The sequence below is a fragment of the Microbacterium sp. NPDC058342 genome (genome assembly GCF_042723935.1).
GTDB lineage: Bacteria > Actinomycetota > Actinomycetes > Actinomycetales > Microbacteriaceae > Microbacterium.
In genome coordinates this window covers 761,893-877,235 of sequence record NZ_JBHXID010000001.1, presented here as the reverse complement: position 1 = coordinate 877,235, position 115,343 = coordinate 761,893, and the positions used below count along the sequence as shown (strand labels likewise).

Annotated in this window: 94 protein-coding genes and 1 riboswitch (1 of these 95 running past the window's edge); of the genes, 33 read left to right on the top strand and 61 right to left on the bottom strand. The window is 70.7% G+C overall.

Annotated features, from left to right (window positions below; translation table 11 throughout):
• Positions 1–378, bottom strand: partial view of an IclR family transcriptional regulator gene (locus ACFWHT_RS03900; RefSeq protein ID WP_378825654.1) — the 5' end (the start) only. It extends 414 nt beyond the left edge of the window; 378 of the gene's 792 nt are visible here — the first part of the coding sequence; its start codon is at positions 376–378; its stop codon lies beyond the left edge, outside the window.
• Positions 379–503: 125 nt separating this feature from the next.
• On the opposite strand from ACFWHT_RS03900, the gene ACFWHT_RS03895 reads away from it, so the two are divergent.
• From ACFWHT_RS03895 to ACFWHT_RS03880, 4 genes are all read left to right on the top strand, one after another.
• Positions 504–2,132: an OPT/YSL family transporter gene (locus ACFWHT_RS03895; RefSeq protein ID WP_378825652.1), complete on the top strand. Its 1,629-nt coding sequence runs from the start codon at positions 504–506 to the stop codon at positions 2,130–2,132.
• Between the two features lie 41 nt (positions 2,133–2,173).
• Positions 2,174–3,247: a hypothetical protein gene (locus tag ACFWHT_RS03890; protein WP_378825649.1), complete on the top strand. Its 1,074-nt coding sequence runs from the start codon at positions 2,174–2,176 to the stop codon at positions 3,245–3,247.
• The gene (locus ACFWHT_RS03885) at positions 3,244–4,536 is read left to right on the top strand and encodes an alpha/beta fold hydrolase (RefSeq protein WP_378825647.1); all 1,293 of its coding nucleotides are present in this window, start codon (positions 3,244–3,246) and stop codon (positions 4,534–4,536) included. Before ACFWHT_RS03890 ends, ACFWHT_RS03885 begins: the two co-directional genes overlap by 4 nt.
• 77 nt (positions 4,537–4,613) lie before the next feature.
• Positions 4,614–5,351 carry a DUF6882 domain-containing protein gene (locus ACFWHT_RS03880; protein ID WP_378825645.1) on the top strand — a complete coding sequence of 246 codons (738 nt, stop codon included), beginning with the start codon at positions 4,614–4,616 and terminating at the stop codon, positions 5,349–5,351.
• Position 5,352: 1 nt separating this feature from the next.
• Here the strand turns inward: ACFWHT_RS03880 and ACFWHT_RS03875 are convergent, their stop codons facing one another.
• Complete coding sequence (locus tag ACFWHT_RS03875) at positions 5,353–6,240, bottom strand: bifunctional methylenetetrahydrofolate dehydrogenase/methenyltetrahydrofolate cyclohydrolase (protein WP_378825643.1); 888 nt, start codon at positions 6,238–6,240, stop codon at positions 5,353–5,355.
• Complete coding sequence (gene glyA / locus ACFWHT_RS03870; protein WP_378825641.1) at positions 6,237–7,511, bottom strand: serine hydroxymethyltransferase; 1,275 nt, start codon at positions 7,509–7,511, stop codon at positions 6,237–6,239. The genes ACFWHT_RS03875 and glyA overlap by 4 nt, the downstream gene beginning before the upstream one ends.
• A 35-nt stretch (positions 7,512–7,546) precedes the next feature.
• Positions 7,547–7,630: riboswitch (ZMP/ZTP riboswitch) on the bottom strand.
• A gap of 40 nt (positions 7,631–7,670) precedes the next feature.
• Between glyA and ACFWHT_RS03865 the strand changes: the two genes are divergently transcribed.
• The 6 genes from ACFWHT_RS03865 to ACFWHT_RS03840 all read left to right on the top strand — a co-directional run bounded on the left by ACFWHT_RS03865 (position 7,671) and on the right by ACFWHT_RS03840 (position 14,998).
• Positions 7,671–9,203, top strand: coding sequence for a beta-N-acetylhexosaminidase (locus ACFWHT_RS03865; protein ID WP_378825639.1), 1,533 nt, complete (start codon positions 7,671–7,673; stop codon positions 9,201–9,203).
• Positions 9,200–10,375 carry an N-acetylglucosamine-6-phosphate deacetylase gene (locus tag ACFWHT_RS03860; protein ID WP_378825637.1) on the top strand — a complete coding sequence of 392 codons (1,176 nt, stop codon included), beginning with the start codon at positions 9,200–9,202 and terminating at the stop codon, positions 10,373–10,375. Before ACFWHT_RS03865 ends, ACFWHT_RS03860 begins: the two co-directional genes overlap by 4 nt.
• 380 nt (positions 10,376–10,755) lie before the next feature.
• Complete coding sequence (locus ACFWHT_RS03855; protein ID WP_378825634.1) at positions 10,756–12,873, top strand: sigma-70 family RNA polymerase sigma factor; 2,118 nt, start codon at positions 10,756–10,758, stop codon at positions 12,871–12,873.
• A 10-nt stretch (positions 12,874–12,883) separates the two neighbouring features.
• Positions 12,884–13,252, top strand: a complete 369-nt coding sequence (locus ACFWHT_RS03850; RefSeq protein ID WP_378825632.1) for a YrdB family protein — start codon at positions 12,884–12,886, stop codon at positions 13,250–13,252.
• Positions 13,249–14,610 carry an FAD-binding oxidoreductase gene (locus ACFWHT_RS03845; protein WP_378825630.1) on the top strand — a complete coding sequence of 454 codons (1,362 nt, stop codon included), beginning with the start codon at positions 13,249–13,251 and terminating at the stop codon, positions 14,608–14,610. The genes ACFWHT_RS03850 and ACFWHT_RS03845 overlap by 4 nt, the downstream gene beginning before the upstream one ends.
• A complete protein-coding gene (locus tag ACFWHT_RS03840) occupies positions 14,603–14,998 on the top strand; it encodes an NUDIX domain-containing protein (RefSeq protein ID WP_378825629.1) in 396 nt (131 codons plus the stop codon). Before ACFWHT_RS03845 ends, ACFWHT_RS03840 begins: the two co-directional genes overlap by 8 nt.
• Positions 14,999–15,043: 45 nt before the next feature.
• Here ACFWHT_RS03840 and ACFWHT_RS03835 read toward each other — a convergent pair whose 3' ends face one another.
• From ACFWHT_RS03835 to ACFWHT_RS03825, 3 genes are read right to left on the bottom strand one after another with little or no spacing between them, the layout of a single operon-like run.
• Positions 15,044–15,823 (bottom strand): glucosamine-6-phosphate deaminase, encoded by a 780-nt coding sequence (locus tag ACFWHT_RS03835; RefSeq protein ID WP_378825627.1) that lies wholly within the window; start codon positions 15,821–15,823, stop codon positions 15,044–15,046.
• Positions 15,816–16,772, bottom strand: a complete 957-nt coding sequence (locus tag ACFWHT_RS03830) for an ROK family protein (protein ID WP_378825625.1) — start codon at positions 16,770–16,772, stop codon at positions 15,816–15,818. The genes ACFWHT_RS03835 and ACFWHT_RS03830 overlap by 8 nt, the downstream gene beginning before the upstream one ends.
• Positions 16,769–17,941 carry an ROK family protein gene (locus tag ACFWHT_RS03825; RefSeq protein ID WP_378825624.1) on the bottom strand — a complete coding sequence of 391 codons (1,173 nt, stop codon included), beginning with the start codon at positions 17,939–17,941 and terminating at the stop codon, positions 16,769–16,771. The genes ACFWHT_RS03830 and ACFWHT_RS03825 overlap by 4 nt, the downstream gene beginning before the upstream one ends.
• 170 nt (positions 17,942–18,111) lie before the next feature.
• Here ACFWHT_RS03825 and ACFWHT_RS03820 point away from each other — a divergent pair, with 170 nt between their 5' ends.
• Entirely contained in the window at positions 18,112–19,563 is a 1,452-nt protein-coding gene (locus ACFWHT_RS03820; RefSeq protein WP_378825623.1) for a L,D-transpeptidase, read from the top strand.
• 227 nt (positions 19,564–19,790) lie between these two features.
• Here the strand turns inward: ACFWHT_RS03820 and ACFWHT_RS03815 are convergent, their stop codons facing one another.
• Positions 19,791–22,010 carry an NADP-dependent isocitrate dehydrogenase gene (locus tag ACFWHT_RS03815; RefSeq protein WP_378825621.1) on the bottom strand — a complete coding sequence of 740 codons (2,220 nt, stop codon included), beginning with the start codon at positions 22,008–22,010 and terminating at the stop codon, positions 19,791–19,793.
• 135 nt (positions 22,011–22,145) lie between these two features.
• Here ACFWHT_RS03815 and ACFWHT_RS03810 point away from each other — a divergent pair, with 135 nt between their 5' ends.
• The gene (locus ACFWHT_RS03810) at positions 22,146–22,604 is read left to right on the top strand and encodes a GNAT family N-acetyltransferase (RefSeq protein ID WP_378825619.1); all 459 of its coding nucleotides are present in this window, start codon (positions 22,146–22,148) and stop codon (positions 22,602–22,604) included.
• A gap of 101 nt (positions 22,605–22,705) precedes the next feature.
• On the opposite strand, the gene ACFWHT_RS03805 is transcribed toward ACFWHT_RS03810, so the two are convergent.
• The 7 genes from ACFWHT_RS03805 to ACFWHT_RS03775 all read right to left on the bottom strand — a co-directional run bounded on the left by ACFWHT_RS03805 (position 22,706) and on the right by ACFWHT_RS03775 (position 31,502).
• Positions 22,706–23,497 carry a hypothetical protein gene (locus ACFWHT_RS03805; protein WP_378825618.1) on the bottom strand — a complete coding sequence of 264 codons (792 nt, stop codon included), beginning with the start codon at positions 23,495–23,497 and terminating at the stop codon, positions 22,706–22,708.
• A gap of 26 nt (positions 23,498–23,523) precedes the next feature.
• Entirely contained in the window at positions 23,524–25,332 is a 1,809-nt protein-coding gene (locus tag ACFWHT_RS03800; RefSeq protein ID WP_378825616.1) for an ABC transporter ATP-binding protein, read from the bottom strand.
• Positions 25,329–27,197 (bottom strand): ABC transporter ATP-binding protein, encoded by a 1,869-nt coding sequence (locus tag ACFWHT_RS03795; RefSeq protein ID WP_378825613.1) that lies wholly within the window; start codon positions 27,195–27,197, stop codon positions 25,329–25,331. The genes ACFWHT_RS03800 and ACFWHT_RS03795 overlap by 4 nt, the downstream gene beginning before the upstream one ends.
• 281 nt (positions 27,198–27,478) lie before the next feature.
• The gene (locus tag ACFWHT_RS03790) at positions 27,479–27,982 is read right to left on the bottom strand and encodes a methylated-DNA--[protein]-cysteine S-methyltransferase (protein WP_378825611.1); all 504 of its coding nucleotides are present in this window, start codon (positions 27,980–27,982) and stop codon (positions 27,479–27,481) included.
• Entirely contained in the window at positions 27,979–29,472 is a 1,494-nt protein-coding gene (locus tag ACFWHT_RS03785) for a DNA-3-methyladenine glycosylase 2 family protein (protein WP_378825609.1), read from the bottom strand. The genes ACFWHT_RS03790 and ACFWHT_RS03785 overlap by 4 nt, the downstream gene beginning before the upstream one ends.
• Before the next feature lie 78 nt (positions 29,473–29,550).
• Positions 29,551–30,432, bottom strand: coding sequence for a citrulline utilization hydrolase CtlX (gene ctlX, locus ACFWHT_RS03780; RefSeq protein WP_378825607.1), 882 nt, complete (start codon positions 30,430–30,432; stop codon positions 29,551–29,553).
• Positions 30,433–30,464: 32 nt separating this feature from the next.
• Positions 30,465–31,502, bottom strand: a complete 1,038-nt coding sequence (locus ACFWHT_RS03775; RefSeq protein WP_378825605.1) for an ornithine cyclodeaminase — start codon at positions 31,500–31,502, stop codon at positions 30,465–30,467.
• Between the two features lie 124 nt (positions 31,503–31,626).
• On the opposite strand from ACFWHT_RS03775, the gene ACFWHT_RS03770 reads away from it, so the two are divergent.
• Positions 31,627–32,058, top strand: coding sequence for an Lrp/AsnC family transcriptional regulator (locus tag ACFWHT_RS03770; RefSeq protein WP_378825603.1), 432 nt, complete (start codon positions 31,627–31,629; stop codon positions 32,056–32,058).
• A gap of 114 nt (positions 32,059–32,172) precedes the next feature.
• Here the strand turns inward: ACFWHT_RS03770 and purH are convergent, their stop codons facing one another.
• Genes purH through ACFWHT_RS03755 form a run of 3 tightly spaced genes read right to left on the bottom strand, consistent with a single transcriptional unit; the run spans position 32,173 to position 35,672 of the window.
• Positions 32,173–33,780 carry a bifunctional phosphoribosylaminoimidazolecarboxamide formyltransferase/IMP cyclohydrolase gene (gene purH, locus ACFWHT_RS03765; RefSeq protein ID WP_378825601.1) on the bottom strand — a complete coding sequence of 536 codons (1,608 nt, stop codon included), beginning with the start codon at positions 33,778–33,780 and terminating at the stop codon, positions 32,173–32,175.
• 31 nt (positions 33,781–33,811) lie between these two features.
• Positions 33,812–34,387, bottom strand: a complete 576-nt coding sequence (purN, locus tag ACFWHT_RS03760; RefSeq protein ID WP_378825599.1) for a phosphoribosylglycinamide formyltransferase — start codon at positions 34,385–34,387, stop codon at positions 33,812–33,814.
• 4 nt (positions 34,388–34,391) lie between these two features.
• Positions 34,392–35,672: a DUF6350 family protein gene (locus tag ACFWHT_RS03755; RefSeq protein WP_378825597.1), complete on the bottom strand. Its 1,281-nt coding sequence runs from the start codon at positions 35,670–35,672 to the stop codon at positions 34,392–34,394.
• A 93-nt stretch (positions 35,673–35,765) separates the two neighbouring features.
• Here ACFWHT_RS03755 and ACFWHT_RS03750 point away from each other — a divergent pair, with 93 nt between their 5' ends.
• Positions 35,766–37,238 carry an NCS2 family permease gene (locus ACFWHT_RS03750; RefSeq protein ID WP_378825596.1) on the top strand — a complete coding sequence of 491 codons (1,473 nt, stop codon included), beginning with the start codon at positions 35,766–35,768 and terminating at the stop codon, positions 37,236–37,238.
• 55 nt (positions 37,239–37,293) lie between these two features.
• On the opposite strand, the gene ACFWHT_RS03745 is transcribed toward ACFWHT_RS03750, so the two are convergent.
• From ACFWHT_RS03745 to sucC, 5 genes are all read right to left on the bottom strand, one after another.
• Positions 37,294–38,535, bottom strand: a complete 1,242-nt coding sequence (locus ACFWHT_RS03745) for a Dyp-type peroxidase (protein WP_378825594.1) — start codon at positions 38,533–38,535, stop codon at positions 37,294–37,296.
• Positions 38,535–39,068, bottom strand: coding sequence for a copper chaperone PCu(A)C (locus ACFWHT_RS03740; RefSeq protein ID WP_378825592.1), 534 nt, complete (start codon positions 39,066–39,068; stop codon positions 38,535–38,537). The genes ACFWHT_RS03745 and ACFWHT_RS03740 overlap by 1 nt, the downstream gene beginning before the upstream one ends.
• A 128-nt stretch (positions 39,069–39,196) precedes the next feature.
• On the bottom strand, positions 39,197–39,802 hold the full coding sequence (locus tag ACFWHT_RS03735; protein WP_378825590.1) for a hypothetical protein: 606 nt from the start codon (positions 39,800–39,802) through the stop codon (positions 39,197–39,199).
• A 113-nt stretch (positions 39,803–39,915) separates the two neighbouring features.
• Entirely contained in the window at positions 39,916–40,818 is a 903-nt protein-coding gene (gene sucD / locus ACFWHT_RS03730; RefSeq protein ID WP_378825589.1) for a succinate--CoA ligase subunit alpha, read from the bottom strand.
• Positions 40,819–40,846: 28 nt separating this feature from the next.
• A complete protein-coding gene (gene sucC / locus ACFWHT_RS03725) occupies positions 40,847–42,013 on the bottom strand; it encodes an ADP-forming succinate--CoA ligase subunit beta (RefSeq protein ID WP_378825587.1) in 1,167 nt (388 codons plus the stop codon).
• A 130-nt stretch (positions 42,014–42,143) separates the two neighbouring features.
• Between sucC and ACFWHT_RS03720 the strand changes: the two genes are divergently transcribed.
• Positions 42,144–42,803: a TetR/AcrR family transcriptional regulator gene (locus tag ACFWHT_RS03720; RefSeq protein ID WP_378825586.1), complete on the top strand. Its 660-nt coding sequence runs from the start codon at positions 42,144–42,146 to the stop codon at positions 42,801–42,803.
• 71 nt (positions 42,804–42,874) lie between these two features.
• Here ACFWHT_RS03720 and ACFWHT_RS03715 read toward each other — a convergent pair whose 3' ends face one another.
• Positions 42,875–43,366, bottom strand: a complete 492-nt coding sequence (locus tag ACFWHT_RS03715; protein WP_378825584.1) for a hypothetical protein — start codon at positions 43,364–43,366, stop codon at positions 42,875–42,877.
• Positions 43,367–43,485: 119 nt separating this feature from the next.
• Between ACFWHT_RS03715 and ACFWHT_RS03710 the strand changes: the two genes are divergently transcribed.
• Positions 43,486–44,499 (top strand): ATP-dependent DNA ligase, encoded by a 1,014-nt coding sequence (locus ACFWHT_RS03710; protein WP_378827879.1) that lies wholly within the window; start codon positions 43,486–43,488, stop codon positions 44,497–44,499.
• A 6-nt stretch (positions 44,500–44,505) separates the two neighbouring features.
• Here the strand turns inward: ACFWHT_RS03710 and ligD are convergent, their stop codons facing one another.
• Together ligD and ACFWHT_RS03700 are read right to left on the bottom strand one after the other, a co-directional pair.
• A complete protein-coding gene (gene ligD / locus ACFWHT_RS03705) occupies positions 44,506–45,567 on the bottom strand; it encodes a non-homologous end-joining DNA ligase (protein WP_378825582.1) in 1,062 nt (353 codons plus the stop codon).
• A gap of 62 nt (positions 45,568–45,629) precedes the next feature.
• Positions 45,630–46,760 carry a hemin ABC transporter substrate-binding protein gene (locus tag ACFWHT_RS03700; RefSeq protein ID WP_378825580.1) on the bottom strand — a complete coding sequence of 377 codons (1,131 nt, stop codon included), beginning with the start codon at positions 46,758–46,760 and terminating at the stop codon, positions 45,630–45,632.
• 53 nt (positions 46,761–46,813) lie between these two features.
• On the opposite strand from ACFWHT_RS03700, the gene ACFWHT_RS03695 reads away from it, so the two are divergent.
• Together ACFWHT_RS03695 and ACFWHT_RS03690 are read left to right on the top strand one after the other, a co-directional pair.
• A complete protein-coding gene (locus tag ACFWHT_RS03695) occupies positions 46,814–47,911 on the top strand; it encodes a FecCD family ABC transporter permease (protein WP_378825578.1) in 1,098 nt (365 codons plus the stop codon).
• Positions 47,908–48,696, top strand: coding sequence for a heme ABC transporter ATP-binding protein (locus ACFWHT_RS03690; protein WP_378825576.1), 789 nt, complete (start codon positions 47,908–47,910; stop codon positions 48,694–48,696). Before ACFWHT_RS03695 ends, ACFWHT_RS03690 begins: the two co-directional genes overlap by 4 nt.
• A 13-nt stretch (positions 48,697–48,709) precedes the next feature.
• Here the strand turns inward: ACFWHT_RS03690 and ACFWHT_RS03685 are convergent, their stop codons facing one another.
• The 5 genes from ACFWHT_RS03685 to ACFWHT_RS03665 all read right to left on the bottom strand — a co-directional run bounded on the left by ACFWHT_RS03685 (position 48,710) and on the right by ACFWHT_RS03665 (position 56,929).
• Entirely contained in the window at positions 48,710–49,516 is an 807-nt protein-coding gene (locus ACFWHT_RS03685) for an HtaA domain-containing protein (protein WP_378825575.1), read from the bottom strand.
• A gap of 73 nt (positions 49,517–49,589) precedes the next feature.
• The gene (locus ACFWHT_RS03680) at positions 49,590–52,049 is read right to left on the bottom strand and encodes an HtaA domain-containing protein (RefSeq protein WP_378825573.1); all 2,460 of its coding nucleotides are present in this window, start codon (positions 52,047–52,049) and stop codon (positions 49,590–49,592) included.
• 102 nt (positions 52,050–52,151) lie between these two features.
• Entirely contained in the window at positions 52,152–53,195 is a 1,044-nt protein-coding gene (locus ACFWHT_RS03675; RefSeq protein WP_378825571.1) for a biliverdin-producing heme oxygenase, read from the bottom strand.
• A 78-nt stretch (positions 53,196–53,273) separates the two neighbouring features.
• The gene (locus tag ACFWHT_RS03670; RefSeq protein WP_378825569.1) at positions 53,274–54,404 is read right to left on the bottom strand and encodes an SseB family protein; all 1,131 of its coding nucleotides are present in this window, start codon (positions 54,402–54,404) and stop codon (positions 53,274–53,276) included.
• Between the two features lie 41 nt (positions 54,405–54,445).
• On the bottom strand, positions 54,446–56,929 hold the full coding sequence (locus tag ACFWHT_RS03665; protein ID WP_378825568.1) for an ATP-dependent helicase: 2,484 nt from the start codon (positions 56,927–56,929) through the stop codon (positions 54,446–54,448).
• A gap of 67 nt (positions 56,930–56,996) precedes the next feature.
• On the opposite strand from ACFWHT_RS03665, the gene ACFWHT_RS03660 reads away from it, so the two are divergent.
• Positions 56,997–57,371 carry a YccF domain-containing protein gene (locus tag ACFWHT_RS03660; RefSeq protein WP_378825566.1) on the top strand — a complete coding sequence of 125 codons (375 nt, stop codon included), beginning with the start codon at positions 56,997–56,999 and terminating at the stop codon, positions 57,369–57,371.
• 49 nt (positions 57,372–57,420) lie between these two features.
• Here the strand turns inward: ACFWHT_RS03660 and ACFWHT_RS03655 are convergent, their stop codons facing one another.
• Positions 57,421–60,246, bottom strand: coding sequence for a lamin tail domain-containing protein (locus ACFWHT_RS03655; RefSeq protein WP_378825564.1), 2,826 nt, complete (start codon positions 60,244–60,246; stop codon positions 57,421–57,423).
• Positions 60,247–60,356: 110 nt separating this feature from the next.
• Positions 60,357–61,340, bottom strand: a complete 984-nt coding sequence (locus tag ACFWHT_RS03650) for a glycerophosphodiester phosphodiesterase family protein (protein ID WP_378825562.1) — start codon at positions 61,338–61,340, stop codon at positions 60,357–60,359.
• A gap of 87 nt (positions 61,341–61,427) precedes the next feature.
• On the opposite strand from ACFWHT_RS03650, the gene ACFWHT_RS03645 reads away from it, so the two are divergent.
• The 4 genes from ACFWHT_RS03645 to ACFWHT_RS03630 all read left to right on the top strand — a co-directional run bounded on the left by ACFWHT_RS03645 (position 61,428) and on the right by ACFWHT_RS03630 (position 65,643).
• Positions 61,428–62,357 (top strand): Bax inhibitor-1/YccA family protein, encoded by a 930-nt coding sequence (locus ACFWHT_RS03645; RefSeq protein ID WP_378825560.1) that lies wholly within the window; start codon positions 61,428–61,430, stop codon positions 62,355–62,357.
• Positions 62,358–62,534: 177 nt separating this feature from the next.
• Positions 62,535–62,804: a GlsB/YeaQ/YmgE family stress response membrane protein gene (locus ACFWHT_RS03640; RefSeq protein ID WP_378825558.1), complete on the top strand. Its 270-nt coding sequence runs from the start codon at positions 62,535–62,537 to the stop codon at positions 62,802–62,804.
• Positions 62,805–63,020: 216 nt separating this feature from the next.
• Positions 63,021–64,946: a TPM domain-containing protein gene (locus ACFWHT_RS03635; RefSeq protein WP_378825556.1), complete on the top strand. Its 1,926-nt coding sequence runs from the start codon at positions 63,021–63,023 to the stop codon at positions 64,944–64,946.
• Positions 64,947–64,974: 28 nt separating this feature from the next.
• Positions 64,975–65,643 (top strand): DNA alkylation repair protein, encoded by a 669-nt coding sequence (locus ACFWHT_RS03630; RefSeq protein ID WP_378825553.1) that lies wholly within the window; start codon positions 64,975–64,977, stop codon positions 65,641–65,643.
• A 21-nt stretch (positions 65,644–65,664) separates the two neighbouring features.
• Here the strand turns inward: ACFWHT_RS03630 and ACFWHT_RS03625 are convergent, their stop codons facing one another.
• The 7 genes from ACFWHT_RS03625 to ACFWHT_RS03595 form a co-directional block, all read right to left on the bottom strand.
• Positions 65,665–67,044 (bottom strand): glycosyltransferase, encoded by a 1,380-nt coding sequence (locus ACFWHT_RS03625; RefSeq protein ID WP_378825552.1) that lies wholly within the window; start codon positions 67,042–67,044, stop codon positions 65,665–65,667.
• A gap of 5 nt (positions 67,045–67,049) precedes the next feature.
• Positions 67,050–68,636, bottom strand: a complete 1,587-nt coding sequence (gene guaA / locus ACFWHT_RS03620; RefSeq protein ID WP_378825550.1) for a glutamine-hydrolyzing GMP synthase — start codon at positions 68,634–68,636, stop codon at positions 67,050–67,052.
• A complete protein-coding gene (locus ACFWHT_RS03615; RefSeq protein WP_378825548.1) occupies positions 68,633–69,145 on the bottom strand; it encodes a DUF3817 domain-containing protein in 513 nt (170 codons plus the stop codon). Before ACFWHT_RS03615 ends, guaA begins: the two co-directional genes overlap by 4 nt.
• A 166-nt stretch (positions 69,146–69,311) precedes the next feature.
• On the bottom strand, positions 69,312–74,228 hold the full coding sequence (locus ACFWHT_RS03610; RefSeq protein WP_378825546.1) for an ExeM/NucH family extracellular endonuclease: 4,917 nt from the start codon (positions 74,226–74,228) through the stop codon (positions 69,312–69,314).
• Between the two features lie 266 nt (positions 74,229–74,494).
• Positions 74,495–75,331 carry an SURF1 family protein gene (locus ACFWHT_RS03605; protein ID WP_378825544.1) on the bottom strand — a complete coding sequence of 279 codons (837 nt, stop codon included), beginning with the start codon at positions 75,329–75,331 and terminating at the stop codon, positions 74,495–74,497.
• Positions 75,328–76,446, bottom strand: coding sequence for a GuaB3 family IMP dehydrogenase-related protein (locus ACFWHT_RS03600; RefSeq protein WP_378827876.1), 1,119 nt, complete (start codon positions 76,444–76,446; stop codon positions 75,328–75,330). Before ACFWHT_RS03600 ends, ACFWHT_RS03605 begins: the two co-directional genes overlap by 4 nt.
• A gap of 178 nt (positions 76,447–76,624) precedes the next feature.
• Positions 76,625–78,313: an ABC-F family ATP-binding cassette domain-containing protein gene (locus tag ACFWHT_RS03595; protein ID WP_378827874.1), complete on the bottom strand. Its 1,689-nt coding sequence runs from the start codon at positions 78,311–78,313 to the stop codon at positions 76,625–76,627.
• A 176-nt stretch (positions 78,314–78,489) separates the two neighbouring features.
• Between ACFWHT_RS03595 and ACFWHT_RS03590 the strand changes: the two genes are divergently transcribed.
• Positions 78,490–79,335 carry a DUF559 domain-containing protein gene (locus tag ACFWHT_RS03590; RefSeq protein WP_378825542.1) on the top strand — a complete coding sequence of 282 codons (846 nt, stop codon included), beginning with the start codon at positions 78,490–78,492 and terminating at the stop codon, positions 79,333–79,335.
• Between the two features lie 69 nt (positions 79,336–79,404).
• Here the strand turns inward: ACFWHT_RS03590 and ACFWHT_RS03585 are convergent, their stop codons facing one another.
• The 4 genes from ACFWHT_RS03585 to guaB all read right to left on the bottom strand — a co-directional run bounded on the left by ACFWHT_RS03585 (position 79,405) and on the right by guaB (position 84,575).
• The gene (locus tag ACFWHT_RS03585; protein WP_378825539.1) at positions 79,405–80,880 is read right to left on the bottom strand and encodes a pyridoxal phosphate-dependent decarboxylase family protein; all 1,476 of its coding nucleotides are present in this window, start codon (positions 80,878–80,880) and stop codon (positions 79,405–79,407) included.
• Complete coding sequence (locus ACFWHT_RS03580) at positions 80,877–82,247, bottom strand: MFS transporter (RefSeq protein WP_378825538.1); 1,371 nt, start codon at positions 82,245–82,247, stop codon at positions 80,877–80,879. Before ACFWHT_RS03580 ends, ACFWHT_RS03585 begins: the two co-directional genes overlap by 4 nt.
• 53 nt (positions 82,248–82,300) lie before the next feature.
• Positions 82,301–82,852 carry an OsmC family protein gene (locus tag ACFWHT_RS03575; protein WP_378825536.1) on the bottom strand — a complete coding sequence of 184 codons (552 nt, stop codon included), beginning with the start codon at positions 82,850–82,852 and terminating at the stop codon, positions 82,301–82,303.
• 220 nt (positions 82,853–83,072) lie between these two features.
• Complete coding sequence (gene guaB / locus ACFWHT_RS03570) at positions 83,073–84,575, bottom strand: IMP dehydrogenase (RefSeq protein ID WP_378825534.1); 1,503 nt, start codon at positions 84,573–84,575, stop codon at positions 83,073–83,075.
• A 284-nt stretch (positions 84,576–84,859) separates the two neighbouring features.
• On the opposite strand from guaB, the gene ACFWHT_RS03565 reads away from it, so the two are divergent.
• Genes ACFWHT_RS03565 through ACFWHT_RS03550 form a run of 4 tightly spaced genes read left to right on the top strand, consistent with a single transcriptional unit; the run spans position 84,860 to position 88,888 of the window.
• Positions 84,860–86,197 (top strand): branched-chain amino acid ABC transporter permease, encoded by a 1,338-nt coding sequence (locus tag ACFWHT_RS03565; protein ID WP_378827872.1) that lies wholly within the window; start codon positions 84,860–84,862, stop codon positions 86,195–86,197.
• A gap of 3 nt (positions 86,198–86,200) precedes the next feature.
• Complete coding sequence (locus ACFWHT_RS03560; protein WP_378825532.1) at positions 86,201–87,178, top strand: branched-chain amino acid ABC transporter permease; 978 nt, start codon at positions 86,201–86,203, stop codon at positions 87,176–87,178.
• Positions 87,168–88,136, top strand: a complete 969-nt coding sequence (locus tag ACFWHT_RS03555; protein WP_378825530.1) for an ABC transporter ATP-binding protein — start codon at positions 87,168–87,170, stop codon at positions 88,134–88,136. Before ACFWHT_RS03560 ends, ACFWHT_RS03555 begins: the two co-directional genes overlap by 11 nt.
• Positions 88,133–88,888: an ABC transporter ATP-binding protein gene (locus ACFWHT_RS03550; protein WP_378825529.1), complete on the top strand. Its 756-nt coding sequence runs from the start codon at positions 88,133–88,135 to the stop codon at positions 88,886–88,888. The genes ACFWHT_RS03555 and ACFWHT_RS03550 overlap by 4 nt, the downstream gene beginning before the upstream one ends.
• A 57-nt stretch (positions 88,889–88,945) precedes the next feature.
• Here ACFWHT_RS03550 and ACFWHT_RS03545 read toward each other — a convergent pair whose 3' ends face one another.
• The gene (locus tag ACFWHT_RS03545) at positions 88,946–90,211 is read right to left on the bottom strand and encodes an ABC transporter substrate-binding protein (RefSeq protein WP_378825527.1); all 1,266 of its coding nucleotides are present in this window, start codon (positions 90,209–90,211) and stop codon (positions 88,946–88,948) included.
• A 118-nt stretch (positions 90,212–90,329) separates the two neighbouring features.
• On the bottom strand, positions 90,330–91,241 hold the full coding sequence (rarD, locus tag ACFWHT_RS03540; protein WP_378825525.1) for an EamA family transporter RarD: 912 nt from the start codon (positions 91,239–91,241) through the stop codon (positions 90,330–90,332).
• A gap of 158 nt (positions 91,242–91,399) precedes the next feature.
• On the opposite strand from rarD, the gene ACFWHT_RS03535 reads away from it, so the two are divergent.
• The 3 genes from ACFWHT_RS03535 to ACFWHT_RS03525 all read left to right on the top strand — a co-directional run bounded on the left by ACFWHT_RS03535 (position 91,400) and on the right by ACFWHT_RS03525 (position 96,629).
• Positions 91,400–93,154, top strand: a complete 1,755-nt coding sequence (locus ACFWHT_RS03535) for an Hsp70 family protein (protein ID WP_378825523.1) — start codon at positions 91,400–91,402, stop codon at positions 93,152–93,154.
• 21 nt (positions 93,155–93,175) lie between these two features.
• Entirely contained in the window at positions 93,176–95,698 is a 2,523-nt protein-coding gene (locus ACFWHT_RS03530) for a LuxR C-terminal-related transcriptional regulator (RefSeq protein ID WP_378825521.1), read from the top strand.
• Positions 95,699–95,837: 139 nt separating this feature from the next.
• The gene (locus tag ACFWHT_RS03525) at positions 95,838–96,629 is read left to right on the top strand and encodes an IniB N-terminal domain-containing protein (protein WP_378825519.1); all 792 of its coding nucleotides are present in this window, start codon (positions 95,838–95,840) and stop codon (positions 96,627–96,629) included.
• Positions 96,630–97,095: 466 nt separating this feature from the next.
• Here the strand turns inward: ACFWHT_RS03525 and ACFWHT_RS03520 are convergent, their stop codons facing one another.
• The 5 genes from ACFWHT_RS03520 to groES form a co-directional block, all read right to left on the bottom strand.
• Positions 97,096–98,715 carry a dynamin family protein gene (locus tag ACFWHT_RS03520; protein ID WP_378825516.1) on the bottom strand — a complete coding sequence of 540 codons (1,620 nt, stop codon included), beginning with the start codon at positions 98,713–98,715 and terminating at the stop codon, positions 97,096–97,098.
• Between the two features lie 8 nt (positions 98,716–98,723).
• Positions 98,724–100,580, bottom strand: a complete 1,857-nt coding sequence (locus tag ACFWHT_RS03515; protein ID WP_378825514.1) for a dynamin family protein — start codon at positions 100,578–100,580, stop codon at positions 98,724–98,726.
• Positions 100,581–100,624: 44 nt separating this feature from the next.
• The gene (locus ACFWHT_RS03510; protein ID WP_378825512.1) at positions 100,625–100,846 is read right to left on the bottom strand and encodes a hypothetical protein; all 222 of its coding nucleotides are present in this window, start codon (positions 100,844–100,846) and stop codon (positions 100,625–100,627) included.
• 95 nt (positions 100,847–100,941) lie between these two features.
• Positions 100,942–102,081: a hypothetical protein gene (locus ACFWHT_RS03505; RefSeq protein ID WP_378825510.1), complete on the bottom strand. Its 1,140-nt coding sequence runs from the start codon at positions 102,079–102,081 to the stop codon at positions 100,942–100,944.
• Between the two features lie 213 nt (positions 102,082–102,294).
• Complete coding sequence (gene groES, locus ACFWHT_RS03500) at positions 102,295–102,591, bottom strand: co-chaperone GroES (RefSeq protein ID WP_067242196.1); 297 nt, start codon at positions 102,589–102,591, stop codon at positions 102,295–102,297.
• 217 nt (positions 102,592–102,808) lie between these two features.
• On the opposite strand from groES, the gene ACFWHT_RS03495 reads away from it, so the two are divergent.
• On the top strand, positions 102,809–104,068 hold the full coding sequence (locus ACFWHT_RS03495) for an SAM-dependent methyltransferase (protein ID WP_378825508.1): 1,260 nt from the start codon (positions 102,809–102,811) through the stop codon (positions 104,066–104,068).
• A 12-nt stretch (positions 104,069–104,080) separates the two neighbouring features.
• On the opposite strand, the gene ACFWHT_RS03490 is transcribed toward ACFWHT_RS03495, so the two are convergent.
• The 10 genes from ACFWHT_RS03490 to ACFWHT_RS03445 form a co-directional block, all read right to left on the bottom strand.
• Positions 104,081–105,124: a hypothetical protein gene (locus tag ACFWHT_RS03490; RefSeq protein ID WP_378825506.1), complete on the bottom strand. Its 1,044-nt coding sequence runs from the start codon at positions 105,122–105,124 to the stop codon at positions 104,081–104,083.
• A gap of 3 nt (positions 105,125–105,127) precedes the next feature.
• Positions 105,128–106,159 carry a hypothetical protein gene (locus ACFWHT_RS03485; protein WP_378825505.1) on the bottom strand — a complete coding sequence of 344 codons (1,032 nt, stop codon included), beginning with the start codon at positions 106,157–106,159 and terminating at the stop codon, positions 105,128–105,130.
• Positions 106,160–106,162: 3 nt separating this feature from the next.
• The gene (locus tag ACFWHT_RS03480; protein WP_378825502.1) at positions 106,163–106,600 is read right to left on the bottom strand and encodes a hypothetical protein; all 438 of its coding nucleotides are present in this window, start codon (positions 106,598–106,600) and stop codon (positions 106,163–106,165) included.
• Positions 106,597–107,685 carry a tRNA (adenosine(37)-N6)-threonylcarbamoyltransferase complex transferase subunit TsaD gene (gene tsaD / locus ACFWHT_RS03475; protein WP_378825501.1) on the bottom strand — a complete coding sequence of 363 codons (1,089 nt, stop codon included), beginning with the start codon at positions 107,683–107,685 and terminating at the stop codon, positions 106,597–106,599. Before tsaD ends, ACFWHT_RS03480 begins: the two co-directional genes overlap by 4 nt.
• Positions 107,682–108,173 (bottom strand): ribosomal protein S18-alanine N-acetyltransferase, encoded by a 492-nt coding sequence (gene rimI / locus ACFWHT_RS03470; protein WP_378825499.1) that lies wholly within the window; start codon positions 108,171–108,173, stop codon positions 107,682–107,684. Before rimI ends, tsaD begins: the two co-directional genes overlap by 4 nt.
• Positions 108,170–108,757 carry a tRNA (adenosine(37)-N6)-threonylcarbamoyltransferase complex dimerization subunit type 1 TsaB gene (gene tsaB, locus ACFWHT_RS03465; protein ID WP_378825497.1) on the bottom strand — a complete coding sequence of 196 codons (588 nt, stop codon included), beginning with the start codon at positions 108,755–108,757 and terminating at the stop codon, positions 108,170–108,172. The genes rimI and tsaB overlap by 4 nt, the downstream gene beginning before the upstream one ends.
• An 89-nt stretch (positions 108,758–108,846) precedes the next feature.
• Positions 108,847–109,380, bottom strand: coding sequence for a hypothetical protein (locus ACFWHT_RS03460; RefSeq protein WP_378825495.1), 534 nt, complete (start codon positions 109,378–109,380; stop codon positions 108,847–108,849).
• 97 nt (positions 109,381–109,477) lie between these two features.
• Positions 109,478–109,960, bottom strand: coding sequence for a tRNA (adenosine(37)-N6)-threonylcarbamoyltransferase complex ATPase subunit type 1 TsaE (tsaE, locus tag ACFWHT_RS03455; RefSeq protein ID WP_378825492.1), 483 nt, complete (start codon positions 109,958–109,960; stop codon positions 109,478–109,480).
• Entirely contained in the window at positions 109,957–111,066 is a 1,110-nt protein-coding gene (gene alr / locus ACFWHT_RS03450) for an alanine racemase (RefSeq protein WP_378825490.1), read from the bottom strand. The genes tsaE and alr overlap by 4 nt, the downstream gene beginning before the upstream one ends.
• A complete protein-coding gene (locus ACFWHT_RS03445; RefSeq protein WP_378825488.1) occupies positions 111,063–111,425 on the bottom strand; it encodes a holo-ACP synthase in 363 nt (120 codons plus the stop codon). The genes alr and ACFWHT_RS03445 overlap by 4 nt, the downstream gene beginning before the upstream one ends.
• A gap of 557 nt (positions 111,426–111,982) precedes the next feature.
• On the opposite strand from ACFWHT_RS03445, the gene ACFWHT_RS03440 reads away from it, so the two are divergent.
• Entirely contained in the window at positions 111,983–112,816 is an 834-nt protein-coding gene (locus ACFWHT_RS03440; protein ID WP_378825487.1) for a DUF559 domain-containing protein, read from the top strand.
• A 142-nt stretch (positions 112,817–112,958) separates the two neighbouring features.
• Here the strand turns inward: ACFWHT_RS03440 and glmS are convergent, their stop codons facing one another.
• The gene (gene glmS, locus ACFWHT_RS03435) at positions 112,959–114,803 is read right to left on the bottom strand and encodes a glutamine--fructose-6-phosphate transaminase (isomerizing) (RefSeq protein ID WP_378825486.1); all 1,845 of its coding nucleotides are present in this window, start codon (positions 114,801–114,803) and stop codon (positions 112,959–112,961) included.
• Between the last annotated feature and the right edge of the window lie 540 nt (positions 114,804–115,343).

The window sequence follows — 115,343 nt, the reverse complement described above, 5'->3', positions numbered from 1 at the left end:
GCGAGGCGGGCCGCTGGAGCCGTCGACCGCGGCCACGACGCGCACGTGACCGCCGTCGGGGATCGCGAAGACGGCCGTGCGCCGGGTGGTCGCGGCGAGCTCGGTGAGCACGGGGTCCGCGAGGGCGGCGAGTCCGCCCGTGCGCTCCCAGAGCATGGCCATCCGCCAGAGCGCGGGGCCGAGCCGGTAGCGATGGCTGTAGGGGACGACACGCAGGAATCCCTGCTCGGCGAGCGCCGCGAGCAGGCGCTGCGCGGTCGACGTGCTCAGCCCGAAGGCCTCGGCGAGCTCGGTGACGCCCCACTCCGTGCGCGTCTCCGAGTACGAGAGCAGGACGCCGAGCGCCCGCTCGACAGTCTGCAGCGATGTCGTCGGCACCCCCTCACTGTAGAGGCGCTCCGTCCGTCAGCGGGACGCTTTCCCAGATAACGGGAACCGCTTGGCAAAGCCGAACCGTGCTCGCACACTGGCTAGGTCACCGCCGACACGTAAGGACCACCCGCATGAGCTCCCACACCGACACCGGCGCATTCATCAGCGAGAAGACGCCCTCCCGACACCCGCGCGCTCTCGAGCCGACCACGCTGATCGTCACCATCCTGCTGAGCGTCGGAGGCGCCGTCATCGGCCTCCACCTCGTCACGACGCTGGGCATCTCGGCGAACACCTCGGTGATCGGCGCCCTGGTCGCGATGGTGATCGGACGCCTGTCCTTCCTCGGGCTCGGTCGCTTCCGCAGCACTCACCGTCAGAACCTGGCCCAAAGCAGCATCTCGGGCGCCACCTTCGCCGCGGCCAACTCCCTGCTCACACCGATCGCCATCCCTTTCGCGATCGGCCGACCGGATCTCGTGTGGCCGATGCTGATCGGCGCCTCCTTCGCGCTCCTGGTGGACGGGTTCATCCTCTACCGGGCCTTCGGCTCGGAGTTCCTCCCCGCCACCGCCGCCTGGCCTCCCGGAGTCGCCGCGGCCGAGACGATCAAGGCGGGAGACCGAGGCGGTCGCCGCGCGCTGATCCTCGCGGGTGGCGCCGCGGTCGGCGTCGGAGCGTCGTTCTTCGGGCTGCCGATGTCGGCGTTCGGCGTCGCGTTCCTCGGCAACGTCTGGGCCCTGTCGATGTTCGCTCTGGGACTGGTGACCAACCAGATCGTCCCGGCCACCACCGGAATCTCCCTCTCGGCTGCGTACATTCCCCACGGAGTCATGATCGGCGCGGGCGTGGTCGCCCTGTTCCAGGCCGCGCGGATCCTGCTCTCCAGGCGCACCGAGCGACTGTCCGTCGACGCCGAGAGCACGGCCGACCCCTCCGTCGTCGCGACGGTGTCGCGACGCTCGCTGCGCGCCATCCTGCGCAACGGCTTCGCGCTCTATCTGGGCGGCGCCGTGCTGCTGGCCGTCGTCGGCGGCCTCTGGAGCGAGCTGCCCTGGTACGCCTTGATCGGATGGGCGCTCTTCGCCGCCGTGGCCGCCATCGTGCACGAGCTCATCGTGGGTCTCGCGGCGATGCACTCCGGATGGTTCCCGGCATTCGCAGTGACCCTGATCTTCCTCGTCATCGGTCTGCTCATCGGCATCCCCGTCGTGCCTCTCACGATGCTCATCGGCTACTGCGCCGCCACCGGTCCGGCCTTCGCCGACATGGGCTACGACCTCAAGGCGGGGTGGATCCTGCGTCGCGGCGAGCGTCCCTACACGGCGTTCGAGCTGGACGGCCGCAAGCAGCAGTTCATCTCATCGGTCATCGGCTTCCTCGTCGCGATCGCGATGGTCGCGATCCTCTGGCAGCCATTCTTCGCGAACGCGCAGATCCCTCCCGTGTCGAAGGTCTTCGCCGACACGATCACGCAGGGTCTCACCGACCCCGGCATCTGGCTGACCCTGGCGATGTGGGCCATCCCCGGCGCTCTGATCCAGCTCGTCGGCGGCGCCTCCCGGCAGATGGGCGTCATGCTCGCCACCGGGCTGCTGATCGCGACGCCCTGGGCGGGAGTGCTCGTCATCATCGGTCTCGTCGCCCGCGTCATCTGGGAGAAGTGGCGCGGCGAGAAGGGCCACAACGAGATCGTCCTGTTCGGCGCCGGCGTCATCGCCGGCGACGCCGTCTGGGGCACCGCTCAGGTCTTCAAGTAAACCCCCGGTCGCCACGGGCGGCCCCGCACGAAGGAGAGAAAGTGGAAGTCGTCAGCCGCATCGAAAGCCGGCCCGAGTACCTGAACTTCGAGGCCCAGCGCGGCGCTCGGACGCTGATCGAGGAGATCATGCTGGTGAAGCCGGGCGAGAACGTCGTCATCACGGCGGACACGGCATCCGATCAGCGCGTCGTCGACGTCACCGCCGCCGCGGCCTTCGCCGCCGGGGCGAACCCCGTCGTGATCCGTTACCCGACGAGTTCGACGAGTGCGGCCGAGCCTCCGGCCCCGATCGCCGCGGCCGTCGCCGCCGCGGACGTGTGGATCGAGTATCAGCTCGGTTACATCATGCACTCACACGCGTTCCGCGCGGCGCTGGCAGGCGGTGCCCGCTACATCAACCTCACCGGTATGGACGTGCAGATGCTGGTCGACACCGTCGCACGCGTGGACTACGCCGAAGTGACCGAGCTGGGCTGGGCGCTGGTGCATCTGATCGAGAAGGCCGACGAGATCCGCATCACCAGCCCGGCGGGCACCGACGTCACCGCCAGGATCGGCGGCCGTCCGATCAACCTCCGCGGCCTGCCGGCGACCCAGCCCGGCCAGTCGGTCATGCTCTCCGGCCAGATCTCCTTCAACCCGCTGGAGGAGACCCAGAACGGGACCGTGGTGTTCGACGGCGGCGCCTGGCCGCCGAACGAGCTCGGCCTGCTGAACAGCCCGATCCGCTGCACCGTCGAGAACGGCGTCATCACCGAGCTCACCGGCCCCGGCACGGATGCTGCGGTGTTCGCCAACTGGATGGCGTCGCACGACGACCCGAACATGTACCGGCTCGCGCACTGGAGCCTCGGTTTCAACCCGGGCGTGCCTCAGCTCACCGGTCGCATCGTCGAAGACGAGCGCGTCTTCGGCACCGTCGAATTCGGCATGGGCACCAAAGGCGCCTGGATCGGCGGCGAGCCGTGGGAGGCGGCAGCCCATACGGACGCGAGCATGAATCTCCCGTCGATCCACCTCGACGGCGAGCCCCTCGAGGTGGACGGCCGCTACGTGCATCCCGAGATCGTGGCGATCTGCGCGCGCATGGGCGTCGAGGGATACTCGGCGTGACCTCAGCGTCGCTGATCTCCTCCCCCGCCCGGCGCGTGGGAGAGCTGGTCGTGGTCGAGCACCGCCTGCGGGTGCCGCTCGACCACGCCCTGCCGGGCGGCGAGCAGATCGAGGTCTTCGCGCGTGAGGTCGCCTCGGTGGCGGGTGCGCGCAGCGATCTCCCACTGCTCGCCTGGTTCCAGGGTGGTCCCGGAAACCGCGCCGACCGGCCTCTGAACGCGTCCGGCTGGCTGGGCCGCGCACTGGAGCAGTTCCGCGTCGTGCTGATCGATCAGCGCGGCACGGGACTGTCATCGCCCGTGTCGCGCGCCACGATCGGGGGCCGCACCCCTCAGCAGGTGGCCGAAAGGCTCACGCACTTCCGCGCTGACGCGATCGTCGCCGACGCGGAGGCGCTGCGCGTCGCGCTCGGTGCGCGCACCTGGAGCATCCTCGGGCAGAGCTTCGGCGGTTTCATCGCCACCAGCTACCTGTCCCGTCACCCGCAGTCGCTCGACAGGGCCCTCATCACCGCCGGCCTTCCGACGCTGAGCGGCGACCCGGACGAGGTGTACCGCCGCACCTACGCGCAGACCGCGCGCCGCAGCGACGAGCTCTTCGAGACCCACCCCGGTCTCGAGCAGCTCTGCCGTGACGTCGTGCAGCATCTCGAGGAGCACGACGAGCGGCTCCCGACCGGCGAGCGACTGACACCGGAGCGCTTCCAGTCCCTCGGGATCCAGCTCGGCTCGCAGAGCGGCTTCGCCGCGATCGCCTACCAGCTGGAGTCCGCCTTTGCGCCGACCCCGGCCGGACGACGGCTCAGCGACGCGTTCCTCGTCGAGGCCGGGGGCGTGCTGTCGTTCGGGCGCAACCCGCTGTATGCGGTGCTGCACGAGTCGATCTATTCCGACGGGCGACCCACCCGCTGGTCGGCGCACCGGATGCGCGCGGAGTCGCCGGAGTTCAGCGCCCGTACCGACGGCGCGTTCCGTTTCACCGGCGAGATGATCTTCCCGTGGCTGTTCGTCCAGGACCCTGCCCTCGTGCCCTTCGCGGAAGCCGCCGAGGCCCTGGCCGAGCACGACGGCTGGACAGCCCTGGTGGATCGCGCGGCGCTCGGCTCCAACGAGGTGCCGGTCGCCGCGGCCGTGTACCTCGACGACATGTTCGTGCCTGCGGACCTGTCCCTCGAGACGGCGTCCGCCATTCGCGGCATCCGCCTCGACGTGACCAACCGCTATCAGCACGACGGCATCCGTCAGGACGGACCCGCGATCCTCTCGCGACTCCTGGATTCGCTGCGCTGACAGCATCCGGGTGAAGACGGTCGGACGGTCATCCATCCGCATGGCGCAGGCATAGCATCGCCCGCCAGACTGGGGCGATGACCTTCGAGACGCTCGAGGCCCTCGCTGATCGGGCCGCCCTGTTCACCGCCCTCCGCCAGGACCAGCTCGCCGAGGCGACGGATGCTCTCGGCGAGCACCGCTGGGACGCTGATCTGGAAGCGGGCACCTTCACGTTCGCATCCACGGACCACCCGGAGCGCACGCTGGTCGCGAGCCCGCACCTGATCGCCTCGATCGCGCCGGGTCCGCGTTCGCTGATGTGGTCCTGGGCCCTTCCACAGGGCGATCGCACGGGAACCGGCGGGCGTCTCCGCGCCTACGGCGAGGAGCACGGCATCCCGGCGCTCACCGAGGGCGAGGTCGTCTTCCCCGACGACACCGGAGACGACCTCGACACGTGGATCGCCGAGCTCGCGCACGTGATCGCGGGCGCGGCAGTCGAGATCACCGGGTTGTCGCCGTACTATTCCGCTCCGGCGGGCGGCACGAGGGCCGTGCTGCTGCTGGATGCTCCGATCGACCCGCTCACCGTGAGCGCCGCCGTGCCGAGAATCCCCCGCATCCTGTCCGGTCTCGCTCTGCGAGATCCCCGCGCATCGGTCTGGGATCTGGCGAGGCTCGCCGGCTGGCGGCTGGAGTGGGTCGGCGACGGCTTCACGGCCGCGACCATCACGGATGCCACCGGCTCCGCCACATTCCGCTTCGACGAGTACGCGCGCATCACCGGCATCGAGGGCTCCCTGACCGGCGGCGCACCCGCCGCATCCGCCTGACCTACGCCCGGTCAGCCCAGCGCTCGGCCGCCTCGACCACGTTGGTCATGAGCAGCGCGACCGTCATCGGGCCGACGCCGCCGGGGTTCGGCGAGATCCAGCCCGCGACCTCGGCGACATCCGGGTGCACGTCGCCGTAGACCTTGGACTTGCCGGTCTCGGCGTCGGTCTCGCGGGTCACGCCCACATCGAGCACGGCCGCACCGGGCTTCACATCCGCCGCGGTGATGAGATGCTTCACCCCGGCGCCGGCGACGATCACATCGGCCTGGCGCAGATACGGCGACATGTCGGGCGTGCCGGTGTGCACCTGAGTGACCGTGGCGTTGATGGCGCGACGGGTGAGCAGCAGCCCCATCGGGCGCCCGATCGTGACGCCTCGTCCCACGACGACGACGTGCTTGCCGTTCAGCTCGAAGTCGTTGCGCAGCAGCAGCTCGATCACGCCCCTCGGCGTGCAGGGCAGCGGAGTGTGGATCGGGCCGTTCACGTTCAGCACCAGCCGGCCGAGGTTGGTCGGGTGCAGGCCGTCGGCGTCCTTCGCGGGATCGATGCGCTCGAGGATCGCATCCGTGTCGAGATGCTTCGGCAGCGGCAGCTGCACGATGTACCCGTGGCAGTCGGGATCGGCGTTGAGCTCGTCGATCACCGCTTCGACGTCGGCCTGCGTCGCATCGGCGGGCAGCTCGCGCTGGATCGAGTTCATCCCGACAGCCTCGGACTGGCGGTGCTTCATGCCGACGTACAGCTGGGACGCCGGGTCCGCCCCGACCAGCACGGTGGCGATGCCGGGAACGATCCCTCGCTCGCGCAGCGCTGCGACCCGCTCGGTCAGTTCGCTCTTGATCGCCGCTGCGGCAGCCTTCCCGTCCAGGATCCTCGCGGTCACTGCTGCAGGCCCGGGTACAGCGGGAACGCTTCGGCGAGCGCGTCCACGCGGGCGCGCAGCGACTCGACGTCGGCACCGGGCTGCAGCGCCAGCGCGATGATGTCGGCGACCTCGGTGAACTCGGCATCCCCGAAGCCGCGCGTGGCGAGCGCGGGAGTGCCGATCCGGAGTCCGCTGGTGACCATCGGAGGACGCGGATCGTTCGGGACGGCGTTGCGGTTGACGGTGATGTGGATCTCGTGCAGCAGGTCCTCGGCCTGCTTGCCGTCGATCTCGGCGTCGCGCAGGTCGACGAGCACCAGGTGCACGTCGGTGCCGCCCGAGCGCACGGCGATGCCGGCGTCCTTGACGTCCTGCTGGGTCAGGCGGTCGGCGATGATCGCGGCGCCGCGCAGCACGCGCTCCTGGCGCTCCTTGAACTCCGGCGTCGCGGCGAGCTTGAAGGCGGTCGCCTTGGCTGCGATCACGTGCATGAGCGGGCCGCCCTGCTGGCCCGGGAAGACCGCCGAGTTGATCTTCTTGGCGATGTCGGCGTCGTTGGTGAGGATGAATCCCGAGCGCGGTCCGCCGATGGTCTTGTGCACGGTCGAGGAGACCACGTGCGCGTGCGGCACCGGGTTCGGGTGCAGTCCCGCCGCGACCAGTCCGGCGAAGTGCGCCATGTCGACCCACAGCAGGGCGCCGACCTCGTCGGCGATGGCACGGAAGGCGGCGAAGTCGAGCTGGCGCGGGTAGGCCGACCAGCCCGCGATGATGACCTTCGGCTTGTGCTCGAGGGCGAGCGCACGCACCTCGTCCATGTCGATCTTCGAGGTCTCGGGGTTCACGCCGTAGGCGACGATGTCGTAGAGACGGCCCGAGAAGTTGATCTTCATGCCGTGGGTGAGATGGCCGCCCTGGTCGAGCGAGAGACCCAGAAGGGTGTCACCGGGGCGCGCGATGGCGTGCAGCACCGCCGCGTTCGCGGATGCCCCGGAGTGCGGCTGCACGTTCGCGAACTCCGAACCGAACAGCGACTTCGCCCGCTCGATCGCCAGCGACTCCGCCACGTCGACCTCTTCGCATCCGCCGTAGTAGCGGCGACCCGGGTAGCCCTCGGCGTACTTGTTCGTGAGCACCGAACCCTGCGACTGCAGCACCGAGACGGGTACGAAGTTCTCGGACGCGATCATCTCGAGATACGTGCGCTGGCGGTTCAGCTCGCGCTCCAGCACCTCGGCGATCTCGGGATCGACCTCGGCGAGCGGGGCGTCGAAGTAGCGGTCGGTCATGGCGATCTCCTGTTCACACGGGGAAAGGGGTGTTCCTCATCGGCCCAGGCGCGCGGTCGATTCCTCAGAGGGCCGCTCCCCGGTGGTGACCCACCCAGACGCCAGTCGCGACCCGAGAAGCCTATCGGATCGCCCCCGGGTGCACGGTAGGTTTTGTTCATGGTCCTTACTGAATCGCTGCCGCTGATTCCCCTGCCGAACTCGGCGGTGCCGGGCGAGGGTGCCCTGCGGTTGACCGACGCGACCCGGGTGCATGGCGAGCCCTCGTCCGCGCGCATGCTCGTCGACGCGATGACCCGGCGCACGGGGATGCGGCTGGAGATCGCCCCGGATGCCTCCGGCCCGGCCTCAGGCGACATCGTCCTCCGCGTCGATCCCGCCGCCGGCGCTGCCGAGGGCTACCGGCTCGTGATCGCCGACGACGCCGAGATCGTCGGCGCGGACTCCGCCGGTCTCGCCCACGGCGTGCACACGCTGCTGCAGCTGCTGCGCGAGGACGACGACGGCTGGGCGCTGCGGCACGCGGTGGTGTCCGATGCGCCGCGCTTCGCGTACCGCGGGGTGATGCTCGACGTCGCCCGCCGCTTCTTCCCCGTCGACGAGGTCAGGACCGTGATCGACCGCGCCGCGGCGCTGAAGTTCAACCACCTGCACCTGCATCTCAGCGACGACCAGGGCTGGCGCATCCACATCGACTCCTGGCCGCTGCTGTCGCAGCGCTCCTCCACGGCGAGCGCGACGGGCGATGGGTCACTCGCCGGCGGCGGATGCTACAGCAGGGCCGACTACAGCGAGATCGTCGCGTATGCGGCATCCCGCCACATCACCGTCGTCCCCGAGATCGACATGCCCGGTCACACGCACGCGATCGGCGTGGCATACCCCGAACTGGTCGAGGCGCCGGTGATGAACGAGCACCTGCTCGACGACGCCGCACGGCTCGGTCACGCTCTGCCGGAGGCGGGCGTGCCGTACACGGGCTGGGGCGTCGGCCACTCCAGCCTGCGCATCCGCGAGGAGCGCACCTACGACTTCGTGCGCGACGTGCTCACCGAGCTGGCCGAGCTCACCCCCGGCCCCTATCTGCACATCGGCGGAGACGAGTCGCTGGGCACGTCGGCCGAGGACTTCGCGTACTTCGTCGGGCGCGCCACCGAGATCGTCTCGAGCCTGGGGAAGACTCCGGTCGCCTGGCACGAGGCCGGCGCGGCGCCCGGTCTCGCATCCGGCACGGTCGGTCAGTTCTGGGGTGCACTGACCCCCGAGGCCGCGCACGCGGCCCAAGCCGCGCGTTTCGTCGAGCGCGGAGGGCGACTGATCCTCTCGCCCTCGGACGCCGCCTACCTCGACATGAAGTACGACGAGCACTTCCCGATCGGTCAGGACTGGGCCGGGGTCATCGACGTCCAGAGGGCCTACGACTGGGAACCCGTGACGCTGCTCGACGTCCCGGCATCCGCCATCGCCGGCGTCGAGGCCCCGCTGTGGACCGAGACGGTGCGCAGCCTGGCGGATGCCGAGCAGCTGATGCATCCGCGCCTGGCGGCCGTGGCGGAAGTCGCCTGGTCGGCCCCGGGTCCGCAGCGCTCGTGGGCGTCGTTCCGCGAGAGACTGGGGGCGCAGGCGCCGGCCTGGCGCGCCGACGGCATCCGATTCCACCCCACCCCCGAGATCCCCTGGAGCGACAGATGACCACGACCACAGACTTCCGCGGCTCGCGCGTGATCCACTCCGTGCGGATCGTCGACGGAGACGGCTCGGTCACCGAGGACGGCTGGGTGCGGTTCGACGACGGCGTCGTCGCCGGGCGCGGCACCGGATCGACCTGGACGGATGCCGACGACGTCGTCGATGCGGGAGCAGCGGCCGGAGCCGGCGCCGTGCTCGCCCCCGGGTTCGTCGACATCCACGGGCACGGCGGCGCCGGCGCAGCGTACGACGACGGCGCCGACGCGATCCGCACCGGGCGCGCCATGCACCTCTCCCATGGCACGACCCGTGCGGTCATCTCGCTGGTCACTGCGACAATCGATGAGCTCGTGACACAGGTCGCCGCGATCGCCGATCTCGCCGAGACCGATGCCGGGATCCTCGGCAGCCATCTGGAGGGCCCGTTCCTCGACCCCGGGCACCACGGAGCGCACGAGCCGTCGCTGCTGCGCCATCCCGACGCCGCCGACATCGCGCGCCTGCTGGAGGCGGGCCGGGGCACCGTCCGCCAGGTCACCCTCGCCCCCGAACTGCCGGGCGGGCTCGACGCGGTGCGCCAGATCGTGGCGGCGGGCGCGGCGGTGGCCGTCGGGCACACGGATGCCGATGCGGAGGTCGCCCGCGCCGCGTTCGAGGCGGGCGCCTCGATCCTCACGCATGCGTTCAACGCGATGAACGGCATCCATCACCGCGCGCCGGGGCCGGTGCTCGTCGCGGCGGCCGATCATCGCGTGATCCTGGAGGGGATCGCCGACGACATCCACCTCGATCCGCACGTCGTCAAGCTTCTCTTCGACGCGGCGCCCGGGCGGGTGGCGCTGATCACGGATGCGATGGCCGCCGCCGGCAGTGCCGACGGACACTACGATCTGGGCGCGGTGAAGGTCACCGTCAAGGACGGGGTCGCGCGCGCCGACGACACCGGTTCGATCGCGGGATCCACGCTCACGCAGGACGTCGCGCTGCGCCGTGCGGTCGCGGCGGGCGTGGCGCTGCCCGAAGCGGTGCGGGCGCTGACGTCCACGCCGGCGCGCGCGGTGGGCCGCGGCGCCTCGCTCGGATCTCTGCGACCCGGGTACGTCGCCGACGCGGTGCTGCTGGATGGCGACCTGGGCGTGCGCGCCGTGTGGACGGGCGCCGCCCCGACCCGGTGAGCCGCCGACCGACAGCGGGCCCGGCATGGGAGAGGCCGCCGTGTCCCCACACGGCGGCCTCTCCTCCCCCTGAGCCGACCGGCCCGGATGCTCCTCCCCCGAGGCTCCGTGCCGACCATGTCTCTCGATGCAGTACCCCCGCATCGACGTCCTCCGCGACCGCCCCCCGGTGGCGCTTCGGACATGCTCTACGAGAAGAGACGGCACCGCGCTCGTTTCATTACGCGGGTTCACGGATTTTTCTTGCGGCGCCTGCGGAGCGGCTCCGCGAGTTGTCCACAGGGGTGGCCCCGGCTCCCTTTTTGGGGTGAGAATGGAGAAGACGCGTGATGAAACGACCATCCACGCGTCTCTTCATGTGAGAGCGTTCCCGTGAACGCATGACGAGGGAAGACGTGGACGACCAGAACCCATCGCGGCCGGCGACCGGCGACGCAGATCTCGTGCTGCGCACCCGTTCGGGTGACGCCGAGGCCTTCGGCGAACTCTGGCGACGCCACTACCGGTCGGGGCTCACCGTCGCACGCTCCGTGACCTCGTCCATCGACCCCGACGACCTGGTGCAGGAGTCGTACTCGCGCATCTATCAGGCCATCCTCAAAGGCGGCGGCCCGAACGGGTCGTTCCGTGCGTACCTGTTCACGAGCATCCGCAACACCGCCGCCGCCTGGGGTCGCGCGCGCCGCGAGACGGCCATCGACGAGCTCGAGACGGTCGCCGACCCGACGAGCACCGAGGCCGCCGCGAACGAGGAGCTCGACCGCGGACTGACCGCGCAGGCGTTCCGCTCGCTCCCCTCCCGGTGGCAGGAGGTGCTCTGGTACTCCGAGATCGAGCAGATGAAGCCGGCCGCCATCGGCACCCTGCTCGGCATGAGCGCCGGGGCGGTCTCGCAGCTGACCTTCCGCGCGCGCGAAGGACTGCGCGAGGCGTGGATCCAGGCGCATCTGCGCAGCGTCGGTGAGGGCTCCGAGTGCGAGTGGACGATCGGCCAGCTCGGGGCGTACGCCCGGGGCAACCTCGGCGTCCGCGCGCAGCAGCGCGTGGAGCGTCACCTCGACGACTGCGCCCGCTGCATGATCGTGGCGGCCGAGGCGAAGGATGTCTCCAGCAGGCTCGCCCTCGTGCTGCTGCCCCTCGTGCTCGGCGTCACCGGCGCCTCCGCTTACCTGGCGACCCTGCAGGGCGGCGGAGCACCGATCGTGGCACTGGCCGCGATGCCCTCGAGCGTCGTCGAGGGCGCGGTCGTCGTCTCGTCCACCGGCGGCGCGGCAGCCGCCGGCGCGGTCGGAGGCTCCTCCGCATCCGGCACGGCCGGTGCCGGCACCGCGGGCTCAGGCGGAGCGAGCGGCACGGGTGCACTGAGCGGCATCGGTGCCCTCGTCGGTGCGGGATCGGCCGCCCTCGTCGTCGCCGGCGTCGTGGCCGCAGCCGCGGTGGTGCCCGGGATGCTCAGCGGTGCTCCGGCGACCTCGCCGCCGAGTGCCTCGGAATCGGCGCCGTCGATCTCTTCGGAGGTAGCGCCCGACGCGACCATGTCCGCGGACGATCCGCTGATCATCGACGTCGACGAGACCGCGCCGCCGACGCAGCAGGCGCCCGAGGCCGAGATCGAGGCGGATGACGACATCCAGGCGCCGCCGCAGAGCACGGATGTCGCACCGCCCGTGCCCGTCGACCCTGCGCCCGCCGAGCCCGAGACGGAGCCCGGTGGTGGCGACGGAACCCCTGGCACGGACCCCGGCACGCAGGAGCCGGGCACGGACCCGGGGACGGAAGAGCCGGGCACGGATCCGGGGACCGACCCGGGGACGGAAGAGCCGGGCACGGATCCGGGGACCGATCCCGGCACGGACCCGGGGACCGATCCCGGCACGGACCCTGGGACCGACCCCGGGACGGAGGAGCCCGGCACGACGGAGCCGGTCAGCATCACCTGGGGCGCCGCGACCGTGCATCGCACGAACGACGGCCGCACCCATTACCTGGTGCCCGTGACCGGGACGCCGGGCGCCACCGTCCAGGTCTGGATCGACCGCGACTCCGCGCGCAGCGACGAGATCGTCCTCGGCGAGAATGGCACGGCGACCGCGCATCTGCGGCCCAACTTCGCCGACGTGCTGTTCAACGCCTCCGTCGGGTTCCGCTACGTCGTCGACGGCGTTCCCGGCGACTGGAGCACCACCAGACTCTGGTCCCTGGGGAACCCGCTCGATGTGAGCCCGCCGCCCGCCGAGAACGACGCCGACGAATCCGCCCCGGAACAGCCTGCGGCCCCGGCCCCGGCCCCGGCCGAGACGGCGACCCCCGCTGAGACCGCAGCCGGCCCGGAGGAGCATGCGCCCGCCGAGGACGACTCCGCGGACGCCACTGCTCCCGTCCCCGCGACGACCACCGAGAGCCCCACGGAGGACCACGAGGACGACTCCCCCGTCTCCTCCTCCCTGCCTGCGGCTCCGGAGACAGCCGAGTCCGAGGGCGACGCACTCGCCGAATAGACTTGACGGCATGCCACAGGATTCCGTCGTCGACCCCGGCGTGCGCCCCGCCGTCACCCCGCTCGATCTCATCCGCGTGGTGGTGCTGTTGGTCGCCCTCGCGACTCTCGCCCTGTGGGGCTTCGGCAGCTGGCCGATGCCGTGGAGCGTCGTGATCGGCATCGGCGCTCCCGTGGTCACGCTGCTGGTCTGGGCCCTGTTCCTCTCGCCACGTCCGGTGCTGCGACTGCATCCGTTCCTGCGCGCCGCCGTCGAGCTGCTCATCTACGCCGGCGTCACGCTGGCATGGTGGTCGCTCGGCCAGGCGTGGGCGGGCATCGCCTTCGCCGTGGTCGCCGTCGCGGCCGGAGTCATCGCCGGGCGACGCGCACTCGCATGAACGTCGTCGAGCGGCTCACGCAGGAGATGGGCGAGATCGTCGACACGACCGCCGAGACCCTCGAGACCGCTCGAGCCGATCGCAGCGGGCACCGCTCGCCCGGGCGACCGCTGGCCGTCGTGCACGCGCGCACCGTCGACGACGTGCAGCGCACGATGCGCATCGCCTCGGCCACCGGCACCGGAGTCGTCGTGCGCGGTGCCGGTACAGGCCTCGCCGGTGCGGCGAACGCCGGTCCCGGTGAGATCGTACTGTCGACCGCGCGCATGGATCGTCTCGTCGAGGTGCGCCCGGATGACCTGCTCGCGGTGGTCGAGCCGGGCATCCTCAACGCCGCCCTCAACGCGCAGCTCGCCGAGCACGGGGTGTGGTGGGCGCCGGACCCGGCCAGTCGCGACATCTCCACCGTGGGCGGGAACATCGCCACCGGCGCCGGCGGGCTGCTGTGCGCCAAGTACGGAGTCGTGCGCGACGCGGTGCTCGGCGTGGATCTCGTGCTCGCCGATGGGCGCCTGCTGCGCCTGGGTCACCGCACCGTCAAAGGTGTCACCGGCCTCGATCTCACCTCGCTCGTGATCGGCTCCGAGGGGCGGCTGGGCGTCGTCGTCGGCGCGACGCTGAAGCTGCGGCGGCTTGTCGAGGGCGGCGTGTGCACGCTCACCGCGACCTTCGCATCGGTGCGTCAGGCCGCAGCCGCGTCGGCTTCGGTCACCGCGGCGGGCATCCAGCCCTCGATCATGGAGCTGATGGATGCCGGGGCCCTGGCCGCCGTGCACGCCCTGCTCGACCTGCCCTCCCCTGCGGCGGGCTCCGCGCAGGTGACGATCCAGACCGACGGTCCCGCGGCGCGCGACGATGCGGCCCACGTCGACGCCCTTCTCCGCGCAGCGGGCGGCTCGGTGGCGATGACCGCCGACGCCGTCGAGGGCGCACGGCTGCTCAGCATCCGCCGAGCGGTGCATCCGGCACTGGCCGCGCTCGGCACCACCCTTATCGAAGACGTCGCCGTGCCGCGCAGCGCCATGCCCGCGATGTTCGACGAGATCGCCCGCATCGAGCAGGCGTACGGCATCAGCATCCCGACCGTCGCGCACGCCGGCGACGGCAATCTGCACCCGAACTTCATCTTCGAGGGCGATCAGGTGCCCGAGCACATCTGGGCGGCCGCCGACGAGCTGTTCCACGCGGCGATCCGTCTCGGCGGCACGCTCACCGGCGAGCACGGTGTCGGCACGCTCAAGAGCCGCTGGCTCGCCGCGGAGCTCGGCGACGACCAGTGGCGCATTCAGCGCGATCTCGTCCGCGTCTTCGACCCGCAGGGCATCCTCAACCCGGGAAAGGTGTTCGTCGATGCCTGACATCCGCGTCAGCGCCGCCGTCATCGTCGATGCCGCCGGCCGCGTGCTCGTCGTCCGCAAACGGGGCACGACCCGGTTCATGCAGCCGGGCGGCAAGCCCGAGCCCGGCGAGACGCCCGCCCAGACCCTGATCCGCGAGCTCGACGAGGAGCTGTCGCTGCGCGTGGCCGAATCCGACCTCGAACCCCTCGGCACCTTCGTCTCGGCGGCCGCCAACGAGCCGGACCACCGGGTGATCGCGGATGCCTTCGCGCTGCGCGCCGAACCCGGAGACGTCGTCGTTCAGGCGGAGCTCGCCGAGTTGCGATGGCTGGAGCGAGGCGATCGCACGAGCGTTCCCCTCGCTCCGCTCAGCGAGGAGCACCTGCTGGCCTTCGCCTGGCGCTGACCACGATCGGCCGGTGCCCGGCTCACCCCGCGCGGAGCGCGCCGATCAGAGCCCCTGCCACGCCGGCTTGTTGGCGTACGTGTACCGGTAGTAGTCCGCCAGCTGCAGCTTGGATGCCGCCGCCTCGTCGACCACGACCGTGACGTGCGGGTGAAGCTGCACCGCCGAGCCGGGGATCATCGCACTCACCGGACCCTCGAGCGCCGCCGCGATCGCGTCGGCCTTGCCCTCCCCGAAGGCGAGCATCACGAGGTGCCGGGCTCGCAGGATCGTCCCGAGGCCCTGCGTGATGCAGTGCCGGGGCACATCGTGGATGGAGTCGAAGAAGCGCGCGTTGTCCTCGCGCGTCTGCTCGGTCAGCGTCTTGATGCGGGTGGTCGACGCGAACGACGAGCCCGGCTCGTTGAAGCCGATGTGCCCGTCCGTGCCGATCCCGAGGATCTGCAGATCCACTCCGCCGGCGGCGACGATGGCCGCGTCGTAGTCGTCACCGGCGTGCTCGACCGTCTCCACCGATCCGTTCGGCACGCGCACCCGCTCGGGGTCGAGGCCGAGGGGTTCGATCACCTCGCGCGTGATGACCGAACGGTAGCTCTCCGGGTGCGCCGGGTCGATGCCCACGTACTCGTCGAGTGCGAAACCGCGCAGATGCGAGACGTCCCGGCCCGCCAGTCGCGGACGCAGCGCCTCGTACACGGGCAGCGGAGTCGATCCGGTGGCGAGGCCGAGAACGGGCGCGGCGACGGTGTCGATCAGACGCACGATCTCGTCGGCGACCAGCGCACCGGCCGCGTCCTTGCTCTCGACGATGACGACTTCAGCCATGGACGATGATCTCCTCTTCTTGTGCGGTGGCGCTCACCGCGGCAGTACCCAGCAGGGCGGCCCCGAGTGCCGCCACCGGCGACGCGGCCGGCAGAATCTCGATTCTCTCATCGAGGCGCAGCGACTGCAGGAACGGTGACGCCCCGGCGTCGTCGCGCAGCGCCCGGCGGATGCCCGGCTCGATCCGCTCGGCGAGCGCCGTGAGCCCGCCGCCGATGATCACGGTCTCGACGTCGGCGGTCAGAACCAGCGCGCGCACCGCCGCGGCGGCGCCCCGGAACAGGTCCTCGCGCAGCCTGCCCGCGAGGGCGTCGCCGGCGTCGGCGGCATCCAGGATGTCCTTCACGGGCAGAGCGCTCTCGCGACCCCACGCACGTGCCAGCGCGCCGCCGCCGCACAGCGACTCGATGCATCCGCGCTGACCGCAGCCGCACTCCCTGCCATCGGGGTCGACGACGAGATGCCCGACCTCGCCCGCCGTGCCGCGGGCCCCGCGCCAGATCCGGCCGTCGATGACGAGCCCGGCGGCGACGCCCGTTCCGAGGTTCAGGTAGGCCATCGGCTCGGTGACGCGTCGCAGCGCCGCGGCACCGAGAGCTGCGGCCTTGACGTCGTTCTCCACGAAGCAGCGCACCCCGGTCGCCTCGGCGACGATCCTCGCGATCTGCAGCGATTCGACGCCGAGATTCACCGCGTGCAGCACACGGCCGCCGTCCGCATCGACCAGCCCGGGAACGCCGATGCCGATGGAGCGGATGCCGCCGGACCCGTGTCCCAGGTCGTGACGCAGGCCGGTGACCGCGGTCAGGATGCCCCGGATGACGGCATCCGAACCCCATCCGGTCGGGATGCGCACCTCGGCTCGAGTGATGCCGGCGCCGTCCACGGCGATGCCGGCGATCTTCGTGCCGCCCACATCGAGCCCGATGCGCAGTGCCGCCTCGTTCACGACACGCCCAGCTGGGCCGAGAGCACCATGACGGCCGCACCTCGCAGCACGATGCCGTCCTGATCGCTGAGGCGCACGGGCACATCGGCGAACACGCCCTCGAGCGTGCGGGCGTGAAGCGCGCGCGTCGCCGCGTCGACGAAGACGCCCGCGAACAGTGATGGGGCTCCGGCGATCACGACCTCGGAGAGATCGAGCGCGGCGACGATCGGGGCGATCGCGATGCCCAGGCGAGCGCCGGCGTCCTCGAGGATCTCGCGGCGCCGCCCGGGATGCGCCGCGATCTCGGCGTTCAGGCGCGGCGCGTTCACCCATGCCTCCAGGCATCCGACGCGACCGCACACGCAGCGCGGCCCTCGATCGGTTCCCACGACGACGTGCCCGATCTCGCCGGCGGCGAACCGCGCTCCCACCAGCGGCTGCCCGCCGGCGATCAGGCCGGCTCCGACACCTCGACCGATGCGGATGAGCATCACGTCGGCGCGCGCCTCCGCGAAGGTGTATTCGGCCAGCACCGCCGCATTGGCGTCGTTGCGCACGAGCACCGGCAGCCCGAGATCCTCGCTCAACCGCTCCTCGAGCGGGAACTCAGTCCACGACAGGTTCGGTGCGCGCACGATCGTGCCGTCCGGCCGGACCACACCCGGTGTGCCCACGCCGATCCCGAGCACAGGACGGGTGACGGCGGCCGTCAGTTCACGGATGAGCCCCAGTGCGGTCGAGTAGGCGCGCTCCGCGTCCGCGCCAGGAGGGAACGGAGCCGAGCGCCTCTCGAGCATCCGCCCGCCCAGATCGAGCACCGCGCCGTCGAACGCCGTGGTCCCCGACAGGTCGACGCCGATGATGCGATGGCCGTCTCGATCGATGTCGATGACGATCGCCGGCTTTCCGGGGCCCGCGGCCTCGCGCACGCCGAGCTCGTGGATGATGCCGTCGGCGATCGACTCCGCCACCAGGTCGGATATCGTCACCCTGGTCAGGGCGGTCTCCCGAGCGAGGTCGGCCCTGCTCATCGCACCGCGGTGATACAGGGTCTGCAGGACCAGGGCGCGGTTGTGCGCCCTGGCCTGCTCCGGCAGCACCTTGGATGCGGAGCGGAGCCGGCCGCCGAGACCGAAGCCCGACGGATCGCCCGCCGGGCCGGGGCGCGCTGCGGGCGAGGCATCCATGTTTGTTAGTTCACCTTACGAACCCGGGTCGACGCAAGGAGCGCAAGCGGACGGGAGGCGCGGGTTACCGAAACGTTACTCCTCCCGGCCATTCCCCGCCGAAGGTCAGCCCTCTCGAGGCGAGCAGTCGCCTAGCATGAAGATGAACAGAGCTCTTGGGGGGTGAGTCCGTGACCGACGTGTTCTCCGGACCCGATACCGGCACGGTCTCGACGACCGCGCCCACTGCTGTGCTCCCGCCCGATGACGGCGAGCAGGCCTTCGAGTGGGCTCCGACCGAACCGGCCCCCCGCAAGCGCCGACTCGGGCTGTGGATCGGTCTGGGCGCGGGAGCGCTTGTGCTCGCGGCCGCAGGCGCATCGATGATCCTCATCGCCCCCGGCACCACGGTCGCCGGCGTGGCGATCGGCGGGATGACGCCCGGCATGGCGGCGGATGCGATCAGCAGTCGCCTCGCCGCGACCGAGATCGAGCTCACCGGCGCAGGGGACGGCGTCACGCTGAGCGGCGCCGATCTGGGCGCCGCGGTCGACGCGACCGCGCTCGCTGAGCAGGCGTTCGCCGACCGGCCCATGTGGAACGTCTCGACGTGGATGGGCGACGCCATCGGCGCCGAGGTCGCCCTCGATCCCGAAGCCGCCGACCGTGCACTGCGCGCGGCCGTGCCGGCGAGCTACGTCGACCCGGTCGACGCGACCGTCGCGTACGACAAGGGTGCCGACAAATACACCACCACGCCCGCGGAGTCCGGCACCGGCATCTCGATCGAGGAGCTGGCCGCGGCGTTCACCGCGGCGTCCGCGAAGGGCGAGACCGCGTTCTCGTTCCCCGGCGACGCCACCGAGGTCGTCCCCCTCATCACCGATGAGAAGGCCGCGGCGAAGGCGGAGCAGCTCAACGGAATGCTCGCCGACATCGGCTTCTACGTGGGCGAGGAGCGCACCGTTCCCGTCGCAGCCGACGTCGCCGCCACGTGGCTCAGCATCGATGCGGCGGACGGCGAGCTGACCGTCACGGCCGACGAGGCCGCGATCCGCGAGGCGGTGGGCAAGCTTCCCGAGCAGGTGGATCGCAAGGCCGTCGACGCCGTGACGATCGTGGACTCGCAGGGCAAGGTGCTGCGCACCGAGGTCGAGGGCAAGGACGGCCGCGTGCTGGGCGACACGGCCGGCGTCGCGGCGGCGTTCGCCGAGGGCCTCGCCGAAGGGCGGGCGTCGTACGAGCTGCCCGTGACCTCGACCCCGTTCAAGACGACCTCGACCTTCCGTCGTATCGAGGTGGACATCAGCGCGCAGCGGGTCTACCTGTTCGAGAACGACAAGGTCTCGCGAACCCTGGCGACGTCGACCGGTCTGCCCGGTACTCCGACGCCGCTGGGCCGCTTCCGCGTGTTCGGGCACACGCCGATCCAGGACATGGGCTGCTTCGAGGGGGCCTCGTACTGCACGCCGGATGTGCCGTGGAACACCTGGTTCGCTCCGAACATCGCCTTCCACGGCGCCTACTGGCACAACAACTTCGGGCAGCGGATGAGCCACGGCTGCGTGAACCTGCCGCCTTCCATCGCCAAGCAGATCTACGACTGGTCGCCGATGGGCCTCGAGGTCTGGGTGCACAGCTGATTGAGGCGAGTGCCGGCGAGCTTGCTCGTCCGGCCGAGCCGATTGAGGCTGTCGAGTGGCGAAGCCGCGAACACAGCTGATTGAGGCGAGTGCCGGCGAGCTTGCTCGTCCGGCCGAGCCGATTGAGGCTGTCGAGTGGCGAAGCCGCGAACACAGCTGATCAAGGCGAGTGCCGGAACGCGGAACGGGCGGATGCTGTGAAGCATCCGCCCGTTCCGTGTCTGCGCTCAGGACAGCGCGTCGATCACACCGTTCAGCGTCGCCGAGGGACGCATCGCAGCGGCGACCTTGGCGGCGTCGGGACGGTAGTAGCCTCCGATGTCGACGGGAGAGCCCTGCACGGCGTTGAGCTCGCCGACGATCTTCTGCTCGTCGGCGGCCAGCTGTGCGGCGACCGGCGCGAACGCGGCCGCGAGCTCGGCATCCTTCGTCTGCGACGCGAGCTCCTGCGCCCAGTAGAGACCGAGGTAGAAGTGGCTGCCGCGGTTGTCGATCGTGCCCAGGGCGCGACCGGGCGAGCGGTCCTCCTCGAGGAAGGTGCCGGTGGCGGCATCCAGGGTCTCGGCGAGCACCCGCGCCTTCTCGTTGCCGGTGCGGTCGGCGAAGTGCTCGAGCGACGCCGCGAGAGCGAAGAACTCGCCCAGGGAATCCCAGCGCAGGTAGTTCTCGTTCACCAGCTGCTGCACGTGCTTCGGCGCCGAGCCGCCCGCACCCGTCTCGAACAGTCCGCCGCCGGCGAGCAGGGGGACGATGCTCAGCATCTTGGCCGACGTGCCGACCTCCAGGATCGGGAACAGGTCGGTGAGGTAGTCGCGCAGCACGTTGCCGGTGACCGAGATGGTGTCCTCACCCCGGCGCAGACGGGCCAGCGTGTAGCGCGTGGCATCCTCGGGAGCCAGGATCGTGATCGTCAGCCCCCGGGTGTCGAGCGTGGCGAGCCCCTGGTGCACCTTGGCGATGATCTGCGCATCGTGCGAGCGGTTCGCGTCGAGCCAGAACACGGCGGGTGCCCCAGTGGCGCGGGCACGGGAGACCGCGAGCCTGACCCAGTCCATCACCGGGATGTGCTTGGTCTGGGTGGCGCGCCAGATGTCGCCGGCGCCGACCTCGTGCGAGATGAGCACGGTGCCGTCGCCGTCGAGGATCTGCACGACGCCGGCCGAGGCGATCTCGAAGGTCTTGTCGTGGCTGCCGTACTCCTCGGCCGCCTGGGCCATGAGACCCACGTTCGGGACGGTGCCGATGGTCGCCGGGTCGAGCGGACCGTTGGCGATGACATCCTCGATGACAGCCTGGTAGACGCTCGCGTAGGAGGAGTCCGGGATGACCGCGATGGTGTCGGCCTCGCCCCCGTCCTTGCCCCACAGCTTGCCGCCGTTGCGCACCAGTGCCGGCATCGACGCGTCGACGATCACGTCGCTGGGCACGTGCAGATTGGTGATGCCCTTGTCGGAGTTGACGTACGACAGACGAGGGCCCGAGGCGATGGCCTTGTCGAACGCGGCCGCGATCTCGTCGCCGCCCGCCACCTCGGACAGGCCCGACAGGATCGACCCGAGACCGTCGTTGGCGCTGAGCCCGGCCTCGGCGAGTCGGTCACCGTACCGGTCGAAGACGTCTTTGAAGAAGGCCTTCACGACGTGGCCGAAGATGATCGGATCGCTCACCTTCATCATCGTCGCCTTGAGGTGCACCGAGTAGAGCACGTCGTCGGCCTCGGCCGCCTCGAGCGTCTCGGCGAGGAAGGCGTCGAGGTGCGACGCCGAGAGGAAGGTGGCGTCGATGATCTCTCGCGGCAGGACCTTCAGTCCCTCCTTGAGCACGGTGATCGTGCCGTCGGCGGCGATGTGCTGGAAGCTCAGGACATCGTCGTGAGCAGCCACCCAAGAGCGCTCGTTGTGCTTGAAATCGTCGTGGCCCATGGTCGCCACGCGCGTCTTGGAGCCCTCGGCGAACGGCTTGTTGCGGTGCGGGTGCTTCTTGGCGTAGTTCTTCACGGCCAGCGGCGCGCGGCGGTCGCTGTTGCCCTCGCGAAGCACCGGGTTGACGGCCGATCCCTTGATCCGGTCGTAGCGGGCGCGGATGTCCTTCTCCTCGAGCGTCTGCGGCTCGTCCGGGTAGTCCGGCACGTCGAAGCCGGCCTGCTGCAGCTCGGCGATCGCGGCCTTCAGCTGCGGGATGGACGCCGAGATGTTCGGCAGCTTGATGATGTTCGCCTCGGGCAGGGTGGCGAGTCCGCCCAGCTCGGCGAGCGCGTCGCCGACCTGCTGCTCAGGGGTGAGCTTCTGCGGGAAGGCGGCGAGGATGCGGCCCGCCAGCGAGATGTCGCGCGTCTCCACCTCGATGCCCGCCTGCCCCGTGTAGGCCTTGATGATGGGCAGGAAGGACGCGGTGGCCAGGGCCGGCGCCTCGTCTGTGTAGGTGTAGATGATGGCGTCGTCGGTCACCGGATCTCCGTTCGCGAGGGCAGATTTTATCTCGATACCAAGATACCTGAGTCCGGTTCGGGATGCCTGCGCCGTGTTTCGGCGGCGACCCGTCGTTTCCGCCACGGATCCTTCCGGAGGGGCTACCCTGGGGTCATGTCGGAACTGCGCGTGGTCGAACTCTCCGCGGCGACGATCGTCGCCGTCAACAATCTGTCCCTCAAGCCGGGGCAGGAGCAGTTCCTGGCTCCGGTCTCGTACGGCATCGCCGCGACCGTCGTGAACCCCCAGACGTCGTGGCAGCGGGTGATCCTCGACGGTGACCAGGTCGTCGGGTTCGTCAGCGCCAGCTTCGACGCCGACACCGCCGAGGAGTACTTCCGCAGCGTGCTGTGGCGCATCAACGTCGACGCCGACGACCAGCGTCGCGGCGTCGGACGCTTCGCCGTGCAGTCTTTGATCGACGAGGCCCGCAGCCGCGGCGTCGATCACGTGAACGTGATCTACGAGGCAGGAGAGGCGGGCCCCGAGGCCTTCTTCCGCCGGGTGGGCTTCGAGCCGGTCGGCGAGACCGAGTATTCCGAAGTCGTCGCTCAGATCCGCGTCACGAACTGAACCGGCGGCGGGGCCTCGGATCCCCTCCCCCACCGAGACCCCGTCGCCCTCTCCCGAGCAGCCCTCTCGGTGCCCCGTGCGTTCCGCGCCGGGCCGGCGGCTCAGCGGTCCTTGCGTCGCGCGTTCCAGGATCCCAGGATGTCGGTCGTGCGTCCGAGTACCTCGGCGGACCTGTCCATGATCGTCCGGGCGGCGTCGCGGAGCGCTTCGGGCAGCGGGTCGGCGGGCATCCGCTCTCCCCGTGCGGACCGTTCCGCCAGATCGAAGGCGTGCTCGAGCGCCTCGACCGCGCGCCGGTAGGCGGCGAAGTCGGCAGCGGTGACCCGGACCTCCGTCTGGCCCGGTCGCAGATCGCGCGCGGCTTCGACGGCGGCAAAGAACGCGGCCGTCGCCGGCTGCCGTCCGTCGCTCATCGCGGGGTGGGCGAGCATCTTCGCGGGATCGGTCTCGTACTCCATCCACCGGCCGAGCACGGCGTCGTGCCTGCCGCGCATCCGGTCCAGCGGCAGCACGGTGGCCGATGCCAGCGCAGAGCGCTCGGCGGCCACCCTGGCCCGCCCGGCGCGTACCCGCGCGGAGGCGGCGCGCGCCGTCAGCTGGGCGTCGCGCGCGGCGCGGCGGGCGGATGCCACCGCGGCGGTATCCGCCCGTGAGGCGGCGCGATCGGCGACGACCCTGGCGGCATCCGCCCTGGCCACGCGCGCCGCGTTCGCCGCCTCTCGGGCGTCCGCCTGCGCCTGCCGCAGCTCCAGTCGCGCCGCGTCGTAGCCGAGCCTCTTGCCGTTCACCGTCTGGAACCTCCGCACCGTGACGAACCCGGCCGCACCGGCACCGGCCACCGCCGGGGCGACCCACCACAGCTCGGCGGCGGTCGCAAGCCAGATCGGATCCACACGATCAACCTAACAGCGCCCGCCGGTCAGACCAGCGTCTCCTGCCAGGCCGCGTGCAGCTGCGCGAACTTGCCCGTTCCTCCGATCAGCGCCGCCGGGGTGTCGTCCTCGATGATGCGTCCGTGCTCCATGACCAGCACGCGATCCGCGATCGCGACCGTCGAGAGCCGGTGCGCGATGATGATCGCGGTGCGGTCGGCGAGCAGGGTCTGCAGGGCGTCCTGGATGAGCCGCTCCGAGGGGATGTCGAGCGACGCCGTCGCCTCGTCGAGGATGAGCACCGCCGGGTCGGCGAGGAACGCCCGGGCGAACGAGATCAGCTGACGCTGCCCCGCCGAGACGCGACCGCCGCGCTTGTTCACATCGGTGCCGTAGCCGTCGGGCAGCGACGAGATGAACTCGTCGGCGCCCACGGCCCGGGCGGCCGACCGGATCTCGTCGAGCGTGGCGTCGGGCTTTCCGAGCGCGATGTTGTCCGCCACGGTGCCGCTGAACAGGTACGCCTCCTGCGTCACCATGACGATCGCGCGTCGCAGGTCCTTGGGGTGCAGCATCCGCAGGTCGACGTCGTCGAGGGTGACGGCGCCGACCGTGGGGTCGTAGAAGCGCGAGACGAGCTTGGCGAGCGTCGACTTCCCCGCCCCCGTGGTCCCCACCAGGGCGACGGTCTGGCCGGCCGGGATGTCGAGGGAGAAGTTCGGGAGGATGGTCTTCTCGCCGTTGTAGCCGAAGGTCACCTCGTCGAACCGGATGTGCCCCCGCGACTCCCACAGGTCGACGGGCTTGTCGGGGTCCGGCACTGTCGGCACCTCGTCCAGCACGCCCGACACCTTCTCCAGCGCGGCCGTGGCCGACTGGTAGGAGTTCAGGAACATCGCGATCTCCTGCATGGGCGCGAAGAAGTTGCGCACGTACAGCACCGTGGCCAGCAGCACGCCGACGCCGAGGGCGCCGTCGGCCACGCGGATGCCGCCCCACAGCACCACCCCGGCGAGCGTCAGCGCGGCGACCGACATGAGGCCCGGCTCGAACGTGCCGAACAGCACCATCGAGCGCCGGTTGACGTCGCGGTAGTCACCGGCGACCTTGCGGAAGGTGACGTCGTTGCGCGGCTCCTTGCGGAACGACTTCACGGCGCGGATGCCCGTCATGGTCTCGACGAACTGCACGATCACCTTCGCGCTGATCACCCGCGACTCGCGGTACACCAGCTGGGAGCGCAGGTAGAACCAGCGCATCAGCAGCACGAGCGGCACACCGCCGAGAGCGAGGATGATGCCCGACTGCCAGTCGGCGATCACGAGGGCGATGAAGGTGAACAGGCCGAACAGCGCCCCGGAGACGAGGTTGTTCAGCCCGCCGTCGAGCAGCTCGCGGATCGAGTCGAGGTCGCTGGTCTGGCGCGAGATGATGCGGCCTGACGTGTACGACTCGTGGAACTCGAGGCTGAGCCGCTGAGTGTGCAGGAAGATCCGCTTGCGCAGGTCCAGCAGCACCGCCTGCGTGATGCGGGCCGCGAGCACGACGTACAGGCCGATCAGTGCCGAGCCCACGATGCCGGCGAGCAGGTACACGACGGTGACCATGATCGCGGGCATCCAGTCGGCCGTCTGCAGCAGACGCGGCAGAGCGTCGTCGAGCGCGATGCCGATGAGGATGGGCCCGGCCACCTGCAGCGCGGTGGAGACCACGAGCACGAGCGCGGCGATCGCGATGCGCAGGCGCAGCGGCTGGATCAGCGAGCCGAGCAGTCGCAGCGAGCGCTGCCGGATCGCACGGCTCTCCTCCTTGGTGTAGTTCGAGCGGTCCTCACCCTGGGTGCCGGTGATGGTCATGCCTGCACCTCCTCTTCGGTGGCGGCTGTGGTCTCGGCCTCGGTGATGATCGGGATGGCGCCCGTGCGGGCGGCCTCCTCGGCCTCCAGGCTGGAGATCACGTGCCGGTAGTGCGCGCTGGTGCGCAGCAGCTCGGAGTGCGTGCCGACGGCCGTGATCCGACCCCTCTCGAGCAGGGCGACGCGGTCGGCGAGCGCCACGGTCGAGGGCCGGTGCGCCACGATCAGCGCGGTGGTCTCGGCGAGCACGCGCCGCAGCGCCTCCTCGACGAGCGCCTCGGTGTCGACGTCGAGCGCCGACAGCGGGTCGTCGAGCACCAGCACCTGCGGCGCGGCCGCCACGGCACGGGCGAGGGCGAGACGCTGACGCTGTCCGCCGGAGAGACTGAGCCCCTCCTCGCCGATGATCGTCTCGAGCCCCTCGGGCAGCGTGTCGACGAAGCCCGCCTGCGCGACCTCGAGCGCCTCGCGCAGCACGCGGTCGGCCTCCTCGCCGTGGATGTCCAGATCGGCGCGTCCGAGCAGCACGTTCTCGCGCACGGAGGCCGAGAACAGCGTGGCGTCCTCGAACGCCATCGCGACGTGCCGCCGCAGCTCCGAGAGCTCCAGGTCACGGATGTCGACGCCGTCGAGCGTCACGCGACCGCCCGTCACATCGTAAAGACGTGCCGGGAGGGTGGTGAGCGTCGTCTTGCCCGATCCGGTGAGGCCGACCAGCGCCATCGTCTCGCCGGGTTCGAGCACGAGGTCGATGCCGTCCAGCAGGTCGCGCTCGGCCGCCCCGGCGTCCTGGTAGCGGAAGCGCGCGCCTTCGAAGGCGAGTTCGCCGCGGGGCTGTGCGATGGTCACGGGCTTCTCGGGATCGGTGATCGAGTTGGTCTCCTGATAGATGTCGAACACGCGGTCGGTCGCCGTGCGGGCGTCGAGCATGAACGAGAACAGGAAGCCGATCGATTCGATGGGCCAGCGCAGCACGGTGGCCATGGCGAAGAACGCGAACAGCTGCGCCACATCGATCGCGCCGTCGGCGATCAGCCAGATGCCCGTGATCAGGCTGAGCCCGAACGCGATCTGCGGCATGAGATCCAGCCAGAACCAGATCTGGCCCACGGCGCGCGCCTTGCTCAGCTCGGTCTCGCGCAGCGTCTCGGCCTGGCGGCTGAAGCGGGTCAGCGCGTGCTTTCCGCGTCCGAAGGCCTTGAGCACGCGGATGCCGTGCACGCTCTCCTCGACACTGGTCGCCAGGTCGCCGGCCTGGTCCTGGCTGCGCCGCGCGAGCGTTCCGTACCGCTTCTCGAACAGATAACCCTGGATCCACATCGGGATGCCCGTGACGAGGAAGATCACACCGAGCAGCCAATGCCAGCGGAACAGCAGCACGGCGCCGATGCCGATCGTGAGGATGTTCACCACGAGCAGGATCAGACCGAACGCGAGCCACCGGCGGATGAGGCTGATGTCCTGCATCATGCGGCTGAGCAGCTGGCCGGACTGCCAGCGGTCGTGGAAGGCGACGGGAAGGCTCTGCAGGCGCGAGTAGAGCTCGGAGCGCATCCGGAACTCGACCTCGGTGGCCGGGGTCAGCACGAACCAGCGGCGCAGCCAGACCATGACGGCCTCGCCGAGTGCGAGCGCCAGCACCGCGAAGGCGCCGCCGAGAATGAGCCCGAGCGACCCGCTGTCACCGAGGTCGAAGTTCTTGACGATCTGCTCGAGCACGATCGGGATCATCAGGGCGATCACGGCGGCCGCGAGCGCGCTGAGTGCACCGCCGATGAGGCGGCCGACGATGGGCTGCACGAAGGGTCGGAGCCGCCAGAGCGCGGCGAAGGTGGACAGGGACGATGAGGAGGAGGTGACAGACATGGCTCTCGGTTGCGTGGCGATCAGGTGACGAAGACAGGGGCCGGATGCGGCATCCGGTGTTGCGGGCGGGCGGCGAGACGCGCCGCCGGCCGCGATCAGTCGCGCAGGCGGGGTGCGCGCGAGCCGAGGGCGATGAACGTCGTGACAGTCGTCGTGGCCATGGTGTCCTCCTCAGGCTCGGCTTCGTCGGCCGGTCGGCGCGACAGCCTTCGAGCCTATTCCTGTGAACCCTCTGAAGGCAAGAGGGAAAGCCTGTCCCGATGCTGGAGGCGCCGGGAGCCTCAGTCCACCCGCGCAGCGGCCTCGCGATCCAGCAGGCTGCGCTTGACCGGCAGCCCCCACGCGAACCCTCCCAGCGAGCCGTCCGAGCGCAGCACCCGGTGGCAGGGCACGAACAGTGCCGGCGCGTTGCGGGCGCAGATCGATGCCGCCGCCCGCACCGCACGCGGGCTGCCGAGCCGGGTCGCGAACTCGGTGTACGTGAGCGGGCGTCCCGGGGCGATGCGACGCAGCGCCGCCCAGCCGGCGGTCTGCAGGCCCGTGCCCTGCTGACGCACCTCGACCGCGTCGATGGCGGCGAGGTCGCCGGCGTAGTAGGCCAGAGCCGCGTCGGCGGCATCCGTCTTCCCCTCGGCGATGCTGTCGGGGCGCAGCGAGGGGTGCACGCGTTCGATGATCGCTGCCTGGTCGTCGCTCCAGCCGGATGCCAGCACGCGCCGGCTCTCGTCGACGAGGATCGTCAGGGCCCCGTCCGGGGTCTCGATGGTCTGGATGAGAGAGGTCATGAGAGCTCCTTGATCGTGGTCTTCGGGGTTCGCGGCCGACGGACAGGTGCGGCGCGCCAGAGGTGCGCCGTCAGATAGCTGCGCCACGGCGCGACGCGCTCCGCCCAGCCGGTGAGCAGCCGCGGATCGTCCGGCAGGCCGGTCGCGGCCGCTCCTGCCCGCATCGCGACGTCGCCGGGCAGCAGCACGTCGGGGTCGCCGATCACGCGCATCCGCACGTAGTCGGCGGTCCAGGGGCCGATGCCGGGCATCGCCAGCAGGCGCGCCCGCTGCTCCATCGCGTCGTCACCGACCGTCAGCACCAGCGACCCGTCGGCGAGCGCCGACGCTGCGCCGGTGATGGCGCGGATGCGGGCGGCGGGGCCGCGCAGCACCTCGGCGCCGTGCTCGGCGATCATCGCCATGGTCGGGAACAGCAACCCGCCGTCGGCGGTGCGCTCCCCCAGCTGCTCGGCCAGCGCGGTGAGGGCCGTCCGGGCGGCGACGACGGTGATCTGCTGCCCGACCATCGCCCGGATGAGCATCTCGTGCGGGTCTGCGGTGCCGGGAACGCGGATGCCGGGGAGCGCGGCGACGAGCGGCGCCAGCTCGACATGCGACGAGAGCGCCGCGTCGACGGCGGACGGGTCCGCGTCCAGGTCGAACAGTCGTCGCGCGGTGGCCACCAGCGGAGCGAGGTCACCGAGCCGGGTCACCCGGGCGCGCAGGCGCAACCGGCCCTCCGAATCCGCCCGGATCTCCATGTGCGCCGGCCCGCCCGGCATCCGCAGGTTCCGGGCGAAGCCGTCCGGGGTCGAGGTCTCGACTCCGGGCAGGGCGCGGGCCGCCATCCACGAGAACAGTCCCTGCGCGTCGAGCGGCGAACGGTGCGGGAGCAGCAGGTCGATGATCCCCTGCGCTTCGGCATCCGCCGACGCGGCACGGCGTGTGGCGCGCAGCTGTCCCGGCGTCATCTCGAAGACCTCGCGGATCGTGTCGTTGCACTGGCGGACGCTGGCGAACCCGGCCGAGAAGGCGACGTCGGCGATCGGCATGTCGGTGCCGACCAGCAGCATCCTCGCCGTGTGCGCCCGGTGCGCCCGCGCGAGCGCCAGCGGGCCCGCTCCCAGCTCGGCGCGCAGCAGCCGGGTGAGGTGCCGCGACGAGTACCCGAGCCGCTGCGCCAGCCCGGGAACGCCTTCGTGCTCGACCACTCCGGCGGAGATCAGGCGCATCGCGCGGGCGGCGACATCGCCGCGGAGGTTCCAGGCCGGTGACCCCGCCGTCGCCTCGGGCAGGCACCGCTTGCACGCGCGGTACCCCGCCTCGTGAGCGGCGGCGCTCGTCGGGTAGAACGTGACGTTCGCCGGCTTCGGGGTGCGCGCCGGACAGCTGGGACGGCAGTAGATCCCCGTCGAGCGCACGGCCGTGACGAACTGCCCGTCGAACCGGGTGTCCCGAGCGCTGATGGCCCGGTAGCGCTCGTCGAAGGTCATCGCCGGAAAGGTCATGAATCCATGCTGTCATGCTCGACAGCATCCGACTGGCGGAAATCGGACACGACTGTCGCGCGGCTGCGACGCCGGTGATCAGCGAGGATCGAGATGGATCCCGGCGATCATGCAGCGCACCGACCCGCCTGCCAGCTCGATCGGAGCGACGTCCAGCGGAAGCAGCCGGCACGACGCGGACAGGGTGCTCACCTGCTCCGCGGTCAGGCTGCGGTGCGCCGTCTCCGACAGCACCAGGATGCGCTCGCCGTGGTGGTCGCGCAGCTCGATCGCGTTCCCCGCGAAAGAGGCCACCTGCTGCGCGGTGAGCGCCACGACCGTGCGGCCCGTGTCGTGGATGCGCTGCGCCACATGCGCACGGCGCGCGTCGCCGACGATCGCATCCAGCCCGATCAGGGCGATGTCGGTGCCGATGCACATCATGACGTTCGTGTGGTAGATCGGGACGCCAGCGGGGTCGGCCGCATCGAACACCACCGGCTCGTACCCGAACACCGTGCAGAAGCGCTCGACCAGCACCGGATCGCACCGCCTCGAGCGCACCGCGTAGGCGATCCGCGAGACGTGATCGAGCACCATCGCGCCCGTGCCCTCCAGGAACAGATCGTCCGGCTCCAGACCGGAGTAGTCGATGACCTCCTGCACCCGGTACTCCGCCTTGAGCATCTCGATGATGTCCGCACGGCGCTCGCCGCGCCGGTTCGGCGCGTACATCGGGTACACCGCGACCCGACCGCCGGCGTGCGTCGAGAACCAGTTGTTCGGGAACACGCTGTCCGGATGCTCGTCCGTCTCGTCCTCGAACAGGTGCACCCGCACGCCCTCCGCGCTGAGCCGTTCGGCCACCCGGGTGCACACGTCGTACGCCTCACGGGAGACGTCGTGGTCCGCCGGTCGCTGGAAGGTGTTGTCTGCGGCCGTCTGCGGGTTGGGTCGGAAGTGGTGGGGCCGGATCAGCACCACCGCGTTGGGCGCCTGTGCCGACGCCGCTCTCACGCCAGGGCGGGCGCGACGGCGCCCTCGGCGACCAGCGCGAACAGGTTCTTCGGGTCCTCGGGCTCGGCGATGATGTCGACCTCGGTGAAGTAGTCGGTGCCCTCGATCGCCGCGGCCAGGTAGCGCAGCGCCGAGAAGTCCTCGACGGCGAAACCGACCGAGTCGAAGATCGTGATCTGCTCGGCGGAGGTGCGTCCGGCGGCTTCGCCGCGCAGCACGCGCCACAGCTCGGTGACGGGATGCTCCGCGTCGAGCTGCTGGATCTCGCCCTCGACACGCGTCTGCGGCGGGTACTCGACGAAGATCTCGCCGCGGCGCAGGATGCGCGCGTCGAGCTCGGTCTTGCCGGGGCAGTCGCCGCCGATCGCGTTGAGGTGCACGCCGGGTCCGACCATGTCGTCGGTCAGCACGGTCGCGTTCGCCTTGTCGGCCGTGCACGTCGTGATGATCTGCGCGCCCTCGACCGCCTCGCCGGCGCTGCCGGCGCGCACGACGTCGAACCCGAGCGGGCGCATGTTGCGCTCGAACACGTCGAGGGCCCCGGGGTCGGTGTCCCAGATGCGCAGGCTGGTGATGCCCAGCAGGGCACGGAAGGCGAGCGCCTGGAACTCGGCCTGGCTGCCCGTGCCGATCATCGCCATCGTGGTGGCGCCGACGGGGGCGAGCTCGCGCGCCACCATGGCCGACGTCGCTGCCGTGCGCAGGGCGGTGAGGATGGTCATCTCGGTCCACAGCGTCGGGTATCCGCTGTCGACATCCGCGAGGACGCCGAAGGCGGTGACGGTCTGCAGGCCGCGCGACGGGTTGCCCGGGTGGCCGTTGACGTACTTGAAGCCGTACTGCCGGCCGTCGCTGGTGGGCATCAGCTCGATCACGCCGATCTCGGAGTGGCTGGCCACGCGCGCGGTCTTGTCGAACTGCTCCCACCGCCGGAAGTCCTCGACGAGCGTCCCGGCGATCCCCTCGATCGCGCGCTCGATGCCGGTGTCCACCAGCCACCGGCGCATGTTCGGAACATCGACGAAACGGACCATCGCACAACCCTTCACTCGAGACTCCCAATCTACGAAGCGTCCGCTTGTACTTTCAATCAGCAAGATGGATCATTTGCGCCATCGCCAACGCACTCTGTGCAGTTTGCCTGTAAGTTATGTTCCTGTGAGCGCCCTCGATGACCTGGACCGCCGTCTGCTGTCGCTGCTGCGCGCCAACAGCCGCGAGTCTGTCGTGAACCTCGCCCGCCGCTTGGGCGTGACGCGGGCGACCGTCGACAGCCGGCTGCGGCGACTGGTCGAGAGCGGTGTGATCGTCGGGTTCTCCGTGCGCGTGCGCGACCCCGCCACGACCTCCGTCGTCCGCGCCATCATGCTGATCGCCGTCGAGGGCAGGAACACCCGCGAGGTGATCCGCAGCCTGCGCGGAGTACCGCAGATCGCCGCGCTGCACACCACCAACGGCCGCTGGGATCTCGTCGCCGACATCAGCTGTGACAGCCTGGCGTCCTTCGACGAGACCCTGGGAACGATCCGCGGCATCGACGGCATCCGCGACAGCGAGACCAGCATCCTGCTCAGCTCCGCGACGGTGTGACCGACGAAGGCTGTGGTCGCGCCACTTCTTCCCCTTCCGCGTCGCTGACGCTCGGGGCCCCGCGCGCCCGAGACTCGAGGCAGCGCGAAGCGATGCCTCGAGTGGCGCGTGGGGTCAGTGGAAGAAGTGGCGCTCTCCGGTGAAGAACATGGTCACGCCGGCCTTGCGGGCCGCGTCGATGACCTCGCTGTCGCGCACCGATCCGCCGGGCTGCACGATCGCCGAGATGCCGGCGTCGAGCAGCACCTGCGGGCCGTCGGCGAACGGGAAGAAGGCGTCGGATGCCGCCACCGACCCGGCGGCGCGGGCGCCGGCGCGCTCCACCGCGAGACGACAGGAGTCCACCCGGTTCACCTGTCCCATGCCGACGCCCACCGTCGCGTTGCCCTTGGCCAGCACGATCGCGTTCGACTTGACCGCGCGGCACGCCTTCCACGCGAAGATGAGGTTCTCCATCTCGGCGTCGTCGGGCCGCTCACCCGAGACGAGCTCCCAGTCCTTCGCCACCGAGACGATGTCGTCGGGGAAGCGGTCCGCGTCCTGCAGCAGCAGTCCGCCCGACACCAGGCGCACGTCCATGCGCTCCTGCTGCCAGTCCTCGGGCAGCTTCAGCAGACGCAGGTTCTTCTTCGTCTTGAACACCTCGAGGGCGGCCGGCTCGAAATCCGGCGCGACGATGACCTCGGTGAAGATGTCCTTGAGGTTCTCGGCCATCTTCAGGGTGACCGTGCCGTTGGCGGCGATCACGCCGCCGTAGGCCGACACCGGGTCGCACTCGTGCGCGCGCAGGTGGGCGCTGGCGATCGGATCGAGGGCGTTCGGCGCGGTGGTCGCGATGCCGCAGGGGTTGGCGTGCTTGATGATCGCGACCGCCGGCAGCACCATGTCGTAGGCGGCGCGCAGGGCGGCGTCGGCGTCGACGTAGTTGTTGTACGACATCTCCTTGCCCTGCAGCTGCGTGGCCTGTGCGATGCCGTGGCCGCCGGCGCGGGTGTAGATCGCCGCACGCTGGTGGGAGTTCTCGCCGTAGCGGAGGGTGGCGAGGCGCTCGGCCTTGATGGTGAGGTGAGCGGGCAGGTCGCCGTGCTCGGCGAGGGTGCCCTCGGCGAACCACTGCGCGACCGCCGTGTCGTAGGTCGCCGTGTGCGAGAACGCCCTCGCGGCCAGTTCGCGGCGCTGCACGAGCGTGGTCCCCCCGGCCGCGACCGACTCGACGATCGCGGGGTACGACTCCGGCGAGACGACGATCGCGACGTTGGCATGGTTCTTGGCCGCGGCGCGCACCATGGCCGGTCCGCCGATGTCGATCTGCTCGACGATCGCATCCGGCTCGGCGCCCGATGCCACGGTCTCCACGAACGGGTACAGGTTCACGACGACGAGCTCGAAGGGCTCGATGTCCAGCTCGGTCAGCTGGCGCTCGTGGTCCTCGAGCCGCAGGTCGGCGAGCAGGCCTCCGTGCACCTTCGGGTGCAGGGTCTTGACGCGACCGTCGAGCATCTCGGCCACCCCGGTGACGGCGGCGACGTCGGTGACCTCGTGGCCCGCGTCGCGGATGGTCTGTGCGGTCGAGCCGGTCGAGACGATCTGCACCCCGGCATCCGCGAGGGCGGCGGCGAGCTCGAGCAGACCCGTCTTGTCGCTCACCGATACCAGCGCGCGCCGGATCGGCACGAGATCGCGGTGGCGGTACAGCGAGGGATCGAGGCTGGGGCCGGCCATGAGGATGCTCCTTCGTTCGGGCGGAGGGGGGTCAGAGGGTGAGCTCGCCGGTGGCGATGCGCTGCACGACGTCGATGAGAAGACGTCGCTCGACGGGCTTGATGCGGTCGTGCAGCGTGGATTCCGTGTCTCCGGGGAGCACGGGGATGCGCTCCTGGGCGAGCACGGGGCCGCTGTCGATGCCGTCGTCGACGACGATGACGCTCGCCCCGGTCCGGCTGACGCCCGCCGCGAGCGCATCGCGCACGCCGTGCGCCCCGGGGAACTCGGGGAGGTACGCCGGGTGGGTGTTCACGATGCGCGGCGCGTAGCGCGCCACCACGGCGGCGGGGAGCAGGCGCATCAGGCCGCTCAGGACGATGAGGTCGGGGTTCCACGCATCGAGCTGCTCGACCAGCTCCTGGCCCCACGCCTCGCGACTGGGAAACGCGGTGTACGGGACGGTGAAGGCGGGGATGCCGAACTCCTCGGCGTGCGCGAGCCCATCCGCGTCGCGGTCGGCGCCCACGGCGATCACGCGCGCGGGGAATCCGGGGTGGCTGGCGGCCTCGAGCAGGGCCCGAAGGTTCGAGCCGGTACCGGAGATGAGAACGACGAGCGTCAGCACCCGGTCAGTCTACCGGGGCGGTGACAGCCGTTTCGTCGCCCTGCATCGCCTCGCGCCACCGGTCGGTGCGCTCCTCGGCGAGCTCGTCGCGATGCCGCGGAGCGAGCAGCAGGATCGCGCAGCCGATGAGCACCTCGACGCCGACGGCCAGCGCGAACGGCCCGATCGCGGGGCCGGTCTCGGCGAGGCGTCCCGGGCCGATCGAGCCGGATGCGAGCAGGCCGGCGAGCGCTGTGACGCCCGCGGAGACGATGGCGATGCCCCCGGCGATCCCCGCGCGCACGCCGAGGCCGTTCCCCGTGCCCTCCCAGACCAGCCGGGAGCGGACCATCCATCCGGCCAGGGCACCGCAGGCGATGGGCACGAGCACCGACACGAGCATCCACATCGACGAGTTCTCGGGAACGAGGCCGAGCACGGGGATCCCGGGGATCACACCGAGCTGCGTGCCCGCCGGCGACACCGCGGTGCCCGCCCCCACGGCGAATCCAGGGCCGGCGAGCCAGCTGGCCGACCAGATGATCAGCGTGGGCAGGTACAGCAGGTGCGCGAGGGTGAGCATGGCCGCTCCCAGCGCGTCGACGCGCGCCGCCTCGAACAGCGCGACGACCTCGCCGCCGCGCAGCAGCGTCATCACAGTCACTCCGAGGGCCGCGGCGCCGGCGAGCGCGACGATCACGACCGTCGCGCCCCGCAGCACCTCCGCCGGCAGCGGCGCCCAGTCCTCCCAGCCGTCGACGAGATCGTGGACGCGGTCGACGACGCCGCCGTCGCCCTCCGACCAGGCATGCCGCACGGCGCCGATCAGCAGCCCGGCGACGTAGACCGAGGCGGGGATGAGGATCGCCGCCCACTGCGGCGCGATCAGGACGTCCGATCGCGCGGTCAGTCCCACCAGAGCGCTGATCAGGGCGAACGCCACGGCGCCGGAGGCCGCTCCGGAGATCCACGCGCCGGCGACGGCTGCGCGGCGCCCGGAGCGCAGCGCGAAGATCAGGGTGAACAGCAGCAGCGCCAGCGGCGGCACCGAGATCGCGAAGGCCGCCGCCTCCTGCGCGATGCCGAGGCCGGAGAGCACGTCATCCGGCAGCACGACCTGCAGCGGGACCCCGTGCCCGAACTGCCAGAGGGCGCCGCTGGTCGGCCACAGCGCACCCCAGTCCGCGCCCACGCCGAACGCGAGCACCCACAGCAGGGTGAGGGGCGCCAGCACGGTCGCCAGACCCACCGCTGCCGCGATGGCGGCGTCGAGGGCGGCGAGGAGCACGACGATGACACGTTGCATGACGATCCGAGCCTACGTCGCCGGGCCGACGGTGCCCCGCCGGGCACGCGAGAAACGCGGGCGACACGATAGATTCTCTCCGGAGGTCCCCCGATGACAACTGCCCCTGCCCGCCCGGAAGCCGAACCGCGCAACGCGCTCGACCGCTACTTCGAGATCACGAAGCGAGGATCGAGTTTCGGCGCCGAGATCCGCGGCGGACTCGTCACCTTCGTGACGATGGCGTACATCGTGATCCTCAACCCGATCATCCTCTCCGGCAAGCCGGACGTCGCCGGCGACTCGCTCGATTTCGGCGCTGTCGGCGCGGCTACGGCGCTCACCGCCGGCGTGATGACGATCCTGTTCGGTCTGGTCAGCCGACTGCCCTTCGGCTTCGCCGCAGGCCTGGGCATCAACGCCTTCGTCGCCTTCAGCGTCGTCGGCCAGGTGACCTGGCCCGAGGCGATGGCGCTCGTGATGATCAACGGCGTGCTGATCGTGCTGCTCGCGGCCACCGGCCTGCGCAAGGCGATCTTCGACGCGGTGCCGTTCCAGCTCAAGATCGCGATCACGGTCGGCATCGGCCTGTTCATCGCCTTCATCGGCTTCGTCAACTCCGGCTTCGTGACGGCGACGGGCTCCTCCTCGCCACCGGTGGGTCTGGGCGTGAACGGCTCGGTCGCGACGGTGCCCACCCTGCTGTTCGTGATCACCCTGATCGTGACGGGGATCCTGGTCGCTCTGCGGGTCAAGGGCGGGATGCTCATCGGCCTCGTCTTCGGCACCGTGCTCGCCGTGGTCGTCGAGGCCATCTGGAAGATCGGACCGCGCACGCTCGACGCCGAGGGCAACGTCGTCAACCCCGGCGGCTGGGGCCTGACCGTGCCCGCGCTGAACGGCTCCCCCGTGAGCCTGCCCGATCTGAGCCTGCTCGGTCAGGTCGACTTCGCGTTCGACTTCGGCAGGGTCGGCGCTGTCGCCGTGGTGATGATCGTCTTCACCCTGCTCTTCACGAACTTCTTCGACGCCATGGGCACCATGACGGGTCTCGCCAAGGAGGCTGACCTCGCCGACGAGAAGGGCGACTTCCCGCGCATCAAGTCGGCGCTGATCGTCGAGGGCGTCGGCGCTGTCGCGGGTGGAGCGACCTCCTCGTCATCGAGCACGGTGTTCATCGAGTCGGGCGCCGGCATCGGCGAGGGCGCGCGCACCGGTTTCGCCAACCTCATCACCGGCGGCGTGTTCCTCCTCGCGATGTTCCTGACGCCACTGACCTCGATCGTCCCGACCGAGATCGCCGCCGCGGCCCTGATCATCGTCGGCGCGATGATGATGGCGCAGATCCGATTCATCGACTTCGCGGACTTCCGCGTGCTCCTGCCGGTGTTCCTGACCGTCACCGTCATGCCGCTGACCTACTCGATCGCCAACGGCATCGGCGCGGGCTTCGTCAGCTGGGTGATCATCCACGCGCTCTCGGGGCAGTCCAAGCGCATCAGCCCGCTGCTGTGGGCGGTCGGCATCGGCTTCCTCATCTTCTTCGCCCGCGGGCCGATCGAGCTGCTCTTCGGCGCCAGTCTCTGAGTCGGTGACGAGAGGGGCCGGATGCCCGCATCCGGCCCCTCTCGCGTGCCACGGATCAGCCTTCCAGGAGGGTCTCCCCGACGTAGCCGCCTTCGTGACATCCCGGCGGGATCGCGAACACCGCGCTTCCGACCGGCGTCGTCCAGACGTTCAGGAGATCGGCCTTCGCCAGGCGCTCCTGTATCGGAACGTACTGCCGCCCGATGTCCGCCTGGAACGAGATGAAGATCAGGCCGGAATCCGACACCTCTCCACCGCCTGCGGGCGGCAGGTCGTAGTTGTACGCCCTGCGGAAGATCTGCGTCCCCGGATCGTCGCCCCGCGCCCGCCGGATGTGCGCGATGTCGTCGATCACGGGGAATCCGAGCGGACCCTTCGCGTCGAAGTCCGGCTCATCGTGCTCGCGGCCGCCGGTCAGCGGCGCCCCGTCGCCGAGCCGCCGCCCGATCGCGAACTCCCGACCGTCCCGATCCAGCTCGTCCCAGGTGTCCACCTTCATCTCGATGCGGCGCACGACCATGCCGGTGCCTCCGGCGAGCCAGCCCTCGTCGCACCACACGACACGCTCGAACCGGCTCGTGCCCGGCCGTGGATTCGCCGTCCCGTCCACCTGTCCGAACAGGTTCCGCATCGTGGTTCCCGGTGCGACCGTGCCGTGCGCGTAGCGGAAGCCCTGCTGCGTCCAGCGGACGGCGGCGAAGCTGCGGGTGTCCTTCAGCAGCATCCGCACGGCGTGCGCCACGGTCAGCGGATCGTCGGCGCCCACCTGGATCATCAGATCGCCGCCGGTGTACTGCGGCCGCAGCCTGTCGATCGAGAACGACGGCAGCGGTGCGAGCCACCCGGGTGCCTCACCGCCGGCGCGCGCGACCAGCCCGGGGCCGAATCCGAAGGTCACGGTGAGGTGGGCCGGACGCGTCGCGAGCTCGGGTTCCGAGTCCGCGAGGGCCGGCACGCCCGCGGTGAGACGCGCGGCGTCGTCCGTGAGCAGTCGCATGAGGCGGCGCAGCGCGTCGCGATCGACGTCCGGATGCAGATCGAGGCCGATGAGCGAGGCGTGCGCCTGGGCATCCGTCTCGACCCCCGCCTGATGGGCGCCGTAGAACGGCACCACGCCGTCGCCCCGCAGCGGCGGGGGCGGCGCGGTGGGAGCGGCACCCGCGTGCGCGATCAGGCGCTCACCGCCGAGCGCCGCCGCCGCGCCGGCACCCGCCGCGACCCCGCCCAGCAGCAGCTGACGCCGGGTGGCCCCGCGACGCGATGCGAGTGTCTCCGACCCCGTGCGGTCCACGACCATCACTCGTCTCCGTCCATGTCCATGTCCTGCCCCGAGTACTCCTCGTTCGCGCCCGAGTAGTCCTTGACCGGGGCGGTGAAGGACATCGTGGAGTCATCCGAGAAGGTGAGGGTGAAGGAGACCTCCTCCCCGGCCCGCAGCGGCGCGGTGAGGCCCATCATCATGAGATGGTTCCCCCCGGGCTCGAGGGCGAGGTCACCGTCGGCCGGAATCGCGAAACCGCCGTCGATCTCGCGCATGACCATGGCCCCGGCATCGTTCGCGACGGTTTCGTGCAGCTCCATCGTCTTCGCCGAGTCGGTGCGCGCCGAGACCACGGTGACGTCTTCGCCGGTCGGGTTGCCGAGGACGCCGAATGCGGCGGTCATCCCGTCGGGCGCCGCCTTCACCCAGGCGTCCGTGATCGTGGTGGATTCGCCCGCGCTCCGGGCCGGCGTGGAGGCCGGGGCGTCGACGGCCGGCGCGCAGCCGGTCAGCAGGAGCAGTGCGGCGATGGATGCGGCGAGAGCGCCGCGGCGGTTGCTGATGGTCATGAGAAGTACTGCCTTTCGAGTTCGCGAGAATCACCGCGCGGGCGCGCGGCGGCGCACGACCGCCTCTATGGCGCGTGCGATGGCCCGTCGTGCACGGGCAGCGCCGGGCCCTGCGCGGAGACGGCGCCTCAGAGACTCGAGGTGAGCGGCGGGCCCCGTCGGACGATCGGACGCAGCGCGCGGACGCCGGGGTCCACGCGCACTCGGTCGGACGCGACCGCGAACGTCCGCCTCGGGACGGGGGCGAGGCGGAAGGTCGCCGGCCGGAGAAGAAGGGTCCTCGCCCAGGCGACGATCCGCCCGGACAGCCGGAGCAGTTCGGACAGCAGCAGCTCGCCGCGATGCAGCAGCGCAGTGGTGAGCGCGGCGGCGAGCACATGCCCGATCCACATCCCCGCATCCGGGAACACCGCTCCGAGAGGGTCTCCCGCGGGCAGCACGGCGGGCGGACCGTGCACGTGGCCGAGCACGCCGACGGGGGTGATCGCCCCGAGGACGAAGAGCAGATGGAACAGGAGCTGACTCGTCATCACCGCGAGCGCGAGACGAAGAAGCGACAGCCGCCGCCCGGCGAGCAGCACGCTGACCGTGATCGACAGCACCAGCGGGACGGCGATACCGATCCAGCCCGGCATCGCACCGCCGGCGGCGACGTGCGACAGCAACGCGATGAAGGTGGCGACCGTGGCCGATGAGAAGCCGCGCAGCAGGTGCGGGAGTCTCGACGGGCGCATCATCCCATCCTGCCACCGCAGAGCCGCGCCGCCCACCACGCAGACGTGCCGCCCGGTCCGGACATGACGAAGGCCCCGGGGTGGAGCCCGGGGCCTTCGTCTGACAGCTTAGCTCAGAGTGCTTCCACGATGGCGCGCATCAGGTCGGCGGTCTCGGACGGCGTCTTGCCGACCTTGACGCCGGCGGCCTCGAGAGCCTCCTTCTTCGCCTGCGCGGTTCCGGCCGATCCCGAGACGATGGCGCCGGCGTGGCCCATGGTCTTGCCCTCGGGCGCGGTGAAGCCGGCCACGTAGCCGACGACCGGCTTGGTCACGTTCGCCTTGATGTAGTCGGCCGCGCGCTCCTCGGCGTCGCCGCCGATCTCACCGATCATGACGATGGCCTTGGTCTCGGGGTCGGCCTCGAACGCGGCGAGCGCGTCGATGTGCGTCGTGCCGATGACCGGGTCTCCGCCGATGCCGATGGCGGTCGAGAAGCCCAGATTGCGCAGCTCGAACATCATCTGGTAGGTCAGGGTGCCCGACTTCGACACGAGACCGATCGGCCCCTTGCCGGTGATGTTGGCCGGGGTGATGCCGACCAGCGCCTCGCCGGGAGTGATGACGCCGGGGCAGTTCGGCCCGATGATGCGGGTCTTGTTGCCCTTCTCGGTGGCGTAGGCCCACGCCTCGGCGCTGTCGCCGACCGGCACGCCCTCGGTGATCACGACGAGCAGCGGGATCTCGGCGTCGATGGCCTCGACCATGGCGTCCTTGGTGAAGGCGCCGGGAACGAACGCGATCGAGACGTCGGCACCGGTCTTCTCCATGGCCTCGGCCACGGAGCCGAAGACGGGAAGCTCGACGGCGTTGCCGTCCTTGTCGGTGTGCGAGACCGTCGTGCCGGCCTTGCGTGCGTTGACGCCGCCCACGACGTTCGTGCCGGCCTTGAGCATCAGCGCGGTGTGCTTGGTGCCCTCACCGCCGGTGATGCCCTGGACGATGACCTTGGAGTCCTTGTTGATGAAGATCGACATGTCTGTGATTCCTTCTGTCTCGACCCGGTCAGGCGTTGGCCAGCTCGGCGGCCTTGTCGGCGCCCTCGTCCATGGTGGCTGCCAGTGTGACGAGCGGGTGGTTCGCCGCGGCGAGGATCGCGCGCCCCTCCTCGACCTGGTTGCCGTCCAGGCGGACGACCAGCGGCTTGGTGGCGGCAGATCCGAGGATCTCGAGCGCCTTGACGATGCCCTCCGCGACGGCCACGCAGGATGTGATGCCGCCGAAGACGTTGACGAACACGCTCTTGACCTGCTCGTCGCCGAGGATGACGTCGAGCCCGGAGGCCATGACCTGCGCGTTGGCGCCGCCGCCGATGTCGAGGAAGTTGGCCGGCTTCACCCCGCCGTGGTTCTCACCCGCGTAGGCGACGACATCGAGGGTCGACATGACCAGTCCCGCCCCATTGCCGATGATGCCCACCTGGCCGTCGAGCTTGACGTAGTTGAGCCCGGACTCCTTGGCCTTCGCCTCGAGCGGGTCGGCTGCGTCCTTGTCGGCGAGCGCCTCGTGCTCGGGGTGACGGATCTCGGAGGCGTTCTCGTCGAGCGTGACCTTGCCGTCGAGGGCGATGATCTCGCCGTCCTCGGTGCGCACCAGCGGGTTGACCTCGACGAGGGTGGCGTCCTCGCCCTTGTAGACCTCGTAGAGCTTGACGAACACGTCCGAGACCTTCTCGATCAGGTCCTCGGGAAAGTTCGCCTGCCGGGCGATCTCGACGGCCTTGGCCTTGTCGATGCCGGTGAGCGGGTTCACCTCGACGCGGGCGAGCGCCTCGGGCTTCTCGACCGCGAGCTGCTCGATCTCCATGCCGCCCTCGACCGAGCACAGGCTCAGGTACGAGCGGTTGGCGCGGTCGAGCAGCACCGAGAAGTAGAACTCCTCGGCGATGCGGGCGCCCGCCGCGACCATCACGCGCTTGACGACGTGGCCCTTGATGTCGAGTCCGAGGATCGCCTTCGCCGCCTCGTACGCCTCATCGGGGGTCTTCGCGACCTTGACACCGCCGGCCTTGCCGCGGCCGCCGGTCTTGACCTGCGCCTTCACGACGACCACGCCGCCGAGCTTCTCGGCCGCTGCCTTCACCTCCTCGGGGGTGTCGGCGACGATGCCGGCGAGAACCGGCACTCCGTAGGATTCGAAAAGGTCTCGTGCCTGGTACTCGTAAAGATCCACGTGCAGTCCTTCGCTGGTTGCGGCGGGTGGGACGCGACAGTTCTGTCGGGTGTCGAGCAGAGTCGACCCGATCTGAAATCCTACTACCGTCGGAGACACCGCCCGAACCGCCGCGGCTAGGCTTCACCCTATGCAGCAACCGACTCAGCTCCGCACCGGCGTCGTCGCGGCAGCACTCGAGCTGTTCGCCCGCCAAGGCTTCGAGGCCACCTCCGTGGAGCAGATCGCCAAGGCGGCGGGAGTCTCGCGCTCGACCTTCTTCCGTCAGTTCGGCGGGAAGGAGGATGTCGTCTTCATCGACCACGAGGCGCTCATCGAAGAGCTCCGGGCTTTCCTGGACGAGCCGCACGACGATCCGTGGTCCGCCGTGTGCGAGGCATCCGAACGCGTCTTCTCCCACTTCGCACGCGACCCCGAGCTCGCCCGCCGTCGCTATGAGATCGTGCGTCAGGTGCCGGTGCTGCGAGATCGCGAGATCGTGACGGTCTTCCGCTACGAACGGCTGTTCGACGAGTACCTTCGCGGTGCGCTGCCCGGTCTCGCTCCGATCGACGCGGTCGGGTTCTCCGCCCTGGTGACCGCCGTGCACAATCACGTGCTGCGCCAGCTGCTGCGCGGCGCGCGCGTACCCGTGTCGACGCTGCGCACCGCGCTGGACGACGTCCTGCGCCGGTACGGCGTGCTGCCGGACGGTGCGGATGCCGCGCCCGACGACCTGGTCGTCGCGGTGTTCCCGCGCTCGATGCCGGCCGCGGAGATCTCCCGGCGCATGCAGGCGCAGCTGTCCTGACCCCGCCGGCGCGGGCCTGACCCCGCCGGCGCGGTCCTGACCCCGCGGAGCGGTCCGGGCGACGCGCGAGGTCAGTCGCAGCCACAGCCGCCGGAGGGTGTCCTCACCATGAAGCACACGTCGCACACGCCGTAGTCGCGCTCCTCCCGCGGCGTCGCCTTCGGAGGGCGCGTCTCGGCCTTCGGGCGCGGCGTCGCACGGGTCCCGGGGGCGCGCCGGCCGGCCTGGGGCGCCGACGGCAGCGTGCTGGGGTGGTTCACGTAGAAGTAGGGCGCGCGTCCTTCACTGGGCAGGAGCGGGAGGGCCCGGCCGCCGACGACGATCTGCTCGTCCTCGGCGAATCCGTTCGTGTAGGTGCGGCCGATGTGCAGTGCGGCGCCGTCGCGGCGCAGTGCCTCGATGTAGCGGCCGCGGTCGATGAAGCTGATGATGCCGACGGCGTCGACGATCGCGCCGATGAACTCGTGGTTCTCGACGGGGATGCGGTGCGCGCGGAGCGCTTCGGCGAGGGATCGGTAGGGGCGGGAGGTTCCAGCGGGGGTCGGCCCCTGTACTTCTTTCATCACCCTCGATTCTCTCACCCCGAACCCCGTCCCGGCCCCACGGCGTCGGGCGATGGGAGAGGGTTGCGCAGACGGGGCGGGCGGGAGGTAATGGGACTGTGTACTCCATCCCTGCGCCGATGCTCGCGAAGGCGGCGGCGTCCGTTCCGGACGATGCGAACAAGCCGATGCTGTACGAACCGAAGTGGGACGGATTCCGCGGGCTCGTCGCGTGGGACGGCGAGACGGTCGAGATCGGGTCGCGGGGCGCGAAGCCGCTGACCCGCTACTTCCCCGAGCTGGTCGAGCAGCTGCCCGCGATCCTCCCCGGGCCCTGCCTGCTGGACGGCGAGATCGTCGTCTCGACGGGGCCCGCGGGCGCGCAGCGGCTGGACTGGGAGGCGCTCAGCCAGCGCATCCACCCCGCTGCCTCACGGGTGGCGAAGCTCGCCGCCGAGACCCCGGCGATGTTCATCGCGTTCGACCTGCTCGCCGACGGCGATGAGGATCTGCAGCGGCATCCGTTCCGCGAACGCCGCGCGCGCCTGGAGCGCATGCTGAGCGGAGCACGGCATCCGCTGCACCTGACCCGCACGACCGACGATCCCGACCTCGCACGACGCTGGCTCGCCGAGTTCGAGGGCGCGGGGCTGGACGGTGTCGTCGCCAAACCGCTGGATGATGCGTACGCGCCGGACAAGCGCGCACTGATCAAGATCAAGCACGCCCGTACGGCGGACGTCGTCGCCCTCGGCTACCGCGTGCACAAGAGCGGTTCCGGCGTCGGATCGCTGCTGGTCGGACTGTACGACGACGGCGGGGTGCTGCGTCAGGTCGGCGGCGTGGCGGCGTGGACGGATGCCATGCGGCGCCGTCTCGTCGACGAGCTGGCACCGCTCGTGGAGCGCGACGAGTCCGGTGCGGCCGTGACGGGCGAGGGCGAGCGCTCGCGCTTCTCCGGCGCGAAGGACGTCTCGTTCGTGCGGCTGCGTCCCGAGCGCGTGCTCGAGGTGCGCTACGACCAGCTCGAGGGGATGCGGTTCCGGCACACCGTGCAGTTCGATCGCTGGCGGCCGGATCGGGATGCCCGCTCCTGCACCTACGCGCAACTGGAGACGGTCGCCGGTTACGACCTGGCTGACGTGCTGGACTGAGAGCGGTCAGTCCTCGATCGGGTTCCCGTTCTCGTCCCAGTTCGCCGCCACCTTCTTGCTGGGCTGCACGCGAGGCGGCTCGCCCGGCATCTTCGGGAACTCGGGCGGGAAGGACAGTTCGCCGAGTCCGTTGTCGACGTCTCGTTCCCACCACTCGAGCAGCGTGTCGATGCGCCCCGGTGCGCGCTGCAGCTCTGCCCACGGGTCGCCGATCTCGGCGAGACGGGCGGGGATGCTGCGCACGGTGAACCGCTTCGGGTCGACGTCGTCGAGCTCGTCCCAGTGGATCGGCGTCGACACCGGAGCCCCGGGGATCGCGCGCGGGCTGTACGCGCCTGCCATGGTGCGGTCGCGGTTCGCCTGGTTGAAGTCGACGAAGATCCGCTCCCCGCGCTCCTCCTTCCACCAGTTCATGGTCACCCGGTCGGGCATCCGACGCTCGAGTTCGCGGCCGGCGGCGATGACCGCGTGCCGCACGGTGAGGAACTCCCACTCGGGGACGATCGGGCAGAACACGTGAAGTCCGCGGTTGCCGCTGGTCTTGATGAACACCTCCAGCCCCGCCTCGCGCAGCACGGCTCGCAACTCGTGCGCGGCGACGACGGCCTCGGCGATACCGGTGCCCGGCTGCGGGTCGAGGTCGATGCGCAGCTCGACGGGGTTGTCCGTATCGGCCGCGAGCGAGGCCCACGGGTGGAAGACGACGGTGTTCATCTGCACCGCCCAGACGATCGCACTCGCGCGGTTGAGCACGATCTGCGGATGGCTGCGGCCGCTGTTGTACGTGACCTCCACGGCATCCACGAAGTCCGGCGTGCCCTTGGGCGGGTTCTTCGAGAAGAACTGCTCGCCCGCGATGCCGTCGCGGAACCTCTCCAGCGACACCGGGCGATGGCCGTTCGCGGCGAGGAACGGCGCCGACACCTGCTGCACGTAGTCGGCGTACTCCGCCTTGGTGATGCCGTCCGCGCCCTCGACCGGCCAGATGACCTTGTTCGGGCTCGACAGCGCGACGGTCTGCTCACCGTCGGAATCGGTCACGGTCAGGGTCACGCGCGCAGAGGCCATGCGACCGACCCTAGGCGGTCACGCCCCTCGGCGACAGTGCCGAGCCGCAGAAGAGCGTTGCGTCAGAACCGCGAGGCCGGCAGCGAGTCGGGCGCGTAGAGCGCACGCGCGAGACCGTCCATGATGTCCGGGATGCGCGTGCCGCCGGCGAAGATCTCCGTGTCGGCGGCGTCGATGATCCGGCGCTGCTCACCCGCCCTGGTGAGCGCGATGCTCGGCTGCGCCTCGAGCAGGCCGTCGATGCCGCCCGCGCTCTCGAGCCCCTTGGTCATCACCAGGATCACGTCGGGATCGATGCGCATGAGCGCCTCCGGCGTCATCGGCCGTTCCCCCACCCAGCCGATCTCGGTGGCGACGTCGATCGCCCCGACGGAACTGATCAGGGAGTCGGCGCCGCTGCCCTCGCCGAACAGGTAGTAGATGCCCGCCGTGCCGCGCACGTAGAGGAACGCGACGCGCGGGCGCTTGGCCTCGTCGGCCGGGATCAGGCGCGAGATCTCGGCGCTCTTGCGATCGATCGCGGCATCCAGCGCCTGGATCAGCTCATCGGCGGAGCCCCCGACGCCGAGCGCGGTGGCGATCTGCCGGATCGCCACCGCGGTGGATTCCACGTCGACGGCGCGGGGCACCGTGACGACGGGCACTCCGGCGTCGCCGAGCTGGAGGACCACGTCGGTGGGGCCGATGGATCCGTCCGTCAGGATGAGCGTGGGCTCCAGGCCCAGCACGGCCTCCGCGTCGATCGTGTGCCCCTTCTTGGTGACGACGGGAAGATCGCCGGCGTCGGGGAGATCGGTGGCGACGTCTCGCCCGACGAGCCGGTCGCCGAAGCCGAGGGCGTCGACCAGCTCGGCCGTGGTGCCGCTCAGTGACAGGGCGATGATCCGAGACGTGTCGGTGACCTCGACGTCGCGGGCGCCGTGCCCGTCGTCGGAGGTGACCGTGACGGGCAGTTCCGGCGCCGCCGCCTCGAGCGGCATCAGGCTCGGTCCGCCGATGAGGATGCTGGAGGGCCCCGACACGGCGCGGGGATCCGCGACGGGCGTGAGCTCGGAGAGCGGGGGCAGCTCGACGGCCGCCTTCGTGGCGGATGCCGTCGGCGACTCCTGCGCGTTCGCGCCCTGGCAGGCGACGAGGGACAAGGCGAGAAGGGTGCCGCCGACGACGGTGAGGAGGGAACGGATGCCGCGCATGCGCGCCTTTCGAGCGGAGAAGGACTTAAGTAAGCCTAGCCTAAGATGGTGAGGTGTCCTCTGCTCTGCCCACCGTCCCCCCGCGCGCCTCGCGCGCGCCGCACGCCCCGGCACGCGGCCGCCGACGGCCCGCGATCCTGACCCTCGCACTCGGTGTCGCGCTGATCGTGGCGCTGATCGTCACGACCGGCGTCGGACAGCTGAACGTGCCTCCCCTGCAGGTGCTGGGAACGCTCCTCGAGCCGTTCGGCATCCGTGGGCTACCCACGCCGGAGCTGGACACCGTGCAGCGCGGCCTGTGGACGATCCGGTTCCCGCGCGCCGCCATGGCGGCGATCGTCGGTGCGTCCCTGGCTGTCGCCGGCCTGCTCATGCAGGCGGTCTTCGGCAACCCGCTCGCCGAACCAGGTGTGGTCGGCGTCTCCTCCGGAGCGGCCGTGGGCGCGGGCACCTGCATCGTCTTCGGCATCAACGCCTTCGGCGAGTGGACCGTTCCGGCGTTCGCCTTCGCGGCAGGGCTCCTCGTCAGCCTCGCCGTCTACGCGCTGAGCAGAGCGGAGGGCCGCACGGAAGTCGTCACCCTGGTGCTCACCGGGATCGCCGTCAACGCCGTCGCCGGTGCCGCGATCGCCCTGCTCACCTTTCTCGGCGACACGCAGTCGCGCGAGCAGATCGTCTTCTGGCAGCTGGGGAGCCTCGCCGGAAGCCGCTGGTCGCAGGCGCTGATCTGCGCCGTGCTGCTCGCCGGCGGCATGTTCGCCGCCTGGGCCGTCTCGCACCGGCTCGACCTGCTCGCACTCGGCGAGCGCAGCGCACGCCATCTCGGCGTGCACGTCGAGCGGCTCCGGCTGTTCACGATCGTCGTGGTCGCGCTGCTGGTGGGAGCCGCTGTCGCGTTCGCGGGAATCATCGCCTTCGTCGGTCTGGTCATCCCGCATCTGATGCGGATGATCCTCGGTCCCGCGCACCTGCCGCTAGTCACCGCGAGCGCGCTCGGGGGCGCACTGCTTCTCACGCTCGCCGACCTTGGCGCACGCACACTCGTGCCGATGGCGGACATGCCCCTGGGCATCCTCACCTCGCTGGTGGGCGGGCCGTTCTTCTTCTGGATGCTGCGACGCACCCGGCGCACGTCGGGAGGCTGGGCATGAGCGTTCCAGACGCCGGCGCCGCGGTCTGCACCCTGCACGATGTCACCGTGCGACGCGCGGGGCGCGCGCTGCTGGACGGCGTGGACCTCGAGCTGCACGCCGGGGAGGTGCTCGCCGTGCTGGGCCCGAACGGCGCGGGCAAGTCGACGCTGCTCGGTGTCCTCGCCGGCGACATCGCCGCCGACGCCGGAGAGGTGCGGTTCGCCGGCAGGCCGCTCGCCGACTGGCGCCTCGGCGAGCTGTCGCGGCGGCGCGGCGTGCTACTGCAGGACAACCGCACAGCCTTCCCCTTCACCGTGCAGGAGGTCGTGGAGATGGGCCGGGCGCCCTGGCGCCGCACCGACCGCGCCGTCGAGGACGCGGAGGCGGTCGCATGGGCACTCGACGTCGCCGATGTGGCGCACCTGGCCGAGCGGCGCGTCCCGTCGCTCTCCGGCGGAGAACGCGCGCGCACGGCCTTCGCCCGCGTGATCGCCGGGCGCACCGGTGCCATCCTGCTCGACGAGCCGACGGCAGCGCTGGACATCGGGCACCAGGAGGCGCTGCTCTCCCGCGCCCGCGAGCTGGCGCTCCAAGGGGTCGCCGTGCTGGTGGTGCTGCACGACCTGAATCTCGCGGCGGCCTATGCGGATCGCGTCGCGCTGCTTCAGCACGGCCGCCTCGCCGCGGTCGGCACCGCCGACGAGGTGCTCACCGCAGAGCTCGTCTCGGACGTCTACCGCACCCGGGTCGAGGTGATCCCCCACCCGGTGACCGGGCAGGGGATCATCGTTCCCGTGCGCTGAACGCCGACGCGGCTCACCCCCGCCGTCGCCTGCGTGCGAGCAGGAACCCTCCGGTCGCCGCGGCGAGCGCGACGACGACGCCGGCGCCGATCGTGATCGGCACCCACACCGGCGGCTCGGTGGCCGCCGGAGTCTCGGCGGACGCGCCGCCGGTCGCTTCGGACGCCGATGGCTCGACCGGCGCCTGCTCCGCGCTCTCGCACGCCAGCTGCACATCCATGGTGACCGGGTCGAGAGCCTCCCCCGCTTCGTAGAAGCCGCCGAAGGCAGGCGCACCGGCATCCGTCAGCACGACAGGCGCGGCCTCGACCACGGCGGTCCCCGCCGTCGTGTCCACGGCGATGGGAGCTTGCAGCTCGCCGACCTCGGCCTGCTTCTCGTCGACCGAGGGCGCGCCCGAGGTGTCGGTGCTGCGCACGTCGAGGTGCAGCAGCGCCGTGCCGTCGGGCGCGATCTCGATCTGCGGAGCGGCCAGCGTCATGTCCAGCACGCCGCCGTGGCCGGTGAAGTGGATCGCGCCGGGGAAGGAGATGGTGCCTGCCCCGGTTGCGGGGTCGAGCTCGCCCGACGCACCGGTGAAGGTGAACGACGGCGTCGCGTAGGCGGCCCCGTCAGTCGCCTCCCAGGACCCCTTCGCGATGCTGCCCGAGATGTAGGAGCGGAAGCTCTCCTTCACACCCCAGGTGAGACTTCCGGATTCCACGGCGCACCCCTGCGTCACCGTCGCGGTGGCGGCGGGAGCGGTCACGACGCCGAGGGGCAGCGTCAGGGCGACCGCGCTCAGCAGCAGCAGAGCGGAGGACGGATGGCGGTTCTTCACGGTTGTCCTTCCTGTCCGGGCACCGGGGTCCCTCCGCGTCGGGGTGGGACCCCGGCATCCGATTCGGCTGCGGTCAGGCTGCGCGGCGCCGGCGCACGACGGTCAGAGCGGTGCCCGCGAGAAGCAGGAGCACGCTCGCCGCGATGCCGAAGACCGGCGAATCCGATCCGGTGGTGGCCAGTGACGCGGCACTGCCCCCGGCCGGGTCCGTCACCGAGTCACAGGCGGTCGTTCCGCCCAGCGTGACGCGGAACGAGACCGAGTCGAGCGCGGTGCCCGCGTCGTAGAACCCGGCGAACGCCTCGGCACCCGCCGCGGTCAGGCGCGCAGAGGCGCCCGAGACCGCGAGCGTCGAGCCGGAGCTCTTGCCGCTGAACGCGAGCGTCGCGAAGCGCACGGTGCCATCGGTGGTCTTCTTGCCCGTGGTGTCGGTCGAGGCGACGTGTGCGTAGAGGGTGCCCGTGCCGTCTCCGTTGAGCACGATGCGCGGGTTGCTGAGCCGGAAGTTCAGCAGTCCGCCGTGCCCGGTGGCGGTGATGGAGCCCGAGAACGAGATCTGCCCGCGGTCGCCCGCGTCGACGTTGAGCGCACCGCTGCGGACGGTGAACGATCCGCCGGTGAAGTCGCCCTTGGCGATCGGCCCTTCCACATACGTGCGGAAGCTCTCCTTCAGACCCCAGGTCATCGAGCCGCTGCTGACACCGCGCGCGACGCAGACGGGCTCGGCCGGTGCGGCCGGGGCCGCCGGCTTCGGCGTGGGCAGCGTGGCGGCCGCCGTGATGGTGAGCGGTGCGACGAGGAAGGCGTTCTGCTCGCTCTGGCCTGCCGAGTCCACACGGAAGGCGCGCACCTGGTGCGCCCCCGCCGAGAAGCCTGCCGGAACGGTCCAGTCGACACGCGCGACGCCCTGAGCGTCGGCGGTCGCCGCGCCCGCGTCGACCGGGTCGGAGTGCACCTCGAAGCGCACCTTCTGACCCGCTTCGAGGCCGGTCACGACGAACGACACCGTGTCGCCGGGGCGAACCGTCGAGCCGGATCCGGTGCGCACCTCGAGGGCGGGGTCCTCGACCGGCTGAGTCGGACGTGCTCCGCGGTAGTCGATGCGGCTGGCCGTCTCCTGCTCAGCGTTCTTCATGCCGCCCGCGGCGTAGGTGTAGATGCCGAAGGCGCCTCCCTCGACCTCCGACTTGGGCGCGGCGACGGTGAGCGTCGCGGTGAAGGTGCCGTCCTCGTGCAGCTCGGTCCACTGATCGCGGACCGTCTCGCGGAACGGAGCGGGGATCTGCTCGAGGGTCTCGGCGGTCAGGGCCCACAGCTGCGCGCCGACCTGACGGGCGCTGCTGGGTGCGCCCGCGGAGGGGCGCCAGTCCGCGCCGAAGCTTCCGAAGACCACGTAGTCGCCCTGCGGGAGGTTCGCGGGGATCGGAATCCCTCGTCCCCCGACGTTGGCCTCGGGGTCGAAGCCCGACCCCTTGACCACGAGGGTGTCGCCGTCGTAGACGGGCGTTCCGGCCGCCGGGGTGGTGCCGTCGGCGAGGAACACCTCGACGGCCGGCTTCCACTCGGTGCCGGGCTCGGGCTCGGTGGTGCCGCCGGATACGGTGACCGTCACCGCTGTCGAGGTCGAGGCCAGGTGGGCGGCGGCATCCTGCGGCGCGAACGAGGCGGTCAGCGCGTGCGAGCCGGATGCCAGTGCCGAGGTCTTCAGCGTTGCGACGCCACCCGAGACGGACTGGGTGCCGAGGGTGGTCGCGCCGTCGAGAAAGGTGACGGAACCGGCTGCGGAGCTCGGCTCGACCGTTGCGGTGAGCGTGACCTCATCGCCGGGCGCCGCCGTGAGCGGGTCGGCGGCGAGCGTGGTGCTGGTGGCCGCTGCCGGTGCCACGATGTTCGCGGTCAGAGTCAGCGGGTCGAGCACGGTGCCCGCGGAGTAGAAGCCTCCGAACGCCTTCGCGCCCGCTTCGGTGAGCGTCACCTGCGCGTTGCTCCAGGTGCTGGTCGCACCCGAGACGCTGGGGGTCGGGAGCGCGACCGTGGCGAAGTCGACGTCGTCGAGCGTGAAGACCTCGCCGGCCTCGGTCATGCTCGCGAACTCTCGCCCGCGCACGTCCAGCAGGAGCCGGGCGGAGCTGGGTGAGGTGAAGATCACCTGGGGCTGCGTGAACGCGAGATCGAGGGCGTACACGCCGTTCATGGCGTGGCCGGTGAAGTGCGCGCCGTCTCCCGCGGCGAACGAGATGGCGGCATCGCTGCCGTCGGTCTTCGCGGTGCCGGAGCCGTTGGACCAGCGGAAGGCGCCGGTGACGCCGCCGAGGTTCTGGATGCTGCCGTGCGCGATCGGGCTGTTCACGTAGCTGCGGAAGGAGCTCTTCACGCCCCAGTCGAGCGTGGCGCCGGCGACGGTGCCGTCGGCGGGGGCCGGAGCTGCGGTGGCTGCGGCCGGGGCCATGAGCCCGCCGACGGCGAGCAGGGCGGCCGTGGCGAAGGCGAGCAGCGCTCGCGGTGTTCGGGTCGTTCTCGGGATGGTGGACACGGCGGACGGCTCTCCTCTGCGTGCGGGTGGGTGACCCGCATGCCGCGGATCGAATTAAGGTTAGCCTTGCCTAATCAGTTTCCGCAAACCGTGATTCCCGCGTCAGACTGCGAGACGCGCGCGGTCGAGGTCGATGAACACCGCTGTGTTGTGTCGATAGGCGGCGCGCACCTCGTCCAGCATCCGCTGCCGCTCCGCTTCGGACAGCGTGTCGCCGTACTCGTCGAGCACCTCGCGGTAGCGGTTCTTGAAGGCGTCGAGATCGCCGAGTCCGGCGAAGTCGTAGAACGCAGCCCCCGCGTCGTCGAAGCCGAACTGGGTCGTCACACGGCGAGCGATCACCTGCCCACCGGACAGATCACCGAGGTAGCGCGTGTAGTGGTGCGCGACGATCCCCGCGAGCCAGCCTTCGTCCGCCACCTCGCGAATGCGCCGGGCGTACTCGGCGGTCGCCGGGACCGCCGCGATGCCCTCGCGCCAGCCGTCTCCCTGGAGATGCTGCAGGTCGCGCTCGAGCGCGGCCACCCGAAGAAGGGATGCCGGATGCAGCGCTGCGAGCACGGGGTGTTCGATCAGGCGCTGCGAGACCTCTTCGAGCGCCTGGTACATGACGTAATGCTGCACGACGAGGGCTGTGTAGTCGGCGACGCTCCCCCTGCCCCGCATGACGTCGGTCATGAACGTGGCGCCTTCACTGTCGCCGTGGTCGCCCCAGGTCGCCTCGCGCAGGCGGCGGGCGAACCCGGCGCCGCCCTCGCTCAGCGGGCTCCCCTCCCCGTGCGGGGAAGCACCGTGCGGGGAGGCACCGTGCGGGGACGCCCCGTGGGGCGCGGCGTCTGCCGCAGGCGCGTGCTCCTCGCGTGCACTCACTCCCAGGCGTCGGCAGGCCTCGCGGTAGATCATGACGATCTCACGCCGGAGCTGCGGACGCTCCGTCACCTCTCCCCCGGGCCACGGCACCGTCACCTCGTGCTCGCCCGCGGCGTCCGTCACCCGCCACACACCGCGATGGGCGTCCAGCCCGGACATCGTCGCGCCGGTCGCTGCGGGAAAGCCGAAGGCGCGCGCGATGAGCAGGTTGTCGTCGGCGTGGTCGCCGTTCATGTGTCCCGTTACGGCGGAGACGACCGACTCGTCGATCTGCATGCGAGGCTCCTCTGGCGATGCGTTTAGGTTAGCCTCACCTACTTTACGGGATGAGTCGGGTGCTCATCGACCGCGGGGTCAGTCGTCGCCGAGGTCGACCGCGAGCACGAGCACCGCACTGAGATCCTCGCGCTCGATGGCGATCGAGGGTCCGGCGATGTCCACGAGGACGCCGGCGATCTCATCGTGATCGCTGAGCACCTTCGCAAGCTGCTCCGGTTCGAAGGGCATGGGCTGGTCCTTGCGCCCCAGCGCGACGACCTCGAGCGGGTGGGAGAAGATCTGCAGGAACCGGCGACCGTCGGTGGTCCGCGCCTCGGCGATGCCCACCGGCTGGCCGCCGCTGCCGTCGTTGATCGCCACCCAGCTGCGCTTCTTGGCGAGCGCCTCGGCGACCCGCACGGGCGTCTGCTCGTCGCGCGGAGCGGCGAGCAGCGTCTTGACGGCCATCTCGGCATCCGCCTGGTCGAGCGCCTTCTGCAGCAGTTCGACCGGGAAGACCGCCCGGTGGGGCGCCGACGAGCTGTCGAGGATGATGCCGGTGAAGCCGCCCGTGATGACCTGCTGGTACACCGAGGTCGCGGGCTGGGCGATGGCGGAGGTCGCCGCGGCGTCTTCCGCTCCCTGCACCGAGGCCTGGAGCGCCGCGCCGGAGCTGTATGCGAGCATGAACGAGCGGTCGCCGTCGCGGATGACGCCGACGGACAGCGGCTTGCCCTCGCTGATCTGCTCCCGGGCGTCGCCGTGCACTCGCAGGTAGAGATGCCCCTGCAGCGACTGCCGCATGACCCCGAGCAGCTGATCGTTGCCGGCGCCCTCCTCGAGCTCCGCGAGCGCCACGCGCAGCAGCACGTTGTCGACCAGGCCGTCGACGGTGTGGGTCTGCTCGGGTGGCGCCGCGGGTGCCAGCGGAAGGCGCGGCACCGGCTGCGCGGCCGGCTCGGCCGGGAGGTCGGTCGATGCACCCGAGCGCGGTCGTGCCGCTACCGGGGCATCCGTCGCGGCGCCCTCCTCCTCGGAAGGCAGCGCCATCTCCGGACCCGCCTCGGCGCCCACACCGCGGAAGGCCTGCACGGAGATGCCGACGGCGGGCACGGACTCGGCCGGTGCCTCGGGGGTCCCGGCGTGCTCGACAGGGGTGTCGACGGATGCCTGGGGCTCGACGTCGGGCTGGTCGACGGACTTCTTGCGGCGGGAGAAGAGGGCCATATCTGCCAGCCTAACCTTCGCGGCGTCGGGCGGAACCCGGGCTACAGCTTGACGATGGGGGCGATCTTGATGAGCAGCTTCTTCTGCCCCGCCGAGTCGAAGCGCACATGCGCGATGCGTTTGGCGCCCTCGCCCGTCACGGCCTCCACACGGCCCTCGCCGAAGTCGTCGTGACGGATGCGATCGCCGGCGGCGAGCTCGAGATCGCCGTTGTCGCGCACCTTGCCCGTGACCTTGTTCGGGAAGCGGTCCATGGCGGTGGAGAGCGGCGTCAGCGACTCACGCTTGGGAAGGGCCTTCACCCCGAAGCGGTCACCTCCGAAGCGGTCGCCGCCGCCCCGGCGCGCGTTGAGCGCCCGTGACTGCATGCCGCCGCGCGAGTTGACGTCTCCGGGTGACTGGCGCCAGTCGATGAGGTCGCCGGGGATCTCCTGCAGGAAGCGGCTCGGCATCGCGACCGACACCTCGCCGAACTGGGCACGGGTCATCGCCAGTGAGAGGTGAAGGCGCTTGCGCGCTCGGGTGATGCCCACGTAGAACAGCCGACGCTCCTCTTGCGGGCCGCCCGGCTCACCCGCCGAGATGCGGTGCGGGATGAGGTCTTCCTCGACACCCGTGACGAACACGGCGTCGTACTCGAGCCCCTTCGCCGTGTGCATCGTCATCAGCGAGACCACGCCCGATTCGTCGTCGAGGTCGTCGGCGTCCGAGACGAGAGCGACCTCGGTGAGGAAGTCGACGATCGTGCCGTCCGGGTTGTTCCGTGCGAAGTCGCGGGCGACCGCGACGAACTCGTCGAGGTTCTCGAGCCGGGCCTCGTCCTGCGGGTCGCGGCTGGCCCGCAGCGATTCGAAGTAGCCGCTGCGGTTCAGCAGCAGGGTGAGCCCCTCGGCGACGGAAGTGGCCGGCGGCAGCTCTCCGGAGGCCGGCAGCAGGATCGCGGTGGCCTCGTCGAGAACGCTGTCGAGCTCACCGATGGCGGCCTGGATCTTCGGTCCGACGCCGAGTTCACGCGGGTGCCGCAGCGCATCCCGGAAGCTCATGCCGTGCTCGTCGGCGAACCGCCCGATCGAGGTCTCGGTGACGTCGCCGATGCCACGGCGCGGCTTGTTCAGAATGCGGCGCACCGCCATGTCGTCGGCCGGGTTGGCCACGGCGACCAGGTAGGCGAGCGCGTCCTTGATCTCGGCGCGCTCGTAGAACTTGGTTCCGCCCATGATCTTGTACGGCACCGCCGAGCGGATGAAGATCTCCTCCAGCGCGCGGGACTGCGAGTTCGTGCGATAGAACACCGCCATCTCGGAGTACGGGAACCCGGCGCGGCGCAGCTGCTCGATCTCGTCCGCGACGAACTGGGCCTCGTCGTGCTGCGAGTAGCCGGTGAACCCGACGATCCTCTCGCCTGCGCCCTTGTCGCTCCACAGGTTCTTCGCCTTACGGTCGAAGTTGTTTCCGATCACCGCGTTCGCGGCCGAGAGGATGTTCTGAGTGGAGCGGTAGTTCTGCTCGAGCAGCACGACCTTCGCCCCGGGGAAGTCGCGCTCGAACTCCGTGATGTTGCGGATGTCAGCGCCGCGGAACGCGTAGATGGACTGATCGGAGTCGCCGACGACGGTGAGCGAGGCGCCCGCCGTGTCGGCGGAGGATGCCACCGGGTCGGGCTCGAAGATCATCATGCCGTTCGAGGCATACGGTTCGGGCGCTTCGCCGGAGACGGGCCTGGTGAGCTCGTGGATGAGCGCGTACTGGGCGTGGTTGGTGTCCTGGTACTCGTCGACGAGGATGTGACGGAAGCGCCGCCGGTAGGTGTTCGCCACCTTCGGGAAGGCGCGGAACAGGAAGACCGTCTGCGCGATGAGATCGTCGAAGTCAAAGGCGTTGGCCTTCTGCAGCGCCCGCTGGTAGTCGCCGAAGATGTCGGCGAACTTGCGCTCGGCCGGGTCGCTCATGTTCGCCTGACGGGCATGCCCCTCGGCGTCGAGCAGCTCGTTCTTGAGCTTGGAGATGCGCGACTGCACCGCCCCGGGCGTCAGCCCGTAGGCGTCGGCCTCGTGCTCCTTGACGAGCCGCTTGAGAAGGGCCCGCGAGTCACCCGAGTCGTAGATGGTGAACGATCTCGTGAAGCCGAACTGCTCGGCCTCGCGGCGCAGGATGCGCACGCACGCGGAGTGGAAGGTGGAGATCCACATGCCGCGTGCGGTCTCGCCGACGAGCCCCGCGACGCGTTCGCGCATCTCGCCCGCGGCTTTGTTGGTGAAGGTGATCGCGAGGATCTGGCTGGGCCAGGCTTCGCGCCGGCGCAGGAGCAGGGCGATGCGGCGGGTGAGCACGCTGGTCTTGCCCGAGCCGGCGCCCGCGACGATCAGCAGTGCGCTGCCCCGGTGCGTGACGGCCTCGAGCTGCTGCGGGTTCAGCCCCGCAAGCAGCGCATCGGAGCCGTCGGAGGACGGCGCGCCGTCGGAGCGGGCGCCGCCCGGGGAGCGCGGGCCGGAGGATGCGGGGACGATGAGGGGAGCGTCGGTCATGGCCTTACGAGTCTAGGCGCGGCATCCGACACGGGCTTCTCGCGGGCCGTCGTGCGATGATCGGCGCATGCGCACGATCCTCAACATCATCTGGGTCATCCTGGCCGGCTGGGCCCTCTTCCTCGGCTATGTCGTGGCGGGAGTCATCCTGTGCATCCCGATCGTCACGATCCCGTGGGCGATCGCGTCGTTCCGGCTGGCGAACTACGCCCTGTGGCCGTTCGGACGCGAGGTGATCGACAGGCCGACGTCCGGACTCGGATCGCTGCTGGGCAACATCCTGTGGGTGGTGCTCGCCGGGTGGTGGCTGGCGATCGGCCACATCCTGTCCGGCATCGCCCTGTGCATCACCATCATCGGCATTCCGATGGGCATCGCCGACTTCAAGATGGTGTCGATCTCGCTCATGCCGCTCGGCAAGGAGATCGTGTCGAAGCGCTGATGCGGCGAGGAGGGCATCTCCGTTCGGAACGGATGCCCTCCCTCGGACCTCAGGCGACGCGGCGGCGACGCACCGCTGCCGCCCCCAGACCGGCGACCAGCAGGATGCCGGCGAGCGCGACGGCACCGACCGGGGCCGCGGACCCGGTCGTCGCGAGCTCGTCCGCGCCCGGACGCGTCCCCGGACGCCCCGGCACCGGCGATCCCTCGCCCGGCTGCTCCGTACCGGGGCCGCCACCACCGGGCTGCTCCGGCGCGGACGCCCCCGGGAGGGTGCCGGCGCGCAGCGCTTCGGAGGCGAAGCCGTCCGCGAACCACCACACGGGACGCTCGCCGTTCGCGGTGAGGGAAGCGGGTGCGGTCGCGAAGCCCTCGTTGTTGATGTCGGGCATGCCCGCGGGGCGCGCGAAGTGCCCGACGTGCGGGCTCGCCGTGCCGTTCAGCGTGATCTGCGCCGAACGGCCCTGGCATCCGTCGTCGCACATCGCCCAGAGCACACCGAGAACCGAGTCGTAGTCCAGGCCCATGACACCGGCGAGCCCGGGGGCGATCTCCGCCACCTGCGTCGCGGAGCCGTCGGAGCCGAGGGCGAAGGCGTAGACGTGGCCGTTGTCCTCCATCGCGACGAAGAACAGTCCGCCGCCGTGATCGGGATGCGCTGCCGGACGGTAGGGGGAGCCGGTCGTGTCGTCGAAGAGAGCGCCGGCGAGCTCTTCGTCGGCGACCCACTCAACGGCCTCGATGCCGAGGTTCGCGCCGACCTGCGGCAGCTTCTCGGTCAGGTCCCATTCCTGCTGGGCGATCAGATCGCCGGCGGCCGACTCCGGGTCGACCTGCAGGATGACGTTGCGATTCACGCCCTTGGCGCTGTTGTCGCGCTCGGCCGCCGCGTAGACGAGGCCGTCTCCATCGACCGTGATGCCCTCGGTGTCGGGACCGGCTGCACCGGGGTCGGCGGCGTCCTTCTGGAAGCGGATGCGCTTGCCGTTCTCCCATCCGGGGAGCTGCGCGAACGAGCCGTCGGCCGCGACCGAGAGCTTCCACAGCCGTCCCTCGCCGTTGTCGATGCCCCAGAGGACGGCGCCGTCGGCGGTCTCCTGCACGTCCAGACCCGAGCTGTCCTCGAGAAAGGCCGGGACGCCGTCGAGCGCGCGCACATCCTGAGAACCCGGCCACGGCGCCACCGCGATCTCACCCGCGCACACGTTCGCAGCACCCGGGGTCGGCTCGGCGGTCACCGCGAAGGGTCCCGTGACGTCGGGGCAGCGGCCCCACGTCGTCGACGCATGACCGTCGCCCCACGTGGCCTCGTCGATCATCAGGTCAGCGTCGTACAGGCGCACCCGGTCGCCACCGCCCAGCCCGAATCCGAGATCCTCCCGACTGATCACGAGATGTCCGCCGGCTGCGATCGAGGTGCCGTCGGGAATGCGGTGAGCGTGGGAGTCGTCATCGTCCTTCACGATCAGGCCGGACACGTCGAGCGACGACGAGGTCGGGTTGACCAGCTCGACCCAGTCGTCGGGCGACCCGCCGTCGGACTCGACCTCGTTGATGCGCGCCGGATTGCCGCAGGCGTTGCGCATCCCCTTGGTCGACACCGCCAGGTCGACGAAATCTCCCGTGCCCTCGGCGCAGCGGGCCCACACACCGTCGGCGTGCGCGCTGTAGACGTGCTCATCGACGGTGCTCCCGTCGGCGTCGCGCAGGGTCACGGTGTCGCCGCCGCCGAGTCCGAACACGAAGTCGCCCGGCTGGTCGAACACGAAGCGGGCGCCGGGTTCGAGAGTCGTGCCGGCCGGGAGCGGCGTCGTCTCCCCCGCGTGACCGACCGGGTCCGCGTCCATGATCGACCAGCCGGACATGTCGACGGGCGTCGCACCGGTGTTCACGATCTCGACCCAGTCCGTGGCGTCGCCGTTGGACTCGATCTCGTTGATCGCGACGTCGGGCTGCACGCAGGAGTTCGCGGCTCCCGGCGTGGCGTGAGCGAGCGCGAAGGCCCCCACCCCGTCCGGGCAGCGTGCCAGGGTGGCGGCGGCGAGATCGCCGTCGATCGCCGCATGTGCGCTCCACGGGAGCGTGTCGTCGATCATCGCGCCCGCCCGGTCGTAAAGGCGGATGCGGTCGGCGCTGCCGATGCCGATCGGATCGCGGAACGCTGCCCGGGCGCCCTCGACGAGCCCGATGCTCGACTCATCGACCACCAGGAACGCGCCGGGCTCGATGGCGGTGCCGGGCAGGAACTGCCACCGGTGGTCGTCGGAGTTGTCCCGGATCTCATAGCCCGAGATGTCGAGCGCCTCGGTGCCGGGGTTGTGGAGTTCCACCCAGTCGGAGGGCTGGGAGTCGACCTCGTTGATGCGGAGCGACCCGGCGACCGGTGCGATCGAGCAGTCGTTCGCGGCTCCCGGGGTGACGGTGGTGGCCGGCGCCCAGTCGCCGGTGCCGTCGGGGCATCGCGCCCACACCGCCAACGGCGCCGTGTTCTCGTAGGCGTGCTCATCGACGACGCGCCCGATCGGGTCGTACAGCACCACCTCGTCGCCCTTGCCAAGCCCGAAGTCGAAGTCGACGCCGTTCACGAGCACGAGGAACTCCCCCGGCTCCAGCACGGAACCGGCCGGAACGCTCCCGAAGCGGTCGCGCTTGTCGTCGGAGATCTTCCAGCCGTCCAGCGCGACGGCCTCGATGCCGGCGTTGTAGAGCTCCACCTGGTCGGTGAGGCCGGTGGGCGCGTCGTCGTAGACGATCTCGTTGAGCACGATCCCCGCCGGTGCAGGGGCGGCGGATGCGGCGAGGGGCGCAGCGATGAGGGCGGTGGCGCCGAGGGCACACACGGCCGTCGACGCCAGCCCGCGGTGCAGGCGGGACATGGGACTCCTAGCGGGGCAGGACGGGTTACCCCCAGACCATCGGCTCCGGCTTACGACCCGGCGACGCCGGGGTGACCGGGAGGTGAACAGTCCCGTGCGCGCAGATGCTCTCAGCCGAAGAAGGCGACGCCGAGGTCGGGATGATCGACGAAGACACCGTCCACGCCCGTCTCGGCGATCACGTGCCACTCCGACTCGTAGTCGCCGAACGACGCCTTCCCGCCGCCGGTGCGGAACCGCGGTGCGAGGAAGGCGTTCTCGGGCCGGCAGGTCCAGGTGAACACCCTCATCCCGCGGTCGTGGGCGTCCGCGACGATCGTGTTGTCCGGCACGAGCAGCATCCGCTTGTCCACGCTCACGCCGTCCACACGTCCGCGGAGCGCCTCGAGACCGGCGGGAGTGACGGCGTCCGCGTAATCGGGCGCCGCGCGCCCCTGCGCGGCGACCAGGTCGTACGGCTTGCCACTCGCCTCGATCAGATAGATGAAGGATGCCGCGATGCCGGCGGCGCGCAGCCGCCCGAGGACCGTGGACTCGAAGGCCTCGATCACCAGTGGCAGCGCGCCGTCGGCCCAGCCCGTCGCCCGCAGGTCGCGCTCGATCATCGGGACCAGGTCCAGGCCGATGCTCTCGAAGTAGGTGGCGTGCTTGATCTCGAGCACGAGGCCGATCTCACGGCCGTGCTCCGCGGAGGCGTCGCGGATCAGATCCAGCAGATCCGTCAGGCGCAGGATGGGCTGCGCGTCGTCGAAGGTCGCGCTGGAGCGGCGGATCCTCGGCAGGCGCTCACGCGTACGCAGGGTGGCGAGCTCGTCCCAGGTGAAGTCCTCGGTGAACCAGCCCGTGAGGCTCGCACCGTCGATCCTCTTCGTGGTCCGCCGATCGGCGAACTCGGGGTGATCGGCGACGTCGGTCGTGCCCGAGATCTCGTTCTCGTGCCGGATGACGAGCACGCCGTCCGCGGTGGCGACCACATCCGGCTCCACCGCGTCGACGCCCATCGCGAAGGCCAGTTCGTACGAGGACCGGCTGTGCTCGGGGCGGTATCCCGGGGCGCCGCGGTGGCCGATGACGAGCGGTGATCTCCTGGGCACGCTCACAGCGTAAAGCACCCCGCTCATAGGCTCGCGCCGGTATCGTTGAGGAAAGCGATGACCGATCCCTCGGGAGTAGAGGCCACCATGAGCAATTTCGCATTCAACAACCCGGCGTTCCAGCAGCAGGACCCGCGCAACGTCGCGACGTATCCCGGCGCCTCTCAGGGCGGCCAGGGAACCTACGCCCCACCGCCCGCACCGGGGGCCGCGCAGACCGCGTCGTTCCAGCACGGCGCGATGGATGCCGCCGCCAACGCACAGCTCGAGGGCATGTACACCGCCCCCGCCGCGGGCGCGCACGAGACCGACCGGATGACCGTCGAGGACACCGTCTGGAAGACCGCCGGCCTGTTCGGCATCCTTCTCGTCACCGCCGCGATCGGCTGGGTGTGGACCATGGCGAGCGCCGCCACCGGCCAGGCGAACCTCACCCCGTGGATCATCGGGGCGCTCGGCGGCTTCGTGCTCGCCATGGTCATCACCTTCACCTCGCGCAAGAAGGTGCGCCCCGCCCTGATCTTCGGCTACGCGGCCTTCGAGGGCCTGTTCATCGGTGGCATCTCGGCGTTCTTCGAGCTGCTCTGGCCGGGCGTGGTGCTGCAGGCCACGCTCGCCACCGTCGCCGTGGTCGGCGTCACGCTGGCGCTGTTCGCCAGCGGCAAGGTGCGTGCCAGCGCGAAGATGACCAAGATCTTCATGATCGCGATGATCGGCTACCTGGTCTTCTCCCTTCTCAACATCGTGCTGATGTGGACCGGTGTCAGCGACAACCCGTGGGGCCTGCGCGGCGAGATCGAGTTCTTCGGCATCCCGCTCGGTGTCATCATCGGCGTCCTCGTCGTCTTCATGGCGGCCTATTCGCTGGTGCTGGACTTCGACCAGATCCAGCAGGGCGTGCGCAACGGCGCTCCCCGAAAGTACGGCTGGCTCGGCGCCTTCGGCATCATGGTCACCGTGGTGTGGCTGTACGTCGAGATCCTGCGGATCCTTGCGATCCTGCGTGGCAACGACTGACCCGCACCTCTTCGACACGCGAAGGCCGCTCTCCTCGGAGGGCGGCCTTCACGCGTATACGGGGCCTTCATGCCACAACGGCCGCGTGCTGCGCAAGGGGCTTCGGCGAATCCCGACCACGCGGGATGCTGTGTGAGCGGCAACCGTCGCAGACCAGAACAGAACGGAGACTCCATCATGAGCTTCCTCGGATTCCTGCTCCTCGGATTGATCGCCGGTGCGATCGCCAAGCTGATCCTCCCCGGCAAGCAGGGCGGCGGCTGGTTCGTCACCCTCCTGCTCGGCGTCGTCGGAGCCATGCTCGGGGGATGGCTGGGCGGCATGCTCTTCAACGCGAACCTCGAGGAGTTCTGGAGCCTTCAGAGCTGGCTGCTGGCCATCGGAGGCTCGATCGTCGTGCTGCTGATCTACGGTCTCATCGTCGGACGCGGGGACCGCAAGGCCTGACCGCGCACCACGACGATGGCGGGCTCCCGGGATCTCCGGGAGCCCGCCGTCGTCGCGTTCGCCGTCTCTCGACCCTCGCGTTCAGAACGCCCGTTGAATCGGTGGCGCCGTCGCGCCTGCCATGATGGTTGCACGGCCGGCCGAGGTGCCGGCCGTGCGAGCGGGAGGGCGACGATGCGCAGAAGACGGGCGACGGCAGCGGTTCTGGGAGGGGCGTTGGCACTCGGGGTGCTGGTGGCCTCAGGCGGCGCGGCGGTCGCCGAGACCCCGTCCGCACTCGACGCCGGATTCGTGACCGACCACGCGGATGTGCTCAGCGAGTCGGCCGAGCACCGGCTGGAGCAGCGGCTGGGCGAACTGGCAGCGGCCGAAGACCTGCCGGAGCTCTACGTGATCCTCGTCCCCGACTTCGAGGACCCCACCAATGCCCTCGCCTGGGCGGATGACACGGCACAGCGCAGCAACCTCGGCTCCGACCAATATCTGCTCGCCATCGCCACCGAGGGACGCAGCCTGGCCATCTCGGCCGAGTACGGAGGCGAGGGCGTCGCCGCCGGCCCCCTGCCGGAAGCGCGGGTGCTCGAGATCGAGGACCGGCTCGGTTCCGAGTTCCTGCGCCACGGCGACTGGGCCGGCGGAATCGAGTACGTCGCCGACGAGTTCTCTGAGGTGCCCTGGCCCTGGTGGGTCTGGGTACTGGGCCTGGCCGCGCTGGCCCTGATCGTGTTCGGCGTCACCCGGCTCGTGCTCGCCCTGCGCCGGCGCGCCGCGGCCGCCGTCGAGCTGCGCACGCTCGAGGGACAGAAGCAGCGCGCCGCCCGCTCGCTCGTGCGCACCGACGAGGCGGTGCGCACGAGCGAGCAGGAGCTCGGCTTCGTCACGGCCGAGTTCGGAGAGGAGACGACCACCGAGTTCCGCACCGTGCTCGACGGATGCCGAGAGCGCCTCCAGGGCGGGTTCACGCTCCTGCAGAAGCTGCAGGACGCCACCGAGGACACGCTCCAGGAGACGCGGTCGTGGACCGACGAGATCATCCGCCTGTGCGGTCAGATCGATCGCGATCTGGAGGGCCGCCGCAGGCAGCTGGCGTCACTGCGCGCCCTGGCGGAGGGCGCCGACAAGACGCTCGCCCGGCTGCGGGCCGCGCGGGCCGAGGCGGCGGAGCTGCCGCAGCAGACGGCCGAGCGCATCGCCACCCTCACCGCCGAATACACGCCGGCCGAGCTCGTGGGCGTGTCGGACAACGCCGAGGAGGCGGGGCAGAGGCTGCGCGACGCCGACGCGCAGCTCGAGGTCCTCACGGCCGCCGTGCAGGGCCGCAAGCCCCGGGCCATCTCCGACGCCGTGCACGAGATCGAGCGGCTTCTCGCCGAGGCCGCCGACCTGCGCGACGCCGTGGACGCGCACGCCGATGCTCTGGCCCGTCGCTCAGCGGGCGGAGCCGGTGTCGTCGGCTCCGACGCCCTCGCACGAGCCGTCGCCGCCGTGCGAGCAGCGGAGACCTCGGTGAAGGCGCGACCTGGTCGGGTCAGCGCCCTGGCTCTGACCCGGCTCCACCTGGCCCAGCGCACGATCGCCGACGCGACGACCTCCTCCTCTCCGGAGGACGTCGAACGCCTCGCGGCGACCGCACTCGATCTTGCTCAGCAGGTGCATACGCTCATCGGCGCCACGACGACGACAGTGGTCGCCGCCACGCAGACCGCGCGCTCCACCGACAGCGGGCCGATCATGTTCGACAGCCCGTCGTCGGGCACGAGCGGCTCCGCGCTCACCTCCGGACGCCGCTACGCGAGCACCGCCGACCACGAGCCGTCGAATGCGGGGAAGACGGTCTGGGGTGCGGTCAGCGGTGGCGCCGTCGGCTTCTTCGGCGGATTGAGCATGGGCGATGAAGCCCCGGGAGCCATCGTCCTGTTCGTGATCATCGGGGTGGCGCTCGGTGCGCTCTCGGGCGCGTTCGGGAGCGGCGGGGGCGGCGGCGGTTCGTCATCCGGGTGGGGCGGCTCGTCGCGCTCCTCTTCGCGCTCCTCGTCCTGGCGCTCGTCCTCGCGCTCCTCACGCTCCAGCTCCTCGCGCTCCTCCGGCCGCTCGTCCGGCGGAAGCCGGTCGTCGGGTCGATCGGGCGGGCGCCGGTTCTGATGCGTGAGGCTGCGCCTACGCTGGTGCGATGACAGCATCCGACCGCCTTGCCGACCGCGTGCGCGCGGAACTGCGCGCGGCCGCCGATCCCGCACGGGCACCGGGCCAGCAGGCGTACACGAAGTCCGAGATCCCCCTTCTGGGGGTACGGGTTCCGTCGGTGCGTGAGCTCGTGCGCCGCACCTGCCACGACGAGACGGATGCCTCGGTGCTGCGGGACACGGCGCTGCTCCTGTGGCGATGCGCCGGCTTCCGCGAGGAGCGGTACGCGGCGCTGGCCGTGATGGCGCTGTCCCCGTTGCGCGGTGATGTGCGCACGCTGCCCGTGCACGAGGAGATGATCCGCACGGGTGCGTGGTGGGACCTGGTCGACGAGGCGGCACGACGCCTGCGGGAGCTGCTCGACACCGACCCCGGCATCGCGATCGAGATGCGGATCTGGGCCGACGACGACGATCTGTGGGTGCGCCGGGCGGCGATCATCTGCCAGATCGGCCGGCGCACGGCGACGGACCTCGGCCTTCTCGAGCACGCGATCCTGACGAATCTGGCGGACCGCGAGTTCTTCATCCGCAAGGCGATCGGCTGGGCGCTGCGTGAGCTGGGCAAGTCGAACCCCGAGTGGGTGCGGGCGTTCGCGGCGCAGCATCCGCTCTCCCCGCTCTCCCGGCGCGAGGCGCTGAAGCACCTCGGCTGACCGGCAGCGAGTGCGCGGGTCTCAGCGTCGCGCGGGGCCGGCGAGAGCGGTGCGCACGGCGGCGGCGAGGGCGTCCATCGCCGCATCCTCGCTCCAGGCCGATGCGACCTCCGGCGCCTGGGCCGCAAGGCGCGCACGCAGCGCGTCGTCGGTCAGCACCGTGCGCAGGGCGTCCGCCAGCGCATCCTCGTCACCGGAGGCGACCAGCACTCCCCCACCCCGGCGCAGCACGTCGCCCGGGCCGTAACGGACGTCGTAGGAGACGACGGGGCACCCGGCGGCGAGCGCCTCGACGAGGGACAGGCCCTGTCCCTCGAACGCGGTCGACGTGACCATCAGAGACGCGCGGCGCAGCACGGCGGCCGGGTCGTCCGTGCGGCCCATCAGGCGCACGCGGTCGGCGGCGCCGAGGGCGGCGATGAGGTCGCCGACGGATGCCGACGACGGCCCGTCGCCCCAGATCTCCAACCGGGTGCCGGGCACGTCTGCGCCGAGGAAGGCGCGCACCACGTGGTCGATGCGCTTGCCGGGTGCGAGTCGCGACATGCTCACCACCAGACCGGGCTCGCGCTCGTGATCGGTCGCGGTCGGCAGCGGGATGCCGTGCGGGGCGACCAGGTTCGTCGCGGTGCCGCCGAAGCGCGCCTGCACGTCGTCGCGCTGCGCCGGCGTCGGCCAGATCACCGCGTCGAAACGGTCGCTGACCTGGAACCAGCGCCGCCACAGCGCGTTCACCGGGGCATCCGGTGTGAAGGGCGGCTCGAGGTGCATGGTGTGGATCGTGTGCACGATGCGCACGCGCGGATGCGACCAGCCGGCCAGCAGCTCACCCAGCTGGCGGGACTCGCAGATCACGACCACCGGTCGATCGGACTGGTCGACGAGGTGGTCGAGCCAGGCGCGGTACAGGCCGCCGAAGCCGGGAAGGGCGCCCACCGTGGTGCCGTGCTCGTCGTACACGCGCACCGGGGCCGCACTCAGATGCCAGTCCGGATCGCCCTGGATCACCGGCAGCGCCGCATAGGCGCGCCCGTGGGCATCCGTCAGTTCGCGGTGCGCGTCGGCGACGTGCGCCGAGTGCGCGGCCGGCCCTGCGGCGGCGCGCAGCCACGGGGCGGCGCCGCCGGCGGGGGCGCTGGCCTCGTCGTGGAGGTTGCGGAGGGGGATGCCGGCGGGCAGCATGCCGAGCCGCTCGAACTCGGCGCGATGCGCGGCATGCGCGGCGGCGGTGCCGGGGTCGACGGTGACGACCTGCACGTCGGCACCTCGCGCCGCCATCTGCCGGGCGCGCGCGGCCGTCGCAATCGTGTACCCGCCGTCGAGCCCGGGGACGAGACGGCTCGACAGGACGAGAAACGCCACGTCGGGGAAGAGACCCTCCTCCGTCGCGGCGTCGCTCACTGCGGCTACTCCCACTCGATCGTCGCCGGCGGCTTCGACGTGACATCGAGCACGACGCGATTGACCTCGCGCACCTCGTTGGTGATGCGGTTCGAGATGCGGGCGAGCACGTCGTACGGCAGGCGGGTCCAGTCGGCGGTCATGGCATCCTCGCTGGACACCGGACGCAGCACGATCGGGTGGCCGTAGGTGCGGCCGTCGCCCTGCACGCCCACCGAGCGCACATCGGCGAGCAGCACGACCGGGCACTGCCAGATGGTCTGATCCAGGCCGGCCCTGCTGAGCTCCTCGCGGGCGATGGCGTCGGCCTCGCGCAGCACCTCGAGACGCTCCCGGGTGACTTCACCGATGATGCGGATGCCGAGGCCGGGGCCGGGGAACGGCTGACGTCCCACGATCGCCTCGGGGATGCCGAGCTCGCGGCCGATCGCGCGCACCTCGTCCTTGAACAGGGCGCGCAGCGGCTCGACCAGCTCGAAGTCGAGGTCCTCGGGAAGTCCGCCGACGTTGTGGTGCGACTTGATGTTCGCGGTGCCCGCTCCGCCACCGGACTCGACGACGTCGGGGTAGAGAGTGCCCTGGACGAGGAACTTGACGGGGGCGCCGCCCGAGGCCTTGGCCTCTTCGACGAGGTCGAGCTGCACCTGCTCGAACGCGCGGATGAACTCGCGACCGATGATCTTGCGCTTGGTCTCGGGGTCGGTGACGCCGGCCAGGTGGCCGAGGAACGTGTCGGCCGCGTCGACGGTGATCAGGCGCACGCCGGTGGATTCGACGTAGTCCTTTTCGACCTGCTCGCGCTCGCCCTTGCGCAGCAGTCCGTGGTCGACGAACACCGCGGTGAGCTGGTCGCCGATGGCCTTGTGCACCAGGGCGGTCGAGACGGCCGAGTCGACGCCGCCGGAGAGGGCTGAGATGACGCGGGCGTCGCCGACCTGCTCGCGGATGCGCTCGATCTGCTCGGCGATCACGTTGTCGCTGTTCCAGTCGGCCGGAAGGCCCGCGCCCCGGTGCAGGAAGTTCTCGATGATCGCCTGGCCGTGATCGGAGTGCTTGACCTCGGGGTGCCACTGCACGCCGTAGAAGCCGCGCTCCTCGTTCGCGAACGCCGCGACCTTGGTGGCGTCGGTCGTGGCGAGCACCTCGAACCCCTCGGGGGCGCGCGAGACCTGATCGCCGTGGCTCATCCACACGTTCTGCTCGGCGGGCTGGCCGGCCAGCAGGGTGCTCTCACCCGCGGCGATGTGCGCGTCGGTCGCGCCGTACTCGCGCAGGCCGGTGTTCGCGACCTCGCCGCCGAGGGTCTGAGCCATGTACTGGAACCCGTAGCAGATGCCCAGGGTGGGAACGCCCAGATCGAACACGCCGGGGTCGAGCTTCGGCGCGCCGTCCTCGTACACCGACGACGGCCCGCCGGAGAGGATCAGCGCGACCGGGTTCTTCGCCGCGATCTCCTCGGCGGTCGCGGTGTGCGGCACGATCTCGCTGTAGACGCCGGCCTCGCGCACGCGCCGGGCGATCAGCTGCGCGTACTGCGCGCCGAAGTCGACGACGAGTGCCGGTCGCTGCTGGGTCTCGGTCTGTTCGGTCAACGGGCACCTTCCGGGGCGGGGGCGGAGGCCGCGGAGGCCTCACGGGTGGCGAGGTAGGCCTTCACTTCGCGCGAGACGCGCAGCTCCATGAAGAACGACAGGAACGGGATGACGCCGCCGAGCGCGAGCAGGATGAAGCGCAGGAACGGCCACCGCATGAGGCTCCACACCCGGAAGCAGGCGAAGAGGTACACGACGTAGAACCAGCCGTGCGCGACGAGGATCATCAGCGACAGGTTCGCGCCGTCGCCCACGCTGGTCAGCTCGCAGCCCATGCCTCCCGGCACGAACAGCGAGTACCACTGGCATCCGTCGCCGACGATCACATCGGCGAACCACAGGAATCCGCCGGACCCCCCGAGGAAGAGCTCGAGGTGCGAGGGCGAGTATTTCAGGATCATCTCCGCCAGCAGCAGGAGCAGCATGACACCGGTGATGATCGACGCGATCTGATAGAACTTCAGCGCGCCTCGGATCGCCGGGAAGCTGGCGATTTTCGGCTCGGGCATGAGTACCAGTCTAGTCGGCGCGGAGCGCGCCTCCGGAGCGGTCCGGGCGGCCGCCTCGATGCCGTCCGCGGACGCCTGCCGTACGACGTCGCGGCACCCGGACGCGCAGGTGCCCGCCGCCTCCTCGGAGACGGCGGGCACCTGTCGGCTCAGCGCGCGACCGGCGTCAGGAGCGCTCGGCCCTGCGGCGCCGCACGACGACCAGTCTCAGCCCGATCGCCAGCAGCAGGACCGCCAGCAGGATGAACGGCACGGAGTCGGCACCCGTGGTGGCGAGATCGCCGGAGCCTGCGGCAGCCGCCGAGACGATCAGTGGCGTCGACACCTGCTTGCCGTCGTCCTGGATGACGACCAGCGAGTGCGTGCCCGCGGCGGTGCTCCTCGGCACCAGCACGGTGGCGCTGAAGGTGCCGTCGACGGCGACCTTCGCCTGGCCCAGCTTCACCGGGGTCGAGTGCAGCTCGATCACGACGGTCGTGCCGGCATGGAAGCCGTCTCCCGTGACCGTGACCGACGAGCCTGCGGCGACCTTCTGCTTGTCCGTCTTGACCTGACCGTTGCCGCGGTAGACGAACACGCTGGCGGTCAGCTCGGTCTCGTCCGCGCGGACGAGCACGACGTCGTAGCCGTGCGGCTTCGTCGTGACCGGCACCGTCAGCGCCGCATCGAACGCGCCGTTGCCGCCCGCGGTGACCTCTCCGAGCTCGGCCTTGCCCTGAGTGCTGCGCAGTTCGACCGTCGCCTTCTCGCCGGGCGTCAGGCCCGATCCCCCGAGCGGGAGATCGGCACCGGAGCGCACCCACCGGGTTCCCACCTCGAACGTCGCGTCGGGCTGCTCGCCCTCTGCGGTGAAGGTGATCGGCAGCACGACGGCACCGCCGACGTCCGGCGTCGCGGTGAGAGACTTGCCCTCCGCATCCGCCGGAACGGTGAGGGTGTAGCTCGCGCTGCCCGCCTCGTCGAGCGTGTCGGTGACCTCGGAGGTGACCGGGGCGGTTCCGATGACGGTGCCGCCGACCGCGAACTCGACCTCGGTGGGAGCCTGCTCCCCCGCGCTGAACGCCAGCGACGACAGATCGATCTTCACCTCATCGCCCGGCTGGTAGCCCGTCGCGCCGTCGGCCGGCGTGAAGGTGGCTCCGATCGATCGCTGCGTGAGGTCGGGGCTGGCCGTCTTGTTGGCGTCGAACCAGTCGACCATCGACTGCAGGTCGATCTTGCCGGTGTCCTTCTTGTCGGTGCCCTCGGAGAGGGTGAAGAAGTTGTCTCCACCCGCCGCGAGGAACGAGTTCGCTGCGACCAGATACGACCTCGCCGGATCGATGGCGGTGCCGTCCAGGGTGATCGAGGTGATGCGCGAGCCCTGTGCCGCCGTCGGGTCGTAGGTGTAGACGAGACCCTTCGAGACGCCGAGCTTGAGGAACGGACGCGACGCGTCGGCGGGCTGCCACTGCTCCTCGAGCACGGCCTTCAGCTGTGCACCGGTGAGCTGCAGGGTGACCAGCGTGTTGGCGAACGGCTGCACCGTCGCCGCCTCGCGGTAGGTCACGTTGCCGGCGGGATCGTTCTCGCCCGTCGCCGCGTACGTCAGGTTGGCACGGATGCCGCCCGGGTTCATCAGCGCGATCTCCGCGCCGGTGGACCACTTCTGCACGTCGGCGACGAAGTTGCCCACGGTGGACTCGCCACCGCGGTTCTCCGTCTTGCCGTCGCTCTGGAGTGCGCGGTTGAGGTCGGCGGTGACGTCACCGACCTTGACGGCACCGAGCACGTCGGCCTCCTTCTTGGCGGCGTCGACGATCGACTGCACTGTGGGGACTGCCGGGTAGTTCGGCACCCAGGTGGACTTCCCATCGTCGCCCTTCACCTCGTGCGCGAGCGGCTTGATCTCGTTGGTGATCGAGAGCAGCTCCTTCGTCTTGCGGTCGACCCGGAGGTTCATCACACCCAGGTTCTCGCCGTACTGCCCCGCCGAGACCACCGGACGACCGTCGATGACGTGGTTGTACGCCAGGTGCGTGTGCGCCGAGACGATGGCGTCCACGTCGCCGTCGACGCCGTAGACGACCTCACCCAGCGCGGAGTCGGGTGTGATGCTGTCGACCGCTTCGGTCGCCGCTCCCTCGTGCACCAGCAGGATCACGACATCGGCCTCCCCGTTGGACGCATCGCCGTCGCGCAGGTCGTCGGCGACATCGTTCACGGAGTCGGCGATGCTTCGCACCTCGAGGCCCTTGATGCCCTCGGGCGAGACCAGGCTGTCCAGCTCCTCGGTGACGGCGCCGACGAAGCCGACACGCACGCCGTCGACCTCCTTGACCCACGCCGGGGCGAGGGCGGGCTCACCGGTCTGCGTGAGGAACACGTTCGAGGAGATGTACTCCCAGTCCGCCAGCCCCTGCACGCGATCGCGCAGATCCTCCCATCCCTGGTCGAACTCGTGGTTACCGGCAGCGCTGACGTCGAGCCCCGCGGCGTTGAGCGCCTCGATGGTCGGCTCGTCGTCGTTGATGAACGACGTGAACGTCGACGCGCCGATCAGGTCGCCTGCGGCGGCGAAGATCGTGTTCGGGTTCGCGTCGCGCACCGCCTGCACGGCGCCGGCGAGCACGGCCGCGCCGGCCGCCTTGCCGTCGGCCTCGATGCGACCGTGGAAGTCGTTGATCGTGGCGATGTCGATGCTGACCGGCGGCTCGTCGGCCGAGACGCCGACGATGATCGGGTCGTGGTCGCTGGAGCGGAACGGCGTGCCCGACTCGGTGGCGCCGAACGCGTAGCCGCGGTCGCTCCACTCCGGCGAGTTGATGGTCCACACGCCGGCGTCCGTGACGGATGCCGCCAGCGACGGCGACGCGATCACGTGGTCGAGCGAGCCGAGCTCGCCGTCGAACGTGTAGGTGTACTGACCCGGCGCCTTGGCCGGCACGGTGTCGAGCCAGCCCTCCGAGGTGAACACCTCGATCGGGTCCTCCTGCCCGTAGGCGTTGAAGTCGCCGATCAGCAGGATGTCGTCGCTGCCGCTGGCGGTGGCGAGATCCTCGGTGAAGCCGAGGAGCGACACGGCCTGCTTGACGCGGTCGCCGTTGAAGTGCCCCTGGCCGTCGGACGGCTCGGGGCCGTCACCCGACTTCGATTTGAAGTGGTTGGCCACGACGGTCACGGTGCGACCGTCGATGTCGAACGCCTGCGCGATCGGCTCGCGGGCGTTGCCCCACACGCTCTCGTCGCTGATGGTCCGGCTGTCGCCCTTCGGCGTGACCGCGGCCTTCTTGTAGATGATCGCGCTGGTGATGTAGTCGGTGGTCGCCGCGTCGTGCAGCGCGACCGGGGTGGGCACGTACGCCCAGGTCCCCTGGCCCGCCTCGGCGTTGAGCCCCTCGACGAGGTCGGCGAGCGCCGTGTCGACCGGCTCACCCAGCTTGACCGAGTTCTCGATCTCCATGAGCGAGACGATCTCCGCATCCAGACCGTTGATCGCCGCGACGATCTTGGACTTCTGGATCGCGAACTGGGCGGCGTCAGCCGCGCCGCGCGCATTGGAGTCGTCCGATTTCAGCGTCGTGAAGTAGTTGTAGACGTTGAACGACGCGATCTGCACGTCGCCGCCGACCGAGGGCACGTCGGGTCGCGGGTTCTTCGACGTGAAGGTGACCTTCTCCTCCGCGGGGGACTCGCCCGTAACCGGGGTGACCGGCTGAAGCCGCCAGTCGTCGAAGCCGTACTGCAGCACGTAGCCCTTGCCGCCGAAGTCGACCGCGTCGCCGTTGCGCACGACGGCATCCTTCGTGAAGTAGGGCTGGCCGCCGGTGTGGCCGCTCTTGCCGATCTGCACGCTGTAGCCGTCGTCGAGCAGGATGCGATCGGCGCGATTGGCCGCGGCGATCGCATCGGCCTCGGCGCCCGCGCCCTCGAGCTCGGTGCTCTTGACGTTCAGCTCGCCGGGGTTCAGCCACAGCGCACCGAAGTTGTAGAGCTGGTGGCTCGAGGCGACCAGGTAGTCGCCCGTCGGCGCGACGAGCATGTTCTCGTAGGCCTCACGGTCGGCTCCGACCACGGAGGTCGGCAGCGGTGTGGTCGCCGGCACGCCGGCATCCGCCGTCACGACGCTCACATCCGCCGCCGAGGCGGGGGTGATCTGCGTCTGTCCGAAGTACTCGCCCACCTTGCCGCTGACCGATACGAGGTCGCCGATCTCGCCGGGGACGGTCTTGCCGTTCAGGTAGACGAAGACGCCGTCGGATGCGCCGGGAGTGCTGTCGGTCTCGCCGGCCGATCCGGGCGTCTGGATGACGACCCCCGCGTACCCGCCCACGCGGTAGTCGGCGGTGATGACACCCTCGACCGTGACGGTCTTGTCGAGCATCGGCGAGGCCGTGCCGGTGCCCTGCACCTCGGCGATCGTCACCTTCTCGCCCGGCTGCGGCTCGGGGTCGGTGCCGGGCTCGGTGCCGGGGTCGGTCGCCTCGGTCTCGCCCTCGGCGTTGGTCGGCGTGATCGATGCCGACAGCGTGAAGTCCGCGCTGTTGACGTCGGTGTCCGCGCCGTCGGCGCGGTTCAGCGACTTGACGTCGCCGTTGCCGGAGGGCGCGGTGGCCGCCGTGCCCTCGAAGGTGTTCGAGGTGCCGTATCCGAGCACGTCCACGACGCCCGCGGCGCCCGCTGTGCTGCCCACGGGGATCGCCGTGCCGGTCTTGACGAGCGCGATCGTCCCGGACGAACCGGAGAGGTTCAGGCCCGCGGAGGTCGCATCCGGGGTGGGGAGCGCCTCGCCCTGGCTGTTCGGCGAGCCGTTCTGCCCGCCCTGGACGAGATAGTGCCCGCCGGCGGGGATCGTGCCGGTCAGCGCGATGTCTCCGGAAGGCTTGCCCGTTCCGGTCGCCGAGCGGTACAGCAGGGACAACCCGTCGAGCGCGACGTCCTCGTCAGTCGGGTTGTACAGTTCGACGAACTTGTTGGTGAAGGCCGCCCCGGCGCTGCCGCCGGAGAGGTAGGCCTCGTTGATGACCACCCCGGTGCCGTCGGCGGCCGCGAAGGCGGGCGCGGCGACGAGCGAGCCGAAGCCCAGCGCGAAGACGGTGGTCATGGCGAGGGCGCATGTGCGCCCCCTGTCTGTCTGATTCGAGAGGGGAGCCTTCCGGTTTCCCTCAGCGCGGGCGGACATCTTCAATGCTGTCTCCTCGGTCAGGTAGGCGCCGGATCTCGTGAACCCGGCACAGCGCCGCGTGGGAACGCGGACGCGCATAGATGCGACCATAGGGCGCGCCTCAGACATCCGGCAAGACACTGACCGAATGTTGTCCGTTCGGTCACCCGCACGTCATCGAATGTCCGTCTGGGCAGGAGATCTCCTCAGCGCTGCACGGCCTGCGCGGTGTCTTCTCCGCCTTCCGCACCCGCGTCCTCGAACTCCTCGACCTCGCGCTCCCAGGCGTCTTTGGCCAGGCGGTACCAGAGGTAGAAGGCGAAGCCGGCGAAGACCGCCCACTCGGCGGCGTAGAAGATGTTCAGCCAGTGGATCGGCGACCTCTCCTCCGGGGCGGGCGAGCTGATGTCGACGAGTCCCTCCGGCGCCTGGACGGATGCCAGGTACGGGCGGTACACGTTCAGCTGCTCGACGTCATGCCAGCGGCTCAGCAGCGCGGCGGGCGACATCCGGGACAGCTCCAGGAGATCGCTGCGCGGCGGCACCTCGACACCCTCGTCGTCGATGAGTCGGCCGGTGATCTGCGCCGGCGCGGCACCGGCGCGCTCGAGCGCCGCCACCGCGGCATCCGCCTGCTCGAGCGTCGGTGCCCAGCCCAGCGCGACGGCGATCGACGTGCGCTCGGCGACGCGGAGCTGCCCCGTGACCCAGTACCCCTCGACGCCGTCGTTGAACCGCTGGGAGACGACGATGAAGTCGTCGGGCACCCAGGTCCCGCTCGTGCGCACCCGCTGCCCCCCGGAGGACTCGGCGAGGTACTGACCCGGCTCCACCACGTCGGTCAGCGCACGCACCTGCTCGGTCATCCCCGGCGGCGGCGGATCGATGTCGACCGCGCGGGCGAGCTGCCACTGCCCCAGCCAGGCGAAGACGCCCGCGACGAGCAGGCAGAGACCGAGGAACCCGATCCAGCGCCCGCGCAGCATCACCTCACGCAGGGTCGGCGGGAACTCCTGCTCGGCGGACGGCGCGCTGTTCGTCATCCCAGCTCGTAGGGTGCGAGCACGACCTCGACCCGCTGGAACTCCTTCAGGTCGGAGTAGCCGGTGGTCGCCATCGACTTGCGCAGCGCGCCGATCAGGTTCGCGGTGCCGTCCGCGACGGGGGCCGGCCCGTACAGGATCTCCTCGAGCGTGGCGACGCCCTCCACACCCACGCGGCGCCCGCGCGGCAGCTGCGGGTGGTGCGCCTCGGCACCCCAGTGAAACCCCTGCCCGGGGGCGTCGGTGGCGCGGGCGAGCGCGACGCCGAGCATGACGGCATCCGCCCCCATCGCCAGAGCCTTGACCATGTCGCCGGAGGTGCCGACGCCGCCGTCGGCGATCACGTGCACGTAGCGTCCGCCCGACTCGTCGAGGTAGTCGCGGCGAGCGGCCGCGACATCCGAGACCGCCGTGGCCATCGGGGCGTGGATACCCAGGGTCACACGCGTGGTGGACGCCGCTCCTCCGCCGAAGCCGACGAGCACGCCGGCCGCGCCGGTGCGCATGAGGTGCAGGGCTGCGGTGTACGTCGAGGCGCCGCCGACGATGACGGGCACGTCGAGGTCGTAGATGAACTTCTTCAGGTTGAGCGGCTCGGCGACGCTCGAGACGTGCTCGGCGGAGACCGTGGTGCCGCGGATCAAGAACAGGTCGACGCCCGCGGCGGCCACCGTCTCGTACAGCTCCTGAGTGCGCTGGGGCGTGAGGGACCCGGCGACGGTGACCCCCGCCTCGCGGATCTCCGCGAGGCGCTGCTTGATGAGCTCGGGCTTGATCGGCTCGGCGTACAGCTGCTGCATCCGCACGGTCGCCTCGTCGGCGGGGAGGGAGGCGATCCGGTCGAGCAGCGGCTGCGGATCGTCGTAGCGGGTCCAGAGCCCCTCGAGGTCGAGCACCCCGAGAGCGCCGAGCTGACCGAGCATGATCGCCGTCTGCGGGCTGACCACCGAGTCCATCGGGGCGCCGATCACCGGGACGTCGAAGGCGAAGGCATCGATCGTCCACGCGGTGGAGACGTCCTCCGGGTTGCGGGTGCGTCGCGACGGCACGACCGCGATGTCGTCGAACGTGTACGCGCGGCGCGCGCGCTTGCCTCGGCCGATCTCGATGTCCATGCTCACCTCTCCAGACTACCCGGCGCCGCTCGCACCGCCGGGCGCTCGCTGCCGCGCTCGCTGCTTCCGGGCGCTCGCTGCTTCCGAGAACATGACGATCGCCGAGAACAGGACGGATGCTGCAAACATCCTCCTGTTCTCGCCGGTCCTCCTGTCCCCGGTGACGGATGCCGCGCTCTCAGCGCGCCCGCGCGACCCGCCGCTCGTCCCAGACCGGCATGTCCGACTCGTACACGTCGCCGTCCTGTCCGAACACCAGGAAGCGGTCGAAGGAGCGGGCGAACCAGCGGTCGTGCGTGACCGCGACGACGGTCCCCTCGAACCGGGCGATGGCCTGCTCGAGCGCCTCGGCGGACTCCAGGTCGAGGTTGTCGGTCGGCTCATCCAGCAGCAGCAGGGTCGCACCGCTCAGCTCGAGCAGCAGCACCTGAAAGCGCGCCTGCTGTCCGCCGGAGAGCTCGCCGAATGCCTGCTGCGCCTGACGCACCAGACCGTAGCGGTCGAGCGCCGAACTGGCCGCGTCGCGCGGCATTCCGGCACGCCGGTCGTCGCCGCGGTGCAGGATCTCCAGCAGCGTGCGGCCGGAGAACTCCGGATGCGCGTGGGTCTGCGCGAAGAGTCCGGGCACGACCCGGGCGCCGAGCACGGCGACGCCGGTGTGCGCGACGCGCTCGAGTGTCTCGGATGCCGCCACCAGGTGCCCCAGCGTGGGATCGGGGTCGCTGCCGCCGCGTCCGAGCAGGCGCAGGAAGTGCGACTTGCCCGAGCCGTTCGAGCCGAGCACGGCGACGCGGTCGCCGAACCAGATCTCGGCGTCGAAGGGCTTCATCAGCCCGGTCAGCTCCAGTCGCGTGCACACGACGGCCCGCTTGCCGGTGCGAGCGCCGCGCAGGCGCATGTCGAAGTCCTGTGCCGGCGGACGCTCCTCGGGCGGTCCTGCCTCCTCGAACCAGCGCAGTCGCGTCTGGGCGGCACGGTACCGCGAGGCGAATCCGTCGTTCGCGGCGGCCTTCACCTTGAGTGTCGCGACCAGTGTCTTCAGCTTCTCGTGCTGCTCGTCCCAGCGCCGACGCAGCTCGTCGAGCCGATCCAGCCTGTCTTCCCGCGCCCGGTGATACGTGGCGAAGCCGCTGCCGTGCACCCAGGCGGTGGCGCCCGCTCCCCCGGGCTCGAGCGTGATGATGCGATCGACCGCGCGGGCGAGCAGCTCCCGGTCGTGCGAGACCAGCAGCACCGTCTTGGGCGTCTCGCGCAGCCGCTCCTCCAGCCAGCGCTTGCCCGGCACGTCGAGATAGTTGTCCGGCTCGTCGAGCAGCAGCACGTCGTCGGGTCCGCGCAGCAGCGCCTCCAGCGCCAGGCGCTTCTGCTCGCCGCCCGAGAGCGTGTCGAGGTCGCGGAATCGTGCACGCTCGAACGGGACGCCGAGAGCGGCGATCGTGCACTGGTCCCAGACCGTCTCGTGCTCGTAGCCGCCGGCGTCCGCGTAGTCGGCGATGGCCGTCGCGTACCGCATCTGCGTGCGCTCGGTGTCGTCTTCGATGAGGGCGTTCTCCGCAGCATCCAGCGCTTCTGCGGCCGCGCGAATGCGGACGGGCGCGACGCGGATGAGCAGGTCGTGCACGGTCGTTCCGGCGTCGCCGTGTCCGACGAACTGGTCCATCACCCCGAGCGATCCGTCGATCGTGACGGCTCCGGCATCCGGTGCCAGTTCGCCGCGGATGATCCGCAGCATGGTCGACTTGCCGGCGCCGTTCGGGCCGATCAGGGCGCTGGTCGATCCGACGCCGACGCGGAACGTCGCCTCGTCGAGCAGCGGGCGTCCGTCGGGGAGGGTCAGCGCGATCGCGTTGACGTCGATATGGCCCACAGCGGGCTCCTTCCGCCCGCCGCACAGCGAGCCGATCAGGCTATCAGCATCCGCGGCCCTGTTCGTCGCCTTCCTCATCCCGCAGTCATCCTGCACATTCCGCCCGGCCGACGACTTCTCCACAGAAGGTGGGAATCCAAGGCTGCCGCCCGTCGTGGTGAGAGCACCATCGGGGCATGAGAACGCCCCTGGCGACGTGGATGAGAGATCACGCGGGCATCGCGCACAGTCGCGATCTGCGAGCAGAGGGCTACTCGCCGCATGAGATCCGAAAGGCCGTAGACGCCGGTCACCTCCAGCGCGTGCGCCGCTCGTGGCTGCTGACCGCCCAGTGCACACCCGACCGGCGAGCCGCTGCCGAGATCAGCGGACGCGTGACATGCGTCACCGCCGCACAGCGCCTCGGTCTGTGCGCAGCGGATGCCGACGACATCCACCTGGCAGTGCCGCCCACGTCCTCGAGGATCGCCGCTCCGGGCCGCAAGCTGCACTGGGGCACGGGACCGGTCCCCGTCGTCCGGTTCACGGTCGACGAGCCCCTGCTGAACATGCTGTACCACGTGGCACGCTGCCTCGAACCCGCCGCTGCGGTGGCCGTCTGGGAGTCCGCGTTGCGCAAGAGGCTCGTGACCCTCGCTCAGCTGCGGCGCACGGAATGGCACAGCAGTGCCGCGCGAACGGTTCTCGAACGGGCCGGGGCGCACTCGGACTCCATCCTGGAGACGAGGTTTCTCGCCATCATGCGCAGCTGCGGGGTGCAGGTGCGCCAGCAGATGCTGATCGACGGGCATCCGGTCGACGCGCTGATTGGCGAGAGCCTGGTCGTCCAGCTCGACGGCTTCGAGTTCCACAGCAATCCCAGGGACCGTCGCAAGGACCTGCGTCAAGACACCCGCCTCGCGCTGCTCGGCTACACCGTGCTGCGCTTCGACTATCAGCAGGTCACGTTCGACCAGGAGTACGTCCAGCAGACCATCCTCAACGCCATCGCGCAGGGCCTGCATGTCCCGACCCGGCGCTGACGTCGCAGGGATGCCCCCGCGCCCGCACTCGAGAACATGAGGGAGCTCGCACCCGCCGCGCCACCCGGGTCAGCGCGGCTCGGACATGCGGGCGAGCAGTTCGGTGAGCAGCGCCTCGGCGACCGGCGGCGGAAGCTGCTCGATCAGCGCCATGAGCATCGACATCGGCTGATCCGCCGACACCTTCCCGGCTCCGGCGAGCCTCAGCAGCCGCCAGGCGGCCTTCGGCCCCGGCACCCGCCCTCCGGTGCCGTAGCCGAGCGCCCGCAGGCCCGCCATCAGCATCCGGGCGTCGGCCTGCGGCCTCCCCCGCACCTCAGCGGATGCCGAGCGCAGGGCGCCAACGAACTCCGCCGCACCCTCTTCGAGCACGGGAGTGAGGGTGAGGTGTGCGCTGTGCGGGATGCGCACGCCGTCGCTCTGGAGGATGCCGGGCTGATGCTGGATCTTCCAGCCGTGGGCTGCGAGCGCGTCGGCCAGCCGATGCGGGTCGACCCGTTCCGCGGGCCGGACGGAGTCGTCCGCCACGAGCGCGATCGCGGGTCCGACGGGGTCGCCCATCACCGTGAGCCCCGGGATGCCGTCCACGGCGTCTCGCACGGCGCGGGCCACCCGGCGGATCGACCCGGTGAGCTCCGCGTACCCGTCGGGGCCCAGGTGCTGGGTGATCGCCCAGGCGGCTGCCAGCGGCGACGCCGATCGGGAGCCGAGCAGCGTGGGGTTGACGACGGGGTAGCCTGCCCATCGCGTGGTGGCGAAGAACTGCGCCCGGTGCCGTCGCCGTCCCTGCTGCCCCCGACCGCCGTGCAGCAGCACCGAGACGCCCTTGGGCGCGTACCCGAACTTGTGCAGATCCGCGGAGATGCTCGTGACGCCGCGCACCCGGAAGTCCCAGACCGGCAATCCGGGCCACCACGGCAGCACGAACCCGCCGAAGCAGGCGTCCACATGGCAGGCGATTCCGCGATCTGCCGCGGCACCCGCCACGGCGCGGACGGGATCGAGCGCGCCGCTCGGGTACGCGGGCGCCGAGACGACGACGAGCGCAACGTCGTCATCCATCCGTGTGATCAGGTCGCGGGCGCGCACCGCACCGTCCGGCCCGCAGGCCACCGGGTCCCAGTCGAGGTCGAACAGCTGCGCGGCCTTCTGGAACGCCGCGTGCACGGTGGACGCGGTGACCAGGCGGGGCCGCCCGCCCCCGGGGTTGCGTGCCCGCCAGAGGTCACGTGCCGTCTTCACCGCGAGCAGGCAGCTCTCGGTGCCGCCGCTGGTGATGGAGCCGACCACGGAGCGGCCGCCGTGCAGCATCCGGCGGGTGAAGCCCACCAGATCGCGCTCCATCGCCGCGATGGAGGGGAAGACGGTCGGGTCGAGTCCGTTGAGCGGTCGGGCGAGGCGAGCCGCCGCGTCGGCGAGCTCGTCCAGCTCCTCCCGTCCCGAGTCGTAGACGTACGAAAGCACCCGGCCGCCGTGCGTCGGGGCGTCACCCTCGCGCAGCGCGCGAAGCCGGTCGAGCACCCGGGCGGAATCCCGGCCGCTCATGCGGAGGTGCCGGCGATGTCGTGCTCGCGCAGCCGGTAGCGGGCGAGCGTCACCAGGCTGAGCAGCATGAGCACGGCGGGCAGGATGCTGAACGACACCGCGATCCCCGTGACGGCGGCGTCGGGCTGCGCGACCGTGCGCCCGACGGTCGTCTCGAGGTATCCGGTGAGGGCGAGCACGACGGTCAGGACCGTTCCGCCCAGCGCCATGCCCGTCGTCTCGCCGGCGGTCCAGACCCCGCCGAACACGCCGGAGCGGTTCGCACCGCCGCTTCCGGTCGCCGCCTGGGACGTACGGTCGTGAGCGATCACGTCGGGGAGCATGGCCATCGGCAGCGTCTGCATCCCCGCGTACGCCGCACCGGCCAGTGCCACCGGAGCGACGATCCACCAGCCGGGAGCCCAGACCATCACACCGAGCACGAGCGTGGCGAGCAGGAACACCGTGCTGGCGAGGCGGAACGCCCGCTCCTTGCCGATGCGATCGGCGATGAGCTTCCACACCGGCGCCATCAGCAGTGCGGGTGCGATCAGCGCGACGAAGAGCTGCGTGACCGCGGTCTCGTCGTCGAGCAGCCAGCGGGCGACGTACTGGGCGGCGGCGAGCATCAGCCCGGTCGCGAGCCCCTGCAGCATGAAGGTGACCAGCAGCGCGCGGAACGGCTGGCTCTCACGCAGCACGGTGACGCCCGCGCGGTAGTGCTCGCCGATGGTGGCACCGGGCCGCACCGGCAGCAGCGGACGCTGCGGGGCGACCGTCGCCGAGGTCAGCATCCCGACGCCGAGGATCACCGCCGCGACCACGGCCATCACCAGGTAGCCGAGCAGCGGGTCGTCGGGGAAGAGCGCGCGCAGCTCGGGCCCTCCCGCGCCGAACAGCAGGATGGCGACCGTCAGCAGCACGACGCGCCAGCTCAGCAGGCGGGTGCGCTCGCGGTAGTGGTCGGTGAGCTCGGCGGGCAGGGCGATGTAGGGCACCTGGAACAGGCTGAAGCAGGTCGCCGCCGCCATGAACGCGATCAGCACCCAGATCGCCGCGGGCACGGGGGCGAGACCGGCGGGGACCGCGAAGGTGAGGATGAACGCGATCGGCAGCCCGATGGCCCCGACGACCATGGCGCGACCGCGCGTGCCGGTGTGTGCGAGGGCGCGGTCGCTGAGTCCGCCGATGACGGGATCGATCAGCACATCCCACACCTTGGCGGCGGTCACGATCGCACCGGCGGCGAGCGCCGTCACGCCGAGGGAGTCGGTGAGGTAGTAGACCAGCACGAGCCCGGGCAGCGTGGCGAAGCCCCCCGTGCCGAGAGATCCGATCGCATAGCGGGTGATCTGCCCGCGGCTGAGCGAATTCGACCCTGAACCCATGCCGCTCACTCTAGCGGCGGGTCCGGCGGCGTCGGATGCCCGGCGACGGCGACTCAGGCGAGCGAGCCCGACGTGGGGACCGGGTTCGCGAACAGATCGAGCACCGGGCAGTGCTCCTGGACGACCGTGCGCAGGCGGTCGTACTCCTCCGCGGTGTTCGGGCCGGTGATGTCGACCTTCACGCGCACGTCGTGGAATCCGGCGCGTCCGGACTCGTCGATGCCGAAGAGCTTGCGCACGTCGAGATCGCCTTCCGCCGAGATCTCGATGTCGTCGATCGTGAGTCCGAGGGCCTGGGCGTACAGGCGGAACACCACGACGTGACAGGAGATCAGCGCGCCGAGCGCGTACTCCACGGGGCTCGCGGCCGCATCGTCGCCGGCGAGCGCGGTGGGCTCATCGACGAGGAAGCGGTGCTTGCCGGCGCGGATCTCGGTGCCCACCGAGCCGACTCCGCGACCGCTCACCCGATAGGTCAGCCGGGCGTTCGCGCTGTCGCGCGCGATGCGCTCGTTCCAGGTGGTCCCGGCATCGGCGAGGCGCTGGGCGCGCTCGTCGGCGGTCACGTCGGCGATGGGGGCGGTCTGCTCGTTGAGAATCGTCATGCGGCGACCGTAGCCGGGGCTCCGGATGCCCGCACGCCCCGCCGTCACACGACGCAACGGCACGTCATGCGGTGCAATGTCAGACGGCGCCGGGCTCCGCGCGCATCCGCGACGTCACCCAGAACAGGAGAACCGGCCGGGACAGGACGATCTCCGCGAAAATCATCCTGTCCCGGCCGAACGGCCTGTGCCCGATCACGAGCTCACCGGGAAAAGCGGCTCACTTCTTGTAGTTGGGCGCCTCGACGACGATCTGCACGTCGTGCGGGTGCGACTCCTTGAGGCCCGCCGACGTGATCCGCACGAACCGACCGCGCTCCTTGAGCTCCTCGATGGTGCGCGCTCCGACGTAGAACATCGACTGGCGCAGCCCGCCGACCAGCTGGTAGGCGACGGCCGCCAGCGGCCCGCGGTAGGGCACCTGGCCCTCGATACCCTCGGGGATGAGCTTGTCGTCGCTGGGCACGTCGGCCTGGAAGTAGCGGTCCTTCGAGTACGAGGTCTGCTTGCCGCGGGTCTGCATGGCGCCGAGCGACCCCATGCCGCGGTACTGCTTGAACTGCTTGCCCGACTGGAAGACGATCTCACCCGGCGACTCGTCGGTGCCCGCGAGCAGCGAGCCGAGCATCACGGCATCCGCGCCGGCGACCAGCGCCTTGGCGATGTCGCCCGAGTACTGCAGGCCGCCGTCGGCGATCACCGGGATGCCGGCCGGCGCCGCCGCCAGCGACGCCTCGTACACGGCCGTGACCTGCGGCACCCCGACCCCCGCGACCACACGGGTGGTGCAGATCGAGCCCGGGCCGACGCCGACCTTCACGGCGTCCACGCCCGCGTCCACCAGGGCCTGTGCGCCCTCGCGGGTGGCGACGTTTCCGCCGATGACTTCGATGTGCTCGAACGACGCGTCGGCCTTGAGCCGGCGGACCAGGTCGATCACGCCCTGCGACTGGCCGTTGGCGGTGTCGACGACGAGCACGTCCACGCCCGCGTCGCGCAGCGCCTCGGCGCGCTCCCACGCGTCGCCGAAGAAGCCGATGGCCGCACCGACGCGCAGCCGGCCCTGGTCGTCCTTGGTGGCGAGGGGGTACTTCTCGCTCTTGTCGAAGTCCTTGATGGTGATCAGGCCCGCGAGCTTGCCGTCGGCGTCGATGAGCGGCAGCTTCTCGACGCGGTGCTTGGCGAACAGGGCGATGACCTCGCCGGCGGCGACGCCGACGGGCGCGGTCACGAGGTTCTCGCTGGTCATGACGTCCTTGACCAGCGTCGTCTGCCGCTCGAGGCCCGAGACGAAGCGCATGTCGCGGTTGGTGACGATGCCCACCAGGCGCCCGTCGTCGTCGACGACGGGCAGTCCGGAGATGCGGTATCGCGCGCACAGGTTGTCGACCTCTTCGACCGTGGCCTCGGCGGTCGTCGTGATCGGATCGGTGATCATGCCCGACTCACTGCGCTTGACGCGGTCGACGTGAGCGGCCTGGTCGGCGATGGAGAGGTTGCGGTGCAGGATGCCGAGGCCGCCCTCGCGTGCCATGGCGATCGCCATGCGGGACTCGGTCACGGTGTCCATGGCGCTGGAGAGCAGGGGCGTCGCGACCGAGATGCGCCGGGTGATGCGCGAGGAGGTGTCGGCCTCGCTGGGGATCACGTCGGTATGACCCGGCAGAAGCAGCACGTCATCGTAGGTGAGTCCGACGAAACCGAAGGGGTCGTGCTGCTGCATGGATGCTGGCTCCTCTGCGCCGGGGGGCGCGATCGAATGACGAGAGTGCGCGGGGACGACTGCGGCCGATGACGGGAGCGTCCGTCGTATGACGATTCTAAACGCCGTGCGCCTGCGGATATTCCGAGAACGCCGCCCGCCGACACTCCCGGCATCTCGATCCGGACACGGATCGTGCGATTTCCGCCGTCTGCGGGATACGCTCAGTGCGACGTCCATGACCGAACGGCACCCGAGGCCCGTTCGAGGGCACTCGATGTGGAGGATGCGTGGGACTCAGATCAATGACGCTTCGGCGATCCCGAAGCGCGCTCATCGCGCTGTTCGCAGCGCTGGCTGCTGTTCTTCTCGTGATCGGCATACCTGCCGGCTCGGCGGCGGCCGACACGACCGACGACGGCCAGGAGATCACCGATTTCTACTTCGCCGGCAACATCTCCTACGAGGATGAGCCGCTCGAGGGGATCGCGATCAGCGTCGACGGGAACGGGTTCAAGGCCCAGACCGAGACGGATGCCGACGGCAAGTGGCGCCTGTACGTTCCCGAGAAGGAGGAGTACACCCTCTCGGTCGACGAGGACTCGCTGCCCGACGGTGTGATCGTCGATGCGTCGCAACTGCCCGAGGGCGTGGCCCCCGTCGAGGGGACCAGCGGATCGTTCGAGGCGGAGTTCGGTCTGACCGGCACGAAGATCGTGAACCTCTTCCTCGGCGAGGGCGAGCGGGTGACGGTGTCGTTCCTCGACCAGCTCATCTCCCGCACCGTCGGCGGCATCAACTTCGGGCTGCTTCTCGGTCTCGCCTCGATGGGCGCCGCGCTCATCTACGGCACGACGCGCCTGTCGAACTTCGCGCACGGCGAGATGGTCACCTGGGGCGGTGTGGTCGTGGTGATCTTCACATCCGTCTGGCAGCTGCCGCTGTGGGCGGGGGTGATCGCCGCCGTCGTCGGAGGCGGCGCGCTCGGCTGGGCGATGGATGCCGGCCTCTGGCGCCCGCTGCGCCGGCGCGGCCTGGGCATCGTGCAGCTGATGATCGTGAGCATCGGCCTCTCGCTGGCGCTGCGCTACGCCCTGCAGTACCTCATCGGCGGCGACACCCGCCAGCTCCCCGGCGCGAGCCCGGCACCGATGCAGTTCGGCCCGATCTCGCTGTCGTACATCGACCTGATCGGGATGGCGATCAGCCTCGCGGCGATCCTCGGCATGGCCTGGTTCCTCACCCGCACCCGCATCGGCAAAGCCACCCGCGCCATCTCCGACAACCCGCAGCTCGCGGCGGCGTCGGGCATCGACGTCGACCGGGTGGTGCGCATCGTGTGGATCATCGCGGGTGCGCTCGCCGCCCTGTCCGGCGTGCTGTGGGCGTACTTCCGCCCCGGCGTGAAGTGGGACATGGGCATGCAGATGCTGCTGCTCATCTTCTGCGCGATCACGCTGGGCGGCCTGGGCTCGGCGATCGGCGCACTGATCGGCTCGATCATCGTCGGCATCGCCGTGGAGGTCTCGACCCTGCTGGGCGTGCCCTCCGACCTCAAGTACGCCACCGCGCTCGTCGCACTGATCGTGATTCTGCTGGTCAGGCCGCAGGGCCTGCTCGGTCGCAGGGAAAGGCTGGGCTGACGCATGGACTTCGGATCGATCTTCGGCAACACGGCCGTCTACCTGCTCAGCCCGGTCACCATCGCTTACGCGCTGGCGGCCACCGGGCTCGCCGTGCACTTCGGGTACGCCGGCCTGCTCAACTTCGGCATGGCGGCCTTCATGGCCGTCGGCGCTTACGGCTATGCGATCCCGGTGCTCACCTTCGGTGCGCCGTGGTGGCTGGGCATGCTCATCGGGCTCGCCGGCGGCGCGGTGTTCGCGCTGCTGCTGGGCATCCCGACCCTGCGCCTGCGCGCGGACTATCTCGCCATCGCGACCATCGCGACCGCCGAGGTGGTGCGACTGCTGTTCCTGACGCGCCTGTTCGAGGACGTCACCGGGGCGGCCGGCGGCCGCACCGGCTACCACGAGAGCTTCCGCGCCGCGAACCCCATCCCCGAGGGCACCTACGGCTTCGGCCCGTGGACCTACAACGCCACGCAGCTGTGGAACCTCGTCTTCGGCCTCGCGCTGCTGGCCCTGTCGATCCTGCTCGTGTGGGCGCTGATGCGCAGCCCGTGGGGGCGCGTGCTCAAGGGCATCCGCGAGGACGAAGACGCCGTGCGCTCGCTCGGCAAGAACGTCTTCGCCTACAAGATGCAGGCCCTCGTCGTGGGCGGCGTGATCGGCGCCGCGGGCGGGATCGTCTTCGTGCTGCCCTCGGCGGTGGTGCCCGGCAGCTACTCGACCTCGCTGACCTTCTTCCTGTGGACGGTGCTGCTGCTCGGCGGCGCGGCGACGGTGTTCGGCCCCACGCTCGGCGCCGTGCTGTTCTGGGTGCTGTTCGCCTTCCTCGGGAACCTGCTGCCGCAGATGGCCAGCGCCGGCTACCTGCCGATGTCGACGGGTCAGGCCGAGATCGTGCGCTGGATCCTCGCCGGCATCGCGCTGATGTTGATCGTGATCTACCGCCCGCAGGGAATCCTCGGAGACAAGAGGGAGATGACCTTTGTCAAGTGAGAACCGGCCCGCAGCGGGCAAGCGGCAGAAGTCGACCGGGCTGGCGCAGGGGCCGGCGGCCCCTGGCGTCGCCAAGGTCGACCCGATCCTCGTCGTCGACGGTGTCGAGCGGCACTTCGGCGGCCTGACCGCCGTGAACGTCGAGCATCTCGAGATCCCCCGCGGCGCCATCACGGCCCTCATCGGGCCGAACGGCGCGGGCAAGACGACCCTGTTCAACCTGCTCTGCGGGTTCGACAAGCCCAACAGCGGCAGGTGGGAGTACGACGGGCGCAACCTCGCCGGCATCCCCTCCTTCAAGGTGGCCCGCATGGGTCAGGTGCGCACTTTCCAGCTCACCAAGGCGCTTTCGCTGCTGACGGTGCTCGAGAACATGAAACTCGGCTCGCCCGACCAGCCGGGCGAGCGGTTCTGGCAGAGCCTGATCCCCGCCATCTGGAAGAAGAAGGAAGTGGAGATCGAGCAGAAGGCTCGTGAGCTGCTCACCCTCTTCAAGCTCGACGCCAAGGCGCAGGACTTCGCCGCCGCCCTCTCCGGCGGCCAGCGCAAGCTGCTCGAGATGGCCAGGGCGCTCATGAGCGACCCGCAGCTGGTCATGCTCGACGAGCCGATGGCCGGCGTGAACCCGGCGCTGACGCAGTCGCTGCTGGATCACATCCTCGGGCTGAAGGACCGCGGCATGACCGTGCTGTTCGTCGAGCACGACATGCACATGGTGCGCCACATCGCCGACTGGGTGGTCGTGATGGCGGAGGGCCGCGTGGTCGCCGAGGGCCCGCCGGAGACGGTCATGGAGGATCCCGCGGTGGTCGACGCCTACCTCGGCGCCCACCAGGACGTGGATCTGGGTGAGGTCACCGGGCGCATCAGCGTCGTGTCGGACGCCGACGCCGTGCGCGTTCGCGAACGGATCGAGGCAGAGGCCGAGGCCGAGCTGGAAGAGGAGGAGAAGTCATGACGGATGCGCGGGAGCCGCAGAGCGATGACGTCGTCGTCGAGCTGAAGAACGTGCACGCGGGCTACCTGCCGGGCGTGAACATCCTCAACGGCGCGAACCTCATCGCGCGGCAGGGAGAGCTGATCGGCATCATCGGCCCGAACGGCGCGGGCAAATCCACCCTGCTGAAGTCGATCTTCGGCATGGTGCAGGTGCGCGACGGTGACATCACCGTCAACGGATCGAGCATCGTGGGGCTGAAGGCCGACCGGCTCGTGCGGCGCGGCGTGGGCTTCGTGCCGCAGACCAACAACGTGTTCCCCTCGCTCACCATCGAGGAGAACCTGCAGATGGGCCTGTACCAGAACCCGAAGATCTACGCTGAGCGGCTCGAGTTCGTGACCGGCATCTTCGCCGAACTCGGCAAGCGCCTCAAGCAGCGCGCAGGGTCCCTGTCCGGTGGCGAGCGCCAGATGGTCGCGATGTCCCGCGCGCTCATGATGGACCCGTCTGTGCTGCTGCTGGACGAGCCCTCGGCGGGCCTGTCCCCTGTTCGCCAGGACGACGCCTTCATCCGCGTCTCCGACATCAACAAGGCCGGTGTGACCACGATCATGGTCGAGCAGAACGCCCGCCGCTGCCTGCAGATCTGCGACCGCGGCTACGTTCTCGATCAGGGCCGAGACGCGTACGAGGGCAGCGGACGCGACCTCCTGAACGACCCGAAGGTCATCGGCCTCTACCTCGGAACGCTGGGTCAGGACGCCGCCTGAGGCCAGCACACGCAGAGGGGGCCCGGATGCCGAAGCATCCGGGCCCCCTCTCCCGTCTTACTTGATGCGGGTGTTGTTGTTGTCGGCGCCGTACTCGTACACGCCGATGGCCGCGCCCTTCGGGTCGTTGTTCTCATCGAACGTGACCGAGCCGGAGAGGCCCTCGTAGTCGGCGGTGCCGCCGTCGTTGATGATCTTCGCGCACTCGGCGAAGGTCTTGCACGCGGTGCCGTCGCCCTCGCCGCCGGAGACCTCGCGCATCTTGCCCGCGATGTCGGGGCCCGCGACCGAACGCGCCTCGAGCGCCGCGAGGGCGACGAGGATCGTGGCGTCGTACGCCTCGGCGGAGTACGTGAGGTCGTTGATCTCGTCGTTGCCCGCCTCGGTCCACACGGCGTTCAGCTGGTCGAGGAAGTCGCCCGGCAGCTCCGCGCCGGCACGGGTGCCCTTCGAGCCCTCGAGCTTGATCGGCAGGTTGTCCTTGGCGTAGTTGGAGAGGTTGCCGTCGACCATGTACAGCTTGCCCGTGTCGACACCGGCGTTGCCGAGCAGCGGGGCGATCGTCTTGAACTGCTCGTACGAGACGATGGCGACCGCGTCGGGCTTGGCTGCGGCGATCTCCTGCACCTGGGCGTTGTACTGGCCATCGCCCTGGTTGTAGGAGGACTCGGCGACGACCTTGCCGCCCGCCCCCTCGAAGGTGGTCTTGATCGCCTCTGCCAGGCCCGTGCCGTACGGGTCGTTCTGGTAGATGATGCCGAGCGTCTTGTTGTTGTCCTCGGCGATCTGGTTGCCCAGCACCTCGCCCTGCAGGTTGTCGCTGGGGGCGGTGCGGAAGTACATCGGGCTGAGACCCGTGAAGTCCGCGGAGGTGTTCGACGGCGAGACGGTGACGATGTCCGCGCCGACGTTGCTGTCGAGGATGAGCTTGGAAACGCTCGACGACGCCGCGCCGATCATCGCGGTGATGTCCGCGCTCTGCAGCTTGGTGATCGAGGTCTCGTAGGCCTTGTTGTCGAGGTCGCCCTCGTCGGCCTGGGTGAGCTCGACCGTGACTCCGGCGTCGGCCTCGTTGATCTGCGAGACGGCCAGCTGGACACCGGCCTCCATCGGAGCGCCGAGGAACGCGAGCTGACCGGTCGCGGGCAGCAGCGAGCCGAGCTTGAGGGTGAGGTCGGCGGCTGCCGGCTTGTCACCGCCCGGCTTGTCGCCGGGCTCTTCGGCGGGCGTGCTGCTGCAGCCGGCGATGACGAGTGCGGAGGCGCTGACCATCGCGGCCGCCGCGAAGATCCTCGCAGCGCGCGAGTTCTTCAAAGCGTTCATGTTGCTCCCTTGCTTAACTGAACGTGGATCACCACTTTCGGGTGTCTCTTACCTTATGCGCTCGGATGCCCGGCAGAAGGTCGCGCTGGTCTCGGTCGCTTAACGATCCGGGACCGGTTCAGACGATCGCGGCGGGTGCCTGCCGCCTGCCCCGGCTCTGCTGCACGATCAGGTCGACGACGAAGACGGCGATCGCGATCCACACCAGGATGAATCCGGCCCAGCGCTCGGCCGGCATCGGCTCGCCCAGGATGGCCCAGCCGAGCAGGAACTGCATGATCGGCGTGATGAACTGGATCATCCCGACCAGCGACAGGTCCACCCGCCGGGTGCCGGATGCGAAGAGCAGGAGCGGAACGGCGGTCGCCACGCCGGCGCACAGCAGCAGCGCCGTGTGCAGCGGGTTGACCGTGCCCATCGTGATGTCGCCGTCCTGTGCGACGACGATCAGGATGACCGCTGCGACGGGGATCAGCCAGAAGGACTCCAGCGTGAGGCCGCTGACGGCGTCGACGGCGGGACCGATCTTCTTCTTGACGAGTCCGTACAGTCCGAACGAGGCGGTCAGCGAGAGCGACACCCAGGGGAAGTCGCCGTAGGCGACGATGATCACGCCGACGGCCACCGCCGCGATGCCGATCGCGATCCACTGTGCGACGCGGATGCGCTCATGCAGCACCAGCACGCCCAGCAGCACGGTGAAGATCGGGTTGATGAAATAGCCCAGGCTCGTCTCGACCACCTGCTCGTGCATGGTGGCGATCACGAAGACCTGCCAGTTGATGTAGATCAGCACACCGGCAAGCGCCGTGAGCGCGAGCAGCTTCGGCCGGCGCCAGATCGTGCGCAGTCGCTGCCAGCCGCGTGTGACCGCCAGCAGCAGGAGGCAGAAGACGAGCGTGAGCAGAAGCCGCCAGGCGACGACCTCGAACGGACCGGTCGGAGCGAGCAGGATGAAGTACAGCGGGAAGACACCCCACAGGATGTACGCGCCGATCGTGTACAGGGTGCCGGCCGTCTTCGTGCTCACCGATCAAGCCTAGTGTCCGGCGGCGACGAGCGGCCCGATCTCGCTCTGGTGCCCGCGCACCCGGACGCCTATAGTGACAGTGTCCGCTTGGGGGAGCTGGCTGATTCTGGGGTAGGCCGATGCGAGCATCGGAACATGCAATTGCCGTCGACGTGGGCATGACACGTCTGGGCGTGGCGCGCGCCTGGGAGGCCGCGCCCGGCACGATCGAGACGGACACACCGCCCGGCGACCGCGCCGAGGTCGTCGCGTACGTGACGGACCAGGGCGACGTGCTCTTCGGCGATGAGGCCCTCGCCGCCGGCGCACTCGCGCCGGAGCGGCTGATCCGCGGCTTCCTGCGACAGGTGGGCGATGATGTGCCGCTGACCGCCGGCGGCTTCCGCGTGCGCGCTGAGGATCTCGTCGCGCGGCTCGTCGCCGGTGTCGTCGCCGCGTCCGAGATGCCCCCGGCCGCGGTGGCGGTCGCGCATCCGACGACCTGGGGCGCTCATCGGGTCGAGGCGCTGCGCGGGGCCCTGCGGGACTGCGGCATCGATGGAGCGGTCCTCGTTCCCTCAGCCGTCGCGGCCGCGGACCGGCGATCGGAGAGCGCGCGCACCGTCGCCGTCTACGACCTCGGCGGGTCGGGGCTGGAGGTCAGCGTCCTGCGCGATGGTGTGGTGCTCGTCGCGCAGGCGCATGAGCACGCGGGCGGATCGGGCATCGACGAGGCGCTGCTGCATCGGCTGCTCGCGACGTCGCCGGGACCGGCCGGGGGCGAGGTCCTGCCGCGTGAGTCGTCCCTCGTTCGGTTGCGTCGCGCGGCGGAGCACGCGAAGGAGGCGCTGTCGCTGGACGCGGATGTCACGATCGCCCTGCACCGCGGTGGCGACGAGGAGAGCGTGCGGTTCACACGGGCCGAGCTCGAGGATCTCGCCGCCATTCCGCTGGATGCGACGGTCGACGCCCTCGAGGAGGTGATCGAGCGCAGCGGCGTCGCGCTGCGCGACCTCGACGAGATCGTCATCGTCGGCGGCGGGTCGCGGATGCCCCTGGTGACCCAGCGGCTCTCCGCCCGCTTCGATCAGCCCGTGCGCTCTTCGGACGACCCGCAGTCGGCGGTCGCGACGGGCGCGGCCCGGATGGCCTGGGAGGATCTTCAGCGCAGGCGCGCGGCGACCGCCCTCGCCCTTGCGGCGCCCGTCCGGGACGCCGATCGGGCGCAACCCGACCGGTCTCCGTCGCGCTCCTTCGCCCGCCGGCTCACCGTTCCGTACGCGGCGGCCGCCGCCCTCGTGGCCGCATCCGTGCTCGTCGCCGGCGGCCTCGTGCTGGGGACGACCTCGCGCCTCGGCGCGGACGCCGACTCCGCGGATGCGGATCCGCATCCGCCGTCCGCCGGCGACGCGCTGTCGATCGCCCACTCCGCCGGCTACTCGGTCGCGGGCACCACGACGACGGATGCACGGGATGAGACCGCACGGGCCGACGATGACTCCGACATCCCGCGCGGATCGTCCGGACGCGAGCGCCGGGACGGCGGACGGCAGATCACCCCTCCCGACGCGACGGGCGACGCGGATGCCGACTCGCCGGTCGCCGGCGGCGGCTCGTCGACCGGCGGGCCGGCCGTGAAGCCGAACACCCCGGCCCCGCCGACCGGGACCGACCCGCAGCCGACTCCGCGCCCGCAGCCCGAGCCGGAGCCCCAGCCCGAGCCGGAGGCGCAGCCCGAACCGGAGCCGGATCCCGAGCCGACGCCCCAGCCCGAACCGGCGCCGGATCCCGTGCCGACGCCGAGCGATCCCGTGATCGCCGACGTGCCGGTCGTGACCGAGCCGGAGCCACTCGCCGACACGCCCCCCGCGAGCGATCCGGCCACGCCCGAGGCTCCCGCCTCGACCTCCGGCCCCGAGCTCTCGGCTCCCTGACCCCGCTGGCCCGAGACCACGATGACCGTCACCGTCGTACCACCCGCGCCGCCCGGCGCCCCGAGCGCCTGGGATCGGCGGCTTCGCGCGGCGCTCGACGTCGTGCACGTGCCGGCGCCTCGCGCCGTGCTCGTCGGGAATGCCGGCTCGGGCAAGTCCGCCGGCATCCGGATGCTGCACGACGCGCTGGTGCGCGACGGGCGCGACGCGACGCTGCTGCGCACGCCCAGTGCGGGCGTCGACCGCATCCCTCACTCGCACGTGCTGCTGATCGACGACATGCAGCTCTGGGACGACGGGCAGCTCGAGGCGGTGCGACTGCGCGCCGAGGATCCCGGGGCTGCGCTGATCGTGGCCGGACGACCCTGGCCCGCGTCGCCGGCGATGAGGGAGCTCACCCGGACGCTCGAGCACGACATCGCGCCGATCGTGCTCGGCCGGCTGCTGCGCTCCGACGTGCTCGACCGTCGCGACGGCGGTGCGCTGATCGCCCCCGACTGCCTGGACCACGTGTTCGAGATCACCGGAGGCGTCACCTGGCTGGTCGTCGCGGCGCTGCAACGGCACGACGAGCGCGATTGCACGGCGGGGCCCGCACACGACGAACTGGACGAATCGCTCGCCGAGCTCGTCGCGCACCGGCTCGACGGCGTCGACGCCGACCTCCGCCACCTGCTGGAGGCGGTGTGCGCGGCCCCGCTGGGACGGATGCCGGCTCTCGCCGATGCGACGCGCGAGGAGTGGACGCAGCGGGCCCACGCGGAGGGTCTGCTGCTGCGCAGCGGCGAGCCCGTGCCGATCGTGCGCAGGGCCGTGCGCGCGGCCACCTCGATGCACCGGCTGATTGAGATCGGCATCCGGATCGGCGATGCGGCGGGTTTCGCGGCGGGCGACGGTCTGCTCCTGGAGGGTGTCGATGACGAGCGGATCGCCGCGGCGCTGACGACGCGCGCCGACGATCTGCTCGCCGCCGATCCCGCGACCGCCGCCGGGCTCTACCGCCGCGCGATCGCCTGCGGGGCATCCGCCGCAGACCTCGCGCCGCGGCGGGCGCAGGCGGCCTGGTCGTCGGGCGACATCGACGAGGCATCGGTCCTGGCCGACGACGTGCTGTCGCGCAGCGGACCGGATGCGAGCGGGCTCACCGGCGTCGCGGCGGCCGTGTGGTCCGCTCGCGCCATGCTCGACCGATCGGATGCCGCGTACCGGCTGGCCCCGCCGGATGCCGGCATCCGCCTCGCCGACGCCGCGGTCGCGGCACTCGCCATCGGAGCCCCCGCCCCGTCAGACCCGATCGACGCCTCGACCGCTGTGCCCACGACGATCGACGTCTCGATGGAGCTGCTGCGCCGCGGTCTGGCCGCCTCCGTGGCCGCTGACGGCGACGAACAGGCGCTGCGCGACCTCGTCCGCGCCGCCGAGGTGTACACGGCGTCGCGCGCCTCCGGGCCCATGTGCGAGCTGCCGGCCGTGATCGCCGCCATCACCGCACTGAACCTCGGGATGCTGCCCATGGCCCGGACCGTGATCGACGATGCGATCGCGGGTGACCACGGCGGGCCGTGGGCCCGCCGGCGACTGCTGCTCTGGCGCGCGTGGATCGCCGTGCAGCGCGCCCGACCCCGCGACGCCCGGGCGGCGCTCCAGGCTGCGGAGCACTTTCCGCAGCGGCCCGGCGCACGCGACCACCTGCTCGCGCACGCCGTGCGGATCGCTCTCGCCCGCCGATACGACGACACCGCGATGCTCGAGGCCGCGTGGGACGCGGCGCGGGACCTTCTGCTGCGCGCCGACATCGACCTGTACCTGGTGCATCCGTTCGGCGAGTTCGTCAGCGCGGCATCCCGCCTCGGCGAGGCCGCTCGCGTGGAACCGCACCTGACGCGTCTGCTCGCCATCGTCGACAGGCTGGGCGATCCGCCGCTGTGGACGACGCATCTGCGCTGGTCGGCGCTCCAGCAGGGCATCCTGCTGAGCAGCCCCGATCGGCTCGCTCCGCACGCGAAGGCTCTCGTGGCGGCGGCGGGCCGGAGCCCGGTCGCCGCGACCATGGCGAAGGCGGGTCGGGTCTGGACGTCGGTGCTCGCCGGGCAGACGGACGCCGACGCGATCGTCAGCGCCGCCGAGGAGCTGTCCGCCATCGGCCTGATGTGGGATGCGGCGCGACTGGCCGGGCACGGCGCGGCCCGCACGCCGGACCGGAAGGTCGCGGCGCAGCTGCTGTCCTGCGCACGCCAGATGCATCCGGGCGAGGGCGCACCGCACCCCGCACCGGTCGCGGTCGAAGCGGAGCCGAGCACCGTGGAGCCGCTGGGCGAGGTGCTCAGCGAACGTGAGATCGAGGTCGCGCAGCTGGTTCTGCGCGGCAAGACGTACGCCGAGATCGGCGACGCCATCTTCATCTCGCCGCGCACCGTCGAGCATCACGTGGCGCACATCAGGCGCCGGCTGGGCGCCACGTCGCGGTCGGACGTGCTCGCTCGGCTGCGCCTGCTGCTGGGCGAACCCCGCCCGGGCGCGGGGCAGACCGACGCACCCCCGTAGGGGGCCCGTCCGGCAACGGGGGAATCCCCGATGCCGCGGAGGCGTCCGGCCGAATACGATCCACAGCATGAGCTCGGTCCGGTCGTGATCCGGCCGCTGGGAAACCGGGACTGTTCGACTCGGATGAAGGGGACAGCTGATGACAACACCAGTCGAGACCATCGCGGACGCGCTCATCGCGTTCATCATGAGTCTCCTGCACGACCCGGAGAAGGCCGACGAGTTCGTCGCGCGGCCGCAGGCCATGCTCGACGAGAACGGCCTGAACGGCGTCTGCATGGCCGATGTGGCGGCCGTACGGCCGGTGATCGTCGACCATCCGGCCGTCGTCCACCACGAGAACCCTCCGCCTCCGCCCGTCCACCACCACGACCCGGTGCACGAGATCGTCCGGATGATCCAGCAGTACACCACGGTGGACGCCCGCTCGACGATCGTCGACCAGTCGGTGAACCAGAACATCTGGACCGAGGGCGGGGACGTCACCCAGCTCTTCGACCAGGACGCGGTGGTCGCCTCCGGCGACGAGTCCGTCGCAGCCGGGGACGACGCCGAGGTCGGCGACTCGGATGTGGATGTCACCGTCGGCGACGTGGCCATCGGCAACACGACCAACGACGACAGCTTCAACACCACCGGTGCGGCGGACGACGACGCCCCCGCTCCGGACGAAGCCTTGCCCCTGGCGATCGCCGACGAACCGGCGGAGGCATCTGCCGCCGATCCCGTCGCCGACGATGCGGATGCCGGCACCACGGCCGCCGCGGATGCGGCTCCCGCGCCGGCCGCGCCACCGGCATCCGTGCCCGAACCCGCGGATCTGCTCGAGAGCGACATGACCGCCGGCGGCGCGGATTCCTACGAGGCCGACGCAGCCAGTGCCGCGGTGCTGGGCGACGCGCCCGTCGAGGACCCGCTCGAGGATGACTGACACCACCGGGGAGGCGCCCCTGCCCCTGTCCCCTCCCTCCGGGGGCGGGGGCGCCGGCGCGCCCGCGACGGCGGCCGGCGCGCACACCGCTCCGGAGCGTCCGGCCGTCGCCAGCCCGAACGGGGCGCCCGTGCTGGTCAAGCTCACGCCGCCCTTCTCGGTGCGGCTGAGTCAGCTCCTGTGGATCCTGAGCTTCGCCGTCGGCGGGTTCACGACGGTGTACTTCTTCGTGATTCGCAAGAACCTGCTGCCGCTCATCGAAGACGTGGCCCGCGCGGTGACGACGGGCCGCAGCGACGAGTCGTACCGGACGGGCGCGGACATCGTCTTCTGGGTGGTGTTCGCGGTCATCGTGGGCGTGCTTTTCGTGCAGATCACACTGCTGGTGTCGTTCATGGGCAGACGCCCGCAGATCCGCTGGTGGCAGCTGGTGACCTTCGCCCTGCAGGGGCTGCTGGTCGTGCTGTCACCGGAGTGGGTGGCGCTGGGCGAGCAGGGCGCGCCACTTCAGCCGCTTCTGGCCGCGCAGGCCGCGCTCGTCCTGCTCGCTCTGCTGTGCAGCATCCTGCCCCGGGCGATCGCCTGGTCGGCTCGGCGCTACGACGTGCGCCGCGGGCCGCAGGCTCCGCGAGGCACCGACTTCTGAATCGATCCCCGCGAGGCTCCTGATCACCACCGCGCAGACCTCCGCCGCCTCGCGGTCCCGCAGGGGCGACTCGGCGAGCGCACGCCATCGGTCGGTCTCGGCCCGCACCCGCGCCGCGAGCTCCGCCGTCTCGGCGTCGTCGGCGATGCCGAGGCGTCGCGCCGGCGTGACTCCCTCGGCGCCGATGATGCGCAGGGCGTCCGCGGCGTCGCCGGCCTCCAGCGGCAGGCCGTGTGCGCGGGCATGCGCGAGCAGCGACAGCTCACGCAGCGTGTGCGCAGAGGTCGTGAACCGTTCGATTCCGGCGCGCACGGCGTCCAGGCCGGGACGCGGACTGCGTCTGGTCAGGGCATCCAGCTGCAGCACGACGCCCCGCGCCTTGAGAGTCGCGGCCCGGGGGTGGAAGTGGGTGCTCATGACCTCCTGCAGTTCGAGCAGTCCGCTCTGCTGCACCATCGCCTCGGACAGCTCCGAGGAGTTCGCGGCACCGGCGCGGATCAGTGCCGCGGCGAGCCGCACGCCGAAGATGCCGAAGCGCGAGAGCAGATCCTCCCGCACCCGGATGCTCAAGCCCGTGGCATCGGTCTCGCGTGTGAAGCGATCGGCTGAGACGAGCAGTCGCTCTCGCGCGGGGCGCTCCAGTCCGGCGAGCTCGCGCAACGCGATGTACTCGCTCTCCCGCAGTGTCCTCGCGCCCTCGGCGAGCAGTCCTGCCACGGGCACGACCTCCAGGGCGAGCGACGCGAGATCGCCGTCGCGCTCGTAGCGCTGCGCGACCCGCCGGGCGGACACCAGCGAATCGATGCGCCCCGAGCCGACCTCGTCCGCGCGCGAGAGCACCGCCACGGCGCAGACGCTCTGCGCCGCTCCGGCGGCGGTCTCGCGGAACGCCTCGAGGAACTTGATGTCGGAGCCGTGCAGATGGCGCATGAGGTACACGACGGCGTCGGCCGCCGACGGCGACTCCTCCGGTGTAAGAAAGCGCGAGGTCCTGGCGGACGTGTCCGCCGACAGGGAGGCGATGCCGGGGGTGTCGATGAGGATCTGCGATCTCAGCGCGGCCAGCGGCCAGCCCACGTCGATCCATTCCACCTCCTCCGCGGTCCGGCCGCCGAGGTCGAACTCCAGCAGTCCCGCGGCGCGACGGATCGGCATCCGTTCCACGCGCCCGTCACGCAGGTGCATCGTGATCGTCGGGGCGGCCGAGAAGCGGTACCAGGTGACGACCCGCGTGCACTCGCCCGTGTCGGTGGCCGCCAGTCGCTCACCGAGCATGCCGTTCAGCAGCGTCGACTTCCCGGCCTTCACCATGCCGGCGACGGCCAGCCGCAGCGGCTCGTGCAGACGCACCTCGAGCCGGTCGATCAGGTCGAGCGCCTCACGATCCCCGGCGTAGGCGGTGCGCGCGGCCTGCAGCAGGTCGATGGTCTCCGCCGTCACCGCCGCCGTCACGATCCGACCGGTCCCTGCTGCAGGGCGAGCGGCGCGACCGGGCCGTCGATCACGTTCTGCGGGATCGACGCGCGCAGCCGCTCCAGCTCCTGCACCCTCTGCTGCAGGACCGCCACCCGCTCGTCCCTCGACGCCGTGAAGTCCGTGGCGGCCTGCTTGGCGGTGAGCAGCGCATCCGAGAGGGAGCGGTGCAGCTCCTCCGCCATCGAACCGAAATGATCGCGAGCCGTGCGCTGGACCAGTCGCAGACGATCCCTGAGCTGCTTGCCGACCTGGAAGGTCACCTCGTCGATGTGCCGCCGCACGATGACCTTCGCCTCCTGCTGTCGCCGGGACAGGCGGTTCCCCATGTCCTCGCGGTACGCCCTCCGGCCGACGAGCACGCCGGCGATCAGGGAGAGCGGGTTGATCAGGGCCATCCCGATCAGGCCTGTCGCCAGCCCCACCATCAGCACGCCGCCGTACGAGCCCCGCACGCCGATGTAGATCTTCTCGCCGGCGCTGAGCTGCCCGGCATCCAGCCCGCCGAGCTCCTCCACCGGTTCGAGCACACCGCGGATGTCGGAGACGTCGACCGCGGGGATCTCCGACTCCCCCTGGCTGAACAGTTCGGCCACCTCCTCCGAGAGCCAGCGGGAGCGCTCGTCGGTCCACACGAACGTCTCGGTGACGGCGGCGGTCACGCGCTGATCGAGCCACTCCCGGATCTGATCCCAAATCGGGCCGGGGTCGCCCTCCTCGATGGCCCGCTCCGCCTCGCGCTGCACCTTGCGCAGCCGGTCGCGCACGTCGTGCTCCATGTCCGCGACCAGGTCGGCGATGCCGTCCGTGAGCGTGACCTGCCAGCGGGCGGAGCGCCCCCGGAACTCGTCGGCCCGGGACTTCGCCTCTTCGAGCTCGGCGATCATGCGCGGCGTGTCCATCGGGTTCAGCAGCGCGCTCAGCTCCGCACGCAGCGACATTCCCAGCTGGTCCACCACTGAGGTCAGGTCGTGCACCGCGCTGCGCCGGTGGATGACCTCGGCGTGGCCGAGCACCTCCCGGCGCAGGTGGGCGACGAGCGCGGGGAATCCGGACTCGTCGTTGAGCGCTCGGTCCTGCATCTCGGCGGCGAGCAGGCGCAGGTCGCTCGACACCGAGAAGATCGGCACGTCACCCGACCCGTCGAGGTGGTCGCGATCGATCTCCTCGATGCGGCGCCAGTCGGGATACAGGTCGATCTTGGCCAGCACGGCCGCCACGTTCGGGGAGATGCGCATGGCGTGGCGCAGGAACTGCACCTCGGGCTCGGTGTACTCCTGCGAGGCGTCCGAGACGAGCAGCACGGCGTGCGCAGAGGTCAGGGCGGCCAGCGTGGCCAGTGAGTTCGACGACTCCAGTCCGCCGACGCCCGGGGAGTCGACGAGCTTCAGCCCTCCGCGCAGGATCTCGCGGGGCAGCAGCACCTCGGCCGACAGGATGCCGCGCTCGTTGCGCGGATTGCCGCGCTCGGCCACGTAGTCCGCCAGATCGGCGAGCGGCACCTCGCGTCGCTGCGGCTCGGCGCCGGGAGCGTGCGGCTGCTCGGTCACCCAGGCCGAGGCCTGCTCGGCGTAGCCGACGGTGGTCGGCACGCTCGTGGCCACGTCGTCGTCGACGGGGCATGCGGGAGCGTTCACCAGCGCGTTGATGAGCTTGCTCTTGCCCTGCTTGAACTCGCCCACCACGATCACGCGGATCGCGGGGTCCTGCAGTCGTGCGGTGGTCTGAGTCAGTCGTGAGGCGAGGTCGGTCCGTCCGGCCGACGCGGCGAGATCGCCGACGTCGTGGATGACCTCGACGATCTCGCGTTCCTCTTCGACATGCTGCGGCACGTGATCCCCTCTCGTGCGCCGGCTGAGCCGGGGGAAGTCCCGGCTCAGCCGGGGAAGTCGTCCGCACCCGGTGCGGCGTCGGAGACGGGCCCGGCATCGACCGGATCCTCTCCCCAGATCAGAGCGCTGTCGACATCCCAGTCCGATTCGGAGACGTTCGCGATCTCCTGCCCGAAGACGCTTCCCGCGAAGGGGTCGGCGAGGCCGGCATCCCACGCGTCGCCGTCACCGGGAGGTGAGGGCCGGTATGGTGCGTCCTCGTTCATGTCACACGCTCCGGTTCCGATGCTTCAGGAGTGTACTGGTGCGCCCGGTCGCCCACCAGAGGTGGACGACCGGGCGAGTCAGGCGGCTCGTGAGCTCAGAAGTCGAACTCGTTCGCGTCGCCGAGGGGGCTGCCGACGTTCGAGTTGTCGACATCCACGTCGACGTCGGTGCCGTGGTCCTGGAACGAGTCGTTCACGGACCAGGTGTCGGAGTTGTCCGTGTTGTCCTGGAACGAGTCGTTCACCGACCACCGGTCGGAGAAGTCGGCGTTGAACGAGTCGGTGTTCCACGTGTTGCCGATCGAGACGTCCCCGACGTCGATGTGCGTGTCGATGTTCCGGATCGAGACGTCGTCGCCACCGGCGACCGCGTGGTCGCCCGAGGAGATGACGCTGCTCTGCCCGAAGAACTGGCTCACGTTGCCGCCGCTGGCGTCGCCGGCGAAGGCCGCGGAGTTGCCGCCGAACCCTCCGCCCGCGCCGCCGCCGTCGGCGTACGACCCGGCCGCGCCTCCGGCTCCGGTGGATCCGCCGGCCCCCGCCGGCCCACCGGAGCCCGCGCCCCCGGCGCCTCCGCTGCCGAGGATGCCCATGCCGCCGTCGCCGCCCGTTCCGGCACCGCCGTCGCCGCCGTCACCCGCGTCACCGGTGTCGCCGCCGCCCGCTCCGGAGAAGGCCGGACCGCCCCAGCCGCCGTCGGCGTCGCCGCCGACCGCGATCGCCGCACCGCCGCTGCCCGAGGAGGTCGAGATGTTCTGGCTGACCGCCTGGTCGTTCATCGTCGATCGGGCATCGACGTCGATGTCGATGTCGCCGCCCATCCCCTGCATCCTCGCCATGCCGCCGGAGCCGCCGTCGATGCCCAGGTTGAGGTCGTTGAACCCGGCGTTGTACTGACGAACACCCGTGTTGATCGAGTGGTCGTTCAGCGTCTGGTTGCCGGAGTCGTGCACCGAGTTGTCCTGGAACGAGTCGTTGATGGAGTCGTCCTCGTTGAACGAGTCGTCCAGATCGACGTCGGTGTCGTTGTGCGACCAGTTGTCGGAGTTGTCGGAGTCGTCGGAGTTGTCGGTGACGACGACGTTGTCCTCGATGTCGGTGTTCCCGACGTCCAGGTCGTTGTCGGCGATCACCGTGTTGTCCTCGACATTGGTGTGGTCGTCGGTGTTGCCCACGTTCGCGAGGCCCAGATTCCACTGGGTGCCCAGAACGTTGACGTTGTCTTCCAGAGCCATGATCGATCCCCTTGTTCGTGAGAGTGCCAAGCGGCGCTGATACGAGTGTGGGACTCATCCGGCGGTGAGGCATCGGGGGTCACCCCGCGGCATCGGGGGATGGCACGGGGGTTCTGCGGGGCGGGTCGTCGGCCGGATAGGGGAAGGCGCAGGCGGCCGGGGACGCCGAAGGGCCCGGATGCCAGGCATCCGGGCCCTTCGAGAACGTCAGCGTCAGCGGACGACGACGGCGAGCACGTCGCGCGCCGAGAGCACGAGGTACTCGTCGGCGCCGAACTTGACCTCGGTTCCGCCGTACTTGCTGTAGAGCACGCGGTCGCCGACGGCGACGTCGAGCGGGACGCGGTTGCCGTTGTCGTCGATGCGGCCGGGGCCCACTGCCACGACCTCGCCCTCCTGGGGCTTCTCCTTGGCGGTGTCGGGGATGACCAGACCGCTTGCGGTGGTCTGCTCTGCCTCGACCTGCTGGATGACGATGCGGTCCTCGAGCGGCTTGATGGAAACCGACACGGTGTACCTCTTCTTTCGTGACTGAGATCAGAAGACTGTTAGCACTCTCATGCCGAGGGTGCTAACTCCAGTGTATGCCGACCGCTGGCACTCACGCAATGCGAGTGCCAGTCGCCCCTCCTCCCCCCTCGAGTTCGAATAGCTCAAGTTGCTGCGTTTCGACCCCGGACCGAGCAACTTGAGCTACACGAAGTGGTGGGGTGCCTAGGCTGGTCGGGTGGAGATGGCTGAGCTGACCGCGTTGCTCACCTCTGAGGGGCTTCGGCTGCTCGACGAGGTCGGGCCGATCGAGTCGTCGGATGATGTCGCGCGCACCGTGTCGCGTCTGCGGGCGGCCGGGCACTCCCCCGAACTCGTCTCGGCGGTGGTCGGGCAAGCGCACCTGCGGGTGCGGGCGCGAGCGAAGTTCGGCGAGTTCGCCGACCGGATGCTGTTCACCCGGGCCGGCCTGGAGCAGGCGACGCGGCTGAACGTCGCGACTCGGCACGCGGTGCGGATGCGACGGGCCGGCGTCACGGCGGTCGCGGATCTCGGCTGCGGGATCGGCGGCGACAGCCTGGCGTTCGCGGGCGCCGGTCTGCCGGTCACAGCGGTGGATGCCGACGAGGTGACCGCGGGCATCGCGGCCTTCAACCTCGCCCCCTTCGGGGACGATGCCCGGGTGCGGACGGGGCTCGCGGAGGATTTCGTGAGCACCAGCCGCGGAGATGTGCGCTTGCCACGGACAGATCCGGAGGATTCGTCCGCGCCGGAAGCACATCTCCGCGCGAAGAGCACCGCCGTGTGGCTCGATCCCGCACGACGCACGGCCGGGCACGGCGAGACCCGGCGGCTGTCGGCGTCGGACTGGTCGCCGTCGCTGGACTGGTGCTTTCAGGTGGCGCGCGAGCATCCGACCGGGATCAAACTCGGGCCGGGCCTGGATCGCGATCTCCTCCCGGAAGACGTCGAGGCGCAGTGGGTCAGCGCCGACGGCAGCGTGGTCGAACTGGTGCTGTGGAGCGGTGCGCTGGCGCGTGAGGGCATCCGTCGGTCGGCGATGGTGCTGCAGGGCGGCGAGTCGCACGAGCTCACCGCCGCCGCGGATGCCGAAGACGCGCCGGTGCGCCCGCTGGGCGCGTTCCTGCACGAGCCGGACGGCGCGGTGATCCGGGCCCGCCTGATCGGCGATGCGGGGCGGATGCTGAACGCGGGCATGCTCGACGAGCGGATCGCCTACCTCACCGGGGACGACGCCGTGACCTCCCCGTTCGTGCAGTCGTTCCGGGTGCGCGAGACGATGCCGGCGCACGCCAAGACGATCAGCGCGGCACTGCGCGCGAACGACATCGGCCGCCTGGAGATCAAGAAGCGCGGGATGGACATCGACCCCGCCGCGTTCCGGAAGAAGCTCGCGTTGAAGGGGTCGCAGGAGGCGACGCTGATCCTCACCCGGACGGGCTCGTCCCGTATCGCGATCCTCGCGGACCGGGTGTGAGGCGTCACCGCATCACTCCCGGACGGACTCGCCCTCGGCCGGGCGGACGATCGTGAGCGTCGACCCGCGCAGCTCCGACCAGGTCAGCACGTAGACGCTGTCGCGGTACAGGACCTCGGCCGTCGACGCCCCGCTCTCGGCGCAGGCCGACACGACCTCGAGCGTGTCCGGGTCGGCGATCATGATGCACGGCTTGTCGCCGTACTGCATCCAGATCGGCAGCTCACCGTCGCGACCGAGGACGCTCAGTGACGCCGGGTCGAAGCCGGCGTCCATCAGCGCATCGACGAGTGCGACCTCGGCATCGGTGTAGCGACTACGCCAGTCGTCCAGCGACATCTGCCAGCGGTTGACGATCACGCGCCACTCGCCGGTGAGGGTCGGGGCGAGGACCGCCGTGACGGTCGTCGCCATGCCGTCTTCCGCCACGTCGATCGACGTCACCGGGTACCGAGGCCCGTAGGACCCCGTCACGGGTTCCGCGCAGCCCGTGCGCCGCTCGTCGTCCATGCTCAGGATCACGCAGCGCTCGTCGCCGCGGGTCGCCGTCCAGACGGCGGCGCCGTGCTTCTCACCGGCGAACCGCAGCGATTCCGGGTCGAGATCCAGTTCGTCGTCGGCGGCCACCGCCGCGAAGATCCGCTGCTGCTCGGGGTTCATCGCCGGCGCGGCGTCGGACGTGCGCGGCGAGGTCAGCCAGGCGATGCCGAGCCCCGCCAGCAGAGCGGCGGCGCAGACGACGGGAGCGAGCCAGCGCGGGCGACGGCGAGACGGAGTCTCCTGGCCGGGCTCGGGCTCGGGCGTCGCCGGCTCCTCGACCGGCACAGGCGGGCTCGGCTGCTCCTCGACCGATGCGGGAGGTGTCGCCGGCGGCGCCGCCGCGTCCGTGCCCGGCGCAGCCGTCTCCATGGGGTCGCCGCCGGCGACCTCCGCCTCGCCCCGGCGAACCGACAGCATCCGCAGCTCCTCCGCCTCGGCGCCGGTCAGAGCACCGCCGGGGGCGAACGCTCGGCGCTGCAGTTCGCGCCGACGCCCGGCATCCTCCTCGGACTCCACCGATCAGCCCTCCGCTGCGTTCTGCCCGGCCGACGGACGGACGATCGTGAGGGTGTTGCCCTCGTTCGATGATGCGCGCACCTGGTACTCGGTGCCCTCGACGGTCAGCGCGAGGGGCCGGTCGGAGTCGGCGAGGAGCTCACCGCAGTTCTGCAGCACGGCGCCGTCGATCGGCGCCAGCACGCACGTCTTCTCCCGCTGGTACAGCCACACGGCGACGCCAGCGTCGTAGCCGACGATGCTCAGCCCGTCACCGGCGAACCCGGCGGCCTCCAGTTCTTCGATGATCGCCAGCTCGTCGTCATCGAAGGTCGCTCGCCAGTCCCATTCCTCGGTCATGCTGTCGCGCTGGAACATGACGGCCGGCGCGCCGGTGATGTCATCGGTGACGTTCACCCACACCATGTAGTCGTCGTCCCCCTCGGAGTAGTCGAGGCTGACCTGAAGATCGAGTCCCTGGTCCTCCTGCGCGCCGGAACGGCATCCGGCCGACGGACCTTCGCCGCGAGTGAGCAGGACGCACTCGATCTTCTGGTCCTGCTTCGTCGCGCTCCACACGTCGACGCCGTACTTGCTGCCGAGCAGCTGCACCGAGCCCGGGTCGTACTCCCCGGACGCCTCGATCTTCGCCCAGGCGTCCTGCTGCTGCGCCCCCATCGCGGGATCGCCGGGCTGGCCGAAGGCGACCCGGCCGACCGCGAGCCCCGCCAGCACCAGCAGTATCGCGAGGATCGGCACGAGCAGCCTGCGGGCACGGCGCGGCCGCTCCGACCGGCCGTCGCGTTCGGAGGACGAATCCTGCGCGGGGTCGTCGGGTTCCCGCAGCAGAAGCGCTTCGGGCGCCCCGACCGATTCCGCCTTGAGGGGCGTCGGGCCGGCGGGAGCGGGCGTCGAGGGCGCCGGCGCCGGCGCGACGACGTGACGGATGCTCAGCTCGCGCAGTTCCTGCGCCTCGGCATCCGTCAGGCTCCCGCCCGGTGCGTAAGCCCTGTGCTCCAGCTCACGTCGCCGCTTCGTTGCGTCGGTGCCGGGCATCCGTCAGCCCAGCTTCTCGAACTGCATCGCCGCCCAGATGAGCCATCCGGTGCTGCACAGCGTCGCGAACAGGCCCAGCACCAGCGCCCACATCGCCACGGCGCGATTCTCGATCGGGCGGCGCAGCGACATGATCGCGGCGATCACGGCGATGATCGCGACCGGGACGCCCCAGCCGACAAACATCGAGGTGGCGAGAGCGACGATCGCCGCGAACAGCGCCCACGGCGCCAGACGGGCGTCGTCCTCCGGCTCGGACGCCGTCGACGGCTCCCACCCGCTCGCGGCGAACTGCTCGGCATCCGGTTCGGGATGCTGCTGCCCGACCGGAACGGGGGCTGTGGGAAGTCGGCCGTACCCTTGGGACGCACCGGGCAGCGCGGCGTCTCCCGCGGGCCGCTCGACCTCGGGCGTGGGGCGCTCGATGTGGGGGTCGGTCATGCCCGGCTCACCTGGATCTCGGTCACCGGCAGTGTCGAGTCCGCGCCGAAGGCGAGTGTCGAGGCAGGGTGGCCGCTCGCGATCAGCTCGGCGGCGAGACCGGCGATCATCGCCCCGTTGTCGGTGCACAGGCTCAGCGGCGGGATGCGCACGGTCACGCCCGCCGCCTCGGCCCGCTCGAGCGCCACCTCGCGCAGCCGGCGGTTGGCGATCACCCCGCCACCGAGCAGCAGGCGCGGCACGCCGAGATCACGGCAGGCGGCCAGTGCCTTGGTGACCAGCACGTCGACGACGGCCTCGCGGAAGCTCGCGGCGACGTCCGCCGTGGGGATCTCCTCGCCGTTCGCCTCGGCGCGCTCGATCCACCGGGCGACGGCGGTCTTCAGCCCCGAGAACGAGAAGTCGTAGCGATGCTTCTCCAGGTCGGATGCCTTCGACAGTCCGCGCGGGAAGCGGATCGCCTTCGGATCGCCGTCCGCCGCGGCGCGGTCGATCTGCGGCCCGCCGGGATAGGGCAGGCCGAGCAGGCGCGCGACCTTGTCGAAGGCCTCGCCGGCGGCGTCGTCGACCGTCTCGCCGAGCAGCTCGACATCGGCGGTGAGATCGCGCACGTGCAGCAGCGAGGTGTGACCGCCCGACACGAGCAGCGCGATCGTGGGGTATTCGAGGGGCGCGGCGTCGTGTGCGGATGCGGATGACGAATCGGGTCGGGAGAGGATGTCTGCGGCGATGTGCCCGACCAGGTGGTTCACGGCGTACAGCGGCTTGCCCAGCGAGACCGCCAGGCCCTTCGCGGCGCCGACGCCGACCATGAGCGCCCCGGCGAGTCCGGGGCCGCTGGTCACGGCGACCGCGTCCAGATCGTCCAAGGTCACCTGCGCCTCGGCGAGCGCCTTCTCGATGGAGGGCTGCAGCGCCTCCAGGTGAGCGCGCGCGGCAACCTCGGGCACCACGCCGCCGTAGCGGGCGTGCTCGTCCATGCTCGACGCGATCGTGTTCGACAGCAGCGTGCGACCGCGCACGATGCCGATGCCGGTCTCATCGCAGCTCGTCTCGATGCCGAGCACCAAGGGCTCCGTGGTCATGCGTCTCCCTCCCCGGCAGGATTCTCGCGCCGGGCATCCCAGGCGCGCAGATCCAGCCGCATCACCACCGCATCGACGTCATCGGGCTGGTAGTAGCGGGGGCGCCGGCCGAGCTCGGCGAAGCCCTCGGAGGCGTAGAGCGCCTCGGCGACGGGGTTGTCCGACCGCACCTCGAGGAAGAGCTCCTTCGCTCCGCGCGCGACCGCTTCGGTGATCAGTGCGCGCAGCAGCGCACGGCCTCGCCCCCGCCCGCGGAACGACTCGTCGAGCGCGATGGTCTGGATGTCGGCATCCGCGCCGCCGGGCAGAGCGCGCACGCCGCCGTAGCCGACCACCCGCCCGTCCTCCTCGTCGACGAGATAGTGATTGTGAGCGCTGGTGAGCTCGGTGCCCATGGTCTGCTCGCTCCACGCGTCGGTGGGGAAGCTGCGGCGCTCGAGGTCCATGATCGCGGCGAGGTCGACGATCGCGGCGACGCGGAGGGTCACGATCTCACCCGCTTCGGCGCGCCCGGCTGCACCACGTCCGGCGAGCGCAGGTAGAGCGGCTCGGCGTCGGCGAGCACCCGTCCGGCCGCGACGGCGCGAGCCCCGACGCGGGCGAGGGCGACGGCCGAGAGTCCTGTCGCCTCGACGACGGGCTCGGTGAGCTCGGTGCCCTGCTTCTCGAGGCGGGTCGGCACGACGAGGTTCGGGATGCCGTCGGCATCCGCACCGTCGAACACGGTCACCGCGATCTCACGGCGCCGCGCGTCGGTGACGACCGCGAACCGACCTTCGGGGTCGGCGTCGAATGCGATGGCGAAGTGGCTCGGCACCGGGATGGCCGGGATGCCACGGCCGAGCGCGAACGCGCGTGCCGCGGCGATCCCGATGCGCAGGCCGGTGAAGGGACCCGGCCCCATTCCGGCGACCACGTGCGTGATGCCGGGGCGCGCGACCTGCCCGAGCAGGTCGCCGATCACCTCGGCGTGGCCGAGCGGATCGGGAGCGGATGCCTCGGCGACCACCCGCCCGTCGGCGTCGATGACGGCGACGGCCGTGCCCAGGGAGGTGTCGACGGCGAGGATCACGGTTCCAGATTAGTCGGCGTCACGACGGCGCGCCCTCCGGCGAACCACCGACGGCGGCAGGGCAGATCTGCCGCGGTCGGTCGATGCCGTCAGGGCGTCGGGGTGAAGGGTGTGTAGACCGTTGCGTCGCCCACGACGGGCAGCACCGTACCGGTACCGGTGATGATCGAGATCATCTCGAGCGAGCCCTGTGTATCGCCGCCGGTCGCGTTGTGAACGAAGAAGATCTCGAGCTGCCCGTTGGCGGGCACGGTGACGGGGGTGTCCAGGAAACGCGCGATGATGCCCAGCCCAGGTTCTAGCGCGCGCTGTCCCGTGTGGATCGAGCCTGCGACGTCGATCGCGCCGTAAGACGTGAACGGGTAGGGCCACAGACCCGTTCGGATCGAAACGGTGCCGTCGAAGTCCTCGCCGGTGTTGTTGAAGATCGTGAACCCTGCGGTGCCCTCGGTGTTCCCCTCTCCCCCGGGCATCACCGAGTAGAAGAGTCCATCCATCGGCGGCGTGGTCGACGCCGCGGCCAGCGGGACCGACGCCGCCACGGCGACGACGGGGACGCTCCAGGCTGCTGCGCGGGTGAAGGTGCGTCGGCTGATGCCGCGTGACTGCTGATCCTGCTCCATGGGGGCTCCTCTGCCGTTTGGGATACCAGGATATCGTGCGCCCCTCACGGCACAAATCGCGACGGCAGCACGGATCGCCCGCGCAGACCGTGGCCTCTCAGCGCTCCAGGCGCTCGATCGTCACGAACCGCGGCGCGTCGGCATCCAGATCGTCGTCATCGAGGTCCTCCGCCCCGCCGACCGGACGCTCGAACTCGATGTCCCACCAGGCGTCGGCGACGGCGGATGCCATGGGCCGTCCCCATTCGATCACCACCACCGATCGAGCGAAGTCGATGTCGAGGTCGTCCAGTTCAGCGGCGGATGCCAGCCGGTAGGCGTCGACGTGCACCAGCGGCGCCCCGCCGACCAGCGACGGGTGCGTGCGGGCGATCACGAAGGTCGGGCTCTGCACGGGCCCGCGCACGCCCAGCCCTTCGGCCAGACCCCGCGTGAAGGTGGTCTTGCCAGCGCCGAGTGGCCCGGTGAGCACGAGCAGGTCGCCGGCCTGCAGCTGCTCGCCGATGCGCAGACCGAGCCGCTCCATGGCATCCGACGTGCCGATCTCCCGGCGGCCGAGGAAGGCGGGGTCGATGCTCATGAGACGGTCCGCCTGGGCACCCGGTCTCCGATGCGCGTGACGATCTCGTAGTTGATGGTGCCGGCGGCATCCGCCCAATCGGCGGCCGAGGGGCGCCCGAGCGTCGGGTCGCCGAACAGCACCACCTCGTCGCCGACCGCGACGTCGGCGTCGCCCACGTCGACGACGAACTGGTCCATCGCGATGCGCCCGCAGACACGGTACGGCCGCCCGCCGATCAGCACGGGACCGCGATCGGATGCCTGCCGCGGGACGCCGTCGGCGTAGCCCAGCGGCACGAGGGCGAGCGTGGTCTCGCGCTCGGTGCGATAGGCGTAGTCGTACGAGACGCCGGTGCCGACGGGAACACGGCGCACCGCCGCCACGGCGGCACTGAGCGTCATCGCGGGGCGCAGCCCCAGCTCTGCCGAGGTGCGCCCGGCGAACGGAGACAGGCCGTAGAGCCCGAGGCCGATGCGCACCGCGTCGAGACGCGCCTCCGGGAGGGAGATGGCGCCGGCGGTGGCGGCGAGGTGGCGGATCTCGGGGCGGATGCCGAAGGACTCGGCCTGCGCGATGATCTCGTTGTAGCGCGCCAGCTGCGCTCGATCGTCGTCGGGCCCGGCCCCGGAGAGGTGGCTGAAGATACCGACGATGCGGATGCGGCCGATGCGCTCCAGGCGCGCGGCCTCGGCGAGCACCCGCTCCAGCTCGTGGGTCGCGATGCCGTTGCGGGACAGCCCCGTGTCGACCTTGAGATGCACGGATGCCGGCGAGGACGACGTCTCGGATGCGGCGAGCAGCTGCGGGTACGACGAGATGCCGAGCTCGATGCGCGCATCCACCGCCTCGTCGAAGCGCTGCCCTGGCGCGTGCAACCAGGCCAGCAGCGGTGCGGTGATGCCCGCCCGGCGCAGGGCGAAGGACTCCTCGAGGGTGGCGGTGCCGAGGCGTGATGCGCCGCCGGCGAGCGCCGCGGTGGCGACGGCGGGCGCTCCGTGACCGTAGCCGTCGGCCTTCACGACGCCGATCACCGGCACCCCGGTGAGGGCGCGCAGGTGCCGGACGTTGTCGGCGATCGCACCGAGGTCGATGGTCGCCTCGCGGAACGGGTGGGCGTCGGTCATGTGGCATCCGTTCTCTCGGCGATCACGTAGGCGGCGGCGAGGCCGGCGTCGTGGGTGAGGCTGAGGTGCAGCGCGGTGATGCCGCGTTCGAGCACGACTTCGGCGGTGGACCCGCTCAGGACGAAGTGCGGCCGGCCCGACGGTTCGGAAGCGATCTCGATCTCGGTCCAGTACACGCCGTCGCTGCCGCCGAGCGCCTTGATCAGCGCCTCTTTCGCGGCATAGCGCGCGGCGAGCGAGCGCAGGCGCAGCTGCTGCTCGGCCGGGGTGAACAGCCGCTCCCGCAGCCGCGGCGTGCGCGTGACCGAACGCTCGAACCGCGCCACGTCGACGAGGTCGATGCCGGTGCCGATGATCACCCGCTCAGCCTACTCGGCTCGCATCCGCCCTCCCCGCCCCGTCCCGCCCGCTCGCCCGCTGGCGGCCACCCGCCGGATGCCGGCCCCACCCACAGATGTCGGCAGACACGGCCGAATCCCACCTGCATCCGTCGTTCCCACCGACATCCGTAAGCAGGCAAGGCCACCCGCCGGATGCCGGCCCCACCCACAGATGTCGGCAGACACGGCCGAATCCCACCTGCATCCGTCGTTCCCACCGACATCCGTAAGCGGGCAGGCCCACCCGCCGGATGCCGGCCCCACCCACAGATGTCGGCGGATGCGGCCGAATCCCACCGACATCCGTCGTTCCCACCGACATCCGTAAGCGGGCAGGCCCACCCGCCGGATGCCGGCCCCACCCACAGATGTCGGCAGACACGGCCGAATCCCACCGACATCCGTCGTTCCCACCGACATCCGTAGGCGGAGGCGGGCACCCTCACTCTTCCTCCACAATCCCGTCATCGCCCCGTTTCGTCCACAGTCGCCGGGTTCGGCGTCCGCGCGGCGGCACGCGCGGACATGCTCGAAGGATGCTCGCTCCCGAAGACCTTCTCAGCCGATTCGGCGGCGTCGCCCGCGGCACCCACCTGCAGCAGTACGGATGCACGCGATGGCGCCTCTCCGACGCCGTCGCTCGCGGACGGATCCGCCGGGTGCGCCCCGGGGTCTTCGCACTTCCATCCGCCGACCGGAAGCTCGTGCTCGCCGCCGCTCACGGAGGCGAGCTGACCTGCGCGGATGCCCTGCGCGCACACGGCGTGTGGGTGCTGCCTGGCGAGGACGACGGCGTGCACGTGTGGCTCGGCCGCGCAGGGAGACCGCACGCCCATCGGGACTGCGGATGCGTGGTGCATCACTCCCCCGGGACGGCCAAGGTGGGGTTGGCGGCGGTACCCACAGCCCTGATCCACGCCTATCGATGCCTGAGTGAGGAGTCGTTCTTCGCCGCCTACGAATCGGCGTGGAACCGGCGGCTCCTCTCCGCCTCGGACCGGAGCCGCATCCGGGATGCCCTGCCCAGGGCCGCGACATGGATGCTGGACCTCGCGCGCCCGGATGCGCAGAGCGGGCTGGAGTCGCTGCTGCGCTTCCGCTTGCACCTGCTCGGCATCCGACTCGACTGCCAAGTCGGGATCCCGGGCGTCGGCCGCGTCGACTTCGTCGCGGCGGGCCGCCTGATCATCGAGGTGGACGGCCGCGAGAACCATGCCGGCGCCGAGCGACGCCACAGCGATCTGAGGCGGGATGTGGCAGCATCCGCCCTCGGCTACGAGACCCTGCGGTTCGACTACGCCCTCGTCGTGCACGACTGGGATGCCGTCGTCCGGGCGATCCTGCCTGCCATCGGCCGTGCGGGGGCGTGATGGTCTTGTTCCGACCTCACACATGTCGGCTCAGAACACGGATGTCGGCGGATTCGGCCCGTCGGCGCCGACATTCGTGTCGGCTGCCGACATCCGGCGGGTGCCCGCCCGACACGAGCGACGGCAGGGGACCCCCGCGGGCTCACTCCACGGTGACGGACTTCGCCAGGTTGCGCGGCTGGTCGACGTCCAGGCCCTTCGCGGTGGCGAGCGCCATGGCGAAGATCTGCAGCGGGACGACGGCGAGAAGCGGCTCGAAGAGCGCCCCGGCGAGCGGAATGCGGATGACCTCGTCGGCGTAGGGCAGCACGGCCGCGTCGCCCTCTTCTGCGACCACGATCACCCGAGCCCCGCGCGCGCGGATCTCCTGGATGTTCGAGACGACCTTGGAGTGCACGAGCGCGGAGTGGCGCGGCGACGGCACCAGCACGAACACCGGCTGACCGGGCTCGATCAGGGCGATCGGACCGTGCTTGAGCTCACCGGCGGCGAAGCCCTCGGCGTGGATGTACGAGATCTCCTTGAGCTTGAGCGCGCCTTCGAGCGCGATCGGGTAGCCCACGTGACGGCCCAGGAACAGCACCGATCGGGTGTCGGCCATCCAGCCGGCCAGCTGCGAGACGTGCTCGTTCTCCTCCGCCAGCACCTGCGCGACCTTCTCGGGCAGCGACTGCAGCTCGGCGACGTCGGCGGCGGCGTCGACCGCCGTGCCGCGCACCCGGCCCATGTGCAGTCCGAGCAGCAGCAGCGCGGTGATCTGCGCCGAGAACGCCTTGGTCGATGCCACGGCGACCTCGGGGCCGGCGTGGGTGTACACGACGGCGTCCGACTCGCGCGGGATCGTCGCGCCCTGGGTGTTGCAGATCGAGAGCGTCCTGGCTCCGCGCTCGCGCGCGTACTTGACGGCCATTAGCGTGTCCATCGTCTCGCCGGACTGGCTGATCGACACGACGAGCGTGTCGTCGCCGATCACCGGGTCGCGATAGCGGAACTCGTGCGCCAGCTCGACGTCGACGGGCACCCGCGCCCACTGCTCGATGGCGTACTTGCCGACCAGCGCCGCGTACGAGGCGGTGCCGCAGGCGGTGATGATCACACGGTTGATGCCGGTGAAGAGCTCGTCGAGTCCGTCGAGCTCGGGGATGACGACCTGACCGTCCTGGACGCGGCCGCGGATGGTGTTCGCCACGGCCTCGGGCTGCTCGGCGACCTCCTTGGCCATGAACGACGACCATCCGCCCTTCTCGGCGGCGGCGGCGTCCCACGACACCTCGAAGGGCTGCGCCTCGACGGGGGTGCCGTCGAAGTCGGTCACGGTCACCTCGGAGGGGGTGATCGCGACGATCTGGTCCTGGCCGATCGCGAGCGCGTTGCGGGTGTGCTCGACGAAGGCGGCGACGTCGGAGCCGAGGAAGTTCTCGCCCTCGCCGAGACCGATCACCAGCGGCGAGTTGCGGCGGGCGCCGACGACGAGGCCGGGCTGGTCCTGGTGCATGGCGAGCAGCGTGAAGGCGCCCTCCAGCCGGTTCACGATGTTGCGGAAGGCGTGCTGCAGGTCGCCCGTGCGGCGGTACTCCCGGCCGAGCAGTGCGGCGGCGACCTCGGAGTCGGTCTCGCTGACGAACGTGACACCCTCGGCGGTCAGCTCATCGCGCAGCGGCGCGAAGTTCTCGATGATGCCGTTGTGGATGAGCGCCAGCCGGCCTTCATCGGCCAGGTGCGGGTGCGCGTTCACGTCGGTCGGGCCGCCGTGGGTGGCCCAGCGGGTGTGGCCGATGCCCGTCATGCCGTCGGCGAGCGCGGCATCCGCGAGCGAGTCGCGCAGCACGGCGAGCTTGCCGGCCTTCTTACGCATGCCGAGGTGACCGTCCTGGTCGATGACGGCGATGCCGGCGGAGTCGTAGCCGCGGTATTCGAGGCGGGCGAGGCCCGCGAGAAGGATGTCCTGGCTGGGCCGCGGGCCCACGTATCCGACGATTCCACACATGCGTTCAAGAATAAGCGGCCTATTTTGCGAGGCATCTGAACGAAAGACCGCCTCCGCTCGCTGGAGGATGTGGCGCGACACGCCGCATCCCCGTGGAAGAAGCGACCGCATGCGCCACATCCGCGAGGAGAGCGGATGCCCCAGCCCACGCACCCCACGGAGCATGTGGCGCGACACGCGGCATCCCCACGCCCGCAGCGACCATATGCGCCACATCCGGGGAAAGCGGATGCCCCAGCTCGGGCAGTCCACGAAGGATGTGGCGCGACACGCCGCATCCCCGCGGAGGAAGCGACCATATGCGCCACATCCGGGGAAAGCGGATGCCCCAGCTCACGCCCTCCACGGAGCATGTGGCACGACACGCCGCATCCCCGCGGAGGAAGCGACCATATGCGCCACATCCGGGGAAAGCGGGTACCCCAACTCAGGCACTCCACGGAGCATGTGGCGCGACACGCCGCATCCCCGCGGAGGAAGCGACCATATGCGCCACATCCGGGGAAAGCGGATGCCCCAGCTCACGCCCTCCACGGAGCA

Coding starts and splice junctions, on each gene's coding strand:
- ACFWHT_RS03615 (WP_378825548.1), bottom strand. CDS start 69,145: ATGCCCGAGCCGAAAATCGCCAGCTTCCCGGCGATCCGAGGCGCGCTG.
- ACFWHT_RS03735 (WP_378825590.1), bottom strand. CDS start 39,802: ATGCGCCCGTCGAGACTCCCGCACCTGCTGCGCGGCTTCTCATCGGCC.
- ACFWHT_RS03630 (WP_378825553.1), top strand. CDS start 64,975: ATGACAGCATCCGACCGCCTTGCCGACCGCGTGCGCGCGGAACTGCGC.
- ACFWHT_RS03840 (WP_378825629.1), top strand. CDS start 14,603: ATGCCTGACATCCGCGTCAGCGCCGCCGTCATCGTCGATGCCGCCGGC.
- ACFWHT_RS03755 (WP_378825597.1), bottom strand. CDS start 35,672: ATGCAACGTGTCATCGTCGTGCTCCTCGCCGCCCTCGACGCCGCCATC.
- glyA (WP_378825641.1), bottom strand. CDS start 7,511: ATGACCGACCGCTACTTCGACGCCCCGCTCGCCGAGGTCGATCCCGAG.
- ACFWHT_RS03525 (WP_378825519.1), top strand. CDS start 95,838: ATGACAACACCAGTCGAGACCATCGCGGACGCGCTCATCGCGTTCATC.
- ACFWHT_RS03715 (WP_378825584.1), bottom strand. CDS start 43,366: ATGAAAGAAGTACAGGGGCCGACCCCCGCTGGAACCTCCCGCCCCTAC.
- ACFWHT_RS03670 (WP_378825569.1), bottom strand. CDS start 54,404: ATGGCCCTCTTCTCCCGCCGCAAGAAGTCCGTCGACCAGCCCGACGTC.
- ACFWHT_RS03565 (WP_378827872.1), top strand. CDS start 84,860: ATGACGCTTCGGCGATCCCGAAGCGCGCTCATCGCGCTGTTCGCAGCG.
- ACFWHT_RS03585 (WP_378825539.1), bottom strand. CDS start 80,880: ATGAGCGGCCGGGATTCCGCCCGGGTGCTCGACCGGCTTCGCGCGCTG.
- ACFWHT_RS03640 (WP_378825558.1), top strand. CDS start 62,535: ATGAGCTTCCTCGGATTCCTGCTCCTCGGATTGATCGCCGGTGCGATC.
- tsaD (WP_378825501.1), bottom strand. CDS start 107,685: ATGACCACGGAGCCCTTGGTGCTCGGCATCGAGACGAGCTGCGATGAG.
- ACFWHT_RS03605 (WP_378825544.1), bottom strand. CDS start 75,331: ATGACGAACAGCGCGCCGTCCGCCGAGCAGGAGTTCCCGCCGACCCTG.
- ACFWHT_RS03795 (WP_378825613.1), bottom strand. CDS start 27,197: ATGTCTGTCACCTCCTCCTCATCGTCCCTGTCCACCTTCGCCGCGCTC.
- ACFWHT_RS03480 (WP_378825502.1), bottom strand. CDS start 106,600: ATGACCGACCCCCACATCGAGCGCCCCACGCCCGAGGTCGAGCGGCCC.
- ACFWHT_RS03750 (WP_378825596.1), top strand. CDS start 35,766: ATGACAACTGCCCCTGCCCGCCCGGAAGCCGAACCGCGCAACGCGCTC.
- ACFWHT_RS03810 (WP_378825619.1), top strand. CDS start 22,146: ATGTCGGAACTGCGCGTGGTCGAACTCTCCGCGGCGACGATCGTCGCC.
- ACFWHT_RS03865 (WP_378825639.1), top strand. CDS start 7,671: ATGGTCCTTACTGAATCGCTGCCGCTGATTCCCCTGCCGAACTCGGCG.
- ACFWHT_RS03845 (WP_378825630.1), top strand. CDS start 13,249: ATGAACGTCGTCGAGCGGCTCACGCAGGAGATGGGCGAGATCGTCGAC.
- ACFWHT_RS03560 (WP_378825532.1), top strand. CDS start 86,201: ATGGACTTCGGATCGATCTTCGGCAACACGGCCGTCTACCTGCTCAGC.
- ACFWHT_RS03860 (WP_378825637.1), top strand. CDS start 9,200: ATGACCACGACCACAGACTTCCGCGGCTCGCGCGTGATCCACTCCGTG.
- ACFWHT_RS03855 (WP_378825634.1), top strand. CDS start 10,756: ATGACGAGGGAAGACGTGGACGACCAGAACCCATCGCGGCCGGCGACC.
- ACFWHT_RS03675 (WP_378825571.1), bottom strand. CDS start 53,195: ATGCAGATCGACGAGTCGGTCGTCTCCGCCGTAACGGGACACATGAAC.
- ACFWHT_RS03545 (WP_378825527.1), bottom strand. CDS start 90,211: ATGAACGCTTTGAAGAACTCGCGCGCTGCGAGGATCTTCGCGGCGGCC.
- ACFWHT_RS03550 (WP_378825529.1), top strand. CDS start 88,133: ATGACGGATGCGCGGGAGCCGCAGAGCGATGACGTCGTCGTCGAGCTG.
- ACFWHT_RS03530 (WP_378825521.1), top strand. CDS start 93,176: ATGACCGTCACCGTCGTACCACCCGCGCCGCCCGGCGCCCCGAGCGCC.
- tsaE (WP_378825492.1), bottom strand. CDS start 109,960: ATGAGCATCGACCCCGCCTTCCTCGGCCGCCGGGAGATCGGCACGTCG.
- ACFWHT_RS03700 (WP_378825580.1), bottom strand. CDS start 46,760: ATGCGCGGCATCCGTTCCCTCCTCACCGTCGTCGGCGGCACCCTTCTC.
- ACFWHT_RS03590 (WP_378825542.1), top strand. CDS start 78,490: ATGAGAACGCCCCTGGCGACGTGGATGAGAGATCACGCGGGCATCGCG.
- ACFWHT_RS03535 (WP_378825523.1), top strand. CDS start 91,400: ATGACACGTCTGGGCGTGGCGCGCGCCTGGGAGGCCGCGCCCGGCACG.
- ACFWHT_RS03880 (WP_378825645.1), top strand. CDS start 4,614: ATGACCTTCGAGACGCTCGAGGCCCTCGCTGATCGGGCCGCCCTGTTC.
- ACFWHT_RS03895 (WP_378825652.1), top strand. CDS start 504: ATGAGCTCCCACACCGACACCGGCGCATTCATCAGCGAGAAGACGCCC.
- ligD (WP_378825582.1), bottom strand. CDS start 45,567: ATGGCCTCTGCGCGCGTGACCCTGACCGTGACCGATTCCGACGGTGAG.
- ACFWHT_RS03655 (WP_378825564.1), bottom strand. CDS start 60,246: ATGTCCCGCCTGCACCGCGGGCTGGCGTCGACGGCCGTGTGTGCCCTC.
- ACFWHT_RS03575 (WP_378825536.1), bottom strand. CDS start 82,852: ATGACGATTCTCAACGAGCAGACCGCCCCCATCGCCGACGTGACCGCC.
- ACFWHT_RS03505 (WP_378825510.1), bottom strand. CDS start 102,081: ATGGCTCTGGAAGACAACGTCAACGTTCTGGGCACCCAGTGGAATCTG.
- ACFWHT_RS03775 (WP_378825605.1), bottom strand. CDS start 31,502: ATGGTCCGTTTCGTCGATGTTCCGAACATGCGCCGGTGGCTGGTGGAC.
- ACFWHT_RS03600 (WP_378827876.1), bottom strand. CDS start 76,446: ATGGACATCGAGATCGGCCGAGGCAAGCGCGCGCGCCGCGCGTACACG.
- ACFWHT_RS03740 (WP_378825592.1), bottom strand. CDS start 39,068: ATGACCATCAGCAACCGCCGCGGCGCTCTCGCCGCATCCATCGCCGCA.
- glmS (WP_378825486.1), bottom strand. CDS start 114,803: ATGTGTGGAATCGTCGGATACGTGGGCCCGCGGCCCAGCCAGGACATC.
- ACFWHT_RS03710 (WP_378827879.1), top strand. CDS start 43,486: ATGCTCGCGAAGGCGGCGGCGTCCGTTCCGGACGATGCGAACAAGCCG.
- ACFWHT_RS03720 (WP_378825586.1), top strand. CDS start 42,144: ATGCAGCAACCGACTCAGCTCCGCACCGGCGTCGTCGCGGCAGCACTC.
- ACFWHT_RS03785 (WP_378825609.1), bottom strand. CDS start 29,472: ATGACCTTTCCGGCGATGACCTTCGACGAGCGCTACCGGGCCATCAGC.
- ACFWHT_RS03440 (WP_378825487.1), top strand. CDS start 111,983: ATGCTCGCTCCCGAAGACCTTCTCAGCCGATTCGGCGGCGTCGCCCGC.
- ACFWHT_RS03800 (WP_378825616.1), bottom strand. CDS start 25,332: ATGACCATCACCGGCACCCAGGGTGAGGACCGCTCGAACTACACCAAG.
- ACFWHT_RS03510 (WP_378825512.1), bottom strand. CDS start 100,846: ATGAACGAGGACGCACCATACCGGCCCTCACCTCCCGGTGACGGCGAC.
- ACFWHT_RS03460 (WP_378825495.1), bottom strand. CDS start 109,380: ATGGAGCAGGATCAGCAGTCACGCGGCATCAGCCGACGCACCTTCACC.
- ACFWHT_RS03850 (WP_378825632.1), top strand. CDS start 12,884: ATGCCACAGGATTCCGTCGTCGACCCCGGCGTGCGCCCCGCCGTCACC.
- ACFWHT_RS03660 (WP_378825566.1), top strand. CDS start 56,997: ATGCGCACGATCCTCAACATCATCTGGGTCATCCTGGCCGGCTGGGCC.
- ACFWHT_RS03745 (WP_378825594.1), bottom strand. CDS start 38,535: ATGGTCGTGGACCGCACGGGGTCGGAGACACTCGCATCGCGTCGCGGG.
- alr (WP_378825490.1), bottom strand. CDS start 111,066: ATGACCGACGCCCACCCGTTCCGCGAGGCGACCATCGACCTCGGTGCG.
- ACFWHT_RS03825 (WP_378825624.1), bottom strand. CDS start 17,941: ATGGATGCCTCGCCCGCAGCGCGCCCCGGCCCGGCGGGCGATCCGTCG.
- sucD (WP_378825589.1), bottom strand. CDS start 40,818: ATGTCGATCTTCATCAACAAGGACTCCAAGGTCATCGTCCAGGGCATC.
- ACFWHT_RS03690 (WP_378825576.1), top strand. CDS start 47,908: ATGAGCGTTCCAGACGCCGGCGCCGCGGTCTGCACCCTGCACGATGTC.
- ACFWHT_RS03645 (WP_378825560.1), top strand. CDS start 61,428: ATGAGCAATTTCGCATTCAACAACCCGGCGTTCCAGCAGCAGGACCCG.
- guaB (WP_378825534.1), bottom strand. CDS start 84,575: ATGCAGCAGCACGACCCCTTCGGTTTCGTCGGACTCACCTACGATGAC.
- ACFWHT_RS03665 (WP_378825568.1), bottom strand. CDS start 56,929: ATGACCGACGCTCCCCTCATCGTCCCCGCATCCTCCGGCCCGCGCTCC.
- ACFWHT_RS03580 (WP_378825538.1), bottom strand. CDS start 82,247: ATGGGTTCAGGGTCGAATTCGCTCAGCCGCGGGCAGATCACCCGCTAT.
- ACFWHT_RS03610 (WP_378825546.1), bottom strand. CDS start 74,228: ATGACCACCGTCTTCGCGCTGGGCTTCGGCTCGCTCGTCGCCGCGCCC.
- purH (WP_378825601.1), bottom strand. CDS start 33,780: ATGGCCGGCCCCAGCCTCGATCCCTCGCTGTACCGCCACCGCGATCTC.
- ACFWHT_RS03835 (WP_378825627.1), bottom strand. CDS start 15,823: ATGGCTGAAGTCGTCATCGTCGAGAGCAAGGACGCGGCCGGTGCGCTG.
- ACFWHT_RS03790 (WP_378825611.1), bottom strand. CDS start 27,982: ATGACCTCTCTCATCCAGACCATCGAGACCCCGGACGGGGCCCTGACG.
- ACFWHT_RS03485 (WP_378825505.1), bottom strand. CDS start 106,159: ATGCCCGGCACCGACGCAACGAAGCGGCGACGTGAGCTGGAGCACAGG.